Source organism: Lutibacter profundi (genome assembly GCF_001543325.1).
GTDB lineage: Bacteria > Bacteroidota > Bacteroidia > Flavobacteriales > Flavobacteriaceae > Lutibacter > Lutibacter profundi.
Map to the genome: position 1 here is coordinate 2401788 of NZ_CP013355.1, position 115343 is coordinate 2517130.

At 31.0% G+C, this 115343-nt stretch carries 92 protein-coding genes and 1 tRNA gene (2 of these 93 cut by a window edge); 56 read left to right on the forward strand and 37 right to left on the reverse strand.

Annotated elements, in window-relative coordinates:
• The 3 genes from Lupro_RS10620 to Lupro_RS10630 form a co-directional block, all read right to left on the reverse strand.
• A protein-coding gene (locus tag Lupro_RS10620; protein ID WP_144439139.1) for a RagB/SusD family nutrient uptake outer membrane protein crosses the window boundary here: on the reverse strand, positions 1–773 show its 5' portion. Its footprint begins 562 nt before the window's first position; the window shows 773 of its 1335 coding nt (coding positions 1–773); the start codon lies at positions 771–773; its stop codon lies off the left edge, out of view.
• 39 nt (positions 774–812) lie between these two features.
• The gene (locus tag Lupro_RS10625) at positions 813–4076 is read right to left on the reverse strand and encodes a SusC/RagA family TonB-linked outer membrane protein (protein WP_068209919.1); all 3264 of its coding nucleotides are present in this window, start codon (positions 4074–4076) and stop codon (positions 813–815) included.
• 184 nt (positions 4077–4260) lie between these two features.
• Entirely contained in the window at positions 4261–5418 is a 1158-nt protein-coding gene (locus Lupro_RS10630; RefSeq protein ID WP_068209923.1) for a FecR family protein, read from the reverse strand.
• Between the two features lie 99 nt (positions 5419–5517).
• Between Lupro_RS10630 and Lupro_RS10635 the strand changes: the two genes are divergently transcribed.
• Complete coding sequence (locus Lupro_RS10635; protein WP_068209926.1) at positions 5518–6117, forward strand: RNA polymerase sigma factor; 600 nt, start codon at positions 5518–5520, stop codon at positions 6115–6117.
• A gap of 350 nt (positions 6118–6467) precedes the next feature.
• On the opposite strand, the gene Lupro_RS10640 is transcribed toward Lupro_RS10635, so the two are convergent.
• The 4 genes from Lupro_RS10640 to Lupro_RS10655 all read right to left on the reverse strand — a co-directional run bounded on the left by Lupro_RS10640 (position 6468) and on the right by Lupro_RS10655 (position 14976).
• Complete coding sequence (locus Lupro_RS10640) at positions 6468–9680, reverse strand: S41 family peptidase (RefSeq protein ID WP_068209929.1); 3213 nt, start codon at positions 9678–9680, stop codon at positions 6468–6470.
• A 96-nt stretch (positions 9681–9776) separates the two neighbouring features.
• Positions 9777–11312, reverse strand: coding sequence for a YifB family Mg chelatase-like AAA ATPase (locus Lupro_RS10645; protein ID WP_068209932.1), 1536 nt, complete (start codon positions 11310–11312; stop codon positions 9777–9779).
• A gap of 245 nt (positions 11313–11557) precedes the next feature.
• Positions 11558–12592, reverse strand: coding sequence for a LacI family DNA-binding transcriptional regulator (locus Lupro_RS10650; protein ID WP_068209935.1), 1035 nt, complete (start codon positions 12590–12592; stop codon positions 11558–11560).
• Positions 12589–14976 (reverse strand): penicillin acylase family protein, encoded by a 2388-nt coding sequence (locus tag Lupro_RS10655; RefSeq protein WP_068209939.1) that lies wholly within the window; start codon positions 14974–14976, stop codon positions 12589–12591. The genes Lupro_RS10650 and Lupro_RS10655 overlap by 4 nt, the downstream gene beginning before the upstream one ends.
• A gap of 130 nt (positions 14977–15106) precedes the next feature.
• Here Lupro_RS10655 and Lupro_RS10660 point away from each other — a divergent pair, with 130 nt between their 5' ends.
• Both Lupro_RS10660 and Lupro_RS10665 read left to right on the forward strand, forming a co-directional pair.
• A complete protein-coding gene (locus Lupro_RS10660) occupies positions 15107–15580 on the forward strand; it encodes a hypothetical protein (protein WP_068209942.1) in 474 nt (157 codons plus the stop codon).
• Positions 15573–15773 carry a helix-turn-helix transcriptional regulator gene (locus tag Lupro_RS10665; RefSeq protein WP_068209945.1) on the forward strand — a complete coding sequence of 67 codons (201 nt, stop codon included), beginning with the start codon at positions 15573–15575 and terminating at the stop codon, positions 15771–15773. The genes Lupro_RS10660 and Lupro_RS10665 overlap by 8 nt, the downstream gene beginning before the upstream one ends.
• On the opposite strand, the gene Lupro_RS10670 is transcribed toward Lupro_RS10665, so the two are convergent.
• The 6 genes from Lupro_RS10670 to lpdA form a co-directional block, all read right to left on the reverse strand.
• Complete coding sequence (locus Lupro_RS10670; protein WP_068209948.1) at positions 15770–16285, reverse strand: DinB family protein; 516 nt, start codon at positions 16283–16285, stop codon at positions 15770–15772. The genes Lupro_RS10665 and Lupro_RS10670 overlap by 4 nt on opposite strands.
• A 2-nt stretch (positions 16286–16287) precedes the next feature.
• Positions 16288–18876: a phosphoenolpyruvate carboxylase gene (locus Lupro_RS10675; protein WP_068209952.1), complete on the reverse strand. Its 2589-nt coding sequence runs from the start codon at positions 18874–18876 to the stop codon at positions 16288–16290.
• A gap of 88 nt (positions 18877–18964) precedes the next feature.
• Complete coding sequence (locus Lupro_RS10680) at positions 18965–19336, reverse strand: hypothetical protein (protein WP_068209955.1); 372 nt, start codon at positions 19334–19336, stop codon at positions 18965–18967.
• 40 nt (positions 19337–19376) lie between these two features.
• Complete coding sequence (tilS, locus tag Lupro_RS10685) at positions 19377–20723, reverse strand: tRNA lysidine(34) synthetase TilS (protein ID WP_068209957.1); 1347 nt, start codon at positions 20721–20723, stop codon at positions 19377–19379.
• Between the two features lie 19 nt (positions 20724–20742).
• Positions 20743–22065 (reverse strand): anthranilate synthase component I family protein, encoded by a 1323-nt coding sequence (locus Lupro_RS10690; RefSeq protein WP_068209960.1) that lies wholly within the window; start codon positions 22063–22065, stop codon positions 20743–20745.
• Positions 22066–22130: 65 nt separating this feature from the next.
• The gene (lpdA, locus tag Lupro_RS10695) at positions 22131–23531 is read right to left on the reverse strand and encodes a dihydrolipoyl dehydrogenase (protein ID WP_068209963.1); all 1401 of its coding nucleotides are present in this window, start codon (positions 23529–23531) and stop codon (positions 22131–22133) included.
• Between the two features lie 463 nt (positions 23532–23994).
• Here lpdA and Lupro_RS13385 point away from each other — a divergent pair, with 463 nt between their 5' ends.
• Genes Lupro_RS13385 through Lupro_RS10710 form a run of 3 tightly spaced genes read left to right on the forward strand, consistent with a single transcriptional unit; the run spans position 23995 to position 36985 of the window.
• The gene (locus Lupro_RS13385) at positions 23995–34110 is read left to right on the forward strand and encodes a choice-of-anchor L domain-containing protein (RefSeq protein WP_068209967.1); all 10116 of its coding nucleotides are present in this window, start codon (positions 23995–23997) and stop codon (positions 34108–34110) included.
• A gap of 12 nt (positions 34111–34122) precedes the next feature.
• Complete coding sequence (locus tag Lupro_RS10705; protein ID WP_068209970.1) at positions 34123–35046, forward strand: PorP/SprF family type IX secretion system membrane protein; 924 nt, start codon at positions 34123–34125, stop codon at positions 35044–35046.
• 19 nt (positions 35047–35065) lie between these two features.
• Positions 35066–36985: an OmpA family protein gene (locus Lupro_RS10710; RefSeq protein ID WP_082703901.1), complete on the forward strand. Its 1920-nt coding sequence runs from the start codon at positions 35066–35068 to the stop codon at positions 36983–36985.
• A gap of 196 nt (positions 36986–37181) precedes the next feature.
• On the opposite strand, the gene Lupro_RS10715 is transcribed toward Lupro_RS10710, so the two are convergent.
• The 6 genes from Lupro_RS10715 to Lupro_RS10740 form a co-directional block, all read right to left on the reverse strand.
• Positions 37182–37361, reverse strand: a complete 180-nt coding sequence (locus Lupro_RS10715) for a hypothetical protein (RefSeq protein ID WP_068209973.1) — start codon at positions 37359–37361, stop codon at positions 37182–37184.
• A 56-nt stretch (positions 37362–37417) separates the two neighbouring features.
• Positions 37418–37921, reverse strand: coding sequence for a CAP domain-containing protein (locus Lupro_RS10720; RefSeq protein WP_068209976.1), 504 nt, complete (start codon positions 37919–37921; stop codon positions 37418–37420).
• A gap of 288 nt (positions 37922–38209) precedes the next feature.
• A complete protein-coding gene (locus tag Lupro_RS10725; protein ID WP_068209978.1) occupies positions 38210–40246 on the reverse strand; it encodes a M3 family metallopeptidase in 2037 nt (678 codons plus the stop codon).
• A 308-nt stretch (positions 40247–40554) separates the two neighbouring features.
• Positions 40555–41046, reverse strand: coding sequence for a 5-(carboxyamino)imidazole ribonucleotide mutase (gene purE / locus Lupro_RS10730; protein ID WP_068209982.1), 492 nt, complete (start codon positions 41044–41046; stop codon positions 40555–40557).
• A 10-nt stretch (positions 41047–41056) separates the two neighbouring features.
• Entirely contained in the window at positions 41057–42202 is a 1146-nt protein-coding gene (locus tag Lupro_RS10735; protein ID WP_068209985.1) for a 5-(carboxyamino)imidazole ribonucleotide synthase, read from the reverse strand.
• A gap of 48 nt (positions 42203–42250) precedes the next feature.
• A complete protein-coding gene (locus tag Lupro_RS10740) occupies positions 42251–42742 on the reverse strand; it encodes a Rieske (2Fe-2S) protein (protein ID WP_068209988.1) in 492 nt (163 codons plus the stop codon).
• 49 nt (positions 42743–42791) lie between these two features.
• On the opposite strand from Lupro_RS10740, the gene greA reads away from it, so the two are divergent.
• Positions 42792–43268, forward strand: coding sequence for a transcription elongation factor GreA (gene greA, locus Lupro_RS10745; RefSeq protein WP_068209991.1), 477 nt, complete (start codon positions 42792–42794; stop codon positions 43266–43268).
• A gap of 87 nt (positions 43269–43355) precedes the next feature.
• The gene (locus Lupro_RS10750; protein ID WP_068209994.1) at positions 43356–43742 is read left to right on the forward strand and encodes an HIT family protein; all 387 of its coding nucleotides are present in this window, start codon (positions 43356–43358) and stop codon (positions 43740–43742) included.
• 2 nt (positions 43743–43744) lie between these two features.
• Here the strand turns inward: Lupro_RS10750 and Lupro_RS10755 are convergent, their stop codons facing one another.
• Positions 43745–44893 carry a sensor histidine kinase gene (locus tag Lupro_RS10755; protein WP_068209998.1) on the reverse strand — a complete coding sequence of 383 codons (1149 nt, stop codon included), beginning with the start codon at positions 44891–44893 and terminating at the stop codon, positions 43745–43747.
• Between the two features lie 92 nt (positions 44894–44985).
• On the opposite strand from Lupro_RS10755, the gene Lupro_RS10760 reads away from it, so the two are divergent.
• The 5 genes from Lupro_RS10760 (at position 44986) to Lupro_RS10780 (ending at position 47639) form a co-directional block, all read left to right on the forward strand.
• Positions 44986–45852, forward strand: coding sequence for a flavin reductase family protein (locus tag Lupro_RS10760; RefSeq protein WP_068210001.1), 867 nt, complete (start codon positions 44986–44988; stop codon positions 45850–45852).
• A gap of 3 nt (positions 45853–45855) precedes the next feature.
• Positions 45856–46233 (forward strand): DUF3127 domain-containing protein, encoded by a 378-nt coding sequence (locus tag Lupro_RS10765; protein WP_068210004.1) that lies wholly within the window; start codon positions 45856–45858, stop codon positions 46231–46233.
• Positions 46234–46317: 84 nt separating this feature from the next.
• Positions 46318–46980 carry a leucyl/phenylalanyl-tRNA--protein transferase gene (aat, locus tag Lupro_RS10770; protein ID WP_068210007.1) on the forward strand — a complete coding sequence of 221 codons (663 nt, stop codon included), beginning with the start codon at positions 46318–46320 and terminating at the stop codon, positions 46978–46980.
• A 90-nt stretch (positions 46981–47070) separates the two neighbouring features.
• Entirely contained in the window at positions 47071–47397 is a 327-nt protein-coding gene (locus Lupro_RS10775) for a nucleotide pyrophosphohydrolase (RefSeq protein ID WP_068210010.1), read from the forward strand.
• A gap of 2 nt (positions 47398–47399) precedes the next feature.
• A complete protein-coding gene (locus tag Lupro_RS10780) occupies positions 47400–47639 on the forward strand; it encodes a hypothetical protein (RefSeq protein WP_068210014.1) in 240 nt (79 codons plus the stop codon).
• A gap of 174 nt (positions 47640–47813) precedes the next feature.
• Here the strand turns inward: Lupro_RS10780 and Lupro_RS10785 are convergent, their stop codons facing one another.
• Positions 47814–50921 (reverse strand): WD40/YVTN/BNR-like repeat-containing protein, encoded by a 3108-nt coding sequence (locus tag Lupro_RS10785; protein ID WP_068210017.1) that lies wholly within the window; start codon positions 50919–50921, stop codon positions 47814–47816.
• An 86-nt stretch (positions 50922–51007) separates the two neighbouring features.
• On the opposite strand from Lupro_RS10785, the gene Lupro_RS10790 reads away from it, so the two are divergent.
• The 4 genes from Lupro_RS10790 to Lupro_RS10805 all read left to right on the forward strand — a co-directional run bounded on the left by Lupro_RS10790 (position 51008) and on the right by Lupro_RS10805 (position 55557).
• Entirely contained in the window at positions 51008–52219 is a 1212-nt protein-coding gene (locus Lupro_RS10790) for a 3-phosphoshikimate 1-carboxyvinyltransferase (protein WP_068210020.1), read from the forward strand.
• A 176-nt stretch (positions 52220–52395) separates the two neighbouring features.
• The gene (gene queA / locus Lupro_RS10795; protein WP_068210024.1) at positions 52396–53445 is read left to right on the forward strand and encodes a tRNA preQ1(34) S-adenosylmethionine ribosyltransferase-isomerase QueA; all 1050 of its coding nucleotides are present in this window, start codon (positions 52396–52398) and stop codon (positions 53443–53445) included.
• A 69-nt stretch (positions 53446–53514) separates the two neighbouring features.
• The gene (gene rlmN / locus Lupro_RS10800; RefSeq protein ID WP_068210027.1) at positions 53515–54552 is read left to right on the forward strand and encodes a dual-specificity RNA methyltransferase RlmN; all 1038 of its coding nucleotides are present in this window, start codon (positions 53515–53517) and stop codon (positions 54550–54552) included.
• Positions 54553–54579: 27 nt separating this feature from the next.
• Entirely contained in the window at positions 54580–55557 is a 978-nt protein-coding gene (locus Lupro_RS10805; protein ID WP_068210028.1) for a polyprenyl synthetase family protein, read from the forward strand.
• Here the strand turns inward: Lupro_RS10805 and Lupro_RS10810 are convergent.
• Positions 55554–57074 (reverse strand): GH3 auxin-responsive promoter family protein, encoded by a 1521-nt coding sequence (locus tag Lupro_RS10810; RefSeq protein ID WP_068210033.1) that lies wholly within the window; start codon positions 57072–57074, stop codon positions 55554–55556. The two genes, Lupro_RS10805 and Lupro_RS10810, sit on opposite strands and share 4 nt — an antisense overlap.
• A gap of 47 nt (positions 57075–57121) precedes the next feature.
• On the opposite strand from Lupro_RS10810, the gene Lupro_RS10815 reads away from it, so the two are divergent.
• Both Lupro_RS10815 and fabD read left to right on the forward strand, forming a co-directional pair.
• Positions 57122–57919, forward strand: coding sequence for a DUF2797 domain-containing protein (locus Lupro_RS10815; protein WP_068210036.1), 798 nt, complete (start codon positions 57122–57124; stop codon positions 57917–57919).
• 43 nt (positions 57920–57962) lie between these two features.
• Entirely contained in the window at positions 57963–58844 is an 882-nt protein-coding gene (gene fabD / locus Lupro_RS10820; RefSeq protein ID WP_068210039.1) for an ACP S-malonyltransferase, read from the forward strand.
• 82 nt (positions 58845–58926) lie between these two features.
• Here fabD and galE read toward each other — a convergent pair whose 3' ends face one another.
• The 7 genes from galE to Lupro_RS10855 all read right to left on the reverse strand — a co-directional run bounded on the left by galE (position 58927) and on the right by Lupro_RS10855 (position 65998).
• Positions 58927–59937 (reverse strand): UDP-glucose 4-epimerase GalE, encoded by a 1011-nt coding sequence (gene galE / locus Lupro_RS10825; RefSeq protein ID WP_068210043.1) that lies wholly within the window; start codon positions 59935–59937, stop codon positions 58927–58929.
• Positions 59937–61067 carry a DegT/DnrJ/EryC1/StrS family aminotransferase gene (locus tag Lupro_RS10830; RefSeq protein ID WP_068210047.1) on the reverse strand — a complete coding sequence of 377 codons (1131 nt, stop codon included), beginning with the start codon at positions 61065–61067 and terminating at the stop codon, positions 59937–59939. The genes galE and Lupro_RS10830 overlap by 1 nt, the downstream gene beginning before the upstream one ends.
• 86 nt (positions 61068–61153) lie before the next feature.
• Positions 61154–62041, reverse strand: coding sequence for a cysteine synthase CysM (gene cysM, locus Lupro_RS10835; RefSeq protein ID WP_068210050.1), 888 nt, complete (start codon positions 62039–62041; stop codon positions 61154–61156).
• Positions 62038–62832: a serine O-acetyltransferase gene (locus tag Lupro_RS10840; RefSeq protein WP_068210053.1), complete on the reverse strand. Its 795-nt coding sequence runs from the start codon at positions 62830–62832 to the stop codon at positions 62038–62040. Before Lupro_RS10840 ends, cysM begins: the two co-directional genes overlap by 4 nt.
• A 32-nt stretch (positions 62833–62864) precedes the next feature.
• Entirely contained in the window at positions 62865–63599 is a 735-nt protein-coding gene (locus Lupro_RS10845) for a nitroreductase family protein (RefSeq protein ID WP_068210056.1), read from the reverse strand.
• Between the two features lie 52 nt (positions 63600–63651).
• Positions 63652–64767 carry a 3-isopropylmalate dehydrogenase gene (gene leuB / locus Lupro_RS10850; RefSeq protein WP_068210058.1) on the reverse strand — a complete coding sequence of 372 codons (1116 nt, stop codon included), beginning with the start codon at positions 64765–64767 and terminating at the stop codon, positions 63652–63654.
• Between the two features lie 55 nt (positions 64768–64822).
• Entirely contained in the window at positions 64823–65998 is a 1176-nt protein-coding gene (locus Lupro_RS10855) for a 2-isopropylmalate synthase (protein WP_068210061.1), read from the reverse strand.
• Between the two features lie 150 nt (positions 65999–66148).
• On the opposite strand from Lupro_RS10855, the gene Lupro_RS10860 reads away from it, so the two are divergent.
• The 17 genes from Lupro_RS10860 (at position 66149) to argH (ending at position 86581) form a co-directional block, all read left to right on the forward strand.
• Complete coding sequence (locus Lupro_RS10860) at positions 66149–67693, forward strand: hypothetical protein (protein ID WP_068210063.1); 1545 nt, start codon at positions 66149–66151, stop codon at positions 67691–67693.
• Between the two features lie 526 nt (positions 67694–68219).
• Complete coding sequence (ilvD, locus tag Lupro_RS10865) at positions 68220–69902, forward strand: dihydroxy-acid dehydratase (protein ID WP_068210066.1); 1683 nt, start codon at positions 68220–68222, stop codon at positions 69900–69902.
• Between the two features lie 4 nt (positions 69903–69906).
• Complete coding sequence (ilvB, locus tag Lupro_RS10870; RefSeq protein WP_082703902.1) at positions 69907–71640, forward strand: biosynthetic-type acetolactate synthase large subunit; 1734 nt, start codon at positions 69907–69909, stop codon at positions 71638–71640.
• Between the two features lie 2 nt (positions 71641–71642).
• Positions 71643–72164: an acetolactate synthase small subunit gene (ilvN, locus tag Lupro_RS10875; protein ID WP_068210069.1), complete on the forward strand. Its 522-nt coding sequence runs from the start codon at positions 71643–71645 to the stop codon at positions 72162–72164.
• Between the two features lie 20 nt (positions 72165–72184).
• On the forward strand, positions 72185–73657 hold the full coding sequence (gene ilvC / locus Lupro_RS10880) for a ketol-acid reductoisomerase (RefSeq protein ID WP_068210072.1): 1473 nt from the start codon (positions 72185–72187) through the stop codon (positions 73655–73657).
• A 114-nt stretch (positions 73658–73771) separates the two neighbouring features.
• Positions 73772–75034 (forward strand): threonine ammonia-lyase IlvA, encoded by a 1263-nt coding sequence (gene ilvA, locus Lupro_RS10885; RefSeq protein ID WP_068210076.1) that lies wholly within the window; start codon positions 73772–73774, stop codon positions 75032–75034.
• Positions 75035–75456: 422 nt separating this feature from the next.
• Positions 75457–76104, forward strand: a complete 648-nt coding sequence (locus tag Lupro_RS10890; RefSeq protein ID WP_068210079.1) for a GNAT family N-acetyltransferase — start codon at positions 75457–75459, stop codon at positions 76102–76104.
• Positions 76079–77266 (forward strand): argininosuccinate synthase, encoded by a 1188-nt coding sequence (gene argG / locus Lupro_RS10895; RefSeq protein ID WP_068210082.1) that lies wholly within the window; start codon positions 76079–76081, stop codon positions 77264–77266. Before Lupro_RS10890 ends, argG begins: the two co-directional genes overlap by 26 nt.
• The gene (argC, locus tag Lupro_RS10900) at positions 77263–78240 is read left to right on the forward strand and encodes an N-acetyl-gamma-glutamyl-phosphate reductase (protein ID WP_068210086.1); all 978 of its coding nucleotides are present in this window, start codon (positions 77263–77265) and stop codon (positions 78238–78240) included. The genes argG and argC overlap by 4 nt, the downstream gene beginning before the upstream one ends.
• Before the next feature lie 10 nt (positions 78241–78250).
• Positions 78251–79045, forward strand: coding sequence for a pyrroline-5-carboxylate reductase (proC, locus tag Lupro_RS10905; RefSeq protein WP_068210089.1), 795 nt, complete (start codon positions 78251–78253; stop codon positions 79043–79045).
• Between the two features lie 10 nt (positions 79046–79055).
• Positions 79056–80186 carry an aspartate aminotransferase family protein gene (locus tag Lupro_RS10910; protein WP_068210093.1) on the forward strand — a complete coding sequence of 377 codons (1131 nt, stop codon included), beginning with the start codon at positions 79056–79058 and terminating at the stop codon, positions 80184–80186.
• Complete coding sequence (locus Lupro_RS10915) at positions 80183–81379, forward strand: glutamate-5-semialdehyde dehydrogenase (RefSeq protein ID WP_068210096.1); 1197 nt, start codon at positions 80183–80185, stop codon at positions 81377–81379. Before Lupro_RS10910 ends, Lupro_RS10915 begins: the two co-directional genes overlap by 4 nt.
• On the forward strand, positions 81363–82139 hold the full coding sequence (gene proB, locus Lupro_RS10920) for a glutamate 5-kinase (RefSeq protein WP_068210100.1): 777 nt from the start codon (positions 81363–81365) through the stop codon (positions 82137–82139). Before Lupro_RS10915 ends, proB begins: the two co-directional genes overlap by 17 nt.
• A gap of 1 nt (position 82140) precedes the next feature.
• Positions 82141–83094 carry an N-acetylornithine carbamoyltransferase gene (locus tag Lupro_RS10925; protein WP_068210103.1) on the forward strand — a complete coding sequence of 318 codons (954 nt, stop codon included), beginning with the start codon at positions 82141–82143 and terminating at the stop codon, positions 83092–83094.
• 64 nt (positions 83095–83158) lie between these two features.
• Positions 83159–83938, forward strand: a complete 780-nt coding sequence (gene argB, locus Lupro_RS10930) for an acetylglutamate kinase (RefSeq protein WP_068210106.1) — start codon at positions 83159–83161, stop codon at positions 83936–83938.
• A gap of 199 nt (positions 83939–84137) precedes the next feature.
• Positions 84138–85196 carry a M20 family metallo-hydrolase gene (locus Lupro_RS10935; RefSeq protein WP_068210108.1) on the forward strand — a complete coding sequence of 353 codons (1059 nt, stop codon included), beginning with the start codon at positions 84138–84140 and terminating at the stop codon, positions 85194–85196.
• A gap of 107 nt (positions 85197–85303) precedes the next feature.
• Complete coding sequence (gene argH / locus Lupro_RS10940; RefSeq protein WP_068211600.1) at positions 85304–86581, forward strand: argininosuccinate lyase; 1278 nt, start codon at positions 85304–85306, stop codon at positions 86579–86581.
• A 38-nt stretch (positions 86582–86619) separates the two neighbouring features.
• On the opposite strand, the gene Lupro_RS10945 is transcribed toward argH, so the two are convergent.
• The 5 genes from Lupro_RS10945 to Lupro_RS10965 all read right to left on the reverse strand — a co-directional run bounded on the left by Lupro_RS10945 (position 86620) and on the right by Lupro_RS10965 (position 91149).
• Entirely contained in the window at positions 86620–88068 is a 1449-nt protein-coding gene (locus Lupro_RS10945; protein WP_068210113.1) for a DUF3570 domain-containing protein, read from the reverse strand.
• 13 nt (positions 88069–88081) lie between these two features.
• Positions 88082–88294 carry a DUF4266 domain-containing protein gene (locus Lupro_RS10950; RefSeq protein ID WP_068210116.1) on the reverse strand — a complete coding sequence of 71 codons (213 nt, stop codon included), beginning with the start codon at positions 88292–88294 and terminating at the stop codon, positions 88082–88084.
• The gene (locus tag Lupro_RS10955; RefSeq protein ID WP_068210120.1) at positions 88291–89271 is read right to left on the reverse strand and encodes an FAD:protein FMN transferase; all 981 of its coding nucleotides are present in this window, start codon (positions 89269–89271) and stop codon (positions 88291–88293) included. The genes Lupro_RS10950 and Lupro_RS10955 overlap by 4 nt, the downstream gene beginning before the upstream one ends.
• A gap of 8 nt (positions 89272–89279) precedes the next feature.
• Complete coding sequence (locus tag Lupro_RS10960; RefSeq protein ID WP_068210123.1) at positions 89280–89714, reverse strand: thioredoxin family protein; 435 nt, start codon at positions 89712–89714, stop codon at positions 89280–89282.
• Positions 89715–89841: 127 nt separating this feature from the next.
• Complete coding sequence (locus Lupro_RS10965) at positions 89842–91149, reverse strand: hypothetical protein (RefSeq protein ID WP_144439140.1); 1308 nt, start codon at positions 91147–91149, stop codon at positions 89842–89844.
• Between the two features lie 120 nt (positions 91150–91269).
• Between Lupro_RS10965 and Lupro_RS10970 the strand changes: the two genes are divergently transcribed.
• Genes Lupro_RS10970 through Lupro_RS10980 form a run of 3 tightly spaced genes read left to right on the forward strand, consistent with a single transcriptional unit; the run spans position 91270 to position 95065 of the window.
• Complete coding sequence (locus tag Lupro_RS10970; protein WP_068210130.1) at positions 91270–91782, forward strand: RNA polymerase sigma factor; 513 nt, start codon at positions 91270–91272, stop codon at positions 91780–91782.
• Between the two features lie 56 nt (positions 91783–91838).
• Entirely contained in the window at positions 91839–92765 is a 927-nt protein-coding gene (locus Lupro_RS10975) for a FecR family protein (RefSeq protein ID WP_068210134.1), read from the forward strand.
• On the forward strand, positions 92765–95065 hold the full coding sequence (locus Lupro_RS10980; RefSeq protein WP_068210136.1) for a FecR domain-containing protein: 2301 nt from the start codon (positions 92765–92767) through the stop codon (positions 95063–95065). Before Lupro_RS10975 ends, Lupro_RS10980 begins: the two co-directional genes overlap by 1 nt.
• A 44-nt stretch (positions 95066–95109) precedes the next feature.
• Here Lupro_RS10980 and Lupro_RS10985 read toward each other — a convergent pair whose 3' ends face one another.
• From Lupro_RS10985 to Lupro_RS10995, 3 genes are read right to left on the reverse strand one after another with little or no spacing between them, the layout of a single operon-like run.
• Positions 95110–95796 carry an RluA family pseudouridine synthase gene (locus Lupro_RS10985; protein WP_068210138.1) on the reverse strand — a complete coding sequence of 229 codons (687 nt, stop codon included), beginning with the start codon at positions 95794–95796 and terminating at the stop codon, positions 95110–95112.
• 1 nt (position 95797) lies between these two features.
• Positions 95798–96409, reverse strand: a complete 612-nt coding sequence (yihA, locus tag Lupro_RS10990; RefSeq protein ID WP_068210140.1) for a ribosome biogenesis GTP-binding protein YihA/YsxC — start codon at positions 96407–96409, stop codon at positions 95798–95800.
• A 3-nt stretch (positions 96410–96412) separates the two neighbouring features.
• Complete coding sequence (locus tag Lupro_RS10995; RefSeq protein ID WP_068210147.1) at positions 96413–97177, reverse strand: alpha/beta fold hydrolase; 765 nt, start codon at positions 97175–97177, stop codon at positions 96413–96415.
• Between the two features lie 210 nt (positions 97178–97387).
• On the opposite strand from Lupro_RS10995, the gene Lupro_RS11000 reads away from it, so the two are divergent.
• The 17 genes from Lupro_RS11000 to Lupro_RS11080 all read left to right on the forward strand — a co-directional run.
• Positions 97388–97861, forward strand: coding sequence for a division/cell wall cluster transcriptional repressor MraZ (locus tag Lupro_RS11000; protein WP_068210150.1), 474 nt, complete (start codon positions 97388–97390; stop codon positions 97859–97861).
• Positions 97848–98744 carry a 16S rRNA (cytosine(1402)-N(4))-methyltransferase RsmH gene (gene rsmH, locus Lupro_RS11005; RefSeq protein WP_068210153.1) on the forward strand — a complete coding sequence of 299 codons (897 nt, stop codon included), beginning with the start codon at positions 97848–97850 and terminating at the stop codon, positions 98742–98744. The genes Lupro_RS11000 and rsmH overlap by 14 nt, the downstream gene beginning before the upstream one ends.
• Positions 98745–99071, forward strand: coding sequence for an FtsL-like putative cell division protein (locus Lupro_RS11010; RefSeq protein ID WP_335339107.1), 327 nt, complete (start codon positions 98745–98747; stop codon positions 99069–99071).
• 8 nt (positions 99072–99079) lie between these two features.
• Positions 99080–101068 carry a penicillin-binding protein gene (locus Lupro_RS11015; RefSeq protein ID WP_179945744.1) on the forward strand — a complete coding sequence of 663 codons (1989 nt, stop codon included), beginning with the start codon at positions 99080–99082 and terminating at the stop codon, positions 101066–101068.
• Positions 101069–102532, forward strand: coding sequence for a UDP-N-acetylmuramoyl-L-alanyl-D-glutamate--2,6-diaminopimelate ligase (locus Lupro_RS11020; protein ID WP_068210156.1), 1464 nt, complete (start codon positions 101069–101071; stop codon positions 102530–102532).
• Between the two features lie 4 nt (positions 102533–102536).
• Entirely contained in the window at positions 102537–103763 is a 1227-nt protein-coding gene (gene mraY / locus Lupro_RS11025; RefSeq protein WP_068210161.1) for a phospho-N-acetylmuramoyl-pentapeptide-transferase, read from the forward strand.
• A complete protein-coding gene (murD, locus tag Lupro_RS11030) occupies positions 103764–105095 on the forward strand; it encodes a UDP-N-acetylmuramoyl-L-alanine--D-glutamate ligase (protein ID WP_068210164.1) in 1332 nt (443 codons plus the stop codon).
• Entirely contained in the window at positions 105096–106286 is a 1191-nt protein-coding gene (locus Lupro_RS11035; RefSeq protein WP_068210168.1) for an FtsW/RodA/SpoVE family cell cycle protein, read from the forward strand.
• Positions 106270–107364 carry an undecaprenyldiphospho-muramoylpentapeptide beta-N-acetylglucosaminyltransferase gene (murG, locus tag Lupro_RS11040; protein ID WP_068210171.1) on the forward strand — a complete coding sequence of 365 codons (1095 nt, stop codon included), beginning with the start codon at positions 106270–106272 and terminating at the stop codon, positions 107362–107364. The genes Lupro_RS11035 and murG overlap by 17 nt, the downstream gene beginning before the upstream one ends.
• A 1-nt stretch (position 107365) precedes the next feature.
• On the forward strand, positions 107366–108712 hold the full coding sequence (murC, locus tag Lupro_RS11045; protein ID WP_068210174.1) for a UDP-N-acetylmuramate--L-alanine ligase: 1347 nt from the start codon (positions 107366–107368) through the stop codon (positions 108710–108712).
• Positions 108702–109424, forward strand: a complete 723-nt coding sequence (locus Lupro_RS11050; RefSeq protein WP_068210176.1) for a cell division protein FtsQ/DivIB — start codon at positions 108702–108704, stop codon at positions 109422–109424. The genes murC and Lupro_RS11050 overlap by 11 nt, the downstream gene beginning before the upstream one ends.
• 3 nt (positions 109425–109427) lie before the next feature.
• Positions 109428–110741, forward strand: a complete 1314-nt coding sequence (ftsA, locus tag Lupro_RS11055) for a cell division protein FtsA (RefSeq protein ID WP_068210179.1) — start codon at positions 109428–109430, stop codon at positions 110739–110741.
• 36 nt (positions 110742–110777) lie between these two features.
• The gene (gene ftsZ, locus Lupro_RS11060; protein WP_227807443.1) at positions 110778–112685 is read left to right on the forward strand and encodes a cell division protein FtsZ; all 1908 of its coding nucleotides are present in this window, start codon (positions 110778–110780) and stop codon (positions 112683–112685) included.
• Between the two features lie 122 nt (positions 112686–112807).
• Positions 112808–113257 carry a GatB/YqeY domain-containing protein gene (locus Lupro_RS11065; RefSeq protein ID WP_068210184.1) on the forward strand — a complete coding sequence of 150 codons (450 nt, stop codon included), beginning with the start codon at positions 112808–112810 and terminating at the stop codon, positions 113255–113257.
• Between the two features lie 11 nt (positions 113258–113268).
• Positions 113269–113342: transfer RNA gene (locus Lupro_RS11070), tRNA-Arg, on the forward strand.
• A gap of 293 nt (positions 113343–113635) precedes the next feature.
• Complete coding sequence (moaA, locus tag Lupro_RS11075) at positions 113636–114625, forward strand: GTP 3',8-cyclase MoaA (RefSeq protein WP_082703903.1); 990 nt, start codon at positions 113636–113638, stop codon at positions 114623–114625.
• 47 nt (positions 114626–114672) lie between these two features.
• Positions 114673–115343, forward strand: partial view of a molybdopterin molybdotransferase MoeA gene (locus Lupro_RS11080; protein ID WP_068210192.1) — the 5' portion only. The gene runs 526 nt beyond the window's last position; only the first 671 of its 1197 coding nucleotides appear in the window; it begins with the start codon at positions 114673–114675; the stop codon falls past the right edge of the window.

The window sequence follows — 115343 nt, forward strand, 5'->3', positions numbered from 1 at the left end:
CTTTTACTATTTTCAGAATGCTCAATATTATATACAAAATCGTCAGGAACCGATGCTACTTCATTTGCAGCAGCATTAATTTGCCCTAATCCCAGTAATGCACGGGCTTTTCCTACGCTTGCTAAATTGGTTAACTTAGCGTTACCACTACTATTTGCAAGAGCCTGATCAAACCAAGTAATGGCATCGGTAAACATTTGCTCGGTAGATAATGGCATACCATATATTATGTCACCACCATCGGAAGGAACTTTACTAAATGGGACAGCTCCACAAAACGTTTCTGCAAACAAAATATAGGAATACCCTATAATACTTTGCATTTCACTTTCAACATCTGAAAGACCACCAAAATTAACAGCTAAATCTACAGTAGCTTCTGCACCAGCTCTTGCCTTGTGTAGGTTACCATAAATACGAGTTATATCGCCATTTGTGTTTTGAAGAATCCTTGTGTCTCCTTCACGACGCGTTGGGAATGTTCCAGAGTAATCATACTCATCAGACATTAAGCCACTCATTACTATTAGGCCTGTAGTTGCACCATGTCCAGCGGCAGCACCACTGATAGCAATAGAAAGATCACCTAATGATCCGGCTTTAAGTGTTTGAATACCAGTCTCACTGTTTAAGGATTCTGGAGTCACAATATCTGGATCAACAACTTCAACCATAGAATCACACGATATCATTCCAAAGGTTAGAAGTATAGATAGGCTGGTTAAAACTAACCAACGGAGACTTCCTTTTTTATTTTTCTCTAAATTTTTCATAATTCAAGTATATCGTTATTATTGTTAGAATAATTATTTTTAAAATGTAAAATTCAAACGAGCTTTGAATGAACGTAATGGCGGCTGACTTAGAAACTCCTGAGATGTGAAATTTGATTGACCAGTAGAGCTAATTTCGGGATCAAGTCCTGAGTAATTAGTCCACAATCCAAGGTTTTGACCAGATATTGTTAGACTTACACTATCAAATCCAAGTTTACTTGCAAAAGTATTTGGAGCATTGTAAGTAATAGATATTTCACGTAATCTCCAGAATGAGGCATCTTCAATATATCCAGCATTTGTACCAAAAAATTTAGAAGCTACTGCACGTGCTTGACCAGCTAAAGATGCATTAGGGTCATTTAATTCCTGAGTGTTACCGTTACCGTTTCTCCAAGCTCCTGTATTATTATAAAGCTTTTGACCTCCTTTGTAATTTAAAAGACTTTTTAGAACAAGACGGTTATTAAATAAACCAACTTTTGGAATAAGTGAAATGTCAGTAGTCGCAAATGGAGTACCTAAATATTCTGTTTCACCAACTGTAACCTCACTTTGACTTATAAGGCCATCACCATTTGCATCACTGTAGGTATATGTTTCATCCCAATAACCTCCTAATGGATAACCTTCTGTATGTCTTTGAACTCCAAAAATTACAGGTTGAATTCCATCTCCAAGTACTTTAAGCTCATTGTTTGTAAAAGAACCTATAAAGTTTAAGTCAAAATAGAATTCTTCTTTATCAATAATACTGGTGTTTAATGCTATTTCAATACCCGTATTTTGAACAGAACCTAAATTTTCAAATCGACCATTACCAACTCCGAGAGATAAAGGTAATTGTCTGAATATTAAAGCATCTTCAGTTTGTTTATTAAAATAGGTGAATTCTAAGCCAATACGATTAGCTAAAAATTTAGCATCAAAACCAAATTCTAATTCACTTGAACGCTCAGGTTTTAAATCGGCATTTCCAACACCTCCAAGTGTTACACCAGTAACGCTTACTCCGTCTATAGTAGCAGCAATTGGAGTGAAAAAGCGCAAGGCATCATTGGTTCCAGGTTGTACACCTGAAGCACCCCAAGCTCCTCTTACTCTAAGAGAATTAATCCAATTTTCACTATCTTTATTAAAGAAATCCTCTTCAGAAACTAACCAAGAAGTACTTACTTTAGGATAAAAAACAGAGTTGAATGAGGCTCCAAAAGAGCTTCCTCTATCTGCACGTACAGCAGCTGTAACAAATAGTTTTCCATTGAACCCTACTTGCTCTTCAAAGAATATACCAACCGTACGCTGTTCTATTGTTGATTCAGAACTTTGTGTTACTGCTGCCGCAGCAATAGAGTTACTTCCTGCAACTAATTGAAAACCTGAAGCAAAGGTACCTTGTGAAAGTTTTTGTAAATATTGAAAACCTACTGAAGATCGCGATGTTATATCTTCAGAAAAATTAGTTTTATATGAACCTACGATATCGAGGGTATAAACAAAGTCGTTAAATCTATTTGAAAAACGAGCACCTTGATCATAATTAAGAAAAGCTGGTGCTTCACCTGTTGGAAAAAATTGACTATCCCAACGTGAATTAAAATCTAACCCACCAAATATACGTACGTTAATTTTATCGGTTGGTTTCCATAAAGTTTCAAGACCAGAAGTAAAACGATTAATTAATTGACGTGTATCAATAGTAAATAGTTCGGCTGGTGTAAATTCACCCCAACCATCATTTATGTCAATAGACGAAGTACCGTTAAGGCCTTGCCCCATTAAACCAAGTGCAAAATTATCATTTAAAGGTAATTGTAAATCGCTGTTTGTATAACCAGTTGTTAAACTTATTTTTAGTTTATCGCTAATTTTTGCACTAAAATTTCCTCTAAAATTAGTTCTTCTAATATTATTAATAGGAAGTACACCTTCACTATCATTATAACTACCAGAAAGAAAGTAAGTAATGGATTCATTACCTCCTGAAACACTAATTCCAGCACCATACGAATTTCCTGTTCGGAAAGGAGAGGTTCTAGGATCATTAAGAGGTTGAAAAGAATCAACTCTGCTTGGTGTAAATGTACCATCAGCAGCTTCATAATTGAAACCAGGATTACCTGCGGCATCATAAGCTTGATAGTTTTTAGGGTAGGTTGCTATATCTTTTACTGAACCAGATTCCATAAAAGCTCTCCATCTTGCTTTACCTATTTTTCCTTTTTTAGTAGTAATTAAAATTACACCATTGGCTGCAATAGAACCATATAAGGTTGCTGCAGAAGGGCCTTTAATTACTTCAATACTTTCAATGTCTTCTGGATTGATGTCGTCTAATCGAGAAGGCGCTTGTCCTCCAGTTTCAAATGAAATGGAATTTGATTCATTGTTAATCAAAACTCCATCAACATAAATTACAGGATTATTGGAAAGTGATGCGCTATTTGATCCTCGAATACGAATTCTAGAACCCATACCTACAGATCCACCACTGCTACTAATTTGAACACCTGTTGCTTGTCCTTGAAGTAAATCAGAAATATTGGAAATAGGACGTTCATTAATATCGTCTGTTACATTAAATTTAGAAATGGCATTACCCATTTCAATTCTTCTACGTGGACCTGTAGCTGTAATGATAACTTCATCCAAAGATTGATTATCTTCTTCCATCACAACATTTATAATTGATTTTTGTCCAGCAATTACTCGAACACTTTTCATACCAAGATAGGTAAAGATAAGTACAGAGTCATCTGAACTTACATCAATACTATAATTACCATCGAAATCTGATATTGTGCCAGAAGACATTCCTTCTACTGCAATATTAACACCCATTAGTGGTTGGTTGTTTACATCAGTTACAACTCCAGTTATTTCTCGTTGTGGAACAATCTTTTTCTTTACTAGATTGGTGTTGTTTAGTGTTTTTTTTGCAACTGCTTTTAAAATTATTTGCTTATTAAAGACTTCAAAAGCAACATCTGTATTGAAAAATATTTTCTTTAAAATGGATGAGATAGGTTCTTTTTTAGCTTTAATAGAAATTATCTTTTTATAGTCAACTTCAAGATCGTTGTACATAAATTTGAAATCACTAAGTGTTTCAATTTTGTTTAAAACATTTTCGATAGTTTCATTTTCCATATGTAATGTAATCTTAGTCTTTTGAGCATAAGAATCATTTGCATGAAGGTTAAAGAATGATGCTATCAATAATAATGTAGTAATTTTCATTTTTAAATCGAATTTTAATTGAAAAGAGGTATCTCTTTTTTGCTTAAATAGATTTTTCATATTTTTGTAATAAATTATGTGATTAATAATTTTTAATCATTCCCTAAATCGGAAAGTGGTAGAGCATTTTCCGGTTTTTTTATTCTTACAATTGTGCTTTTAAAAGTAAAGAATAGGGTGATAGTCTTTTTTGATTTTTTAATTATTTAGTTATTTTTTATTCCATATTGTTTGGTGTTTTTGGTTAGTTAATAATTATTTGTTTATTTATTATTGAGTAATTAATCCCATAATTTTTATGAAATGTTTGCATTACCTGCTCAATGGTTTCAGAATCAAAACTAGCGGTAAAAAATTCATTGCCTAATGTTTTGTTATTATTCATTATTGTAACATCATATTGTCTTTCTAATTTTTTTATAATATTCTTAAAAGGTAAATGTCTAAACATAATCTTACCTTTTATCCAAGCAGTATGTAGTGCTATATCTGCTCTATTAATAGAAATTTTATTGTCACGTTTATTCCATGATGCTTTGTAGCCAGGTTTCAATAATATAGAATTTGTTTTATTATAAATGTTAGTATTGTTAAATATTCTTACAATACCTTCTACTAATACGGTATTTATTTGATTATTTTCAGGATAGGAAGATGCATTGAACTTTGTGCCAAGCACCCGAACTCCAACGTCGTTCATATTAACAATAAAGGGATGAAGAGAGTCTTTAGCAACATCAAAAAAGGCTTCACCATTTAAAAAAACTTGCCTGTCTTCTCCTTTTAGAAATTTCACGGGATATTTTAATGATGTTCCTGAATTTAAATGAATATGTGTGCCTTCAGATAATTTTAATTCAAACCGTTTTCCATAAGGAACAGTTAAAGTATTATAAACTAGTTTTTCAACTTCAACTTCATTATCGTATATTAATTGATTTCCTTTTTGGGAGCCAATAATTGCACCATTTTTACTTACAATATTAGCTGTACCATTTTCAGAGAGTACTTTAATGCTGCCATTATCCAATTGTAATATTATTGAATTATGATCTATTGCAACTGGGGCACTTTTTTTATCATTAAAAAAATAGTTGTGCATAATATAACCCGTACTTAAAAACAATAATGCTATTGCCGCATATTTAAATGTTTGTTTAATCTTGAACCTCGATAAAATGCTTTTATCTTTTCTAATTTTGTCAAGTAAAAGTTTATGGGATTTTTTTGTATTGTATTGGGACATATTATAGCGTATTGCATGGTCTGTTTTAACACTAGAGATTAGCAATTCATTATTATCTTGCTCTTCTATCCATGTGCTTAAGTAATCCAATTCATCTGTAGATATTGAATTTGTAAAATATTTTGCAATTAATTCTTCACTTTTTGTGCGTTTCATTATTTATAATACGAGGCTAATTATCAAAACCCTAACATATTTCATTTTTTTTTATTAATATTGGCATATAATAATTAAATAATTCACAATTCTTAGTTTATGAAGCGTAATTTTGAAGAAAATGCCAATTTAATTTTTCACTTAAAAAAAGGTAATGAACAGGCGTATTCTTTTTTAGTAAATTACTATAATCACAGATTATGTGTTTATGCTAATAGTTTGATAAATGATAAATCTTTAGCAGAAGATATTGTACAGAATGTATTTATAAAAACTTGGGAAAAGCGAAAATTCCTAATAGAAGATTTTTCAATACGAAGTTTTTTATACAAATCTGTTTATAATGAATATATTGATCAATACAGGAAGAACCGCTCGGTTACTTTATTAGAAAAAAAATATATTGAAGCTTTAGATACTATTGTAGAAGAGGATTATTCTGTTTTAGAAAAACTGTATATAATGGTTCAAAAAGAAGTGCATAATTTGCCGCCAAAATGCAAAAACGTTTTCTTATTGAGTAAGCAGGAGGGATTGAGTAATATAGAAATTTCAGAACACCTTAATGTTTCTGTAAAAACAGTTGAATCTCATATTACAAAGGCATTTTGCCTTATTCGTGAACGGGTAAACGTAAAGATTCATACAATTACTGCATTTTTTATATTGTTTGATGAAAATAAACCTATTTCACATTAATTAATGTGCTAAACAATTAATATAACCTACCTATTGTTTATTTAACTTTGTATTGTAAGCTTCAAGAAAGTTGATTTAATTTCTGCTTATAGATCGTCTTTATTGCTAATTAGTGCTGTTGAATGATTTTTAAGGGTGATAAGAATGAAGAGGTCATGGGTTTAACTCCCATCTTCTCCACTTTAATAAATTTAGCATAAAAAAACCTCACTATACCGTGAGGTTTTTATTGCAATTTCCCATTAATTCTAAATATACTTCTCTTTTTCCATTACAAATTTAAGATTAGTATCTAAAATAATTGAGGGGAAATATAACTATAAAAAAAGGGGAATATTCCCCTTTTTATTTTATACTTGTTTAAGTAATTCTTCTACAGCTTTTTTTAGTTGAGAATCTTTTCCTTTTGCTCTATCATCAAGGTTATTATAGATAATAATATCAGGAGTAGCAGGTGTAAAATCCATGTTTTTACCAGAAGATTTTATATACCAACCTCTAAAAGGAACTCTCACATAAGAACCATCTATTAAATTATGCCCTCCAGTAGATATAACGGCTCCAAAAGTAGGTGTGCCAATTAACTTTCCAATTTCTAATTCTTTATAAGCATGTGAAAAAATCTCAGCATTGGAGTAACTGTTTTGATTGCATAATGCAATTGAAGGTTTTACTAATGCAGCTAATGGCAACCGTTCACTGTAGGGATAATAATTTTTAAATTTCTCATGCTCTTTTTTGAGATCTTGTGCGGCTCCTCTAGGAATTGTATACGCGTGCTGTTTAACATTTAAAACGGCCATTAAATAATCTGTAGTCCATCCACCTCCATTATAACGAACATCAATTACAATACCTTCTTTTCCTAATCCTGCAGCGGTTAACTCACGTTCAAAACGTTCAAAACTTGTCCAATTCATTCCTTGAATATGAATGTAGCCTAAACGACCATTTGAATACTTTTTTGTTAAGCGTTTACGTTCTTTTACCCAAGCATTGTAATTATCGGTCTTTGAACTTGATTTGGGTCTTATTATTATTTCTTTTTCCTTCCCATTTGAAATAACGCCTAAAATAACTTTTTCATTATCGGTATTTGTTAGGTGTTTATATATATTTTCTGAAACGGAAACTTTTTCTCCATTTACGGAGGTAATAATATCTCCTTTGTAAAGTTTACTTATATTTCTATCAGAAGCAGTATTTGGTGTAACATTTGAAACTTGAAGCTGTTTATTTTTTGGCGTAAATTCAACACCTAAGATTCCGGTAGATTCTTCTTGTACAGTTTCTCTTTTTTCACCTCTATACATTCCCATGTGACTGGCATTAATTTGCCCCAACATTTTATTAAAAATATTTTTAAAATCGGTTCTAGTTGATGCTTTTAAAGCTAAGGGTTTGTATATGTTTTTTAATTTACGCCAATTTTGTCCGTGATAGTTAGGGTCATAAAATCTATTGTTAATTACCTGCCAAGCTTCTTCAAAAATTTGATTGGACTCTTCTTTGTAATTAATTTTTACAACAGCTTTAAATGGTAAATCTTCTTTTTTGTCACTTGCCAATTTAATTCTGAAAGATTTCCCTTTACTTAAGTAATAAATATAATCTTCTTCAGAATTTAAAGATACAACAACAGGCTTTGAATTACTTGATGTAAGTTTCTTTTTCTCTTTCCCTTCCCAATTAATTTGGTATAAATCAGATTCAATATCAGGGTTACCCCTACCGCTATTTCCTGTGGTATAATAAAAAGTTTTTCCGTCTTTTGAAATAGCATCTAAATACTCGCCTCCAGTATATGAAGTTACTTGTTGCTGACGTTCATAAATATTTTCAAAATCTATAGTTACATCTTTTACGTTGTTTTTAGTTTTGTTATCTTTTTTTTTACTTTCTTTTTCATCTTTATTTTTATCAGCTATTTCATCCCAGTCTTGTTGTGTTTTTTCCCAATCTTCTTTTTTTAACCAAACAAACCAAATATCATGGTCGCCATTATTTCTATTAGATGAGAAGGCAATTTTAGAACCATCTTTACTCCAAATAGCCCCAATATCTGATTTTGGGTGCATTGATATATTTACAGGTTTTTGGCTATTATCAGCTTTATGAATATAAATTTCTTCATTAAAATATAAGTCACTTAAATTGTAAGTAATCCATTTAGAATCTGGAGACCAAGCAATATTTGAAGGCGTATCCCAACCGTTAAGTAAAATTTTTTCATTACTAATTTTCCCTTCTTTAGAAATTGAAGCAATAATTAATTTTCCATATCCTTGATTATAGGCTATTAGTTTTTTATTTGGAGATAGCACAGGATTCGTATTTCCTTCTTTATTATTTGTGAGGCGAATTATTGTACGCTTTAATGTTGTATATAAATTTTTATTAGTTGGGTCATTTGATGTTACCGCATAAATATTATTAACTCCATTTCGGTCTGAAACAAAAATTACAGTACTGTTATTTAACCAAGTTACATCATAATCTTTATAAGCGGAATTAGAGATGTTTATACTTCTACTTTTTTCAGCATCATTTTCAGCAATAAAAATTTCACCTCTAATAACCATTATTCTGTATTTTCCATTTGGTGATACTACCATTTCAGAAGCATCTGATGTATAAGTCTTTCTTTCAATGGGGTCAAGCCGATAATCACTGTTAATTGTAATATTAATAGGGGTAATTTTTTTTGTAATTGCATTTAAGAGCCATACTTTATCACCTGAAACAAATACAATATCTCGCCCATTTTTACTTATATTAAATGAAAACAACCCCATATCTTTTAAAAACGTTAATTGAGAGACTGTTCCATCTTTTTTACCTAAATCATCAATTGTAATTTTGTGAATATTATATTTTCCACTTCTAGCAGATTGAAAATAAATAGTATTATTATTTGCCCAATTTGGTGCTAAATCTTGCCCTTTAAAAGTAGTAAGTTGGTTATATTTATCGTTTTTAATATCGTACAACCAAATATCTCTATTTGCAGGGCCTTTATAAGCTTCACGTTCAATCCTACAAGTACCACGTGTAAAGGCTATAAATTTTCTATTTGGAGAAAGTTTAGCATCAAACCCCAGAGCGTTTAAAATTCGAAAAGGAGTTCCTCCATTAGCACTTACTGATTGAATTTCGGGTTCTCGTTCTATTTGAACGAAATTTCTTACTGTAGTAAAAATGATATTATTTTCAGATGTAAAATCGGTTATTTGATCATTTGCAGAATGAAATGTAATTCTAGTTGGCGTGCCACCGTTTGAAGGGATAGTAAAAATATCATTATTTCCAAACCGATTACTTTGAAAAGCAATAACCTTTCCATTTGTACTCCAAATAGGATTTGTATCATAAGCATTGTGTATGGTTAATCGTTTCAAATTTTCCCCAGAGGTAGTAACAGTCCAAATATCACCCATATAGTTGAAAGCCATAATCTTACCATCTGGACTTAGTGAAGGAGTGTTAATTAAAGGATTGTTTTGTGCATGTAAATTTGAGTGTATACCAAACACACACAGGAGTATTAATAGTATATTTTTCATAAAGTTTGATTAAGTTGTTTAATTTCAAAGTTACAAATTTGAAAGTACTCACCTCCAAGTGGTTATTTAATTTTAACAAAAGTTTAAGGGTTTGTTTTACCCCAACCAGCCCTCTCTATCTAAACTTCTATATTGAATAGCTTCAGAGATGTGAGTTGTTGAAATTTCTTGAACACCATCTAAATCAGCTATTGTTCTTGATACTTTTAAAATTCTGTCGTAAGCTCTAGCCGATAAATTTAAACGTTCCATAGCAGTTTTTAAAAGTGTCTTACTTTCTTCGTTTAATTTGCAAAATTCACGAATATGCTTAACTGTCATTTGAGCATTGTAATGGGTATTTTCTACATCAACAAACCGTTCAGATTGTATTTCTCTTGCTTTTGTAACGCGTTCTCTAATAGTTTTGCTTGGTTCAGCTAAGTGTTCTTCGGATAGTTTTTCAAAAGGGACAGGAGTTACTTCAATATGGATATCTATTCTGTCTAAAAGAGGTCCAGATATTTTACCTAAATAGCGTTGCATTTCAGCTGGTGATGAAGTTATAGGTGCATCAGGATCATTAAAATAACCGCTAGGGCTGGGATTCATACTTGCTACTAACATAAAACTACTAGGATATGTTACTGTAAATCGTGCTCTAGAAATAGTAATTTCTCTATCTTCTAGTGGTTGTCTCATAACTTCTAAAACAGTACGTTTAAACTCGGGTAATTCATCTAAAAATAACACACCGTTATGTGATAATGAAATTTCTCCTGGTTGAGGGTATTGACCTCCGCCTACTAAAGCAACATCAGAAATTGTATGATGTGGAGCGCGAAAAGGGCGTTGCCCCATTAGGCCAGCATCTTTAATTTTTCCAACAACTGAATGTATTTTTGTTGTTTCTAGAGCCTCTTGTAAAGTCATTGGAGGTAAAATAGAAGGTAGCCTTTTGCTTAACATTGTTTTTCCACTTCCTGGAGGTCCAATTAAAATAATATTATGACCTCCTGCTGCTGCAATTTCCATAGAGCGTTTTACAGATTCTTGTCCCTTAACATCTGCAAAGTCAAATTCAGGATTGTCTAAATTTTTATAAAACTCAGTACGAGTATCAATAATGGTTCGTTCTAAGGCTGTTTTTTTATCAAAAAAATGAATAACCTCTAAAATATTCTCAACACCAAACACTTCTAAATTACTAACTATAGCCGCTTCTTTGGCATTTTGTTTTGGTAAAATAAAACCTTTAAATCCTTCTTCACTTGCTTTAATGGCAATTGGTAAAGCACCTTTTATAGGTTGTAAACTTCCATCTAATGAAAGCTCTCCCATGATTAAATAGTCGCCAATTTTTTCAGATTTAATTTGATTTGAAGCTGTTAAAATCCCAATAGCCAAAGTGAGGTCGTAAGCAGATCCTTCTTTACGTAAATCAGCGGGAGCCATGTTTATGGTAATTTTTTTACCTGGGAGCTTGTAGCCATTATTTTTTAATGCGGCAGAAATTCGGTAACTACTTTCTTTAATAGCATTGTCTGGTAATCCAACAAGATGATATCCAATACCTTTATCTATATTTACTTCTACAGTTATTGTGGTGGCTTCAACGCCAAAGACGGCGCTACCAAAAATTTTCACTAGCATATTTTTTTGTATAAAAATACAATTTCATATTAATAAATGATGCAAGAATTATATATTTTTACTTTGACATTATTTTTACGATGGCAATTTTAATAAAGGGAATATTCAATTTTAGAAAAATAGACTCTTTAAAATTTTCGAAAATCAAAGGATTTTTAATCATATATTGAAGTAAAAACTGTACTTTTTAAAAGGAATAGAACTAGATTTTTTTAAAGTTTTAAATAAGGTAGATAACATGTTTTTTAAAATTTGACAAACATTTTTTTTGTTGAATCACGTTCAACTAATTCTGTTCTAATAATTTCAGTTTTAATATCATCAAATTCAATTTTTCCTTCAATTTTATCAATTAACCTTTTAGCTGCAACTTCACCAGTTGTATGTGCAAATCGGTTAACACTAGTTAGTGGCGGTGTACTATATCTTGATAAAATACCATTGGTAAATCCTATAATAGCAATATCATCAGGAATTTTAATAGTGCGTTTATTTAAAACTTGTGTTGCAATTGCTCCTGAAACTTCATCAATTGTAAAAATACCATCAACGGTATTTGTATCTAACATTTGGTTAATGCGTTTTTTTAAGCCTTTTTCGTTTTTTTGTCTAATAATAATATTTTCATTAGGAACTACATTGTATTTGGTAAGAGCTTTTAAATACCCTTTTACTCTAAAACTATTTATTTTTAATCCCTCTGAAGTAGTTATTAAAGCAATATTTTTACATTCAGAGCGCATCAAAAAACGAGTTGCTTTATAAGCACTTTTTATATTGTCTGTAACAACTTTATCACAGTTAATGTTTTTGTGTACACGATCGTACAAAACAATGGGTGTTTTTTCTTCTAAAATAGTGTAAAAATGTTCAAAGTTTTTATTCTTCAAAGTTTCTATAGATAGGCAAGCTATAAAACCATCAATAGCTCCGTTAGAGAGCATTTCCATGGTGTCTACTTCTTTTTTGTAAGATTCATTTGTTATGCAGGTAATAATATTATAGCCTCTTTTGGTTGAAGTTTTTTCTATTCCTCTTAAAACTCTGGCAAAGTAATAATTTAAAATGTTTGGAATTATAATACCTATTGTTTTTGTTCTTTTATTTTGTAAACTTAGCGCTAGTGTATTAGGCTTGTACTTGTGTAATTTAGCATATTCTTGAATCCTTTTTTTAGTTTCATCACTAATTTCATAACTGTCATTCAAAGCTTTTGAAACTGTAGAGATAGAAACAGATAATGCTTTTGCAATTTGTTTAATGGTTATTCTTTTATTCATCTTTTAGGTTCAATCATTAGTTTAGTTGAAACACGTATAATTTCATCTTTATTCATTTTCATTTTTCTAAATTCACCTTTGTTGTACATTTTTGCTTGATCTTTGTAGTGTTTACTAAAAGGGTTACCAGATTCTCCAGTTGGCAAAATGCTAATGCTATTTTCAACATCTGAAAAATCTATAATTCTTCGTGTTGAAGAACCTGCATTCACATTATACAAGCCAGAATTGTTAAAATTAAAAATACTGTTGTTAATTACTTCGTTAGCACCTTTTATTGGAAAAGGACCAACATTAAAATAATTTTTTAAAGCAGCAATAGTTCCCAAAGGATGTTTGTGTTCTAGTGTATGTACTTTTCCCCAATTCCAAGTTGTAATATTTTTTCCAAGTTGCTTTTCTAAAGATGCTACAGATTCACTAAGTGATTTTGATAAAATATCTTTTCTGGTTTCTATGTTGTTTTTAGTGGTTATATCATCCCACCAAATAGAAGAATCTTTTTCAATTTGACTAGCAATAATTCTTTTTGATAAATGTGTATTTAAAAGTTGTGTAAATAGCTCACTCCCTAATTCATCTTCAAAAGTGTTTTTTAAATAGATATAAATCCATTTATTATAAATAGTTGGAGCAACTGCATCTGTTGTATTTGAACCATTCCATAGTTGAAGAACATCAATAGCTCTTTGTTCATTTTTAGTAAAAGAGTTAAAATCAATAATGGAAGTTAATTTTTTAATAATGCTAGGAGAAACAGCTGAAGTTACATCGTTTATCATTGCAGCCATTGTTTGTTTATTCCAATTATTTTTTGGTTCTAATAACTCAACAATACGTTTCGCCCTATCTTCAGGAAGATAATATCCAGGATACAACATATTAGCAATAGTATCAGGTTGATTATTGGCAGAATATACGTAATTCCATGACGGGTTTTCAGCCATTGGATTATTGCTAAAATTTAAATATTCAATAGGATCATCTTCACCAGAGGCTCCATCTAAAATAAATTTTCGATTAACATTTGGTTTGTTTTTGTATAACTTACCTGCAGCCCACCAAGCTACATTTCCTTTTGCATCACCATACATAATATTTAAACCAGGTGCATAAATCATAGAAGCACCTTTTTTTACATCTTTCATTTCGGTGGCTCTTGAAATAGTATAAAGGGCATTGAGCATTTTACCTTCAAATTTGGTAAATACCCAAGACATAGCAATAGGAGCTGTTTCTGAAATTGTATTAACAACATCATTCATAATTGGTCCATGTCGTGTGCTTTTAACATTAATAGTGACATCTTTTGCGTCTTTAACTTTAATGGTTTTGGTAATTGTTATATAATCTTCGTAACCATTAGGAGTTTTATATTTGTTACTATTGGTAGGGTGATTTTCTTCTTTATAAAAATCAATATCATCATTTTCAAACATAGTTAAACCATAAGCAAAATCTCTATTGTGCCCTAATAAAGGGAATGGTACTCCTGCTAAATGATATCCGTACAATTCGTAGTTTGGTGTTGAAATATGTGCTTCATACCAAACAGCAGGTTGTGAGTACGCAATATGTGGATCATTGGCAAAAATAACATTTCCTGTACTTGTTTTTTTAGGTGAAACCACCCAACTATTACTTCCAATAAACGGGGGTATGGGTGAATTACTCATAATTTCATTTATCTGATAAACCATAGATGATAAACTTTCAACTGTAGGTTTAGAATTTTTTATAAGCACAGTATTTGGGTTGATATCAATACCAAGATCATTTATATATTGATTTCCTAATTTTTCTTTAATAACGCTTAATAAAGGGTCTGTTTTTTGAGCCATTGCAAAACTAAACGACATATAACCCATAACATTATAAATGTCAATTAATTGAAAGGGCTCTTTTTCTATACCTATTAAAGTAAATTCAATGGGTGTTGGTCCATTTTTAAGAAATTGATTAACACCATTTAAATAAGCGATAGACAACTTATAAACATCACTATTTTTATCTAATTTCTCAATAGATTTTTTGGAAGCTTCTTCAATTCCTAAACGAGCAAAAAACATATCATTCTTTAACATTTTTCCCCCAAAAATTTCTGACAATCTACCCGGAGCAATTCTCCTCATTAATTCCATTTGCCAAAGTCTGTCCTGTGCATGCACATATCCTAAAGCCGTCATAGCATCTAATTGATTTTCAGCATAAATATGAGGAATGCCATAATCATCAAAATATACAGTGGTTTTTTTTGTGATGTTTTCCAACTTAATAGAACCAGAATAGGAAGGTTTCAAACTGTTGAAATAAATTACCCCTCCAATTAAAACGAATACTAAAAGTAGACTAATTATGATTAAAACTTTTTTAAATGTGCGCATTTGAAAATAATTATTTTATCGTTAGTTCAAATATAATATTTTATATCATACAAACATAAATTGTAAAAAATATTTGTCTAAATGTAAAGTATTTATTACATTTAGATAAATGTTAAAATAAAATAGTTATATGAAATCAAGATTTTTATTTCCACATAAATATAAACTCCTAGGATGGTTTTTATTTATAGGAGGATTTGCATTAGGAATAGTTTTACTGTTTAATGACTATGAATACCCTCAATGGGAAATGAATGTTTTTCCTTTATTGGGAGAAAAGGATGTATTTTCTTTATCTCCCTTAAAATGGAAAAAAAATAATGTGTCAGATGAAATTGCTTCAATTTTACTAATTGTAGGCGGAATTTTAGTCTCATTTTCAAAAACAAAAGACGAAGATGAATATATTTCAAAAATTAGAATGGAATCTTTAATTTGGGCAACCTATATAAATTATATTATTTTAATTTTTGCAGTATTTTTTGTGTTTGATTTAACTTTTTTAAACATTATGATTTTTAATATGTTTACCATATTATTTTTCTTTATAATTCGTTTTCACTACGTATTGTACAAATCTAAAAATGTTTTTGAAGATGAATAATACAATAAAAGTTGAACGAGCAATTTATAATTTAACTCAAGCCAAATTGGCTGAAATGATTGGTGTTAGTAGGCAAACTATAAATGCTATGGAATTAAACAAATACGTTCCGTCAACGGTATTGGCTTTGAAAATTTCAAGAATATTTAAAAAACCTGTCAATGAAATTTTCTTTTTGGATAAAGATGATTAAAGATATTTTTCTTTAATAATATTTAAATGGTGAATTTGATGGCCAGCGATAATAAATCCTAATGCTCTAACAGACATGTTGTTCCCGTTTGCAGATCCAGCATTGATTAACATTTCATTTGAAAAACTTTTAAATAGTGAAATGGTAGCCTTTCTAATTAAAGAAAACTCATTTAACAACTCATTAAAATCTCTACTATTTCCATTAGAGTTATTTACATACCAATCTTCATCAAAACCTTGTAAATCTGTAGTGTCATTTCTAGCAAAGCGCAAAGCTCTATAACTCAACACTCGTTCTGCATCAATTATGTGTTGAATTAATTCTTTAATAGTCCATTTTCCTTCTTCATATCTATATTGAAGTTTTTCTTCAGGTAAGTCTTTCAGTGTATTCATTAAATTTTCTAATGAATCATTTAATATTTCCAATAAATTTACATCACCTAAAATTGTAATATAATTTTTATAGAAGGGTGAATATTCGTTTTCTTTTAGCTGATTTGAGTTCATAATTAAGCTGAATTTCTACTTGCGTTAATATTTCCAAACAATGATCTAGTTACCATTTTTTCATATACTTTAATTAAATTAGTATCAGGATTTTGTTGTTTTTGTAATTTCTGAATCTCACGCAATGCATATTGTTGTATGGTTAGTAAAGGTAGCACAATATTTTCGCGAATATCTATAGATGCTTTTCCAACTTTATTGCTTTGCATTAATTCATCATAGTTAGAAAGTTTTAAAATAAGCCTTTTCGAAATTTTATATTCATTGTAAATAAGTTTCCAAAAAGCTCCAAATTCTTCATCTTCACTCATATATTTGGTTAGTTCAAAAAAAGATTTTGAAAGAGACATCATACTATTTCCAATAAGTGTTTTGAAAAAATCGGAATTATTATAAAATGTTTTTAGTTTATTAAATTCACCATTATCTTCATATTTTTTTAGAGCAGATCCAACGCCATAAAAACCAGGAACATTTTGTTTTAGCTGACTCCAAGAGCCAACAAAAGGTATAGCACGTAAATCTGCAAAGTTTAATTTTTTAGATTTAGAACGTTTTGAAGGTCGACTTCCAATATTCGTTTTAGCATAATATTTTAAAGTACTCATTCGTTCTAAGTATGGTAAAAATTTTGGATGGTTTTTGAAATTGGTATAAGCTTCATAGCTAGTTAATGCCAAATCATTCATAATTTCAGTATCTTCTTTAGTCATAACATTATTAGTACTACTAAATAATTCGTTTGAAATTCCTGAACTTAATAATTGTTCAATATTGTATTGAGCAGCATCTAAGGTTCCAAAATTGGAGCTAATAGTTTGTCCTTGTACCGTTAATTGTATTTCTTCATCTTCAATGGTTGGGCCTAATGACGCATAAAATTGATGTGTTTTTCCACCACCACGAGCAGGTGGGCCACCACGACCATCAAAAAAGATAACTTTTATACCGTGCTCTCTAGATATTTTTGTTAAGTTTTCTTTTGCTTTAAAAATAGACCAGTTTGCCATTAAATAACCACCATCTTTTGTTCCGTCAGAAAAGCCAAGCATAATAGTTTGTTTATTATTTCTATTTTTCAAATGCTTTTTATAGGCAGTGTTTGTGTATAATTTTTTCATAACACTCGTTGCATTTGTTAAGTCATTAATAGTTTCAAAAAGTGGAATAATATCAACGGTTATATTGTGTTTAAAATCGCATAAATTAAACATTGCAAATGTTTCCATTACATTTACGGCAGTTTGGTTATTACTAATAATATAGCGATTTGCGCCTTTTTCTCCATTACTTTGCTGAATGGTTTTTACAGCGTGTATTGAGCTTAATGTTTTGGTAACCATTTCATCTTTAAAAATAGATATATCAATGTTATCAGAAACTTTTGAAAGAATGTTTAGTTGTTCATTTTCTGAAAGTTCTAAATAGTTTTTTGGAAATAAGTTACTTCCATTTTTTTGTAAAGTTGTTACAATTTCTGAAAAAACTGTGTGATGGATTCTACTATCTTGTCGAATATCTAACGTTGCAAAATGATATCCAAATAAGTGCACTTTATTGATAAAATCGTTAATTTCATCTAAATAAAGAGATTGGTGTTTTGTAATAAGTGTTTCTTTTATTTGAAATAATTTTTCTTTAAACAAGTTTAAAGGAAGTAGTGTTTTAAAATCAGAATTAACGCTATTTTCAAAAATCATTTTTTCTAATTCTAAAATAGGCTGTTCAACACCATCAAAAGTTAAACGCCTTTTTAATAAACGAATATCTTTATAATAATTTTTTAAAATGGTTTGTTTTAAACGTTTGGCAACATCTAAAGTAATTTGTGTGGTAACAAAAGGGTTTCCATCTCTATCACCTCCAGGCCAAAAACCTAAATTAATTATCTCATTATCAATTAGTTCCCCGTTTAATATGTTGCTTTGAATATAGCTGTATACTTTTGAAATTGAGTGATAGAATACATTTTCTAAATACCATATTAAATTAATGGCTTCATCAAAAGGAGTGGGCTTTTCGTGTTTAAAAAACGGAGTTTTTCCCAACTGAGCTAGAAGTTTATTTATTAATAATAAATTATTATTTTCAATAGCTTCTGTTAAATCTGTTATAATTCCTAAAACAGTTCCAGGATAAAATTGTGTTGGGTGAGCTGTTAAAACAACGCGAACTTTAAAGTTTTTGAGATAATTTTTTAAATCTTCTTTTTTGTTTTCTAAAGAGGCCATTTCTTTGCTATTCCGTAAAGTCCCAACACCATCCATATTGTTAACAATTGGGAATGCTGCATCTTCAATTGCATCAAATAAAACAACCTGACGTTCAATGTATTGAATAAATTTAAACAATAAATTTATTTTTTCTGTTTCAGTTGGGTTTTCTTGGTATGTTTTAAAAAAGGTTTCTACAATTTCGGTTGGATTTTTTTTGTTTAAAAACCCATTTTCACAAACATCATGAAATAGTGGTAACAAAACGCCTGTTTTTGTTATTGTATCAAACGGAAGTGTCATAAAAATACTATTGTAAATTTGGTATTTTGCGAGTACATTTTCGTTAAACCTCGTAAGTTTTGGTGATTTGTGCATGTTTTTTATTTAGAATTGAAAATTACAAAAGCTTCATTAAAAAAGATTGTTTTGGTAAATAATTTAACGAAAACGTTTTTTAAAAACACTATTTTTTATTTTTTTCACGGACTTTGTATAAATCAGCAATTTTAAAAAAACTTTTTTGTAACTGTAAATTACTGTAAAGTTTATTATATGAATCGTAAATAAATTCAGTAGGAGGGTTGTATATAGGGTACATAGGAATGTTAAAATAACCTTCTTCAATATTTCTTAATTTTAAGAACATAAATTGGTAAGATGTTAAACGAAGTCTTTGGTTTATGTGGTATTTACTATTTAAGTTTGCCGTTTTTTTAAATACGGTTGTATAAATACTTGAAGGTAGTTTGCGTGTTTTGTCTTTTTCTTGTGAAAAACTTATAAAAGTAACAAGTAACAATGGTATTAATATAATTTTATATTTATTAAAAAACATAGAGAAAAACTAAACTAAATTATATGAGGTGGTTTTAAAGTTACAATTTTATTTTTAAAATTGTTGAAGTAGACTTAGAAACTTTAAATCTGTCATCTAGTCTTTTTCCTACAATCCAAATAATATCATTATCAGAACATAAAAGCCACATATTTTCTTTGTCAATTAGCGAAAGTTTTTGATCTTTAAAAAACTTGCTTATTTTCTTTTTTCCACCTAAACCTATTGGGTAAAAATAATCTCCCTTTCGTTTTTTTCGTAAAATTAAGGGATATGTAAGTTTGTTAAAATCAATTGAAATAGTATTTGTCTCAGTGGAAATTAATTCATTAAAAATTTTATTTTGATGTTTTTTGGTATCAAAAGGGATTTCAATTTTTTCAAATTCTAATTGAATAGGGAAAGTTATTTTAGAGGTATTTTCTTTAATTTCAAATACTCCAGATTCTTCTGTATTTGATAAATTAGTTAAAATTAAAACAGCTCTATCTTTAAGTAATCTATGTGTTTTACTCAAAAGTTGTTTTCCGCTTTGCGCATTTAATAAGTCGTCTACATCATTCCATGCTGTAAATCCATATTCTTTTAATAATTCGTATAAATAAATTTTCGGATTACTTAATTTTTTTAATTCTGAAATATTAAAATGCATTTCATTATTATGGGTAGTTATAACTTTTTGCTTAACATTTTGAATGCAATCTTTAATAATTTGCTTGCTCTCTTTCAGGTTTTCAAGGGTATTTTGAAATGTGTCTAACAAACTGGGATTTAATTCTTTTAAAACAGGAACTATTTTGTGTCTAATCTTATTTCTAACATATCTTAAAGATGAATTGCTCTGATCCTCTCTCCATTGTAATTTATTTTTGGTAGCATAAATTAAAATATCATTTCTATCAAAAGGAAGTAAAGGTCTTATGATATTGCCATTAATTTCAGGGATACCGGTTAATCCATCTAAACCTGTTCCTCGTGTTAAATTAATAATGAAAGTTTCAATTACATCATCTTTTTGATGTGCAGTTAATATAAAATCAATATTGTTTTGCTGTGTAATTTTTTGAAACCAATTGTAACGTAAATCTCTAGCTGCCATTTGAGTTGAGATACCATTTTCTAGTGCGTATTTTTTTGTTTCAAATTGAATTATAAATGTAGGTATTTTTAATTTATCACCTAATTCTTTTACAAATTGTTCATCTTTTTTACTTTCTTTTCCTCGTAACATGAAATTACAATGTGCTAATGAAATTGAAAAGTTTAGCTGATAAAATAAATCAGCTAAAACAGTGCTGTCAATTCCGCCAGAGATAGCAATCAGTAAATTTTTATCTTTTAAAAATGATAAATTTTGATGGATATGTTTTTGTAAAACAACTTTCATAATTTAAGGGTAAATATACCTATTTAGAGTTTAATAAAACGTATTTCATTGCTTTGGCTTTTAACAAGCATTCTTCATATTCTTTTTTAGGAATAGATTGTGCTGTAATTGCACTACCAACCGAATAGGATATGTACTTTTTTGAAGCATTGTACAAAATACTTCTAATAATTACATTGAAATCAAAATTACCTTTTGGTGTAAAATAACCCACAGCACCAGAGTATAAACCTCGTTTTGTTTCTTCCAGTTCTTCAATAATTTTCATTGCTGAAATTTTTGGAGCTCCAGTCATACTTCCCATTGGGAAGGTGTTTTTTATAATATCAACAGGATGAAGGTTTCTTTTAACTTTGCAAGAAATGGTTGAAATTAATTGGTGTACCTGTTCAAAAGTATACGCTTTACAAAGTTCGTCAACTTTTACAGATCCTTTAATTGCAAAACGAGATAAATCATTCCGAACTAAATCAACAATCATTATGTTTTCAGCGATTTCTTTTGGGTTTTGTGTTAATTTCTCGATTAACTTTAAATCTTCACTATAATTTTTAGCTCTTTTTGCTGTTCCTTTAATTGGTTGAGAGATTACAATTTTAGTATCTTTCTTTAAATAGCGTTCGGGTGAAGCAGATAATAAAAATAAGTCATTCAGTTTTAAAAAAGTTGCAAAAGGAGATTTAGATATTTCGTTTAAATTTTGATAAACTTCCACAGGGCTTATAGTCGTATTTTCGCTGTAAAACTCTTGACAAAAATTAGCTTCATAAATATCACCTCTATGAATATGGTTTAAAACAGCATTTAATTTTTGAAAATATTCATCTTTATGAATTCGAAGTTTTATTTTAACTTGCCCTTCAATACCGCTCAGGATTACTGCTTTGGGTTTTAGGATTTTAGTTTTAAAATGGTTAATTTTTTCTAAATCTAAATCAATTTCATTTTGATTATAGGAAAGGTATTTAAACTCAATAGTGTCTCCTTTAATTAAAAATATTTTTTTAGGTTGAAAAAAGAATAAATCAGGAAAATGCAATCCATCAAAGTTAGATGAAGTTAATTTTTCAACGTCATTTTTTAAATCATAACTTAAATAACCAAAAATATAATCGTTCACATTCGATTGATATTCTTTTAATTTTTGGAAGGCATTTGTATAATTAGTTTCAATTTTTGAAATGGTATCTACAGCTAATACTGCATCAAAATTAGAATGTTGTTGTTGGTAATTATTACTATCAAGCCATACAGCCGTTTTAAATTGCTGTGCCCATTTTAAAAGTTGCGTTTTAAATTTAGAAATATTTTCAACTTTAATTTTGGTGGTAGTTCGAAGCATTTGAGCAAAATTAAAAAAGTCCTTTCAATTTGAAAGAACTTTTTTAATTAATATTTATGTATTTTTTAACTATGAATAGCTCTGTTGTTAACAGCTAAACAAGCCTCTTTAAATGCTTCTGTATATGTTGGATGTGCATGCGATGAACGGGCAATATCTTCAGAAGAAGCTCTAAACTCCATAGCAATAACAGCTTCAGCTATCATATCTGCGGCTCTAGCTCCAATCATGTGAACTCCTAAAATTTCATCTGTTTTAGCATCAGCCAATACTTTTATTTGTCCGTCAATATCCATACTTGCTCTTGCTCTACCCAATGCACGCATAGCAAAAGTGCCAGATTTGTAATTTACACCAGCTTCTTTTAATTGCTCTTCTGTTTTACCAACCGTAGCAACTTCAGGCCATGTATAAACAACGCCAGGGATTAAATTGTAATCAATATGTGGTTTTTGACCTGCAATTAATTCAGCAACCATAGTTCCTTCTTCTTCAGCCTTGTGTGCTAACATTGCTCCTTTTACAACGTCGCCAATAGCATAAATAGTTGATACATTGGTTTGTAATTGTTCATTGGTTTCTATTTGACCCATTTCATTCACTTTAATACCAATGGTCTCTAGCCCTAATCCTTTAGTGTAAGGTTTTCTTCCTACTGAAATTAACGTATAATCTCCTTTAAATTCAGTTGAAACACCTTTTTTATTAGCTGCTGTAATAATAACTTCATTTCCATTATTAACAACAGAAGTAACTTTGTGACCAGTAAAAAATTTTAAACCTTGTTTTTTTAATGATTTTTGCAATTCTTTCGAAAGCATAGCATCCATACCAGGTGTAATTGTAGGCATATACTCTATAACAGAGACATCAGATCCTAATCTGCTGTAAACTGAACCTAATTCTAATCCAATTACACCACCACCAATAACAATTAAATGTTTTGGAATTTCAGTTAAGTTTAACGCCTCAGTTGAAGTAATAATTCTTTTTTTATCTAATTTTATAAAGGGTAAAGTTGATGGTTTTGAACCTGTTGCAATTATAGTTTTACTTACTTCAATCTGTTCCGTATCTCCATTATTTTTGGTAATAGTAATATGAGTGGGATCAATAAAGCTTCCAATACCTTGAAGTGTAGTAATATTATTTTTATCCATCAAATAATTAATACCACCCGAAGTTTGTGCAACTACTTCATTTTTACGAGCAATCATTTGCTTAAAATCAACTTCAAGTCCTTTTACATTAATTCCATGAGAGGTAAAGTGTTTATTAGCATCATAGTAATGATGTGAAGAATCTAACAAAGCCTTTGAAGGAATACAACCAACGTTTAGGCAGGTGCCACCTAGTGTATTGTATTTTTCAATAATAGCAGTTTTTAAGCCTAATTGCGCACAGCGTATGGCTGCAACATACCCTCCTGGTCCTGAGCCTATAACGGCTACGTCATATTTTTTCATAAAATGTAGTAAAATTGAGCAACAAAAATAGAAAATTTATTTTTGAATTTTACTAAAATATAAATTGAAATAAAACAATTAATAATTAATTATACTTAATTGAAAAACAGTTAATTATATAGTGTAAAATATTCTTGGTAAATATAATTAGGTATTCATTCTCCTAATTATACCATTTATTAACAAAATAACTCCATTTGTTAAATTTTTAAGTAAAAAGTATTGATATATAGTGCTTTAAATAAAGCTACCCTTTATATTTGTAGTAGAATTGAGAATTGTACCCCCACAGAACTCATTTAATTATTGACCTTTAAAGATTAAAATAATGTTATTATCTAGCATTGTTTTAAAATTTAGACTCTATATGTTAATTACCTATTATATCGAGGTAATTGTTGTTGTTTTCGTGGAATTGGTGTTGTAACCAAAGCAATGCTGAGTTTAATTAAATAAAAAAATTATGAAAAAAATTACTTTTATCACTGCTTTAGTAATAATGTTTTTTTCGGTAGTTGTTGTTGCACAACAGAAAAATACTACGAAAAGGATTCCTGAAAAAGGAATAACAATAAATAATAAATCAATAGACATAGCAGGAAGTACATCTTCTTCATCTGTATCAGGTTCAATTGCTGTAGCTGAAGATGCTACCTATAACTCGTATTCCGTTCAACAATTAGTGGATGATTTACTAATTTCGGGTTGTTTATCAACATCTAATGTACGGTTTGGTTACTATAAAAAAAGTGGTAGTAACTGGATTTGGAATAATCATTCTTGGTCCTCAACACCTGGAAATAGACAGCTAGGTTATTTTAATAAGGCAAGTTCAACATTTTCTTTAGATGAGGGTATTATATTTTCAACAGGTAAAATTAGTTCTGCTGAAGGTTCAAATAATACAGGAAGTAATTCTGATCAAATGGTGAGTAATGCCAGTGATCCAGATTTAGCAGTAATTACAGGTGAGACTATGCGAGATGCAGCAGTACTTGAATTTAATTTTGTGCCAGATGGTAATGTAGTTGAGTTTAAATTTGTGTTTGCATCTGAAGAATATTTAGAATATGTTGAAACACAATATAATGATGCATTTGGTTTCTTTTTAAGTGGACCTGGAATATCAGGATCTTATACCAATAACGCAGTAAATTTAGCCGAACTACCAAATGGTGATGCAGTAACAGTTAACAATATACATTCAGCAGGAACCAATGTTAATGGTGTTTCTTTCCCAAGTAAAAATGATAGTTATTACGTGAATAATCCAAGTGGATCTGCATTAATGCAATACGATGGTTTAACTACAGAGCTTACAGCAACATACACAGTTGTACCAGGTCAAACTTATAAAATTAAAATGGCTATTGCTGATGCTTCAGACCAACAATGGGATGCAGGTGTTTTCTTAAAAGCACGAAGTTTTGCTTCAAATACGGTTGTTATTACAAATCCAGCAACAGTTTGTTACCCATCAACAGTTGATATTACAGATGCTGCTATTACAGCTGGAAGTACTCCCGGTTTAACATATACATATTGGGAAGATGAATTCGCAACAATACCATATACAACACCAACACAAGCAACAAATGGAACGTATTATATCAAAGGAACTGATTCAGTTTCTGGATGTTCAGATATTAAACCAGTAGTTGTAACTGTTAGTTCCGTAGCGGGTAGTGAGGTTACAGCCTCTCATGTAGATGTAACGTGTAATGGCGGATCAGATGGATCCTTTGCAGCAACAGCTACAGGTGGAGTAGAGCCATACAGTTACAGTTTAGACAATACAGATTTTAGCAATAGCACAGGAACCTTCACCGGCTTAACAGCAGGAACCTATACGGTTTATGTAAAAGATTCAAATGGATGTGAAGATAGCGATCCAATCACGGTAACAATCACCGAGCCAGATGCGGTAGAAGGTAGTGAGGTTACAGCCTCTCATGTAGATGTAACGTGTAATGGCGGATCAGATGGATCCTTTGCAGCAACAGCTACAGGTGGAGTAGAGCCATACAGTTACAGTTTAGACAATACAGATTTTAGCAATAGCACAGGAACCTTCACCGGCTTAACAGCAGGAACCTATACGGTTTATGTAAAAGATTCAAATGGATGTGAAGATAGCGATCCAATCACGGTAACAATCACCGAGCCAGATGCGGTAGAAGGTAGTGAGGTTACAGCCTCTCATGTAGATGTAACGTGTAATGGCGGATCAGATGGATCCTTTGCAGCAACAGCTACAGGTGGAGTAGAGCCATACAGTTACAGTTTAGACAATACAGATTTTAGCAATAGCACAGGAACCTTCACCGGCTTAACAGCAGGAACCTATACGGTTTATGTAAAAGATTCAAATGGATGTGAAGATAGCGATCCAATCACGGTAACAATCACCGAGCCAGATGCGGTAGAAGGTAGTGAGGTTACAGCCTCTCATGTAGATGTAACGTGTAATGGCGGATCAGATGGATCCTTTGCAGCAACAGCTACAGGTGGAGTAGAGCCATACAGTTACAGTTTAGACAATACAGATTTTAGCAATAGCACAGGAACCTTCACCGGCTTAACAGCAGGAACCTATACGGTTTATGTAAAAGATTCAAATGGATGTGAAGATAGCGATCCAATCACGGTAACAATCACCGAGCCAGATGCGGTAGAAGGTAGTGAGGTTACAGCCTCTCATGTAGATGTAACGTGTAATGGCGGATCAGATGGATCCTTTGCAGCAACAGCTACAGGTGGAGTAGAGCCATACAGTTACAGTTTAGACAATACAGATTTTAGCAATAGCACAGGAACCTTCACCGGCTTAACAGCAGGAACCTATACGGTTTATGTAAAAGATTCAAATGGATGTGAAGATAGCGATCCAATCACGGTAACAATCACCGAGCCAGATGCGGTAGAAGGTAGTGAGGTTACAGCCTCTCATGTAGATGTAACGTGTAATGGCGGATCAGATGGATCCTTTGCAGCAACAGCTACAGGTGGAGTAGAGCCATACAGTTACAGTTTAGACAATACAGATTTTAGCAATAGCACAGGAACCTTCACCGGCTTAACAGCAGGAACCTATACGGTTTATGTAAAAGATTCAAATGGATGTGAAGATAGCGATCCAATCACGGTAACAATCACCGAGCCAGATGCGGTAGTAGGTAGTGAGGTTACAGCCTCTCATGTAGATGTAACGTGTAATGGCGGATCAGATGGATCCTTTGCAGCAACAGCTACAGGTGGAGTAGAGCCATACAGTTACAGTTTAGACAATACAGATTTTAGCAATAGCACAGGAACCTTCACCGGCTTAACAGCAGGAACCTATACGGTTTATGTAAAAGATTCAAATGGATGTGAAGATAGCGATCCAATCACGGTAACAATCACCGAGCCAGATGCGGTAGAAGGTAGTGAGGTTACAGCCTCTCATGTAGATGTAACGTGTAATGGCGGATCAGATGGATCCTTTGCAGCAACAGCTACAGGTGGAGTAGAGCCATACAGTTACAGTTTAGACAATACAGATTTTAGCAATAGCACAGGAACCTTCACCGGCTTAACAGCAGGAACCTATACGGTTTATGTAAAAGATTCAAATGGATGTGAAGATAGCGATCCAATCACGGTAACAATCACCGAGCCAGATGCGGTAGAAGGTAGTGAGGTTACAGCCTCTCATGTAGATGTAACGTGTAATGGCGGATCAGATGGATCCTTTGCAGCAACAGCTACAGGTGGAGTAGAGCCATACAGTTACAGTTTAGACAATACAGATTTTAGCAATAGCACAGGAACCTTCACCGGCTTAACAGCAGGAACCTATACGGTTTATGTAAAAGATTCAAATGGATGTGAAGATAGCGATCCAATCACGGTAACAATCACCGAGCCAGATGCGGTAGAAGGTAGTGAGGTTACAGCCTCTCATGTAGATGTAACGTGTAATGGCGGATCAGATGGATCCTTTGCAGCAACAGCTACAGGTGGAGTAGAGCCATACAGTTACAGTTTAGACAATACAGATTTTAGCAATAGCACAGGAACCTTCACCGGCTTAACAGCAGGAACCTATACGGTTTATGTAAAAGATTCAAATGGATGTGAAGATAGCGATCCAATCACGGTAACAATCACCGAGCCAGATGCGGTAGAAGGTAGTGAGGTTACAGCCTCTCATGTAGATGTAACGTGTAATGGCGGATCAGATGGATCCTTTGCAGCAACAGCTACAGGTGGAGTAGAGCCATACAGTTACAGTTTAGACAATACAGATTTTAGCAATAGCACAGGAACCTTCACCGGCTTAACAGCAGGAACCTATACGGTTTATGTAAAAGATTCAAATGGATGTGAAGATAGCGATCCAATCACGGTAACAATCACCGAGCCAGATGCGGTAGAAGGTAGTGAGGTTACAGCCTCTCATGTAGATGTAACGTGTAATGGCGGATCAGATGGATCCTTTGCAGCAACAGCTACAGGTGGAGTAGAGCCATACAGTTACAGTTTAGACAATACAGATTTTAGCAATAGCACAGGAACCTTCACCGGCTTAACAGCAGGAACCTATACGGTTTATGTAAAAGATTCAAATGGATGTGAAGATAGCGATCCAATCACGGTAACAATCACCGAGCCAGATGCGGTAGAAGGTAGTGAGGTTACAGCCTCTCATGTAGATGTAACGTGTAATGGCGGATCAGATGGATCCTTTGCAGCAACAGCTACAGGTGGAGTAGAGCCATACAGTTACAGTTTAGACAATACAGATTTTAGCAATAGCACAGGAACCTTCACCGGCTTAACAGCAGGAACCTATACGGTTTATGTAAAAGATTCAAATGGATGTGAAGATAGCGATCCAATCACGGTAACAATCACCGAGCCAGATGCGGTAGAAGGTAGTGAGGTTACAGCCTCTCATGTAGATGTAACGTGTAATGGCGGATCAGATGGATCCTTTGCAGCAACAGCTACAGGTGGAGTAGAGCCATACAGTTACAGTTTAGACAATACAGATTTTAGCAATAGCACAGGAACCTTCACCGGCTTAACAGCAGGAACCTATACGGTTTATGTAAAAGATTCAAATGGATGTGAAGATAGCGATCCAATCACGGTAACAATCACCGAGCCAGATGCGGTAGTAGGTAGTGAGGTTACAGCCTCTCATGTAGATGTAACGTGTAATGGCGGATCAGATGGATCCTTTGCAGCAACAGCTACAGGTGGAGTAGAGCCATACAGTTACAGTTTAGACAATACAGATTTTAGCAATAGCACAGGAACCTTCACCGGCTTAACAGCAGGAACCTATACGGTTTATGTAAAAGATTCAAATGGATGTGAAGATAGCGATCCAATCACGGTAACAATCACCGAGCCAGATGCGGTAGAAGGTAGTGAGGTTACAGCCTCTCATGTAGATGTAACGTGTAATGGCGGATCAGATGGATCCTTTGCAGCAACAGCTACAGGTGGAGTAGAGCCATACAGTTACAGTTTAGACAATACAGATTTTAGCAATAGCACAGGAACCTTCACCGGCTTAACAGCAGGAACCTATACGGTTTATGTAAAAGATTCAAATGGATGTGAAGATAGCGATCCAATCACGGTAACAATCACCGAGCCAGATGCGGTAGAAGGTAGTGAGGTTACAGCCTCTCATGTAGATGTAACGTGTAATGGCGGATCAGATGGATCCTTTGCAGCAACAGCTACAGGTGGAGTAGAGCCATACAGTTACAGTTTAGACAATACAGATTTTAGCAATAGCACAGGAACCTTCACCGGCTTAACAGCAGGAACCTATACGGTTTATGTAAAAGATTCAAATGGATGTGAAGATAGCGATCCAATCACGGTAACAATCACCGAGCCAGATGCGGTAGAAGGTAGTGAGGTTACAGCCTCTCATGTAGATGTAACGTGTAATGGCGGATCAGATGGATCCTTTGCAGCAACAGCTACAGGTGGAGTAGAGCCATACAGTTACAGTTTAGACAATACAGATTTTAGCAATAGCACAGGAACCTTCACCGGCTTAACAGCAGGAACCTATACGGTTTATGTAAAAGATTCAAATGGATGTGAAGATAGCGATCCAATCACGGTAACAATCACCGAGCCAGATGCGGTAGAAGGTAGTGAGGTTACAGCCTCTCATGTAGATGTAACGTGTAATGGCGGATCAGATGGATCCTTTGCAGCAACAGCTACAGGTGGAGTAGAGCCATACAGTTACAGTTTAGACAATACAGATTTTAGCAATAGCACAGGAACCTTCACCGGCTTAACAGCAGGAACCTATACGGTTTATGTAAAAGATTCAAATGGATGTGAAGATAGCGATCCAATCACGGTAACAATCACCGAGCCAGATGCGGTAGAAGGTAGTGAGGTTACAGCCTCTCATGTAGATGTAACGTGTAATGGCGGATCAGATGGATCCTTTGCAGCAACAGCTACAGGTGGAGTAGAGCCATACAGTTACAGTTTAGACAATACAGATTTTAGCAATAGCACAGGAACCTTCACCGGCTTAACAGCAGGAACCTATACGGTTTATGTAAAAGATTCAAATGGATGTGAAGATAGCGATCCAATCACGGTAACAATCACCGAGCCAGATGCGGTAGAAGGTAGTGAGGTTACAGCCTCTCATGTAGATGTAACGTGTAATGGCGGATCAGATGGATCCTTTGCAGCAACAGCTACAGGTGGAGTAGAGCCATACAGTTACAGTTTAGACAATACAGATTTTAGCAATAGCACAGGAACCTTCACCGGCTTAACAGCAGGAACCTATACGGTTTATGTAAAAGATTCAAATGGATGTGAAGATAGCGATCCAATCACGGTAACAATCACCGAGCCAGATGCGGTAGAAGGTAGTGAGGTTACAGCCTCTCATGTAGATGTAACGTGTAATGGCGGATCAGATGGATCCTTTGCAGCAACAGCTACAGGTGGAGTAGAGCCATACAGTTACAGTTTAGACAATACAGATTTTAGCAATAGCACAGGAACCTTCACCGGCTTAACAGCAGGAACCTATACGGTTTATGTAAAAGATTCAAATGGATGTGAAGATAGCGATCCAATCACGGTAACAATCACCGAGCCAGATGCGGTAGAAGGTAGTGAGGTTACAGCCTCTCATGTAGATGTAACGTGTAATGGCGGATCAGATGGATCCTTTGCAGCAACAGCTACAGGTGGAGTAGAGCCATACAGTTACAGTTTAGACAATACAGATTTTAGCAATAGCACAGGAACCTTCACCGGCTTAACAGCAGGAACCTATACGGTTTATGTAAAAGATTCAAATGGATGTGAAGATAGCGATCCAATCACGGTAACAATCACCGAGCCAGATGCGGTAGAAGGTAGTGAGGTTACAGCCTCTCATGTAGATGTAACGTGTAATGGCGGATCAGATGGATCCTTTGCAGCAACAGCTACAGGTGGAGTAGAGCCATACAGTTACAGTTTAGACAATACAGATTTTAGCAATAGCACAGGAACCTTCACCGGCTTAACAGCAGGAACCTATACGGTTTATGTAAAAGATTCAAATGGATGTGAAGATAGCGATCCAATCACGGTAACAATCACCGAGCCAGATGCGGTAGAAGGTAGTGAGGTTACAGCCTCTCATGTAGATGTAACGTGTAATGGCGGATCAGATGGATCCTTTGCAGCAACAGCTACAGGTGGAGTAGAGCCATACAGTTACAGTTTAGACAATACAGATTTTAGCAATAGCACAGGAACCTTCACCGGCTTAACAGCAGGAACCTATACGGTTTATGTAAAAGATTCAAATGGATGTGAAGATAGCGATCCAATCACGGTAACAATCACCGAGCCAGATGCGGTAGAAGGTAGTGAGGTTACAGCCTCTCATGTAGATGTAACGTGTAATGGCGGATCAGATGGATCCTTTGCAGCAACAGCTACAGGTGGAGTAGAGCCATACAGTTACAGTTTAGACAATACAGATTTTAGCAATAGCACAGGAACCTTCACCGGCTTAACAGCAGGAACCTATACGGTTTATGTAAAAGATTCAAATGGATGTGAAGATAGCGATCCAATCACGGTAACAATCACCGAGCCAGCACAAATAATTGTGGATGCAGGGTCAAATAAAATGATAACTTGTAATGAACCAACAGCTACTTTAACAGGGACTGCTAGTATCGAAAGTGAAGAAGGATTGAGTTATTTATGGACTACAACAGGTGGGATCATTGATAGTGGAGCTAATACTCTTACACCAATAGTTAGTGCGCCAGGTATTTATACCTTAACAGTAATGACTAATCAAGAATGTTCTGTAAGTGATGAAGTTGTTGTTACTGAAGATAATTCAACACCAGATGCCATTATAAATGCCGAAACGACTGAGTTAACCTGTTCAGTGACTAGTATAGTTTTAGATGCAAGTGCAAGTATTGACGGAGATAATTTTTATTGGTCAAATGGAGAAACAACATCTAGTATCACAGTAACAGAACCAGGATTGTATTATGTTACTGTATCTAAGAATTCTAATGGATGTGGAGATTTGGAAATAATTACAATTACTCAAAACAACTCACAACCGGAAGCTATAATCACAGGAAACGAAATGTTAACGTGTGATACAACGGAGGTTACATTAGATGCAAGTACTTCTGTTACTGAAGGAGAAGCTAGTTATTTATGGAGTAATGGTGCAACAACTTCAACAATAGTAGTTGTAGAACCAGGAGTTTATGAAGTAACGGTAACAGATGGAGAAAATGGATGTTCATCAACAACAACAGTTGAAGTAATAGAAAACACAACAAATGTAGAAGCTATAATCACAGGAAACGAAATGTTAACGTGTGATACAACGGAGGTTACATTAGATGCAAGTACTTCTGTTACTCAAGGAGAAGCTAGTTATTTATGGAGTAATGGTGCAACAACTTCAACAATAGTAGTTGTAGAACCAGGAGTTTATGAAGTAACGGTAACAGATGGAGAAAATGGATGTTCATCAACAACAACAGTTGAAGTAATAGAAAACACAACAAATGTTGAAGCAGTAATTACAGGAAACGAATTATTAACGTGTGATACAACGGAGGTTACATTAGATGCAAGTACATCTGTTACTCAAGGAGAAGCTAGTTATTTATGGAGTAATGGTGCAACAACTTCAACAATAGTAGTTGTAGAACCAGGAGTTTATGAAGTAACGGTAACAGATGGAGAAAATGGATGTTCATTAACAACAACAGTTGAAGTAATAGAAAACACAACAAATGTAGAAGCTGTAATTACAGGAAATGAATTATTAACGTGTGATATAACGGAGGTTACATTAGATGCAAGTACTTCTGTTACTCAGGGAGAAGCTAGTTATTTATGGAATACAGGTGCAACAACTTCAACAATAGTAGTTGTAGAATCAGGAGTTTATGAAGTAACGGTAACAGATGGAGAAAATGGATGTTCATCAACAACAACAGTTGAAGTAATAGAAAACACAACAAATGTAGAAGCTATAATCACAGGAAACGAAATGTTAACGTGTGATACAACGGAGGTTACATTAGATGCAAGTACATCTGTTACTCAAGGAGAAGCCAGTTATTTATGGAGTAATGGTGCAACAACTTCAACAATAGTAGTTGTAGAACTAGGAGTTTATGAAGTAACGGTAACAGATGGAGAAAATGGATGTTCATCAACAACAACAGTTGAAGTAATAGAAAATACAACAAGTGTAGAAGCAGTAATTACAGGAAATGAAGAATTAACATGTAGTAATACAGAAGTTACATTAGATGCTAGTACTTCTGTTACTCAGGGAGAAGCTAGTTATTTATGGAGTAATGGAGAAACAACAGCGACAATATCAGTAACAGAACCTGGATCATATTCAGTAACTGTAAGTGATACTAGTAGTGGTTGTTCAGGTTCAACAACTGTAGAAGTATTACAAGATATTACACCACAAGAAATCACAGGAGATTCAATAGATTTATGCATTGAAGATGAGGCATATGATTTAACTAATTTATTGGGTGATAATTTTGAATCAGGTGGTACTTGGGTAGATGTAAATAATAGTGGAGGATTAAGTGGAGACTTTTTTGATCCATCTATTGTTAACCTTGAATCATTTCAATTTATATATACGGAACCAGGAGATTGTGGACGAATTATAACCGTAGTTGTAAATGTAAATGATGACTGTGTTGTTTTAGCATGCTCAACAGAAGAATTAACTATTTCTAAGGTTATAACTCCAAATAACGATGGAATAAATGATACTTTTGATTTACTTGGCTTAGAAGATTGTGGATTTACGTTTAATGTACAAGTTTTCAACCGTTGGGGAAAAATGGTTTATCAATCAAATAATTACCAAAATACTTGGAGAGGATATCCAAATGTTTCTGGATTAACAATTGGTTCTAACACTATTTTGCCAACAGGAACATATTATTATATTGTTAATGTATTGAGTAGTGGATTTAAACCAATTACTGGATATATATATTTAGGGACTCACTAAAAAAATAGAACTATGAAACGTATAATTATAATTATAGTAATACTTACTTTAGGATTTGAAAATTCTAATGCGCAACAATTACCACAATTCACGCAGTATATGTATAATACAATTGCTATAAATCCGGCATATGCAGGAAGTAGAAATGCATTAAGCATTGTGGGATTAAACAGAAATCAGTGGGCTGGATTTGATGGAGGCCCTCAAACACAAACTTTGTCAATACACTCTCCTTTACGAAATGAAAAAATAGGATTGGGTTTCTCATTAATTAACGATAAGGCGGGATATGAAAATTTCACGTATGCATTTGCAGATTTTTCATATACCATTAAAGCTAATGAAAATGTAAATGTAAGTTTTGGTTTAAAAGCAGGGATGACCTACTATAAATTAGCTGAAGAGCTATACAATGCTACTGAAGTAAATCAAGACCCATATTTTAATGATAAATTAAATAGATGGAACTCTAATTTTGGAGCAGGTATTTTAGTCCATTCAGATAAATGGTATTTGGGTTTATCAATACCAAAAATGATTAATCATGACTTAAATAATGATACAGAATATGCTGCATTAGAGAGAGTTCATTATTATGCAATAGGAGGCTATGTAGTAGATTTAAATGACAATCTAAAATTTAAACCATCCTTTATGTTTAAATACACTAAAGGAGCTCCAATTTCAACAGATTTAACAGCAAATTTTTTATTCAATGAAAAGTTTTGGTTAGGAGGCTCTTATAGACTTAATGGCCAACAAAACGCTTTGGGTGCTTTAGTAGATTTTCAAGTTTCAGATCAATTTAGAGTTGGTTATACATATGAAATTCCAACAGGTGAAATTAGGCCTTATACTTCAGGATCACATGAAATATTGTTAATGTACGAGTTTAGATTCTTAAAAAGAAAACAAAAATCTCCAAGATATTTTTAACCAAATAAAGATGAATATTATGAAAAACATAAAAATTTTATTTATAACATTTGTTTTGATAGGCGCATCAACATTTGGTCAAACAGCAAAACAAAAAAAAGCAGATAGAGAATATAATAATTTTTCATTTGTAAAAGCAATAAAAACCTATGAGAAGTTAATTGATACGAGTTTTAATGAACAGTACGCAATGCGTAAATTAGGTGATGCATATATTATGTTACGACAACCTGAAAAAGCATTGGCTATTTATAAAAAAGTTGTTGAACAACCAAATGTACCTTCAGAATATTATTTATACTATGCTCAAACATTAAGAGCAAATGGGAAATATGAAGCTTCAAAAAAATGGATGAAAAAATATAAGGAAGCTGGGAATGAGAAAGATTCTAGAGTTAAAGATTTTTTTAAAAATAAAGATTTAGCAAGTGCTATTTTTAATTCGAAAGAAAAGAATATCTTAAAAAAGTTAAATATCAATACTAAATTTAATGAATTTGGAGCTGTGCTTTTAGATGGGGATATTGTTTTTGCTTCATCGCGTGATGAAGGCGTTTCTGTAAAAAGATTATACGCTTGGGATAAACAACCTATGTTAGATGTGTTTGAAACACCTTTAGAAGGAGGTTCTGTTGAAAACACAAAAAAGCTAAAAGGTGAAGTAAACTCAATTCAGCATGATGGTCCAGTTACATTTAATAGCGAAGGAACTAAAATGTATTTTTCGAGAAATAATTATTTTGAAGCAAAGAAAATTAATGATGCTAAAGGAATAATGCATGTTGGAATTTATAGTGCTGAGTTGGTTGATGGTACGTGGATAAATGTAAAACCTACAAATTTAAATAATCCAAATTATATTGTATATCATCCTTCATTAAGCAAGGATGGAAAAAAATTATACTTTGCATCTGATATGCCAGGAGGTTTTGGAGGAACAGATATTTATGTAAGTGAAGTACAAGAAGATGGATCTTTAGGAACTCCAACTAATTTAGGAGAAATTATTAATACTGAAGGTAACGAGGCATTTCCATTTATAGATTCAGAAGATGAAACGTTGTATTTTTCATCGGATGGTCATGTAGGTTTTGGTTTATTAGATGTTTTTGCAACTGTTAAAGATAAAGAGAATAACATTGTTAATATAATAAATTTAGGGAAGCCAATAAATAGTAAAAAAGATGATTTTGGATATTATTTATTTGATGAAGGATTTAAAGGGTTTATTTCATCTAATAGAAAAGGTGGCGTAGGTGGTGATGATATTTATGCTTTTACCAGAATTCCTCCATTAACTTTAAAAGGGCAAATTTTTGATGCTGTAAATAATGAGCCTGTAGCGGGAGCTAAAGTTATTTTAGCAAGACAAAATGGAGAAGAAATGGCCTATTTTATTACTAAAAAAGATGGATCTTATAAACATTTAATAGATAGAGATAAAAACTTTGTTTTAAAAGGATCTAAAGAAAAATACCAAGATGTAGCAGCTAATTTTAATTCATTTGGTTTAGAAAAAGAAAAAGAATTAGTAGTAAACTTAAACATTCCACTTGCTCCAATTGAAGATGTGGTAATTTTAGCAGATTTAGAAACTATTTATTTTGATTTAGATAAATCCAATATAAGACCAGATGCCGCGTTAGAATTAGATAAAGTTGTTGCTTTAATGAATAAATATCCAGAAATGGTTATTAGACTTGAGTCACATACTGATAGTAGAGCAGATGATCAATATAATATTAGATTGTCTAATAGAAGAGCCAAATCAACATATAACTATATAATTTCTAAAGGTATAGAAGCTAATAGAATTACAAAATATGAAGGTTTTGGAGAAACTCAGTTAGTGAATAAATGTTCAAACGGAGTTAAATGTTCTGAAGAAGAACATCAATTAAATAGAAGAACAGAATTTATTATAGTTAAAATGAAATAAAAATTAGGCAGTTGTAAAATAATAGACTTTGATTATACTACCGTTGTGGGGACGACAATTTCTCAAGGTATTATTTGCAACTGCTTTTTTTAATTACCGTTGTGGAGATAACAATTTCCCGAGGTATTATTACATTTTTAACAATACCGCTGTGGAGACACTCTTTTTATTTTTAGGTTTACTTTTTCAAATTAGTTTATAGCAATACATAATTTTTTGGAGTAGTGCTTTCTCCTAAGTTATTCGTATAGCTAAAATCAGGAATTAATGTATTAATGTAAATTCTTGAAATAATCCTTTTTTTACGTTTAATAGTGTTTTTAATTACTTTTAAATGAGGTTCTTTAACGTTGTTATACAAAGATGTTGATTTCATAATACAGTTATTTTATTAAGTAACATTAATAGTTACTGGGGTTTATAAATGTTTTTTTATTTTTTTATAAATATTTGGGTAAAGTAATTTCTACCTTCATTATTAGATTCAGTTGAGATACCAAAATGAGTATAATTTGGATTTTCAATTATTTCTCGGTGGCTGTCGCTATTTAACCATCCATTAACCACACCTTGTGCAGAATTAAAACCATATGCTACATTTTCACCAACAGAAATGGCTCCAGCGTTTTCAACTAAAGTTTGTGTACGTTGATTAAAGTTATCATGATTTACCTCTCCTATTTCAACCATATACTTGGTATGTCCATCTGCAACACCTGAAATAATATTTAAAGGTTTTAAGGATGTTAATCCTTCACTAACTCTATAATCATTAATTAAATTTAAGATTTCAGTTTCTATTTCTGTGTAAGAAACATTTGCATTTATAATTTCACTATTTTCATTAAAATAGATTCCATCATCTTCTTTTGAACAAGAAAATAAAATAGAACTTAATAAGACTAATGAAAGAAGTTTTAGGGCAAGGGGTTTCATTGTAATGGGGTTTTTGGGGTTAGGGGTAAAGTTAATTCAGTGCGATTATACTATTAATTTGTAACTAGCAAAACAATTTGGTACAATCACTACTGAATTACCTTTTACTAAAATACTTTTTCAAATTATTATATTAATGAATTTAGGGGTTTATAATATATTAACAGCACTAAAGTATATATTATTTTTTGTAAAAACAAATTTTTAACCATTTATTTATCAAAATTAACCATATATTGTATAAATCACGTATTTTATTTATTCGAAATTTAGTGTCATTTTCTTATTTCAATCTTGTTTTAAAAGGCCGGCACGTTGTAATAAGGCAGTATTTGTAGGTTTTTTACCTCTAAAATTAACATATAAATCCATAGGTTTTATTGTACCTCCTTTTTCTAATATATTTAATTTAAATTTTTGTGCAATTTGTTTGTTGAAAATACCTTTTTCTAAAAAAAGTGAAAAAGCATCAGCGTCTAAAACTTCAGCCCATTTGTATGAATAATAACCTGAAGAATAACCTCCTTGGAAAATATGAGAAAAAGAAGTGCTCATACAATTTTCCTTTACATCTGGAAATAATTGTGTGTTTTTAAAAGCTAAAGACTCAAACTTTTTAACATTGTCAATTCCTGTTGGGTCTTTGCTATGCCAATTCATATCTAAAATACCGAAACTAAGTTGACGTAAAGTTTGTATTCCTTCTAAAAAGTTAGAAGACTTTTTAATTTTATCAATTAAATCTATGGGGATTATTTTATTGGTTTTAAAGTGTTTGGCAAATAAGTTTAAAGCTTCTTTTTCGTAACACCAATTCTCAAATAGTTGGCTAGGGAGTTCAACGAAATCCCAATAAACATTGGTTCCTGATAAGCTAGGATATGTTGTATTTGCCAACATCCCATGTAGAGCATGACCAAATTCGTGAAATAAGGTGGTGACTTCATTAAAAGTTAATAAAGAAGGTTTCGTATTTGTAGCTTTCGTAAAATTACAAACAATAGATATATGAGGTCTTGAATTTTCAACTCCTTTTTTCCATTGATCTTTAAATGACGTCATCCAAGCCCCATTACGTTTTCCTTTTCTAGGAAAAAAGTCGGTATATAATATTGCAACATAGTTACCACTTGTATTGGTAACTTTATAAGTTTTAACATCTTTATGGTATTTATCAACAGTAAAAATTTCTTCAAAGTTTAAATCATAAAGTTTGTTTGCAATTGTAAATACACCTTTAATTACATTTTCTAATTTAAAATAAGGCTTAAGTTGTTCTTCTTCTATATCAAAAAGTTCTTTTTTTAGTTTTTCAGCATAATAAGCACTATCCCATTTTTCTAATTGTTCTATACCGTCTTTTTTTGCGAATTTTGACAAGTTGTTAAATTCCTTTTGTGCGGCAGGCTTAGCTTTTGATAATAAATCGTTCAAAAAATTGTTGACCTTTTCAGGTGATTCTGCCATTCGTTCTTCTAAAACAAAATGAGAATGTGATTTATATCCCAACAGGTTAGCTCTTTTATGTCGTAATTTAACCAAGTTTAAAACTATTTGTTGATTATCATTATCATTATTCCTAAATGCTTTTGCGCCAAATGCTTTCGCTAAAGTTTTTCTAAGTTCTCTTGAATCAGCGTAAGTTATAAATGGGATATAGCTTGGGTAGTCTAATGTGAAAATCCAACCTTTTTTATGAAGTTGTTTGGCTAACATTTGAGCGGCTTCTACAGCACTTTCTGGAAGTCCTTTTAATTGTGTTTTGTTAGTTATATGAAGTTTAAAATCATGAGTTTCAGCCAATACGTTTTCACCAAATTGTAGTTTTAATTTTGACAGTTTTGTGTCTATAATTCGTAATTCAGATTTTTCTTTTTTAGTTAAATGAGCGCCATTTCTAACAAAATTTTTATATTTCTTAGTTAGCAACATGTCTTGCTCTGCCGTTAAATTTAGCTCACTTTTTATATCATAAACTAATTGAATTCTTTTGAAAAGTTTTTTGTTTAAGATGATGTCATTTGAAAACTCGGATAACATTGGTGAAATTTCTTGTGCTATTTTTTGAATTTCATCATTGGTTTCAGCAGAATTTAAATTAAAAAAAACACTTGAAATTCTATTTAATTTCTGTCCAAAAAAATCTAGTGTTTCAATCGTATTTTCAAAAGTTGGTACTTCAGGATTGTTACAAATTACTTCAATTTCGGCTTTTGCAAGATTAATTGCTTTTTTAAAAGCCGGTTTAAAATGTTTATTCTTAATCTTAGAAAATGGAGCTGTTGAAAAAGGAGTTTTATAGTTTTCTAATAGTGGATTACTCATATTTACAATTTTACAATATAGAAATAAAAATTATTTTTTGTAAAGATATTATAAAGCTACGTACTTTTGTGCGAAGAGTTTCCAAAATTAGTTTAGAGTTATATTTTTACATTTTTTTGCTAAAATAAATACCTAAAATTAAAATTTAACGTTTAAATATTAAGTTAATTATTGAAAAGATAAGAGTAATGAGCAAATCTATCTTAAAATCAAAAAATCGCAAACAAATTAAAATAAATACGCTGGTAAGTAATTTTACGTTCAAAAATAAAAAAGGACAAAAAACAGCACCTAAAAGAATAGTGTCTTTATAGGCTTTTTTTAAGTTTTATACTTGCTTTGATAACGGTATTTTTTAAATCTGTTTTAAAATCAACAATGGTATTTTGGATATTTTTATTGGAACTTCCAATAATTTGAGCAGCTAATATACCCGCATTTTTCGCACCGTTAAGCGCAACAGTTGCAACAGGAACACCGTTGGGCATTTGTAAAATAGATAAAATAGAATCCCATCCATCAATAGAATTTGAAGATTTGATAGGAACTCCAATAACAGGGAGAGGACTTATTGAAGCTACCATTCCAGGTAAGTGTGCCGCACCTCCTGCACCGGCAATTATTACAGAAATACCTCTTGTATGAGCATTTTTAGCATAATCAAATAATTTTTCAGGGGTTCTGTGCGCAGATACAATGTCAACCTCAATTTCAATATTAAAATTTTGTAAAATATCTATAGCTTGTTGCATAATTGGAAGATCTGAATTACTTCCCATTATAATTCCTACTTTGCTCATAATTGTATATTTATTTACTTATTACTCTAATTGTATTTTTAACTATTTCAGCTATTTTTCTAGCTTCATTTACATTGTTATTAACGATAGTTACATGACCCATTTTTCTAAAGGGTCTTGTTTGTTTTTTTCCGTAAATATGTGGCGTTACTCCATCAATTTTTAAAATTTCGTCTATATTTTTATAAATAACATCACCTGAAAAACCTTCTTCGCCAACCAAATTTACCATAATTCCTGCAAGTTTACTATCTGTATTACCCAACGGAAGGTTTAAAATACTTCGTAAATGTTGTTCAAATTGATTTGTATATGAAGCTTCAATACTATAATGCCCACTATTATGAGCTCGTGGAGCAACTTCGTTGACTAGAATTTCATCATTTTCAGTTTGAAATAATTCAACGGCTAATAAACCAACATGTTTAAAAGACTCTGCAACTTTTAAAGCTATTTTTTGAGCTTTTTGAGCAACTTCGTTTGAAATTCTTGCGGGGCAAATAACATATTCTACTTGGTTGGCTTCTTTGTGAAATTCCATTTCAACAACAGGATATGTTTTAATTTCTCCATTTTTATTTCTTGCAACAATTACAGCAAGTTCATTTTTAAAAGGAATTAATTTTTCAATAATGCAGTCAACATCATTTAATAAACTTAAATCGTTTTTACTTTTAATAACTTTAACTCCAGTTCCATCATAACCAAATTGTGCAGATTTCCAAACAAAAGGGAATGCGTGTTTTTCATTTTTTAATTCTTCTAAAGATGAAAACCGCTTATGAGGAGATGTTGGAATCTTATTTTTAACAAAAAAATCTTTTTGTTTCCCTTTATGTTGAATTGTTTGAATAACTCTTGGTTGAGGGTGAATTTCTAAGCCCTCTTCTTCCAACTTTAATAATGCATCAATGTTAACATGTTCAATTTCAATAGTTAATAAGTTAACTTTTTTACCAAAATTGTAAACAGTATCAAAATCTAATAAATTACCTTGGTAAAATTCATTACAAATTTGCGCACAAGGAGCTTCAGAAGAACCATCTAAAATACAGGTGTAAATATCAAATTTTTGAGTTTCTGTTAGTAACATTTTACCTAATTGGCCACCGCCTAAAACACCCAATTTAAAATTTGATGAGAAATAATTTTTCACGTTTTGTTGCTTTTGCACAAAAATAGGAATCTGTTTTTAATTAAGAAGTTAAAAGTTGGTAATATTTAGAGTTGAAGAATTTAAAACATTAACTCTATATTCTCTAGCAAAATGTATATTTCCAGAAGTTTGAGGTGAGCCATCAATAATACTATACTCACTATTATCACAAGGGCATTTCATTTTTAAACTTCCATCAAAAACCATTGGAGTAGCACAATCATTGTTAGGACAAGCCCTATCATAAGCTTTGTAAGGAGGATTTCCAATACCCGTATTTTGAATAAGTATTCCTTTAATTCCACCAGCTATTTCAGTCCAGCCTGTTGGTGTTTGTAGGTCAATATATTGAGGTAAATCTATACTTATTGTAATATTTACTAATACATTAGGCAAAATATCATTGGTTACATTTTTTTCGCAGGAGAAAAATATAATAAATGGTAACAATAAAAATAGCTTTCGCATAGTTATAACATGAAGTTTAAAAGTTAAACGGTTGCAATTTACAAATATTTTGTACATTTGTGTAAATCTCATTCTGGTTTCCAGTTTTGGGATTTTTTGTATTTATTTAAATAGATAAGTTATGAGTAAAATATCGTATTATTCACCAGAAGGAATGAAAAAACTAAAAAAAGAGTTAGATTTTTTAGAACATGTGGAACGTCCAAGAATTAGTAATGATATTGCTGAAGCAAGAGATAAAGGTGATTTAAGTGAAAATGCGGAATACCATGCTGCAAAAGAAGAACAATCACACTTAGAGTTAAAAATTGCAAAATTAAAGGAAGTTATTTCTAATGCCAGAATTATTGATGAATCTTTGTTAGATACTTCAAAAATATTAATTCATTCTATTGTGAAAATTAAGAATACTGCTAACAATATGGAATTTACATATACGTTGGTTGCTGATTCTGAAACAAATATTAAAGAAGGAAAATTATCTGTTAATTCACCAATAGGAAGAGGGTTATTAGGTAAAAAGGTTGGAGATATAGCTGAAATAGAAGTTCCAAGTGGTATTGTAAAATTTGAAGTTATAGAAATTTCAAGAGCTTAAAAATAAAGACACATTAGGTAAAAGTTCTTTTCAGTTTTTTAATTGATAAGGGTTTCTTATTTTTGATTAAATAGAAAACGGAAAAAAATGTCAATATTTACTAAAATAATAAAGGGAGAAATACCTTCATATAAAGTAGCCGAAAATAATGAATTCTATGCCTTTTTAGATATAAATCCAAATGCTAAGGGGCATACGTTGGTTGTGCCTAAAAAAGAGGTTGATAAGTTTTTTGAGTTAGACAAAGCAACTTATAATGGCTTAATGGACTTTTCAAGAGATGTTGCTATTGCAATGAAAAAAGTAATTTCTTGTGAGCGTATAGGTATGGCTGTTATTGGTTTAGAAGTTCCACACGTGCATGTACATTTAATTCCGTTACAAAAAATGGAAGATATTCAATTTATTAAAAAGGTTAAATTACAGCCAAAAGAATTTGAAGCTGTTGCAAAAGCTATTTCAAAGGAATTGTAACGTTATTTTTTAAGTGTAATAACAAAAATACTTCCTTTGTTTATTTCAGATTTTAATACAGAAATTTTACCATTGTGGTAATCTTCAATAATGCGTTTAGCTAATGATAAACCTAGCCCCCAGCCTCGTTTTTTTGTAGTAAATCCAGGTGAGAATATTTTTTTTTGAATATTTTTTGGTATGCCTTTCCCTGTATCAGAAATAAAAATAGTAACATTTTTAATACTTTCAGAGATTTTAAGTGTTATTACCCCTTTTCCCTCCATAGCATCAATAGCATTTTTTGTTAAATTTTCAATTACCCAACTAAATAATTGAAGGTTAATATTTGCTAAAATTTCTTGTTCAGAAGCCTCAAAATTAAATTCAACTTGCTTAGAACTTCTTAATTTAAGGTAATTGAAAGAATTAAAAGTAGCTTCAACAATATTGAGTTTTGTTAATGTAGGTGTAGATCCTATTTTTGAAAACCGTTCTGCAATAATAGTTAATCTATGTACATCGTTTTCAATTTCTTTAATGGTATTTTCATCAGTATTTTCTAAACGTAAAATTTCAATCCAACCTAGTAAAGAAGATAATGGCGTACCAATTTGGTGGGCTGTTTCCTTAGCCATTCCAGTCCATAATTTATTTTGTTCAGCAACTTTGTTAGATTTAAAAAATAAATAAATTACACTGGCAAATAAGAATAAGATAAGAATTAAGGCAATAGGATAGTATTTTAGTTTAGTTAATAAATCTGAGTCTCTGTAATAAATATAATTTTTTTGATCTTTATCAAACTGAATAATTACTGGATCATTTTCACGTTTCATAATTGCCAATTGCTTAACTAAATAACTATGATCTTGAGCTTTAATAGAATCTAAATTTTGCCAACTAATAATTTCATCATTATCATTTGATAAAATCATGGGAACACTTTTATTATTTTCTAGAATTTTAAGAGGTAAGTTAATACTAGCATTTAGGTCTAAATTAGTAGCTAAATCTTTTTGTGCTGTTGCTAAAATTTCCATTTTAGCTCGTTCTTCGTGTTTGAATTTCTGAAAAAAACTGTATGTATTCCACAAAATAAGTGTAACAATAATAAAAGAGGCAATTATTACAGCCCATCTAATAATTTGAGAATTTTTTTGTGAAGCCATTATTCAAATATAGAATTTATGTTGATATAACTTAAAATTATAATCTATATTATTTTAAAGTTGAAATATTTATATTTGTTGAAAACAAATTGATGTTAAGTATAAACCCAGAAGACATTGCGATAGAAAAACTACACGGTTATTTATTAAGTGCTGTAGCTCCAAGGCCAATAGCTTTGGCTAGTACAATTGATACCAACGAAAATCCGAATTTATCACCTTTTAGTTTTTTTAATGTTTTTAGTGCAAATCCGCCTATATTAATATTTTCACCAGCGAGAAGAGTTCGAAATAATACAATAAAGCACACCTTAAAGAATGCTAAGGAAACTAGAGAAGTTGTAATAAATATAGTAAATTATGATATTGTACAGCAAATGTCATTGTCAAGTACTGAATATCCAAAGAATGTTAATGAGTTTGAAAAGGCCGGTTTTACAATGGTAGCTTCTGAAAAAGTGAAACCATTTAGAGTTGGTGAATCTCCAATACAATTTGAATGTAAAGTGAAAGATATAATAGAACTTGGAACAGGGGGAGGAGCTGGAAATTTAATTATATGTGAAGTTATAAAGCTACACATAAAAAAAGAGTTTTTGAATGATGACGGAAATATAAATCAACAAAAATTAGATTTAGTAGCAAGAGCAGGAGGCAGTTTATATTCAAGAGCTAAAGAAGGTTTTTTTGAAATACCTAAGCCATTAAAAACGTTAGGAATAGGCATTGATTCTATCCCTTTTGAAATTAGAAACAGTAGTGTATTAACAGGAAACGACCTAGGCATGTTAGGAAATGTTGAAGTAATACCACCTATAGAAGATGTTGATAAGTTTGCAAAAGAACACCCACAAATTATTGGGTATAATAGTGTAAAAAAACATACATTTGCGAAAGCATTTTTAGAAAAAAATGATGTTGCAAGTGCTTGGAAAGTGCTTTTAATGAAAAAAACTTGAAATATGGAAGTTACAGGAAAAATTAAAAAAATTGAAGAAACTAAAACTTTTGGTGCAAATGGTTTTAGAAAAAGAGAAATGGTACTCACTACAAACGATCAATACCCACAAATGTTAAAGATTGAATTTATTCAAGATAAATGTGATTTATTAAATAACTACCAAGAAGGTCAAGATGTGAAAATTTCAATTAATTTAACAGGAAGAGAATGGATAAACCCTCAAGGAGAGGCGGTTTATTTTAATTCTATTCAAGGCTGGAGAATTGAGGCGGTACAAGAAGGAGCAGGTGCTGAAGCTCCACCTATTGCTGCACCATTAGATAATTTAGAAACCACCTCTGATTTGAATGAAAACGAACCAGATGATTTACCTTTTTAAGTAAATCTATTACAATTTTATAAAAGAGAAAAGTGTATGCTTTTCTCTTTTTTTGTTTAGTTATATTTGTTGAAATTATTTAAGATGTATTTACTTTCAAAAGAATTGATATTTCCTCCAGTGCATTTAGCAAATGAAGATGGTTTGTTAGCTGTTGGCGGAGATTTATCTGCTGAAAGATTATTGTTAGCTTATAAAAGTGGGATTTTTCCTTGGTACAATCAAGGAGAACCAATTATATGGTATAGTCCAAACCCTAGAATGGTGTTATTTCCAAGGGATTTAAAAATTTCAAAAAGCATGAAACAAGTTATCCGTAGGGGTGATTTTACGGTTACTTTTAATCAAAATTTTTCAGAAGTAATTTCTAATTGTAAACAAGTTTATAGACCTTCAGATCAAGGTAAAACTTGGATAACTGATGAAATGGAACAAGCATATATAAAATTACATAAGGAAGGAGTTGCAAAATCTGTTGAAGTTTGGCAACATTTTGACTCTGCTCAATATAACAAAGAATTGGTTGGCGGATTGTATGGCGTAGATTTAGGAACTGTATTTTGTGGTGAAAGTATGTTTAGTAAAGTAAGTAATGCTTCAAAATTGGCCTTTATATATTTGACTCAAAAATTAGAAAAAGAAAACTATAAATTAATTGATTGCCAAGTGTACAATTCTCATTTAGCTAGTTTAGGAGCCAAAGAAATAGGTAGAGATGAGTTTTTAACGTATCTAAATTTTGATTAGAAAAAATAGGATTAAAGTGTTCTTAAAAAGAAGAGTATACAAAATATTATTAGAAGTTCACTATCTTTGATTTTTAGTAAAAATAATAAAATGGATATTAAAAACGCTCAAATAATTGTTGATAATTGGATAAAAGAACATGGAGTTCGTTATTTTAATGAGCTTACAAATATGGCTCAATTAACCGAGGAAGTTGGAGAAGTAGCTCGTATTATCGCTAGACGCTATGGAGAACAAAGTGAAAAAGAGAGTGATAAAGGAAAAGATTTGGGAGAAGAATTGGCTGATGTAGTTTTTGTGGTGTTGTGTTTGGCAAACCAAACAGGAATTGATTTACAAGAAGCTTTTGATAAAAAAATGGATGTTAAAACCAAACGTGATCACAATCGCCATCATAACAACACAAAATTAAAATAGATATGAATACGTATAAAAATCAGTCGTTTTTAAAATTAACAATTCGTTTTGGATTGGTGTTTTTAGTAATTGTTAGTGCTATAAAAATTATTATTTCTATTTTTAACCATAGCGGAATTGACGGAATGATGGATGAGTATTTTTCACCAAATGGGTTTGAACAATTTGCAAAAACACAAGTTTTAATGTCGGCACTTTACGGTGCATTTATGGCAGGATATTACAGGTTTATAAAAAAATAACACCATAACTAGAAACAACGTAATTTTTTCGAAAGAAGCAAATTGTTTCATTGCATTCGAAATAATTAATTTCAGATTTCTAATTATCACTTTGAGCGAAGTTGAAATGTTTTAATGAAATAATTTCACATAGATTTCTCGACTCCGCTCAAAATGACATTTAGGCATTTTTTATCAATCTAAATTAATCAAGTCAATATCGCTTTGCTTTACTTTTTTATTGAGCTTTTTAACATCATTATCAAATACTGAATAAATTTTTGATAGCTCAGCATCAATCAATTTTACAATTTCATTTTTAAATTCAATTGATTGATCTGTAGGTTTAAAATCACCTATTGAACTTAAAGAATTTAAATGTGCTAATTTGTTGTTTAGGCGAATTGGGAAATTTAAAGGATCTTGATTGCTTTTACTTTTTGTTTGATATAACACATTTTCATAGTTGGTTAATTCTTCTACAATTTTATCAGCCAAACCAATAATTTCTTTATTTTTTTCTTTATCTGAAATAGATGCTTTTAGCTGTTTTACTTGTTTTTTAACTTTTGTAATGTTTTTTAATGTTTTATGAATTTCAGTTAATTTTTCTTGAATTTCAAGTATAAAATTAAATTGAGCTAATAAATCTTCTTCAGAAGCCGTGCTCCTTGGGTCTTTCAACAATGTGAAATTTTGCTCAGAAACTACTTTCCCATTTTTAGTTAGTTTAATTGAATAATTACCAGGCAATGCTTTAGGCCCACTTAAAGATGCCCACCACAATATCATTCCTTTTATTTTTTCAGCATCAGGATATTGCATATTCCAATTAAATTGATTTGCTCCTTTTTTAACTTTTAGTTTTTCTTCTTGCTGTTTGGTATCTGGATTTGTTGAGAATGTTTTAATATGTTTCCCTAAATTATCAAAAAAAGATAGACTTAAGGTGTCTTTTTCATCAATATCTTTTACGTAATAATTAATAAGTACTCCTCCAGGGTGATTTTGACCAGCAGTTTTAGATTTTCGCTTACTTCCTCCCATACGATAAGTATCCATAGGTTTAAACATAAATAAATCATTTGAAATGAGCGTTTTATTAATTTGGTGTAAAGGAGTTAAATCATCAATAATCCAAAAAGAACGACCTTGAGTAGCTGCTATTAAATTATTATTCTTAACTGTCAAATCGGTAATAGGAACAATGGGTAAATTTAGTTGGAAAGGATTCCAATTTTTACCATCATCAAAACTTATATACATTCCTTTTTCTGTACCAGCATATAATAGCCCTTTTCTTTTTGGATCTGTACGTAATACTCTGGTGAAGTGTTCAGCATCAATTCCGTTGGTTAATAATTTCCAATTTTTACCATAATCTTCAGTTTTATAAATGTACGGTGCATAATCTCCTAATTTATAGCGAGTACCTACAATATAAGCTCCTCCAGCAGTAAATGGATCTACTTCAATAGCATTAATTAGCATCCATTCAGGCATTTTTTTAGGAGTAACATTTTTCCAATTTTTACCACCGTCGGTTGTAAGATAAACCAAACCATCATCAGATCCTGTCCAAATTAAACCTTCTTCAAAAGGAGATTCTACTGCCGCAAAAATAGTTCCATAGTATTCTACACCAGTATTATCTTTGGTTATTGGACCTCCAGAAGCTTTAAGTGTTTTTGGATCATTTCTTGTTAAATCTGGGCTAATAACTTCAAAAGATTGCCCTTCATTATACGTTACGTGTACAAAGTTAGAAGTTGTGTACATTTTCTTTTTATTGTGAGGGGAAAAGAAAATAGGGTAATTCCATTGAAAACGATATTTCATATCTTCAACTCCGTGACCCATTGGGTCATCGGGCCAAACATTAATTACTCGGCGTTCACCTGTTTTGTGATTTATTCTTGTTAATAAACCACCATAACTTCCGCCATAAACAATATCGTTATTTAATGGGTCTACTGCAATATGAGCGCTTTCTCCTCCAGCGGTACTTTCCCAATCACTTTCGCCAATATTTCCACCATTTGTTCGGTGAGCAATTCTAAATGTAGAATTATCTTGTTGGGCTCCATAAATTCGATAAGGAAAATGATTATCTGTCACAACTCTGTATATTTGAGCTGTTGGTTGATTCATGTAGGTACTCCAATTTTCTCCTGCATCAAAACTAACTTGCGCTCCACCATCATCACCAATTATCATTCGTTGATTGTCTTCAGGTGCTATCCATAAATCATGATGATCTCCGTGAGGTGCATTAAATGTTTTAAATGTTTTCCCTCCATCTTTAGATTGGTGGTATCGAACATTTAAAACGTAAACGATATTCTCATCTTGTGTATCGGCATAAATACGTGTGTAATACCAAGCGCGTTGACGTAATTTACGTTCTTTATTAATTAATTTCCAAGTTTTTCCTGCATCGGTAGATTTGTAAATACCGCCATCTTTATTTTCTATTAGTGCCCATACAATATCAGAATTTACTGGAGAAACAGTAATTCCACTAATTCCCCAAATTCCTTTTGGAAGACCTTCATTTTTAGAAATATTTGTCCATGTTTCACCCTCATCAGTACTTTTCCAAAGGGCAGAGCCACTACCTCCACTAGATAAGCTATAAGGAGTTCTTCTTACATTCCAAGTTGTAGCATATAAAATTCTATAATTATTTGGGTCAATTATTAAATCTACAGCACCTGCATTTGCATTTGAAAATAATACCTTTTTCCAAGATTTCCCACCATTAATAGACTTGTAAACACCTCTTTCTTCAGAAGGTTTATACAAATCTCCTAAAACTGCAGCAAATACAATATTAGAATTTTTAGGGTGGATGCGTACTCTTGGAATATGGCGCGATTTTTCTAAACCAATGTGTTGCCAAGTTTTTCCTGCATCTAAAGATTTCCACATACCATCTCCAGAAGATACATTACCACGAATGGTAACTTCACCATTACCAACATAAATTACATTATTATCCGATTCGCTAACAGCTATAGCTCCAACTGAACCTCCAAAAAAACCATCAGAAATATTACTCCACGTATTACCAGCGTCGGTAGTTTTCCATATTCCACCGCCAGTTGCACCAAAATAAAACAGATTTGCTTTATTAGCAACACCAGTAACAGCGGCACTTCTTCCACCTCTAAAAGGGCCAATATTTCGCCATTCTATAGATTTATAAAACTCTTCATTAAATTTGGATACTGTTTTTTGAGCATTAACTTTGTACGCTAATATTAAGAATAGGCAACTTGCTAATAAAAAGTATTTTTTCATATTGATTAGTTGATTTAAATTGAAAAAAAAATTAAAGAGTAAAGCTATTAAAAATTATTTTATTTTAAGTTATTAATTTAATAGGAATGAATTTATTGAAAATCAATAAAATAAATAAAAAAGTTAAAGGGAGTATTCAAATTACAGGCTCAAAAAGTGAAACAAATAGGTTGTTAATTTTGCAGCAATTTTATCAAAATTTAAAAATTGAAAATAGTTCAAATTCTGATGATTCAAGGTTGATGCAAAAAGCATTAGCAACTACTTCAAATGAAATAAATATTGGTCATGCAGGTACGGCTATGCGCTTTTTAACGGCTTATTTTTCAGTAAAAGAAAATGCTGAAATTATTTTAACAGGTTCTCATAGAATGAAAAATAGGCCTATTAAAATTTTAGTTGATGCACTAGTAACATTGGGTGCTAATATTCAATATTTAGAAAAAGAAGGGTATCCTCCTTTAAAAATTTTAGGTGAAAAATTAGTGAAATATTTTGTTGAAATTAATGGGAATGTTAGTAGTCAATATATTTCGGCATTGTTATTAATAGCTCCAACATTAAAAAAAGGATTGCAGTTAAAATTTAAGGGAGAAGTAACCTCAGTACCTTATATTAAAATGACGTTACAATTATTAGCTGAATTAGGTGTTGAATATTCTTGGGAAAACAATATTATTTCAATTCAGCCAAAACCAAAAATTAAGGATAAAACAATTACGGTTGAATCTGATTGGAGTTCTGCTTCTTATTTTTACAGCCTGTGTGCATTAAGTCCTAATTCTGAAATAAAATTAGCTTCTTATACTAAAAACAGTTTACAAGGCGATTCGGTTTTAGCAGTTATCTATAAAGATTTAGGTGTTGGAACAAGGTTTGAAGAGAACTCACTTGTACTTAGAAATAACAACACGTTAACTTTGAAGTCATTAAATGTCAACTTAATTAGCGCTCCAGATATTGCTCAAACAATTGCAGTTACTTGCTTTGGCTTGGGAATTGAATGTTTTTTATCAGGACTTCACACATTAAAAATAAAAGAAACGGATAGATTAGTTGCACTTAAAAATGAAATTGAAAAATTAGGTGGTGAAGTAGTTATTACGGATGAAACTTTACATTTAAAAGCTTCAACAAAAATTAAAGAGGATATATCTATTGCAACCTATGATGATCATAGAATGGCTATGGCATTTGCACCTTTAGCCACAAGGGTATCAATTCAAATTGAAAATGCAAATGTAGTCTCAAAATCGTATCCAACTTTTTGGGAAGATTTTAAAAAAATGACCTGTTAAAACACACCAATACAAAGTTTTATTGCAAATCACTTGACAACGCCTATGCCGATGTTGTATATTTGCGCTCATTCTATAAAAACACTTAAAATAAACCTTTTAGAAGTTTCGCTTTACAAAGATTGAAAATAGCAAATAACCTATTTTAGGTAACCACTAAAAAAAATAATAAATACATGAAATTATCAAAGTTTAAATTTGAATTACCTGAAGGATTGTTAGCAGAATATCCTGCAGAACACAGAGATGAATCTCGCTTAATGGTTTTAGACAGAAAAAAACAAACTATTGAACATCATACATTTAAAGATTTAATTAATTATTTTGATGAAGGTGATTTAATGATTTTAAACAACACCAAAGTTTTTCCTGCTCGTATGTACGGTGAAAAAGAAAAAACAGGTGCAAGAATTGAAGTTTTTTTATTAAGAGAGCTAAATGCAGAAAGTAGATTATGGGATGTATTAGTTGATCCTGCTAGAAAAATTAGAATTGGAAACAAATTATTTTTTGGTGATGATGAGAGTTTGGTGGCAGAAGTTATTGACAATACAACTTCTAGAGGTAGAACATTGCGTTTCTTGTATGATGGTTCTTATGAGGAATTTAGAAAAAAATTACAAGAACTAGGCGAAACACCACTTCCAAAATATATTCAAAGAAAAGTTGAACCTAGTGATGCAGAACGTTACCAAACAATTTATGCAAAACATGAAGGAGCTGTTGCAGCACCAACTGCAGGATTACATTTTTCTAAACATTTAATGAAACGTTTAGAAATTAAAGGTATAGATTTTTCAGAGGTTACATTGCATGTTGGTTTAGGAACTTTTAGCCCAGTAGAAGTTGAAGATTTATCAAAACATAAAATGGATTCAGAGAAGGCTATTGTTACATCTGAAACTATAAAAATTGTAAATAATGCAATTGATAATAAAAAACGTATTTGCGCCGTTGGAACAACAGTTATGAGAGCACTAGAAAGTGCAGTTTCTTCAAATGGACATTTAAATACTTTTGATAGATGGACAAACAAATTTATTTTCCCTCCATACGATTTTAGTATTGCAAATAGTATGATTACAAATTTCCATACCCCAAAATCTACCTTAATGATGATGGCTGCGGCTTTTGCAGGGTACGATTTTTTAATGGAAGCTTATGAAGAAGCAGTTAAAGAAAAATATAAATTTTACTCCTATGGAGATGCAATGCTAATTATTTAGAAAAAATATAATTTATTAGTCATTTGATTCCCGCATATGCGGGAATCTTTTTATAAAGTTAATATTAAAATGAACTCAAAAAAAGACATACGAGCTTTAACAAAAGATCAATTACGTAATTTTTTTGTAGAAAATGGCGATAAGGCATTTAGAGGCAATCAAGTGTATGAATGGCTATGGAGTAAAAGCGCTCACACTTTTGAGGATATGACTAATATTTCAAAAGAAACACGCCATATGTTACAAAACAATTTTGTAATTAATCATATTGAAGTTGATACAATGCAGCGTAGTAAAGATGGTACAGTTAAAAATGCCGTACGTTTATATGATGGATTAATTGTTGAATCGGTTCTAATTCCAACAGGAACTAGAACAACAGCTTGTGTATCTAGCCAGGTTGGCTGTAGTTTAGATTGTTTGTTTTGTGCTACAGCACGTTTAAAGAAAATGCGAAATTTAAACCCCGATGAAATTTACGATCAGGTAGCAGCAATTAACAAAGAAAGTTTATTATACTACAATCACAAATTATCAAATATCGTTTTTATGGGAATGGGAGAGCCCTTAATGAATTATAATAACGTGTTAAAAGCTATTGATAAAATAACTTCGCCAGAAGGTTTAGGAATGTCGCCAAAACGTATTACAGTTTCAACTTCGGGAGTGCCAAAAATGATTCGAAAATTAGCAGATGATGATGTGAAATTTAATTTAGCAGTGTCTTTACATTCAGCAATAGATGAAGTAAGAACAAAAATAATGCCTTTTAACCAAAACTTCCCACTTAAAGATTTAAAAGAAGCCTTAGAATATTGGTACGCAAAAACGGGTAGTAGAATTACGTATGAATATGTAGTTTGGAATGAAATTAATGATAATAAAGAAGCTATAATGGCATTGGTGCAATTTTGTAAATATGTACCTTGTAAGGTAAATTTAATAGAATACAATCCAATTGATGATGGAGATTTTAAACAGGCAAAACCACAGGCTATAGAAGATTATATTAGTATTTTAGAAATGAATGATATTATTGTAAATGTTCGCAGAAGCAGAGGAAAAGATATTGATGCTGCTTGTGGTCAATTAGCAAACAAAAGTTAAACTATTTTTCTTACTTTTGATTTCTTAATGAAGCTAGTAGAACAAATAAAACAGCCAATACTTCAAGAAATGGAACTCTTTGAGAGCAAGTTCAGAGAAGCCATGGCTACAAGAGTCCCGTTACTCAATAGAATTACCCATTATATTGTTAGGCGTAAAGGAAAACAAATGAGACCTATGTTTGTTTTTTTAGTAGCTAAAATGGTTTCTAATGGCAATTTTAGTGAGAGAACTTATCGCGGAGCATCATTAATTGAGTTAATCCATACCGGATCGTTGGTTCATGATGATGTGGTTGATGAAAGTAATAAGAGAAGAGGTTTTTTCTCTATCAATGCCTTGTGGAAAAACAAAATAGCTGTTTTGGTTGGAGATTATTTGTTTTCTAAAAGTTTATTGCTCTCCATTGATAATGATGATTTTGATTTGTTAAAATTAATATCAGTTTCATTGAAAGATATGACTGAAGGAGAATTATTACAAATTGAAAAAGCTAGAAAATTAAATATAACTGAAGATGTGTATTTTGAAATTATTCGCCAAAAAACGGCAACGCTAATTGCTGCATGTTGTGGTATTGGAGCAGCTTCTGTTGGAAGTGATAAGGAAGAAATTGAAAAAATGCGTTTATTTGGAGAATTAATAGGAATTGCATTTCAAATAAAAGATGATTTATTTGATTATACTGACGCAAAAATTGGTAAGCCAACAGGGATTGATATTAAGGAACAGAAAATGACACTTCCGTTAATTTACGTATTAAATAATTGTTCTGAAAAAGAAAAAAAATGGTTGATAAACTCAGTTAAAAATCATAATAAAGATAAAAAAAGGGTCCAAGAAGTTATTGCTTTTGTGAAAGAAAATGGAGGTATTGAGTATACAATAACTAAAATGCAAGAGTACCAATCTAAAGCTTTAGAAATACTGGAAAAATATCCGAAATCTATTTACAAAAATTCTTTGTTAATGATGGTTAATTACGTAATTGAACGAAAAATTTAGGTTTCATCCATTAATGTCAATAATTCTTCTAAATATTTTCTTGAATTAGATAGTCTAGGTACTTTATGCTGCCCACCTAATTTGCCTTGTTGTTTTAGCCAATTATAAAAAAGCCCTTGTTTAGCAATATGAATCTTAGGCATAGAGAGTGTTAAATTATTAGTACGCTTGGCTTCATAATCTGAATTGATTGCTTTTAAAGCATTGTCTAACATTTCAGTGAAAAAATTAATATTATTAGGATGTTTTCTAAATTCAATCATCCATTCATGTCCTCCACTTTTTTCATTATTCATAAATATAGGAGCAGCAGTATATTCAGAAATTTCAGCACCCGTTTTTAAACAGGCTTGATTTAGAGCAGTTTCTGCATTGTCAATAATTAATTCCTCACCAAAAACATTGATAAAGTGTTTGGTTCTTCCTGTAATTCGAATACGGTAAGGATTTAATGAAGTGAATTTTATGGTATCACCAATTAAATAACGCCATAATCCACCATTTGTAGTAATAACTAGCGCATAATTTGTATTTAATTTCACTTTAGAAAGAGGAATTGCATCAGAGTTTTCGCCATCAAACTTATTCATTGGAATAAACTCGTAAAAAATACCATAATCAAGCATTAATAATAAATCCAATGAATTATTTAAATCTTGAATGGCAAAGAAACCTTCTGAAGCATTGTAAATTTCATAATATTTAAAATCTTTTTTTGGAATCAATTTTTGAAACTGTTTTCTATAAGGATTAAAGTTAACTCCTCCGTGGAAATATACTTCGAGATTTGGCCAAACTTCAATAATATTATTTTTACCTGTTTTTTCTAAAACTTTGTTTAAAAGTACCAACATCCATGAAGGCACACCAACCAAGCTGGTTAGATCTTCATGAATAGTTTCTTCAATAATGGCCTCTATTTTACTTTCCCATTCACTCATTAATGCTGTTTCTTGCTTTGGAGAGCTGCTATAATCTGCCCAAAAAGGTAAATTTTCAATAATAATAGCCGATAAATCACCAAAATAAGAATTGTTATCTTCATAAATAGCGCTACTTCCTCCTAAGCGTAAGCCTTTTCCAATAAAAAGTTGAGAATCTGGATTGTTATTAAAATAGAGGCAAAGCATATCTTTTCCAGCTTTAAAATGGCAATCCTCTAAAGCTTCATCACTAACAGGAATAAATTTACTTTTTGCATTGGTTGTTCCACTAGATTTTGCGAACCATTTAATAGGAGTTGGCCAAAATACATTTTGCTCTCCCTTTCGGGTACGTTCAATTAACGGTTCAATAGATTCATACTGTTGAATAGGGACTTTTTCTTTAAACGCTTCATAAGTTTCAATGTTTGAAAAATTGTATTGTTTACCTATTTCAGTATATTCTGCTGTTTGAAGTAATTTAAAAAGAAGTTCATTTTGAACATCAATAGGATATTTTAAAAATAACGCTACCTGATGCTTTCTTTTTTTTAAGAACCATGAAATTATTGAATTAACTATTTGATATGGCATTTTTTTATTGAGTATCTTTATCGTGTTAAATTTACTAAAAACTTTCTATGCAATACCAAGCTGTGTTAAAAAAAATGATGACCGAGTTAAATGATGTGGTACATTATTATTTAGATACTGAAAATGATTTTTTAAACTTAAATCAATTACTAAACAAAGAAATTGAAATTAGTTTTGAAGGTTACCAATGTTTAAGTTGTGGAAAAGAAAAAAAAATATTTAGACAAGGGCTTTGTTATGACTGTTTTTATAAAAGTGCAGCTGTTGGTGATTGGGTAATGAAACCTGAATTAAGTACTGCGCATTTAGGAATTGAGGATCGTGATTTAGCTTACGAAAAGGAAGCTCAATTAAAGCCGCATATTGTTTATTTGGCTTTGTCAAGCAACGTAAAAGTTGGTGTAACTCGTAAAACTCAAATACCAACTCGTTGGATTGACCAAGGGGCTACAAAAGCCATAGAAATTGTTGAGGTTCCAAACAGGTATTTAGCAGGGATAACAGAAGTAGCTTTAAAAGAACATGTTGCCGATAAAACGAATTGGCAAAAAATGTTAAAAAATGAAATATTAGACATTGATTTAATTGAAGAAAGAGAAAAATTGAAGGCGTTTATACCTAAAGAAGCTCAGCCCTATTTTTTAGCAAATAATGGGAAAATTACAGAGATTAACTATCCAGTTCTTCAATACCCTACAAAGGTTAAATCGTTAAACCTCGAAAAAACACCTAGTTACTTTGGGAAATTAATAGGAGTAAAGGGGCAATATTTATTGTTTGAAGATAATACCGTTTTTAATATTAGAAATAGTGAAGGTTATAAAGTGATAATAGAAGTGAAATAATTCTTACTTTTGCACCCTTTAAGTAAATTAAAATATAAAATAGATGAAAGCGTATATTTTTCCGGGTCAAGGAGCTCAATTTTCAGGAATGGGAGTTGATTTATATGAAAAATTTTCTGAAGCACAAGAACTTTTTGAAAAAGCTAATAAAATTTTAGGGTTTTCAATTACAGATATTATGTTCGAGGGAACATCAGAAGAATTAAAGCAAACAAAAGTTACTCAGCCGGCTATTTTTTTGCATTCTACCATATTGGCAAAAATATTAGGTGATAATTTTAAACCAGAAATGGTTGCAGGTCATTCTTTAGGTGAATTTTCAGCATTGGTAGCAAATGGTGTTTTAACATTTGAAGACGGATTGAAATTAGTTTCCCAAAGAGCATTGGCAATGCAAAAAGCTTGTGAGATACAAGAGTCTACAATGGCAGCGGTTTTAGGGTTAGATGATACCGTGGTAGAAGAAACTTGTGCAAGTATTGATGGAATAGTTGTGGCCGCAAATTATAATTGTCCTGGCCAATTAGTTATCTCTGGAGAAATTTCAGCAATAGATAAAGCATGCGAACTTTTAATGGAAAAAGGAGCTAGACGTGCTTTAAAATTACCAGTTGGAGGTGCTTTTCATTCGCCACTAATGGAGCCTGCAAGGGAAGAATTAGCAGAAGCTATTAAAAACACAACATTTAGTGAGCCAATATGCCCTGTGTATCAAAATGTAGTGGCAAAAGCCGTTACTAATCCCGAGGATATTAAACAGAATTTAATGAAACAACTAACATCACCAGTTCGTTGGACACAGTCTATTCAACAAATGATTGCAGATGGAGGAACAGAATTTATTGAAGTTGGACCAGGGAAAGTTTTACAGGGTTTAATGCGAAAAATAGATAGAAGTGTAACAGCAAGTGGTGCTTCTGTTTAGACAACTTATAATTAACAAAAGTCATTTTAAGATCTCTTTAAAATGACTTTTGTTGTTCTTAATAAATTTTTAAAGGTACTATTTACTTTAATGTTTCTTGCCATTTCCAAGCAGAGAGTAAAGCTTCATCAAGTGTTAGTTTGGCTTTCCAACCTAGTTTGGTATTCGCAATAGTTGTATCTGCATAAGCAGCAGTAATGTCACCTTCTCTACGATCAACCAATTCGTAGTTTAACTTTTTGCCAGTAACTTTTTCAAAAGATTGAATAACCTCTAGTACTGAATTTCCTTTACCGGTTCCAATATTAAAAACTTCAAAAGAAGATTTATTTTTGTTTTCAAGTAACCTTTTTAGTGCAATAATATGAGCTTTTGCCAAATCTATAACGTGAATGTAATCACGAATAGCTGTTCCATCAGGCGTATCATAATCGCTCCCAAAAACAGCTAATTTTTCGCGAATTCCCGCGGCTGTTTGAGTTATAAAAGGAATTAAATTTTGAGGAACACCAATTGGCAATTCTCCAATTTTTGCAGATTCATGGGCTCCAATTGGATTAAAATAACGTAAAGCAATCGCTTTTATAGCTGAAATTTTTGTAGTGTCTTTTATAATTTCTTCTCCAATTTGTTTAGTATTCCCGTAAGGAGATTCTGCAGGTTTAATAGGTGCATTTTCAGTAATTGGAAGTTCATTTGCTTGACCGTAGACAGTACAAGATGAGCTAAAAATAAAATTAATTACATTATTAGCTTTCATTTCTTGTAATAAATAAATTAAAGAACCAATATTGTTTTCGTAATATTCTAATGGGTTTTCAACACTTTCTCCAACAGCTTTTGATGCTGCAAAATGAATAACCCCATCTACCTCATTCTCTTTAAAAAATTGTTGAACAGCTTTTTTGTTTTTTAAGTCAATATTAAAATACCTTGGTTTTTTAGTTGTTATGGAAGTAATTTTATCAAGTACATCTATAGTTGAATTTGATAAGTTATCAATTATTACTACATTAAAGCCTTCATTTTGAAGTTCAACAACAGTATGTGAACCAATAAAACCTAAACCTCCTGTTACTAAAATTTCCTTCATTATTTATTTATGAAATTTAACACGGTTGATGTAATAAAATTTAACTGTTCACTATCTAATTCCGTATGCATTGGTAAAGATAAAACGGTGTTTATTAATTCATTTGTAACTTTAAAATCCTCTTCTTTGTAACGTACATCCATATATGCTTTTTGGCTGTGCAAAGGAACAGGGTAATAAATTGCGTTTGGTATTCCGTTGTCTAACAAATGTTGATGCAGTGCATTTCTATCTACATTTTTTACTTGAATTGTATATTGATGAAAAACGTGTGTAGTAAAATTACTAATTACAGGTGTTGTAATATTTTTAGTTGTAGAGAATGCTTTTGTATAATACTCAGCAGCCTTGCTTCGAGCATCACAATAGCTATTTAAAAGAGGTAATTTAATACGTAAAATTGCTGCTTGAATACTATCCAAACGAGAATTTACTCCAACAACATCATGGTAGTATCGCTTGTACATTCCGTGATTTACAATTCCTCGAAGTGTGTGTGCTAAATCATCATTATTTGTAAAAATAGCACCTCCATCACCATAGCACCCTAAGTTTTTTGAAGGGAAAAAAGAAGTAGTCCCAACATTTCCAATGGTACCAGCTTTCTTTTTAGAACCGTTTTTAAAGGTGTAATCTGCTCCAATAGCTTGTGCAGTATCTTCAATTACAAATAAGTTATGTGTTTTGGCAACTTCTAAAACAGCTTCCATATTGGCACATTGACCAAATAAGTGAACAGGAACTATAGCTTTAGTTTTAGGAGTAATTGCTTTTTTTAGTGATTCAATATCAATATTAAATGTATCCTTTTCAACATCAACTAAAACAGGGGTTAAACCTAATAAGGCTATAACTTCAACGGTTGCTGCAAATGTAAAATCTGCCGTAATAACTTCATCTCCAGGTTTTAATCCTAAACCCATCATTGCTATTTGTAGCGCATCTGTACCATTTGCACACGGAATTACGTGTTTTACATTTAAATAATTTTCTAATTCTTTTTGAAAACTATGAACTTCAGGTCCGTTTATATATGCTGCAGATTTTACAACTTCTAATATTTTTGAATCTATTTTTTTTTGAACTTTATCATATTGACCAAGTAGGTCAACCATTTGTATTTTTCTCATGCGAAGTAATTAAATAATCTAGGGTGCAAAAATACAATAAAAGCGATTGCTATACAATCTTAAATATAGTTAACTATAGCACTATTTTACCCAAATAAACTAGAAGACAAATAACGATCACCTCTATCGGGTATAATAGTTACTATAGTGCCTTTGGTTAATGTTTTTGCTAATTTTAATGAGGCCACAACAGCACCACCTCCACTCATTCCTGAAAAAACACCTTCTTCTTTTGCTAATGTTTTAGTCATTATTTTTGCTTCTTCCTCGCTAACTTCTATAATTGCATCTACTTTTTTAGGATTAAATATTTTTGGAAGAAATTCTTTAGACCATTTTCTAATACCAGGAATTTTAGAATTATCTGTTGGTTGTGCACCTATAATTTGAATAGTTTCATTTTTTTCTTTTAAGTAAGTTGAAACTCCCATAATAGTACCTGTTGTACCCATTGCAGAAATAAAATGTGTTATTTCGCCTAAAGTATCGTTCCAAATTTCAGGGCCGGTAGTTTTATAATGAGCTTTCCAATTGTCATCATTTGCAAATTGATCAAGCATGTAATATCCTTTTTCAAGTACTTGTTTTTCAGCATATTCTCTAGCGCCTTCAATTCCAATTTTAGCATTCGTTAATGTAACTTTTGCGCCATAAGCTAGCATTGTTTGTATGCGTTCTTTTGTTGAGTTTTTAGGCATAACAAGTTCTATGTTTATATCAAATTGTTGGGCAATCATTGCCAAAGCAATACCTGTATTTCCACTTGTTGCCTCAATTAAATAATCGCCTTTTTTTATTTCTTTTCGTTCAAAAGCAGCAGAAATCATATTAAATGCTGCTCTATCTTTCACACTTCCAGCAGGGTTATTTCCTTCTAGTTTAAGAAATAGTGAAACGTTTTCATTATTTAATAAATGTTGAACTTTTATTAATGGGGTGTTTCCTATAAAATCAAAAATATACTTATTTTTCATGGTTTAATTTTAGATTTCAGCTTAGTTTCAGTTGTATGATATACTAACGAGTTTTTTGGAACAGATTTTGTTAACCAAACATTACCTCCAATTGTAGTATTTTCACCTATGGTTGTTTCACCTCCCAAAATAGTTGCATTTGCATAAATGGTAACATTATCTTCTACCGTAGGATGCCGTTTTGTATTTTTCATGTTTTTTGCAACTTGCAAGGCTCCTAATGTAACACCTTGGTATATTTTCACATGATTTTTGATAATACAGGTTTCTCCAATTACGGTGCCTGTAGCGTGGTCAATAAAAAAGGACTTTCCAATTGTTGCTCCAGGATGAATATCTGTTCCTGTTTTTCCATGGGCATATTCACTCATTAACCTAGGAATAAGAGGAGTGTTTAATAATAACAATTCATGACTAAATCTGTAAATAGCTATTGCATAAAATCCCGGGTATGCAAGGTAAACTTCTTCTATTGTTTTTGCAGCGGGATCATTATTAACCAATTCTTGAGCGTCTAAATGTAAATTTTCTAAAATTACAGGTAATTTAATTAAAAAATTATTCCAAATAGTTTTGCATGAACAATCATTATTTTGGCATGCAAGTTTGTAAATTTCTTTAAAATCATTTTCTAATTTCTCAATATTGCTTGTAGAGCAAGCATCAGCATCAAATAGTGTATAAAACAGGTTGTTTGTAAATTTTTCAGTTTTATATTTTAGACTAAAATTTAAGTGTGGTCTATTTTTGTTTGCTATAATTTTATTAATTATTTCTTCTTTTGTTGTCATAATTTATTTTTGACGGATTATTTTGAAACGAATTACCAACGTTTATAAATACTTTCAAAAGGAATTCTAAAGCGCTCCCCGTAAACTCCTTCAGGTTTGCGAATACCACATGATATAACCATATTAACTTCGCTTTTAGAAGGTAAATTCAATATCTTTTTTATACGAAGTGTGTCAGTTCCTTCCATAGGGCACGTATCATAATTTTCAGCAGCCATACTCAACATAAAAGTTTGAGCAGCTAAACCTGCACTTTTATGTGCAACAATTCTCATATCAGATTTTCTTAATTGTCTATAAGTAGGTTTAAAAAGACCTGTTAACCATGAAATAAGATATTTAAAACAGCCAAATAGCCCAAAAAAATCACGATATACAAAAGGCATGATTCTTCTATAATAGTTTATTGCAAATTTTTCACGACCACTATATTCTTCATTAGATTTTTTTCCAAATAATTTTTCTAAATATGTAAGATTTTCTTTAGCTCTTTCTTTCCATAAGTCTTTACGAACTACAACCACCACCATTTCTGTTGCTGTTGTTGCGGCACTTTGACCTAAACAAGCTACAGCTAATTTATCCAAAACATCTTTTGAAGTAATATGATGAAATTCCCATAATTGCATATTACTACTGTTAGGAGCCAATGTTGCTTGCTGAATACATTTTTTTACAATTTCTGAATCAATTTCTTTAGTTGCATCAAACACTCTAACTGAACGGCGATAGTTAATAGCATCTATAAGGCTAGTGTTATTTTTCATAGCTGTAAAACTAAACAAAAACTTTTGACTTTTGATTAAGGACTGTTAACTATTAAATTATAGTTGATTGTCCTAAATCTATATTATTTTTATTGTAGAATGTGTTTTCTTCATCTAAAATGAAGTCTCTTAAAAAATTCCCTACACTAGTTGTAGAGAAATGATTCGTAGTATTTAAATCAGGTGTTGAAATGTTTAAATCTATAGATTTTTCAACAGCATTTTTAATATCTTCAGCTTCATCAAATAAATCAAAATATTCTAAAAGCATGGCAGCCGATAATATGGCCGCTAGTGGATTGGCAATGTTTTTCTCTTTGGCTTGTGAGTATGAACCATGAACAGGTTCAAATAAAGCTGTATGCTCACCAATAGACGCAGAAGCGAGTAACCCAATTGACCCTGAGATTACACTTGCTTCATCAGAAAGAATATCTCCAAACATATTTTCAGTTAAAATAACATCGAATTGTTTTGGATTTAAAATAAGTTGCATTGCGGCATTATCAACAAATAAAAACTCTAATTTTACGGTAGGATATTCTTTTGCCATTTTTATAATTCTTTTCCTCCAAAGGCGAGAGGTCTCTAATACATTGGCTTTATCAACTAGGGTTAGCTTTTTTCTTCTTACAGATGCTGCTTTAAATGCTAAATGTGCAATTCTATCAATTTCATTAGCGGTATAGTTACAATTATCTGAGGCTGAATTTCCATCAGCACTCAATTTTTTTTCACCAAAATAGATACCACCAGTAAGTTCTCTATAAATAACAAAATCAGTTCCTTTAATTACGTCTTTTTTTAAATTTGATTTGTGAATTAATGAATTATAAGTTGTTATAGGTCTAATGTTTGCAAAGAGACCTAATTTTTTTCGAAGTTTTAATAAGCCTTGTTCTGGGCGAATTTTAGCACTTGGATTGTTGTCGTATTTTGGGTCTCCAATGGCTCCAAATAATATGGCATCAGCATCAGAGCAAGTTTCTAACGTCTTATTTGGTAGTGGATTGCCTGTTTCTTCAATTGCAATAGCACCAACTAAAGCTGTTTTATACTCAAAAATATGGTTGTATTTTTTAGCAATTGCATCTAATATTTTTGTAGCCTGTTGAATTACTTCAGGTCCAATTCCGTCACCAGGTAATAAAGCAATTTTTAATTTCATGTGTTTAAGTTATAACTTCAAAAATAACATAAAAACTTATAATGTGATTTCTAACTTAGAAATTAACAGCTGTTTTGTGAACATGGTTTAATTCCATTAAATGCTGAAGATCCTTATCATTTACTTCCTTACGGTGATCAGCATAGTTCAAAAATTGAGGGTATAAATCATCCAGTTCTATTTTTGTTAAGTTATAACCAACATTTTTTGCTCGGTAAGCTAAGGCAGCTCTGCCGCTTCTTGCCGTTAGTACAATAGAAGATTCATTTACACCAACTTCAGCAGGGTTAATTATTTCATAAGTTTCTCTATTTTTAATAACTCCATCTTGATGGATTCCAGAACTATGAGCAAAAGCATTTTCTCCAATAATAGCTTTATTTGCTTGAACTCTCATACCCATACTTTCTTGCACAAGTTGACTTGTACTGTACAATAACTTGCTATTTATGCCTGTTTCCAAATTTAAATAAGGATGTTGTTTTAAAATCATAACAACTTCTTCTAAGGCAGTATTTCCTGCACGTTCACCAATTCCATTTATGGTACATTCAATTTGACGAGCTCCGTTTTGAACACCAGCTATTGCATTGGCAGTAGCTAAACCCAAATCGTTATGGCAGTGGCAAGAAAGAATAACATTGTCAATCCCTTTTACATTTTCTTTGAGGTATTTTATTTTGGCGCCATATTCATCAGGTAAACAATAGCCAGTTGTGTCAGGTATATTTAACACAGTAGCACCAGCCTTAATTACTTGTTCCAAAACTCTTGCTAAAAATTCATTAGCTGTTCTACCTGCATCTTCAGCGTAAAATTCAACATCTTCAACAAATGATTTGGCGTAAGAAACAGCTTGTACAGCACGTTCTATTATTTTTTCTTGTGTTGAGTTGAATTTATAAATGATATGAGAATCAGATGTTCCTATTCCGGTATGAATTCTTGGTCGTTTTGCATATTTTAATGCGGCAGCTGCAACTTCAATATCTTTTTTGTTGGCTCTTGTTAGTCCACAAACAGTTGCATTTTTTACTAATTTTGAAATTTTTTCCACAGAAGTAAAATCACCTGGACTTGAGACAGGAAACCCAGCTTCAATTACATCAACACCTAATATGTCTAAGCGTTCTGCAATCACTAATTTTTGTTCTGTATTTAACTTGCAACCAGGGACTTGTTCTCCATCTCTTAAGGTTGTATCAAAAATTTGGACTTTATTATTACTCATTATTAGTTTTTTTTTATCACATTTGAATTATCAAAAATAACGTTATACCTTTTCTATAAATTTTAATAAAAGCGGTGTTTACAATATTCAAATGATTGTTATTTTTTGTAAAGTGTTAAAAATCAATAAAATAAAAATAAATTTGTTACAATGGCTATTGAACAAAAAGATGTGCTTTTTACGTTAATAAAGTCACTTTCAAAATCTGAAAAGAGACAATTTAAGTTATATGTTGGTAGATTGGGTGGAAATACCGAAGCTAATTTTATTACGTTATTTAATTTGTTAGATAAAGTAAGTGAATTTAATGATGATTTAATTTTAAAGAAAACAAATATAAAAAAGCAACAAATATCGAACACGAAAGCACATTTATACAAACAAATTTTGGTGAGTTTGCGTTTAAACCCTGTGCATCAAAACGTGAGGTCTCAAATTAGAGAGCAATTTGATTTTGCTGCAATTTTATACAGCAAGGGTTTGTATAAACAAAGTTTAAAAATTTTAGAGAAAGCCAAAGAGATATCCTTAAATAATGAAGAGAATAATTTAGCCTTTGAAATAGTAGAGTTTGAGAAGGTTATTGAATCTCAGTACATTACAAGAAGTTTAAGTAACAGGGCTGAAGAGCTTTCTGCACAAGCAAAGGAGTTGAGTTTAAAAAATGCAAGAGCTAGTAAGCTCTCAAACTTATCACTTCAGCTATATAGTTTAATGTTAAAAGAAGGATATGTAAAAGACGATATTGATGCTCAAAAAGTTAAAATTTATTTTGAAAAAAGACTACCTAAATATAAATTGTCAGAATTAGGGTTTAAAGAGAAATTATTTTTATACAAGGCTTATTTATGGCATAGTTTAATTATGCAAGATTTTGTTTTGAGTTATAAATATTCTCAAAAATGGGTTAATTTGTTTGAAGAAAATCCAAATATGAAAAAACAAAATTCTGTTTTCTATCTTAAAGGAGTTAATTATTTATTAGAGTCACTTTATTTGATTAAGCATAAAACAAAATTTAATAAAGTACTTGAAAATTTAAATGCTGATATAGAAAATAAAAATATTGCTATAAATGAAAACACCAATACTTTAACATTTTTATATTATTATCAAAACAAATTAAATCTTTATTTTTTAGAAGGGCGGTTTCATAAAGGACTTCATTTTGTATCTAAACTATTAAATGAAATTAAAAATTATGAGACCAAGATAGATGCACATCATATTATGGTTTTTTACTATAAAATTGCTTGTATGTATTTTGGTGCTGGTAAAAATGAAGAGTGCATTTTTTATTTAGAAAAAATAATAAATAACAAAAATTTAAAAATGCGTGAAGATTTATTGTGTTTTTCACGAGTACTGAATTTAGTTGCACATTATGATGCCGGTTTAGATTACAATATTGATAAGTTAATAATATCAACCTATAAGTTTTTACTAAAGATGAATGATTTGCATGAAGTACAGCGTAAAATGATTTCATTTTTAAAAAACCTGAGTACAATTTACCCTCAAGACTTACATAAAGCGTTTATAAAATTGCATAAAGAATTGAGTAAATTTGAAAATCATCCTTATGAAAAAAGATCTTTTTTATATTTAGATATTTTATCGTGGTTAGAAAGTAAAATACAAAATGTACCTGTTGAAGTGATAATTAAACAAAAAGCACAAAAAATGATAAAATAAAAAAGAATAAAATATTTTTTTATTAAATAAATAATAGCATATTTGTTTCATCAATATGAAAACGTTAATTATTAATATTATTACTATCAATGTCTTTGTGATTATTTCACTAGTAGACTAGGAATGTTATTGTAATTTATAAAAATTAAAAACCTTCCTTGAAATTTTCAGGAAGGTTTTTTTTATGAGGTGATTATGCAAACAACAAATTTAAATAGTATTATTTTAATTCAAGTCATTGGTATAAATCTGGTGATTTGATGCAAGTTGATATTAAAAAATTAAGACCTGTATCATTAAATGATACAGGTTTTTTTATGGGATAATCATTGTAAAAAAACAAGATATAACTATCAGGAAAACAGAACTATAAGTAAAATAAAACGACAATGGATATTGTAAAATATAAAAACATAAAAAACATAAAACGAATCCCTAATTTAAATTTGCTTTTTATTGAAAAAAACAAATAAAAAGTAGATTGTTTTAAAAATAATTTAAAATAATTTAAAAAGAACTAAAATAAATGCAATTAAACAAGTATAGTAAAAGAGTAACGCAAGACCCTACACAGCCAGCAGCACAAGCAATGTTGTATGGTGTGGGGCTTTCAGAACAAGATATGAAAAAGCCTCAAGTGGGTATAGTAAGTACGGGTTTTGACGGGAACCCTTGTAATATGCACTTAAATAATTTAGCCTCTCAAATTAAAGAAGAGGTTAATAAAGAGAATCAAATAGGGCTAATATTTAATACCATTGGAGTAAGTGATGGTATTTCAATGGGAACTTCAGGAATGAATTACTCTTTGCCTTCTCGTGATATTATTGCCGATTCTATTGAAATAGTTATGAATGCTCAAAGTTATGATGGATTGGTAGCTGTTGTAGGATGTGATAAAAATATGCCAGGAGCAATTATAGCAATGTTACGTTTAAATAGACCTTCGTTAATGGTGTATGGAGGTACTATTGCTTCAGGGCGTTATAAAGGTCGAAAATTAAATATTGTTTCTGCATTTGAAGCATTAGGTCAAAAATTAGCAGGAAATATTTCAGAAGAAGAATATAAAGAAATTATTAAAAATGCCATTCCGGGAGCAGGAGCCTGTGGAGGAATGTATACGGCAAATACTATGGCATCATCTATTGAGGCTATGGGATTTGCATTACCATATAATTCATCTATTCCTGCTGAAAACCCTCATAAAGAAGGTGAAAGCTCAAGAATAGCTTCAGCAATTAAAAACTTATTAGAACAAGATTTAAAACCGTTAGATATTATCACTAAAAAATCGTTAGAAAATGCGGTGGCTTTGGTTAATGCCTTAGGAGGTTCAACCAATGCAGTATTACATTATTTAGCTATTGCACATGCTGCCGAAATTGATTTTACATTGGAAGATTTTCAGTGTGTAAGTGATAGAACTCCCTTAATAGCCGACTTAAAACCAAGTGGTGAATATTTAATGGAAGATGTTCATGGAGTTGGTGGTACGCCGGCAGTGATGAAATATTTACTAGAAAAAGGTTATTTACATGGAGACTGTATGACGGTTACTGGTAAGACATTAGCTGAAAATTTAGCACATGTTAAACCGTTAAGTTTTGAAGAAGATCAACAGGTAATTCACCCAACTGAAAAAGCTTTAAAAGCATCTGGAAATCTTCAAATTCTTTATGGAAACTTGGCCACAGAAGGTGCAGTAGCAAAAATAAGTGGAAAAGAAGGAAATTTATTTGAAGGAAAAGCAGTGGTTTTTAATAGTGAAGAAGAAGCCAATAAAGGTATTGGAGAAGGAAAAGTATCAAAAGGAGATGTAATTGTAATTAGATATGTGGGGCCAAAAGGAGGTCCAGGAATGCCAGAAATGTTAAAACCAACATCTATGATTATGGGTGCAGGTTTGGGAAAAACAGTTGCTTTAATTACAGATGGTCGTTTTTCTGGTGGAACTCATGGTTTTGTAGTTGGACATATTACTCCAGAAGCACAGTCTGGAGGCACTATAGCCCTCGTAAAAGATGGAGACATTATTGTAATTGATGCTTCAGCTAAAACAATTGACGTGAAATTAACAGATGCAGAATTGGCAAAAAGAAAAGCAGAATGGAAAGCACCTGCTTTAAAACATAAAAAAGGAATATTATATAAATATGCTAAAACCGTTTCTTCAGCTTCAGAAGGTTGTGTAACGGATAAATTTTAAATATATGGAGACATTAAAAAAAGATATTCAAGAAGGGATAGCTGAAAAGATGATAAAAATAACAGGAGCAGAGGCAGTCATAAAATGTTTATTAGAAGAAGGTGTTAATTTAGCCTATGGTTATCCAGGTGGTGCAATTATGCCAGTATATGATGAAATATATAAATATCAAGATCAATTTCACCACGTATTAACACGTCATGAACAAGGAGCTATTCATGCCGCACAGGGGTTTGCACGCGTAACAGGAAAAGTAGGGATGGTTTTTGCAACTTCAGGCCCAGGCGCTACTAATTTGGTAACGGGTATTGCTGATGCTCAAATAGATTCTACTCCATTGGTTTGTATTACAGGTCAGGTTGGGTCACATTTATTAGGTTCAGATGCTTTTCAAGAAACAGATATTATTGGAATTTCAACACCGGTAACAAAATGGAATTATCAAATAACAAAGGCGAGTGAAATACCAGAAGTAATTGCAAAAGCATTTTACATTGCTAAATCTGGTCGTCCAGGACCCGTTTTAATTGATATTACGAAAGATGCTCAATTTGGAGAGTTAGATTTTTCCTATAAAAAATGTAAAAAAGTTAGAAGTTATAGGGCTATTCCAAAATTAAATATAGCACAAGTTAAAGAAGCTGCAGCGCTAATTAATAGCGCTAAAAAACCCTTCATAGTTTGGGGACAAGGTGTTATTATTGGTGGAGCAGAACAAGAGTTTAAAAATTTTATTGAAAAAACAGATATTCCATCAGCATCAACAGTTTTAGGACTTTCAGCTTTAGAGACGAAGCACCCTTTAAATGTTGGTATGGTTGGTATGCACGGTAATTATGCGCCAAATGTACTAACTAATTCTTGTGATGTTTTAATTGCCATTGGAATGCGTTTTGATGATCGGGTTACTGGAAATTTAGCAACCTATGCAAAACAAGCTAAAGTGATTCATTTTGATATTGACCCTGCAGAAATAGACAAAAACGTAAAAACGGATATTGCTGTTATAGCCGATGTTAAAGAATCGTTAGCCGAAATTATGCAGTATGTTAATAAAACCGAGCATAAAGAATGGATGCAAGAATTTAATAAATTATATAATATTGAACATGAAGCTGTAATTAATAATCAGTTAAACCCTACTAAAAAGGGATTAACAATGGGTGAAGTTATTGGTGGAATTAATAAAGAAACTAAAGGAGATGCTGTTATGGTTTCAGACGTTGGTCAGCATCAAATGTTTGCGTGTCGTTATGCGGATTTTATAAAAACAAGAAGTAATGTAACATCAGGTGGTTTAGGAACTATGGGATTTGCGTTGCCAGCATCAATAGGTGCAAAAATGGGTGTTCCAAATCGTGAAGTTGTGGCAATTATTGGTGATGGAGGTTATCAAATGACCTGCAATGAATTAGGTACAATTCTTCAAACAAAAGTACCTGTTAAAATTGTAGTATTAAATAATAGTTATTTAGGAATGGTTCGTCAATGGCAAGAATTATTTTTTGACAAGCGTTATGCTTCTACCGAAATGGTAAGTCCAGATTTTGTAAAGCTTGCAGAAGCTTATGATATTGAAGCTGTTAGAGTTTCGAAACGTGAAGATTTAGCAGACGCAATTAAAACAATGATTGCTTCAAAAGAAACATATTTTTTAGAAGTTGTGATAGAACAAGAAGATAATGTGTTTCCAATGATACCAACAGGAGCAAGTGTTTCAGATATAAGATTAAGTTAATTATGGAAGAAAATAAAAATTTTACAGTTTCGGTATATACCGAAAATAATATAGGAATATTAAATCGTATTTCAGCAATATTTTTAAAACGCCATATCAATATTGAAAGTATGACCGTTTCAAAATCTGAGATTGAACACGTACATAGATTTACTTTTGTGGTTGAAGTACCAGAAACTTTAATAAGAAAAGTTGTTGGTCAGTTAGAAAAACAAATTGAAGTTATAAGAGCTTTTTATCATACTGAAGATGAAATTATATACCACGAAACAGCGTTGTTTAAAATTGCATCAACACATTTATACGATGAAAAAATTCAAGATAAATTAAAATTTAGAAGAGCACATATAATTGCAATAACTGAGCGTTATTTTGTAATTGAAGCTTCTGGTTTAAAAGAAGATATAAATAGAATGTATGAAAAACTAAAACCATTTGGTTTATTACAGTTTGTTCGTTCGGGGCGTATAGCAATTACGCGACCTAAAATGGCGATTACAGAACTATTAGAAGAAATTAATTAGTAAGAATAAAAAATATAGAAATGACAAATTATTTTAATACACTTTCATTAAGAGAAAAATTAGATCAACTAGGAAAATGTAGATTTATGGATTCTTCTGAATTTAAGGAAGGTGTTAAAGCTTTAAAAGATAAAAAAATAGTAATTGTTGGTTGTGGAGCTCAAGGCTTAAACCAAGGGCTAAATATGAGAGATTCGGGTTTAGATGTTTCTTATACATTAAGACCAGCTGCAATTTCTGAAAAAAGACAATCTTTTTTAAATGCTTCTGAAAATAAATTTAAAGTTGGAACCTATGAAGAAATGATTCCTTCGGCAGATTTATTAATCAACTTAACACCTGATAAACAGCATACCTCAGTAGTTTCTGCAGTAATGCCCTTAATGAAAAAAGGAGCAACGTTATCGTATTCTCATGGGTTTAATATTGTGGAAGAAGGAATGCAAATACGGAAAGATATCACCGTAATTATGGTTGCACCAAAGTCACCAGGTTCAGAGGTTAGAGAAGAATTTAAAAGAGGGTTTGGTGTACCAACATTAATAGCTGTACATCCTGAAAATGATCCAGAAGGTAAAGGTTGGGATTATGCCAAAGCTTATGCTGTTGCTACGGGAGGACATACTGCAGGAGTTTTAGAATCTTCATTTGTTGCTGAAGTAAAATCAGATTTAATGGGAGAGCAAACAATTCTTTGCGGACTGTTACAAACGGGTTCTATTTTATGTTTTGATAAAATGATAGATGAAGGTGTAGAGGCTGGTTATGCTTCAAAATTAGTTCAATACGGATGGGAAACAGTAACAGAAGCTTTAAAACATGGTGGAATTACCAATATGATGGATAGATTATCCAATCCTGCGAAAGTAGCTGCATTTAAAGTTTCAGAAGAATTAAAAGAAATTATGCGTCCACTTTTTCAAAAACATATGGATGATATTATGTCAGGTCATTTTTCAAAAACAATGATGGAAGATTGGGCAAATGATGATGTGAATTTGTTAACTTGGAGAGCTGCAACTGGTGAAACTGCTTTTGAAAAAACACCAGCAAGTGCGGTTGAAATTTCAGAACAAGAATATTTTGATAAAGGGACATTAATGGTTGCTATGGTTAAAGCAGGTGTAGAACTAGCTTTTGAATCAATGACTGAATCTGGAATTATTGAAGAATCAGCCTATTATGAATCTTTGCATGAAACGCCATTAATAGCAAATACTATTGCACGTAAAAAATTATTTGAAATGAATAGAGTGATTTCTGATACAGCAGAGTATGGATGTTACTTATTTGACCATGCGTGTAAACCTTTAATAGCTGATTATGTAAGTAATTTACCTAGCAATTTAGTAGGAAGACCTTTTAATAACTGTGATAATGGAGTAGATAATAAAGAATTAATTGAAGTAAATACAGCAATAAGAAATCACCCCGTTGAAGATATTGGAGAATATCTTCGTGATTCTATGACAGCAATGACAAAAATTGTTTAATTAAAAATGAGCTGACATTTCTGTTTGTTACTGAATGGATTAGAAGTAAGGCAAGAACCTCATGATTTTTAAAACTACATTCAAAAACTAGTTAATATAGATTGACAATATTTGATGAAAATTACGACTAAAAACAGCATTTCTTTAGAGAAAATATATAAAGCTCAGCAAAACATCAAAGGAGTTGTAGAACAAACTCCTTTGGTTTTTATGAAAAATTTCTCTGAACGATACCAAGCAAAAATTTACTTCAAAAGAGAAGATTTACAAGTAGTTAGATCGTATAAAATAAGAGGTGCTTATAATAAAATTCAGAGTTTAACAAAAGAAGATTTAAAGAATGGAATTGTATGTGCAAGTGCAGGAAATCATGCACAAGGAGTTGCTTATGCTTGTCAGAAATTAAAAGTTTACGGTACTATTTTTATGCCTGTAACAACACCACATCAAAAAATTGATCAGGTTAAAATGTTTGGTGGTACATTTATAGAAATTCAACTTTTTGGTGATAGTTTCGACGATAGTCAAAAAGCTGCTATTGAGTTTTGTACTACGAATAAAAAAGCTTTTGTACACCCATTTGATGATTTAGAAGTAATAGCAGGACAGGGAACAGTTGGGCTAGAAATTTTGAATGAAAGCTCTAGTTCTATTGATTATTTATTTCTCCCTGTTGGCGGAGGTGGTTTAGCATCTGGTATGTCAACTGTATTTAATGTATTAAGTCCAAAAACTAAAATAGTTGGTGTAGAACCAAAAGGAGCGCCATCATTAACTACGTCATTAAAAAACAAAAAAAATACAACACTTTTAGAAATTGATAATTTTGTTGATGGAGCTGCCGTAAAGCGAATGGGAGAATTAACTTTTGAATTTTGTAAAGAGTTGTTGGATGATACCAATACCATTTGCGAAGGGCTTATTTGTTCAACCATTTTAAAAGTATATAACGAAAATGCGATGGTAGTTGAGCCAGCAGGAGCATTATCTATAGCAGCTCTTGAAGACTACAAAGAGGAGATAAAAGGGAAAACAGTAGTTTGTGTGGTAAGTGGAGGTAATAACGATATTACCCGAATGGAGGAAATAAAAGAGCGCGCCTTATTTTATGAGGGTTTAAAACATTATTTTATCATAAAATTCCCTCAACGTGCAGGCGCTTTAAAGGAATTTGTGGTAGATGTATTGGGACCAAATGATGATATTGCTTATTTTGAATATACCAAAAAGCACAATAGAGATAAAGGGCCAGCAGTTGTTGGAATTGAATTAGATTCAAAAGATGATTTTGAACCTTTAGTAGAAAGAATGAAGCAAAAAGGATTTTTAGGTGAATATTTAAATGAAAAGCCTGAATTATTTCAATTTATGATTTGACAAAATAATAATTAGGTAAGTAATATGTGTTAATATTTAATACTATTTACCAGAAGATTGTTAAATATAATATAAAAGTATTGTTGTATTAATATTTTTACGTAACATTGCACCAATGAAAATAATCAATTTAAATACAACTGTAAAATATCCCCGTCGCTCTTTCGACGTTTATCGCTGCGTGCGCTAATTCACCTAAAAAAAAACAGTTTATTAATTTTTCATTATTACCAATTATTTTGCAACTATCTTTTAATATTATATTTCTTTTAAGTTTGATTCTAAATACTTCAAACAAAATAACTAGGCATTTCAGTTCACGTCACCGTCCCTTGTGGGCGTCTTTATTCTAAGAAAACGGTGCGTCCGTTTTCCATTTCATAAAACATCAAAATTTAAATTTTAAAATAAAAAAGTAAACAATGAAAATTGTTATAGCTAACAAAACACATATAAAATATGCAGAGATAATTTGTGATACTATCAAAGAATCTGCTAAAATTAGAGGTACTGGTATTGCTGAAAGAACTCCTGAGTATATTATTAAAAGAATTAAAAATAGCAATGCTGTAATAGCAATTGATAAAGACAATTTTGCTGGATTTTGCTATATCGAAACGTGGGATAACAAAGAGTTTGTGGTAAACTCAGGACTTATTGTGCACCCTAATTTTAGAAATCAAGGGTTAGCTAAAAAAATTAAAAAGAAAATTTTAGAATACTCAAAACAAAAATACCCAGATGCTAAAATATTTGGGATTACAACAGGTTTGGCAGTTTTAAAAATTAATTATGAATTGGGATATCAGCCAGTAACTTTTTCTGAATTAACTAGAGATGAAGCTTTTTGGAATGGCTGTAAAACATGCGGTAATTATGATGTTTTAATGAGAACAGATAAAAAAATGTGTTTATGTACAGGAATGCTGTACAATCCAATTCATAAAAAAAATGAAAAGAAGCATCCTTATAATTCAAAAGTATTAAGCAGATTAAAAAAAATTAAACAAGCATTATTTCTAAAAAAGAATAAAAAACAATATCATGGAAAAAGTAGTAGTAGCATATAGCGGAGGTTTGGATACTTCCTATTGCGTTAAATATTTACAACACGAATTAAACCTTGAAGTTCATAGTGTTTTGGTAAATACTGGGGGTTTTTCAGAAGAAGAACTTAAAGTTGTTGAAGCAAAAGCGTACAATATGGGAGTTGCTTCACATACAAATAAAAATATTTTAGATATTTATTATGAAAAAGCTATAAAATTTATGGTGTATGGAAATGTATTAAAAAATAATACCTATCCACTTTCTGTAAGTGCTGAACGGGTTTTTCAAGCTATTGAAGTGGTAGAATATGCAAAAAAAATTGATGCAAAATATATTGCACACGGTAGCACAGGTGCAGGAAATGACCAAGTACGATTTGATATGATTTTTCAAACATTGGCTCCAGAAATTGAAATTATAACCCCAATTAGAGATTTAAAACTTTCCCGACAAGAAGAAATTCACTATTTACAAAAACATGGTGTAGATTATCCATGGTCTAAAGCAAAATACTCTATTAATAAAGGAATTTGGGGAACAAGTATTGGAGGTGTAGAGACATTGACCTCTCATCAGGCTTTGCCTGAAGAAGCTTATCCAAGTCAATTAGAAAAAACAACACCTACTGATGTGAAACTTCATTTTAAAAATGGAGAATTAATTGGATTAAACGATGAATTTGACTCGCCGGTAAATACTATTTTAAAGCTAGAAGCTATTGCATCAAAATATGCAATTGGTAGAGATATTCATGTTGGGGATACCATTGTTGGTATTAAAGGAAGAGTAGGTTTTGAAGCGGCTGCAGCAACAGTAATTATTAAAGCTCATCATTTATTAGAAAAACACGTACTATCTAAATGGCAACAAAATTTAAAGGAAAATATGGGTAGTACTTATGGTATGTTACTACATGATGGTCAATATTTTGAACCTGCAATGAGAGATTTGGAAGCCTTTTTAGTAAATTCACAGAAAACAGTTACAGGAACAGTATTTGTAACCTTAAAACCGTATCATTTTACTTTAAACGGAATTGAATCTAAACACGATTTAATGAAATCTAAATTTGGAGAATATGGAGAAACGAATAAAGCGTGGACTGCAGATGATGCAAAAGGCTTTATTAAAATTTTAGGAACTCCAAATAAAATTTATCACAGCGTAAATTCAGAATTATGATTAAAGTAGGAATAGTTGGTGGCGCAGGTTATACTGCTGGAGAGTTAATAAGATTGTTGGTGCACCATTCAAAAGTTGAATTAGATTTTGTGTACAGTACTTCAAATGCAGGGAATTATATTTACAATGTACATCAGGATTTACTAGGTTCGTTAGATTTGAAATTCACAGATATTATAAATTCAGAAATTGATGTATTGTTTTTGTGTTTGGGACACGGAAATTCTAAAAAGTTTTTAGAACAGCATCAATTTTCTTCAACTACTAAAATTATAGATTTAAGTAACGACTTTAGATTAGAAGACGATGCCGTTTTTCAAGAAAAAGAATTTGTATATGGTTTGCCTGAATTAAAAAAAGAAGCAATAAAATCAGCTAAAAACATTGCAAACCCAGGTTGTTTTGCTACTGCAATTCAATTGGCTTTATTACCATTGGTTCAGCATAATCTAATAAAAAGTTCGGTACATATTAATGCAACAACAGGTTCAACAGGAGCAGGAGTTTCACCAAGTGCAACTACTCATTTTAGTTGGAGAGATAATAATTTTTCAGTGTATAAAGCATTTACGCATCAACATTTAGATGAAATTAATGAGAGTTTGTCAATGTTACAAAAAGGTTTCTCTGAAGAACTATTTTTTATTCCAAATAGAGGGAATTTTAGTAGAGGAATTTTTGCTTCTATTTACTTAAATTTTGATAAAAATATTGATATTGCTTTTCAAATATATGAAGACTTTTATAAAGAATCTCCATTTACGCATATTACAAAAATACCAGTACATTTAAAGCAAGTTGTAAATACAAATAACTGCTTTATTCATTTAGAAAAACACAACAATACATTATTAATTACTTCGGTACTAGATAATTTGTTAAAAGGAGCTTCAGGGCAGGCAATTCAAAACATGAATTTATTGTATGGCTTTAATGAAACTGAAGGGCTACAATTAAAAGCAACATCATTTTAAAATAAAAAACATGAAAATAGCAATTATAGGAACAGGAAATTTGGGATATTCAATCGCAATAGGTGTTTTAGCTCAAAAAAGTTTTAAAGTTAGGAATTTGTATTTAACAAAAAGAAATATAATAGCATTAAACTCTTTAGGGAAATTGCCAAATGTTAAAATTTCTACTGACAATAAAAAAGCTGTAAAAAATTCTGATGTAATTATTTTGGCAGTTCAACCAAATCAATTACAAAGTATTTTGGAAGAAGTTAAAGGAGTAATAAATGCACAAACACATACTATTATATCAGTAGCAACAGGAAGAAAAATTAATGAAATTGAATCGATTTTAGGAAGTGAAACTGCGATTATTAGGAGTATGCCCAATACAGCAATTTCAGTAGGACAATCTATGACATGTCTAAGTTCAAATAAAAGAGGAGGAGAAAATATTGAATTGGCTAAAATTATTTTTAACTCATTAGGTACAACAATGTGTATTGAAGAAAGATTAATGCAGTCTGCTACTGTAATTTGCGCAAGTGGTATTGCTTTTTGGATGCGTTTAATTCGTGCTACAGCCCAGGGCGCGGTTCAACTAGGGTTTCATGCAAATGAAGCACAAGAGTTAGCTATGCAAACCTGTTTAGGAGCGGCAAGTTTATTATCACAGTCTGGAAATCATCCAGAGCAGGAAATTGATAAAGTAACTACGCCAAGTGGTTGTACAATTGAAGGTTTAAACGAGATGGAACATCAAGGGTTAAGCTCTTCAATAATTAAGGGGTTGGTAACTTCTTTTGAAAAAATTAATCAGATTTAAAAAATAATGTATGGAATTATTTGATGTTTATCCGTTGTATAGTGTTACTCCTGTAAAAGCTGAGGGTGCTTATGTTTGGGATGAAAATAATACAAAATATTTAGATTTATATGGAGGCCATGGCGTAATTTCTATTGGGCATACACATCCTAAATATGTGAAGGCATTGTCTGATCAATTAAGTAAAATTGGGTTTTATTCCAATTCAATTCAAAACCCGTTACAAGTTGAGTTGGCTCAAAAATTAGGGAAATTATCAGGTTGCGAAGATTATCAATTGTTTTTATGTAATTCTGGTGCTGAAGCCAATGAAAATGCGTTGAAATTAGCTTCGTTTATAACTGGGAAAAGTAGAATTATTTCTTTTACAAATTCTTTTCACGGAAGAACCTCAGCAGCAGTTGCAGTTACAGATAATATGAAAATTAATGCGCCTATAAATTTACAGCAAGAAGTTACTTTTTTACCTTTAAACAATATTGAATTGCTAATTCAAGAGCTTATGAAAGGAGATGTAGCAGCAGTAATTATTGAAGGGATTCAAGGGGTTGGTGGTTTAGATGAAGGAACAACAGAATTCTTTCAACAACTTCAAGAAATTTGTCAGGAAAAAGAGGCATTGTTAATTTTAGATGAAATTCAATCTGGTTACGGAAGAAGTGGACAATTTTTTGCGTTTCAACACCATCATATTCAGCCTGATATTATCACCACAGCAAAAGGAATGGCTAACGGATTTCCAATTGGAGCTGTGTTAATTTCTAATAAATACAAAGCTAAACATGGAATGTTGGGAACTACTTTTGGCGGAAATCACTTAGCTTGTGCAGCTGCAATTTCAGTGTTAAATAGTATTGAAGAAGAAAACTTAATTGCTAATGTAAATGAAGTTTACAAATACTTTTTAGAAGAAATTAAATTGGTTTCAAAAGTTAAAAAAGTGAAAGGAAAAGGCTTAATGTTGGGCATTGAATTTGATTTTGAAGTTGGAGACTTACGGAAAAAATTAATTTTTGATAAACATATTTTTACTGGAGGCTCTAACAATAAAAATTTACTGAGAATTTTACCACCATTAAACATAAAAAAAGAGCAAATAGCTTCTTTTATAAATGCATTAAAAGAATTAATAGCATCATGAATAAAACCTTAACCATACAACAGCGAAATGATGTTTTACGTTCAATGGTAAAATTAATTGCCGCTGAAAAAGTAGAAATATTGAATGCAAACAAATTGGACGTAAACAATTACAATGGTGCAGATTTGGCCATGTACGACCGTTTAAAAGTGGATGATGATAAAATTGAAGGAATGATGTTATCATTGCAACAATTAATAGCTGATGTTGATCCGGTAGGGAAAGAATTATACCATTTCATACATGAAAACGGATTGAAAATTACCAATAAATCAGCACCGTTTGGTACCGTTTTAATCATTTATGAATCTAGACCCGACGTTACTGTTGAAGCAACAGGAATTGCTTTTAAATCGGGAAATAAAATTTTGTTAAAAGGAGGGAAAGAGTCTATAAATTCAAATTTAAAAATTGTTGAGTTGTGGCATAAAGCATTGAAGAAAAATAATATTTCAACTGAATGGGTTGAGTATTTAAATTACAATAGAACGGAAACACAGGCTTTTTTAGAAAATCCAACTCAAAAAGTAGATTTAATAGTACCACGTGGCGGTGAAAAACTAATTGCTTTTGTAAAGCAAAACGCTACTTGCCCTGTAATTGTAAGTGGGCGCGGAAATAATTTTATTTATGTTGATACTGAAGCAGATTTAGAGCTTGCTTTAAAAGTGATAATTAATGGTAAAACATCAAAAATATCAGCTTGTAATGCAGTAGATAAAGTATTAATAAATTCAAACTTACCAAATAACGCATTGTTTATTAAAAAATTAATTAAAAAATTAATTGAATTTAAAGTTGAAATTTTTGGTGATGCTAAATTGTCAAATTTTGATAATGTATCTCCTTATAAAAATGAAGATATTTGGAATGAAGAATTTTTAGATTATAAAATTGTAATTGGAAGTGTAAATTCTTCAGAAGAAGCTATTGCTAAAATCAACAAATATGGAGGTGGACATTCCGCCGTTATTATCACTAAAAATAACGAAACAGCAAATTTATTTATGGAATCAACAGATTGTGCTGCTGTATATCAAAATGCTTCAACTCGTTTTACAGATGGCGGTGAGTTTGGTTTAGGTGGAGAGTTAGCAATAAGTACCGATAAATTGCACCATAGAGGCCCAATGGGATTACAACATTTAGTAACTAATAAATGGTTTATATACGGAGATGGACAAATCAGATAAAAAAAGAATAGTATTAAAAATTGGCACCAATGTGCTTACTAAAGGAACAAATAATATCTCTAGAGGTAAAATTGAAGATATTGCACAGCAAATAGCATTTTTAAAAGACGATTATGAGTTTGTAATTGTTAGTTCGGGTGCAATAGCTGCGGCTAAACAGTTTGTAAATTTAGAGAGTAACGGGAAAGAAATTAACGTTAAACAAGCTTTAGCATCTATTGGTCAACCACATTTAATGAGAATTTTTCAGGAAAATTTTAGAGAATTAGGATTGTTAACATCACAATGTTTATTGTCGTATTCAGATTTTGAAAAAGAACAATCTAAAAAGAACATAGTAAACACCATTAACGTGTTAGTTAAAAACAGTTATATTCCAATTATCAACGAAAATGATACCGTAGCAACTGATGAAATAAAATTTGGTGATAATGATAAATTGGCAGCCTTAACAGCGGTATTATTAGGTGCCGATTTATTTATTATAGCTACAAACACCAATGGTGTTTACACCAAAAAATCTATAGCAGAAAATAAGGTAGAAACAATAAACAATTCAACAAATATTAATTCACTTAAAAAAGAAGTTGAAAAATCTATTTCTTCGCACGGAACTGGAGGAATGTTTTCAAAAATTAATGCTGCAGAAATTGCTCAAGAAGCAATGATTGAAACGTGGATTGTGAATGGTTTAAACGATAATTTTATATTAGATGCTATTAAAAACAACGCAAACTTTACAAAAATAACAATACAATAAAATGAAGAATTACGTAAATATTAGCGACTTAAATAATTTGCAGAATACGGTGCAAGATGCTATTGACTTAAAGAAAAATGAATTACAGTCTAAAACACTTGGAGAAGGAAAAACAATTTGTTTATTATTTTTTAACAATAGTTTGCGTACACGATTAAGCACACAAAAAGCCGCTCAAAATTTGGGAATGCACACTATTGTAATGAATTTTGGAAATGAAGGTTGGCAGTTAGAGTTTGAAGATGGGGTTGTAATGAATGAAAATAAATCTGAGCACATTAAAGAAGCGGCTAAAGTTATTGCACAATATTGTGATATTGTAGCGATTAGGGCTTTTGCATCGCTAACAGATAAAGAAAAGGACAATGCTGAAATGGTGATTAATAGTTTTATAAAATATGCAGGGATTCCAGTTGTAAATATGGAAAGCGCAACAAAACACCCGTTACAAGCGTTGGCTGATGCTATTACTATGGAAGAATTTAAAACAACAAAAAAACCTAAAGTGGTGTTGTCTTGGGCTCCACATCCAAAAGCATTGCCCCATGCAGTTGCAAATTCATTTGTAGAAATGATGCAATTGCAAGAAGCCGATTTTGTAATTACGCATCCTGAAGGCTATGAATTAAATTCAGAAATAACGAAGAATTCAAGGGTAGAATATAATCAGGAAAAAGCATTTGAGAATGCAGATTTTGTATATGTAAAAAATTGGAGTTCCTACAAAGATTATGGTCAGGTTATAAAAAAAGATGCTGATTGGATGATTACAGAGGCTAAAATGAAACTAACAAACAATGGCAAATTTATGCATTGTTTGCCTGTAAGAAGAAATGTGGTAGTTACTGATGAGGTGATAGATTCAGAAAACTCATTGGTGATTGAACAGGCCAATAATAGAACGTATGCAGCACAAATTGTGTTGAAGAAAATATTGGAGAAAATAGGTTGCTGAGCGCAGTCGAAGAGTAAGTTGAAGAAAATTTTATTCTAAATAAGGTTATTTAAAAAAGGTGATAATGAAAAGTAAACTAAATATCGTTAAAATTGGAGGCAATATCATTAATGACGAGGGTGCATTAACGTCTTTTTTAAAAGATTTTTCAGCACTTAAAGGTTATAAAATATTAGTTCACGGAGGAGGGAAGAAAGCTACTGAATTGGCATCACTAATGGGTTTAAAACCTAAAATGATAAATGGGAGAAGAATTACCGATGCCGCTAATTTAGATGTTGTAACTATGGTATATGCAGGTTTGTTGAATAAAAAAATAACAGCACAACTTCAAAAAAATAATTGTAATGCAATGGGATTATCGGGTGTTGATGCTAATTGTATTTTAGCGCACAAAAGAACTGTAAAAGACATTGATTATGGTTTTGCGGGTGATGTTGATGAAGTGAATTCAGAATTTATAAATGTGTTATTACAAAATAATGTAACGCCGGTGTTTTGCGCTATTACCCATGATAAAAACGGACAATTATTAAATACAAATGCCGATACTATTGCTTCAGAAATTGCTGTGGCAATGAGTAAACTATTTAATGTGCGTTTAAATTATATTTTTGAATTGAAAGGTGTTTTAGAAAGTATTGAGGATAAAAATTCAGTAATAAAACATATTAATTTAGAAAAATATAAGCAATTAATTAAAGAAGGTGTTATCTCAGAAGGAATGCTTCCAAAGCTCCATAACTGTTTTAATGCTTTAGAAAAAGGGGTTCAGAAAGTAAAAATGGGAGATGCTTCATTGGTAAAAAACGAATCAAATTTATATACAACATTAAGTTTGTAAAGAGTTGTTATGCCGTAAGTGTCATACTAATCGCAGTCGGAGTATTGTTTTAGCATCGAATACAATGAAGAAATAATTTAATTGTGTCTTAAAAATTGGGAAATAGTACTGATAACGTTTTTAATATGGTGAAACCCTGAACCAAGTTCAGGAAGACGAGAGTTAATATTTTAATTAGAAGGTAATTAATAAACAAATAATGATAAATCAACTAACAAAAGAAGCCATTGAATTGTTGAAGAATTTAATTTCAAAGCAGTCATTTTCAGGAGAAGAAAATGAAACAGCATTGTTAATAATGCAATGGTTTTCTAGTCATAATATAAAGTTTGAAAGTAACAAACACAATGTTTGGGCAAAAAACAAGTATTTTGATACTTCAAAAAAAACCATTTTATTAAACTCACATCATGATACGGTAAAACCAAATAAAAACTACACGAAAAACCCATTAAATCCAGAAGTGACGGATGGGAAATTGTATGGCTTAGGAAGCAATGATGCTGGTGGAAGTTTGGTGTCGTTATTGGCAACTTTCACCTATTATTATGAGAGAGATGATTTGAGTTATAATTTTGTTATTGTGGCTTCAGCTGAAGAAGAAAATTCGGGTTCGAATGGTTTAAATAGTATGTTGTCAATAATTCCTGAAATAGATTTTGCAATTATTGGCGAACCTACATTAATGAATTTAGCCATTGCCGAAAAAGGGTTGTTAGTATTAGATTGCGAGGCTAAAGGAACTTCAGGTCATGCGGCGCATGGAATTGGAGATAATGCAATTTACAATGCGATTGAAGATATACATTGGGTTCAAAATTTTAATTTTCCAAAGGTTTCTGAAACATTAGGAAAGGTTAAAATGACGGTTACACAAATTGAAGCTGGACATCAACACAATGTAATTCCAGCTAATTGTAACTATGTGGTTGATGTTAGAGTAACGGATATGTACAGTAATAAAGAAGTGTTAGAGATTATACAATCAAATGTAAAATCTAAAGTTACTGCAAGATCTTTACGGTTAAATTCTTCTTCAATACCAAAAAATCATCCAATTGTTGAAGCCGGAATTAAATTAGGAAGAGAAACGTATGGCTCACCTACACTTTCAGATCAAGCGGTGTTAAGTTGTCCATCTTTAAAATTAGGACCAGGGCAAAGTTTACGTTCTCATACGGCTGATGAATTTATATATTTATATGAAATTGAAGAAGGAATAGACTTGTATATTAAAATATTAAATGAAATTGTGTAAAAATTACGGTTACTGAGCGGAGTAGAAGTGACAATCAAATGAGTAAAGTGGTTTCAATTCCGCATAACCACCAACTCTTAAAAACTAATAATTTAAAAATTAATAAAATGAAACTTTGGGATAAAGGATTTTCAACCGATAAAAAAATAGATTTATTTACAGTTGGAAACGATAGAGAATTAGATTTAGTTTTAGCAAAATATGATATTATTGGAAATATAGCTCATGCTAAAATGTTACATAAAATTGGATTACTTACTGCTACGGAAATTAGAGATTTAGAAATTGAATTAAATACAATTTTAAAAACTATTGAAAATGGAGAATTTATTATTGAAGATTCTTTTGAAGATGTACATTCTAAAGTAGAGTTTTTACTAACAGAGAAGTTAGGAGATACAGGTAAGAAAATTCATACTGCACGTTCAAGAAATGATCAGGTTTTAGTAGATGTGCATTTGTATGTAAAAGATGCTTTAAATGAAATAAATGAAGGTGTTGATGATTTATTTGATTTATTAATAACGTTAGCTAAAAAATATAAAGAAGTATTGTTACCAGGATATACACATTTACAAGTGGCAATGCCTTCATCATTTGGCCTGTGGTTTTCAGCCTATGCAGAAACGTTAATTGATGATATTTATTTTTTAAAAGCAGCGTATAAAGTAGCAGATCAAAATCCGTTAGGTTCGGCTGCTGGTTATGGAAGTTCATTTCCAATTGACAGAGACTTTACAACTAAAGCATTAAATTTTGAAACCTTAAAATATAATTCTGTGGCAGCTCAAATGGGAAGAGGAAAATTAGAAAAATCAGTATCTTTTGCGTTAAGCTCAATAGCGAGTACTTTATCAAAAATGAGTATGGATATTTGTTTGTATATGAGTCAGAATTTTAGTTTTATTTCTTTTCCTGATGAATTAACAACAGGTTCTAGTATAATGCCTCATAAGAAAAACCCTGATGTTTTTGAATTAATTAGAGGGAAATGTAACAAATTACAAGCATTACCTTATGAGTTTACACTAATAACAAACAATCTTCCAAGTGGATATCACAGAGATTTACAATTGTTAAAAGAAGGGTTAATCCCTTCATTTTCAACATTGAAATCATGTTTGGAAATGTTAACGTATTCATTAAAAAATATTCAAGTAAAAACCAATATTGTTGAAGATGAAAAATATTTGTATTTATTTAGTGTTGAAGAGGTTAATAAATTAGTTCAAAGTGGTGTTCCATTTAGAGATGCATATAAAATTGTTGGAAAAAACATTGATGAAGGTAATTTTAAACCTAATAAAAATGTAGTTCATACACACAAAGGAAGTTTAGGAAATTTATGTTTGGATGAAATAGTTGCTAAAAAGGAGGCTATTTAAACTTTTAAATAGCCTCTTTAAATATACATTGTATATGTTTAATCCATTATAAATTTAAATCCAAGAGAAACTATTCCAGCAGTTAATCCAGTATTTCTTCTATAGTTACTATATTTAAAATCTACACTTTTCAGTCCGAATTTCCATATTTTACGCTCGGTAAAAATATCGGTATAAGACACCCCAAAACCTATTTGACTTGAATTAAATTTGGATAAATCATAATCAGAAGTATAAAATTCAGAAGTAGATACATTTTGTTCATAGGGTGCAAAATAATCTGCTGCGGTTTGTGTATAGTATCTGTATGAAGGATACAGCGTAAACTTGTCAGAAATTTTAACGGGTAATTCAATTTCTGCCGTTTGAGAGGTTATACCCCAATCATCATAATAGTAACGATAATAGGTTCTTAATACCACAAATTCATTTATATAATAGTTGAATCGAGCTCCAATAGGTGTTTTAAGTCTAGAATCGGGTAATCGTTCTATATCATCTGCTAATTGAAAGACATCAGTATTAATAGATGAGGTATAATTTTTAATATTAGAAGCATTTCCAACGTAGTAATTTACCCTGTCTCCAAAATATACTCGTTGCATGGGGTTTGCTAGCCAACCTTGTTGTTGTACAACATCTAAAAATAGAGAGATTTGAGCTCTTTTACTTAATATTTGTGAAAATCCAATGGATAATGAATAGGTATTTCTTTTTGTATTGTTTACTAAAGTTGTATTGTATGGGCTCCATACGTTTGTACCATTTTTATCAATAATATTTCCATTTTCATCTAAAATATCAATGGTAGAGAAAAAACCGCGATTAAGATTTTGGTTAGCTTCAAGATAAGAATCTAATTCTGTTGGATAAACAGGCTTCCAAGTATCAAGGTATATATTTGCCCTTAGGTTTATTTCAGTATTTTTTTCATTGAAAAGTTTTGTAAAATTTCCACCAAAACCAAATGAGATATAGTCAAATTCAGAAGCAAAATTAATATTGGCTCCAACAATTGTATTTCTGTTATTAGATGAGTGGCTGTAACCAAAATTCCCATTTACCCAAACATCACTTTTTGAGGCTCCTGTAGAAGCAACCCAAGGGCTCCCCGTAATGTTAGATGCACTTGATTTATCATCATCGTCATCATCACCATTTCGTGAGGCACCAGATAAATCAAAAGGATCTAAATTACTTGATGAGGCCGATGAATAGGCTGAAACTGTAGCATTAATTGTAAAAACATCATCATCATTTAAAGGAATAGAAATAACAATATCTGTAGCTACATCAGTCAATTTTTCAGTCCCAATTCCTCCTGTAACAGCTGCATTATCCCCATTTTGTGAATAATAACTTGAGATAATATCAATTTCAGCACTTTCTAATACTCGCTTTTTATAGGTGTTGTTAGGATTACTTATTGTTTGTGAGTATCCTCCAAAGGATAAAAACAATGTAAATAGTATTATAATTTTTTTCATTTTGTTTTTAGAATTAATTACAACCACAACCACCACCTACTTTTCCTCCATTTGCACCTGAGGCAGCCTCTCTATATACTTGGAAAGTTGTTTCGAATTTTGCAGCTTTTTTTGCTGCTAAAACCATATCGGGGTCATTTAAATATACTTTTTCATAATTTTTTACAGCTACACAAGAAGTTAAAGAACCTATAGCTAAAAGGAGTAAACTAATTTTTTTAATCATAATTTATTAATATTTATATGTTTTGATGTGTGAATTTCACCTTTATCGTCAATAATAATGCACTCAATATTTGGTAATTGGTTAATTCTATTTAAACCAACCTTTGTACCCATAACAAATACAGATGTTGCTAGTGCATCAGCCAATTCAGCTTTGGGAGCAAAAACGGTAACACTTGTAATTCCTGTTGAAGGGTAGCCTGTTCTAGGGTCAATAATATGTGTATAGCGTTTACCATTAAAAATTACGTATTTTTCATAATTTCCAGATGTTACAACTGCACCATTTTTAATTGGTAAAAGAGCAAAAGCATTGTTTTTATTTAAAGGATTTGTAATTGCAACTTTCCAATAATCACCATTAGGTTGTTTTCCCCAAGTATTCATATCTCCAGAGGCATTAATAATGCCTGCTTTTACACCTTTTGATATTAATAATTGTTTGGCTTTATCGGCAGCATATCCTTTTCCGATAGCTCCAAATCCAATTTTCATTCCTTTTAATTTTAGAAAAACGGTTAACTTTTCTTTGTCAAGAATAATATTCTTGTATCCAACTTTAGAAACAGAATTTTTAATGGCTTCTTTTGAAGGCATTGTTTTTAAACTTCCATCAAATTTCCAAATGTTATCCATGGATGCGTAACTTATGTCGAAGGCACCATCAGTAAGTTTTGATAGCACTAAAGAACGTTTAATTAATTCAAATAATTCCGGACTAACTTTTGTTGGTTTTATCCCAGCATTTTTAATAATGATGGAAGTTTGCGAATTAGAATCCCACGAGGATATTAATTTTTCAATTCTTGAGATTTCATTTACTGCAATATTTATAAATGAGTTACCTTCAACAGTATTATTTGCTACAACAGAAATATCAAACCGACTTCCCATAAGCTTTAAAGTTCTTTTATAAACTTCTTGAGCATTTAATGAATATGAAATTAGAATTGCAATATATAAGATGTGTTTTCTCATTGGTTAATTTAAAAAGAAGCTAAAAGTTTAATGTACTCAGCAGGCTTCATTTTTTTATAGCCTGTACTTCCTAAAACATTTCCATTTTTATCAAGAACAGCTACGTAGGGAAAAAAACCATTTTTATCGTATTTTTCCATAAGACTATTGTTCTTTTTTTGTTGAATAGGATCTAATTTGTTTTTGTTTTTTCTAGGAAAATCAACTTTTAGCAGTACAAAATTTGCTGCAGCATAATTCTTGAACTCTTTTGTGCTCCATATTTCTTTATCAAGTTTAATGCAAGGCGCACACCAATCTGACCCTTGAAATACCAATACAATATTTTTATTTTTAGCAGTAGCTATTTCTTTTGCGGTTTCAAAATCACTTAACCATTCTTGTGCATTTATAGTGGTTATAGTTAATAAAAATACGAGAATTATAATTATATTTTTTGTCATTTCTTTTTTCGAGGTTTAAAATTAATATATTTTATTTTAAAATTCTTTTTTTGTTATAAAAAGACCCTCTAAAATTATTTAGAGAGATCTTTTCGTAAAAAGGGGTATAATTTAAGAAGATTCGTTTTTAATTTCCACTTCCGTTGTTGTCATTTCCTCCATTGTCATTGTTGTCTCCATTGTCATTGTTCCCGCTGTCATCATTTCCTCCGTTGTCATTGTTCCCATTGTCATTGTTCCCTCCGTTGTCATTGTTCCCTCCGTTGTCATTGTTCCCGTTATCATTATTGTCTCCATTGTCGTCATTTCCTCCGTTGTCATTGTTCCCGTTGTCATCATTTCCTCCGTTATCATTATTGTCTCCATTATCATTGTTCCCGTTGTCATTGTTCCCGTTGTCATCATTTCCTCCATTGTCATTGTTCCCGCTGTCATTGTTCCCGTTATCATTGTTGTCTCCATTGTCATTGTTTCCATTGTCATTGTTGTCTCCATTGTCATTGTTCCCGTTGTCATCATTTCCTCCGTTATCATTATTGTCTCCATTATCATTGTTCCCGTTATCATTGTTCCCGTTGTCATTGTTGTCTCCATTATTATCAGAATCTTCACCATCTGGAGTTCCATCATTATCAGAATCAGTATCTAAATAATTAGGAATTCCATCGTTGTCAGAATCATCATTTGAAGCATCACCATCACCATTTGCATCTTCATTACTATCTAATACACCATCATTATCAGAATCAGTATCTAAATAATTAGGAATTCCGTCATTATCAGCATCATCATTTGTAGCATCACCATCACCGTTAGCGTCTTCACTTGCATCAGACATACCATCATTATCAGAGTCAGTATCTGCATAATTTGGGATACCATCATTATCTGTATCATCATTTGTAGGGTTTCCATCACCATCAATATCTTCATTAGTATCCAAAATTCCATCACCGTCATCATCATTGTCTATGTAATTGGGTGTGCCATCATTATCAGTATCATAACTATTCACTAACGTTGCAAATTCAGTTTCATTATTTATGGTTTGTGTACTTTCATTTTTTGAGACTTCAAAAGGAAAAGAAATACCATTTATATATAAGCTTGTTGTAGTTGCCGCAATTACACTTGTTAAATCACTTATATTTGATACGAATACTTCACTTCCGTTATTATATAATAGTGTAATAGGGTAGGTAAATCGAAAACCAAAGTCAAACTCCATTGCTTTGTCTATATTAGAAGAATTAATTTCGTTAGAGCTTTGTTGATTTATTCTAGATTTTAAAGATTCGGTAACATTTTTTGCAATATCACTAGTTTTTGATTGTTCTTGGTATAGTTGTTCATCTTCAATTCCTTGATTATTTGTGCAAGATGCTATTGTTAAGGTTAATAGCATAATAAATAGCGTAAATTTGGCGTTTTTCATCTTTTTATATTTTGTTGTATTTTTAATTGAGATATTTCGATTAATCATACATAAAACAACTGAAACATAATAAACCCTACTTTTTTTATTATTTTTGATGACTTCAATTGAAATATAAGTATGATTAGAGACATAAATAATATTTGCAACCCTGTAATTTTTGAAAAGGTTTTTAGAACTTATTCAAAAGATTTAAAAAGGTTTTTATACTTTAAGTTTGGTGATATGGAGTCTTGTGAAGATATTTTGCAAGATACTTTTGTGAAACTTTGGGATAACTGTTCAAGTGTTAATTATAATAAGGTTAAGAGTTATTTATTTACGATAGGAAATAATTTATTTTTAAATATTAAGAAACATGAAAAAATAGTTCGTGAACATCAACAAATAAAAGTTAACGAAAGTACTCATGAATCTCCTGAATTTTTATTGTTAGAGCAAGAGTTTCAACTTAAATTAGAAAAAGCAATTAATGCATTATCAGAAAAACAACGAGAAGTTTTTTTATTAAATAAAATTGAAAAGAAAAAATACAAGGAAATTGCAGAAATGTTAGGGTTATCAGTTAAAGCAGTTGAAAAAAGAATGCATGGAGCATTAAAAGCATTGAGAGATAAAATAGGAAACATTTAATTTATTAAAAAAAAAGTAGGGTTTTTTACTTTACAGTTGTCTTAATAACAGAAAAGATGAATAAAAACAAAGTACATAATGAGAGTGAATATTTTTTAGCTGCTTGGAGTGAAGGAAAAATCTCAGCTGAAGAACTTAAGAAATATGTTTCTGAAGAAGATTTTAATGCCTATATGGAACTTGAAAAAGGAATTCATCTTTATGAAAAGTTAGAAGCACCTTTAGATCATTCATTCAAGAAAATTCAAGAGAAAATTAAAAACAAATCCAAATCCAAAGTTCGAAAATTATATATAGGTTGGTTTACATCTATTGCAGCTTCTGTTGTTTTATTTATAGGTTTATATAGTTTACTTGGGAATAACACAGTTTTATTCAATACTGATATAGGTGAACATAAAAATGTTGCATTATTAGATGGTTCTGAAGTAATATTAAATTCAAAATCAGAAATTAGCTATAACAAAAAAACTTGGAGAAAAGAAAGGGAAGTTACATTAAAGGGAGAAGCCTATTTTAAAGTTCAAAAAGGAAGTACTTTTACGGTAAAAACATTAAATGGTTTTGTAACAGTATTAGGAACTCAATTTAATGTTATAGCACGAGATGATTTTTTTGAAGTAGTTTGTTATGAAGGAAAAGTGAGCGTAAAAAATGATAGTAGTAGTACAATCCTTTTACCGGGGAACTCAGTAAGAGTATTAAATGGTAAAATTATGGAAGATTACCAGGTAAAACAACAATCTCCTAGTTGGATTTTGGGAGAAAGCACCTTTAAAAGTATTCCTCTTAAATATGTTATAAACGCCTTAGAAAATCAATACAATGTTAGTTTTGACAGAAGTTCAATTGATGAATCAATTATTTATACAGGAAGTTTTGATAATAACAACCTAGAAATAGCCTTAGCAACTGTTTTTAAACCAACAGGCATAAAATATAACAAAACAGCGGGTAAAAGAATTTTACTAAGTAAAAATTAATGAAGTTATTTCTTCTATTTTTTTTGATATGGTTAATACCTTTCACAATTTTTTCTCAGCAAGAAAAAGTTTTTTCTGTTGAGTTTAACAATACCCAAATGTTTGAGGTATTAAATTTTTTAGAAAAAAGATACCACGTCAAATTTTCTTATCAAGATAATTTAATTAAAGACCAAGAAATTAGCTTAAAAGCACAAAAAAGAACGCTTGAAGAGGTGCTAAATGAAATATCAATATTAATTAACGTTGATTTTGAGTGGCTTGATAATCGTTACATATTTCTTAAAAAGAGATTCGTAGCTGAAGAGGGGTTGCATTTAAAAGAGGTTGTTATAAAAGGTTATTTAACAAAAGGTATTACTAAAAATAAAAATGCAACTTTTGAAATACATCCTAAAAAGTTAGAAATTTTACCAGGTCTTACAGAACCAGATATTTTTGAAAGTATTCAGCAATTTCCAGGTGTTGTTAGTCCAAACGAAACAGCTACAGGTTTAATTGTTAGAGGAGGATCTTCAGATCAAAATAGGATTATTTGGGATGGGATAAACATGTATCATAACGGTCACTTATTTGGGATGATTTCAGCGTTTAATCCTAACATTACAGAAAAAGTAATATTTCACAATAAAGGAACAAACCCAAAGTTTGGAGAGCGTATATCCAGCGTAATAGATATTTCAACCAAAACTAAATTGTCTAATAAAGTTGAGGCAGAGTTTGGTGTTAATGCCATTAATTTTGATGCTTATTTGTCAATTCCAATTGTAAAAAATAAATTAAGTGTGCAACTTTCATACAGAAGATCTTATGAAGATAAATATGAAACCTCAACGTTTAAGAATTTAGAAAAAAAAGTTTTTCAGCACACTGCAATAAACGAAACCACAAGTTCAGATGAGAAATTTAAATTTAAAGATTACAATTTGAAATTAAACTTTAAACCAAATAAAAAAAACACGTTTGCCTTAAGTGTTATTCATATTGATAACGATTTGGAACATGTATTTGAAGATTTAGCTATTAATAATTTAAATAAAAACATTTTAGATACCGAAAATGAAGGATACAGTGTGAGTTGGGAAAAGAAATGGAGTCCTAAAGTAAGTCAACAAACTCAAGCTTTTCTGTCTAAATACCGTTTAAACTATAATTTTATTACAATTGAAAATTTAATACAAATTTCTGATTTTGATAAGCGAAATAATATTTATGATTCAGGGTTGTCTACAGAAGTGCAAATAAATATAAATGAAAAAGGTAACTTATCTTCAGGTTATCAGTATACATTGAAAGATGTAAGCTATGAAATTAAAGAGACAGCCAATTTATTGTATATTTTAGATAGAGATAAAACAATTGTCAACACACATTCATTTTATTCAAATTATACATATAGAAATTCTAAAAAGATAGATATAGATGGAGGAATTCGCTTAAATTATTACAAAGAATTAAATGCATTTAGAGTTGAACCTAGACTTGTTATTAATAAAGATTTATTTAGAAATCTAAAACTTCAAATTACAGGAGAAATAAAAAACCAAATAATTAGTCAAATAGAAGAGACTGTATTAAGTAATTTATCATTAGAAAATAAATTATGGCGTTTAGCTGATGGTAATAAGTTTCCAATAATTAACAGTAAGCAAGTTTCAGCAGGGTTTTTATATAGTAACAATGGTTGGAGTATTGATATTGATCATTATTATAAAAAAATTAAAGGAATTACAACTCTTTCAATAGGTTATTTAAATCCAGAAGATAGTAGGTTTCATGTGGGGAATCAAAAAGTTTTTGGCTCAGATTTTTATTTAGAGAAAGAATTTAAGAAAATAAAAACTTGGATAAGTTACTCGTATACAAATGTTAAAAATAAATTTGAAGGTTTAAATAATAATAAATACTTTACTTCAAGTATAGAAATTAAACATGCTATTTCAGCTTCACTAAGTTATAAAGTAAACAAATTACAATTAGCTTTGGGTTGGAAGTGGCAATCAGGAAGGCCTTACACAGAATCTTTAAGTGATTTTGAGGATAATGATTTTGAAGGAATAAATACTGAAAAACTAAGTAATTATCATCGGCTAGATTTTTCTTCAACCTATAAATTTAATTTTTCAAAAGAAGGTGCAACTCGAGGTAAAATAGGTTTTTCTATTAGGAATATATACAATAGAAAGAGTTATTTAAGTAGAGAATACACAGGAAATAATGCAATTAACGACCCAATTGTTGCCATAGATAAGTTTTCATTAGGAATAACTCCAAATTTTCTTTTTAGAGTTTATTGGTAATTATAAGTTAAGAAACTATTGTTGTTATATAAGGAGCAACTACATTAGTTACAAGCATCCCAAATAGTTTCTTTTGGTGTTGGAGCAATAATAGAAATATTTTCTTTAGTTACGGGATGAACAAACTCAATTTTTCGAGCATGTAAATGAATACTTGCATCTTTGTTGCTTCTGTTAAAGCCATATTTTAAATCGCCTTTAATTGGGCTACCAATTGCAGCTAATTGGCATCTAATTTGGTGGTGTCTACCAGTTTCTAAATCTACTTCTAATAAGTGATAATTAGTTAAAGGTTTTAATATTTTATAATGAAGAATTGCTTTTTTACTTCCTTCAATTTCAGAAGAATAAGACGTTGATTTGTTATTTTTAGGATTCTTTTTTAAAAAACCAATAAGGGTATCGCTGTCTTTTTTAGGCTTATTTTTAACAACTGCCCAATAGGTCTTATTTACGGTTTTATCTCGTAACATTTTGTTAAAACGCTCCAAAGCTTTTGATGTTTTTGCAAAAACAACTACGCCAGTTGTTGGCCTGTCAAGTCGATGAACAACACCTAAAAAAACGTTTCCAGGTTTATTAAATTTAACTTTGATGTACTCTTTTACAATTTCACTCAAAGGTTTATCGCCGGTTTTATCTCCTTGAATAATATCGCCTGATTGTTTATTGATAACTATGAGGTGATTGTCTTCAAATAAAATTTCCAAATTATTTTTAGTTGAAGCCATTTTAGGGTTTTTTTACCAACTGCTTATTTATTTCGTCAATATAGTTTAAAACCTCGTCTTTTCCAGTTGAATTTGTGGCGGAGGTAATAAAATAAGGAGGCATTTCTTCCCAAACGGCACTAGTCATTTTCTTTTTATAAAACTGAATATTCTTATTTAATTCGTTCAATTTTAATTTGTCACTTTTAGTAAAAACAATTACAAAAGGGATTTCTTTTTCACCTAAGAACTCCATAAATTCTAAGTCTATTTTTTGAGGTTCTAAGCGAGAATCAATCAAAACAAAAGTACAAATTAATTGTTCGCGTTGTAAAAAATAATTTTTTATAAAACTTTGAAATGTTCTTTTTATAGATTTAGAAACTTTAGCGTAACCATAACCCGGTAAATCAACTAAAAACCAATTATTATTTATTTTAAAATGGTTTATAAGTTGTGTTTTTCCTGGTCTCCCTGATGTTTTAGCAAGTTTATTTCGGCCAGTTAACATATTTATTAACGAAGACTTTCCTACATTAGAACGACCAATAAAAGCGTATTCGGGTAATTGTTCTTTTGGGCATTTAGATACATCGGTATTGCTAATTATAAAATCAGCGCTTTTAATTTTCATTATTTATAGGTTACGTTCTTTTAGCCAACCTTCCAAAATTTTATTAAATTCATCTGGGCGTTCCATCATAGGAGCATGTCCGCATTTATCAATCCAATAAAGGTCTGCATCAGGTAATAATTTCTTAAAATCTTTAGCAACTTCAGGAGGCGTTACACTATCATTTTTACCCCAAATTAAGCAAACAGGGATATTCATATTTGGTAAATCTTTGGCCATATTATGACGAATAGCACTTTTGGCAATAGCCAATGTTTTTATAACTCTGCTTCTATCATTTACAGAAGAAAAAACTTCATCAACAACTTCTTTAGAAGCTATTTTAGGGTCGTAAAACACTTCTTCAGTCTTCTTTTTTATGTATTCGTAGTTTCCTCTTTTAGGGTAAGTATCTCCCATCGATTTTTCGTAAAGACCGGAACTTCCGGCAAGTACAAGGCCTGAAACGTTTTTTGAGTTTAATTTGGTGAAATACAACGCAATATGCCCACCCAATGAATTGCCAAGTAAAATAGCCTTATCAATATTTTTATAAATCATAAATTCTTTTAAGAACTTAGAAATATTTTTAACATTGGTTTTTAAAAGGGGTAATTTATAAATTGGTAATTCAGGTATGATAACTTTGTATCCATTATTTGAAAAATAATTCAATACACCATCAAAATTACTTAGAGCCCCCATAAGCCCGTGAAGTACAATTATGGGTTTTCCTTCACCAGCCTCCACATAACTATATTTTCCTTCTTTTATAATATTGTTACTCATTAAAAACGAACTTTATAAACTAACTACAAAGGTAACTTTTTTTTCTGTAATAAATATTTTTTTAAAGTACCGGAAATTTAAAAATTAACTAGCTGAATGCCAAAAAAATAAAGAAAAAAAGGATTGTTTAAATAAAAGTTATCAACAAAGTGGGTTAAAGTGGGATTTTGTGGGAAAAAATTTATATTTTTGAATACACACAAATACACAATGGTAAATTTAATTGGAACATACGAGTGTAAAGCTGATGCAAAGGGAAGGTTAGTACTTTCTGCTGCGTTAAAAAAACAGCTAGCTCCAATATTACAAGATGGTTTTGTGTTGAAGCGATCCGTTTTTCAGCCGTGCTTGGAGCTGTACCCAATGTATGAATGGAATATATTAATGAAAAAAGTAAATAAGCTAAACAGATTTATCAAAAAAAATAATGATTTCATTCGTCGCTTTACAGCTGGTGTAAAAATTATTGAGTTGGATGGTTCGGGTAGATTGTTAATCCCAAAAGATTTACAAATTTTTGCTGGAATTACAAAAAATGTTGTGCTTTCTTCAGCAGTTAATATTATTGAAGTTTGGGATAAAGATAACTATGAAAAAGCGATTGATGATGCAACAGTTGATTTCGCTGATTTGGCAGAAGAAGTAATGGGAAATGTAGCAGATATAGAAGATGATGTATCATAATCCAGTTTTATTAAAAGAGAGTATTGATGGTTTAAACATAAAACCAGATGGTATTTATGTTGATGTAACTTTTGGAGGAGGAGGTCATTCAAAAGAAATATTAAGCAGATTAAATACCTATGGTAAACTTTTTGCCTTTGATCAAGATGAAGATGCAAAACAGAACAGTATTGATGATGAACGATTTACATTAATACCACAAAATTTTAGATATATAAAAAGATATTTAAGGTTTTATGGAGTTAGAAAAGTAGATGGTGTTTTGGCTGATTTAGGTGTTTCTTCACATCAATTTGACAAAGCTGAACGAGGGTTCTCAACGCGGTTTGATGCTGATTTAGATATGAGAATGAACCAATCAGGAAAATTATCGGCTTTTGAAGTTGTTAATTTTTACGATGAACAAAAACTAAGTGATGTTTTATTTCAGTACGGAGAATTGCGAAACGCAAGAGCAATTGCAAAAAAAATAGTAGAGACTCGTACAGAGCAAAAAATTAAAACAAGTTTTGAGTTAAAACAAATTTTAAGTGAGTTTGTGCCTAAAGCGGTTGAACACAAAATATTTGCCCAAATATTTCAAGGAATTAGAATAGAAGTGAATCAAGAAATTGAAGCATTGAAAGAATTTTTATTACAAATACCAGAAATATTGAATGAAGAAGGAAGATTAAGTGTAATAGCATACCATTCTCTGGAAGATAGGTTGGTAAAACGCTTTATTAGAAATGGATTATTTGAAGGGGAACAGGAGAAAGATTTTTTTGGAAATATTACTGTTCCAATGAAAAAAGTTGGCAAAATGATTATTCCTACTCTTCAAGAAATTAAAGAGAATAACAGAGCTAGAAGTGCAAAACTAAGAATAGCAACACTGAAATAAATGTCAATAATCAAAGAAAAAATATACAGTGTGTTAAAAGGGGGGTTTTTAATAAATGAAGATTCTTTTAAAAACTGGCGTTTTATGTTGTTTATAGTTGTGTTGATGTTATTGATGATTGCGAGTTCACATAGTTCAGATAAAAAAGTAATGGAAATAGCAAAATTAAATAAAGAAATAAAAGAATTAAGAGCTGAATTTGTTGATACTCGTTCTATTTCAATGGAGCTAAAATTAGAATCAACAATACGAAAAAAAGTATTAGATATGGGGTTGAAACCAAGTGAAAATCCGCCTCAAGTTATAAGAGTAGTCTCAAAAAAATAAATTTAAAGTTGACAACCATTAAAAAAAACATATTAAAAAAGTTGTATTTCATTTTTGTGTTTATCACACTCTTTTTGGTATTGATTGTTGTTAAGTTAACAAATATTCAATATGCAGAAGGCGATAAATATAGAAGTTTATCTGAGCAGTTAACTTTAAGAAATGATACAATTTTTGCAAATAGAGGTAATGTTTTTTCAGATGATGGTAGTTTACTAGCTACTTCAATGTCTCAGTATGAAATTAGAATGGATGCCTATACGGTTGATGCCAATGTGTTTAAAAAAAATATAAGAAGTTTATCTGTAGAATTGTCAAAAATGCTTGGTAATACAGCTTCATATTGGGAACGAAAAATTAAAAAAGCACGAAACACAAAAAATAGATATCTTTTTATCACTCGAAAGTTAGGATACAATGATTATATAAAGATTAAAAAATTCCCAATTTTTAATTTAGGAATGTATAAAGGGGGTTTTATTGCAGAGCAAACAACTGTAAGAGCTCATCCTTTAGGTAAAGTAGCTGAAAGAACAATTGGTTATGATGATTATAGAGGAGCTCCAGGAATTGAAGGAGCATACAGAGGCTATTTAAAAGGGAAACACGGATGGAGAATGAAGCAAAAAATAGCGAAAGGGCAATGGAAACCAATTAATGATAATAATGAACGAGAACCAGTTGATGGTAAAGATATTGTAACAACTATTGATATTAATATTCAAGATATTGCCCATCATTCTTTATTAAGACAGTTAGAATATTACAACGCTGAACATGGTTGTGTAGTAGTTATGGAAACTAAAACGGGAGAAATTAAAGCAATCTCTAACTTAGGTATAAATTCAGTAGGTAAGTATTATGAAAAAAGAAATTATGCTATATATGAATCCCATGAGCCTGGCTCAGCATTCAAACTAATGTCTATGGTTGCAGCACTAGAGAGTGGTGCAATTGATACAAGTATAATTGTTGATACAGGAAAAGGGAGATACAAAATGCATGGAAGGTATATCCATGATTCTAAGCGAGGAGGTTATGGTAAAATTTCTGCAGCAAGAGCTTTGGAAGTGTCTTCAAATATTGGTTTTGCAAGATTGATTGATGAAAATTTTGAAAAAACTCCTGAAAAATTTATCAATATTTTAAAAAGAATGCATTTGAATGAGCCGTTGGGATTGCCAATAAAAGGAGAAGGGAATCCTGAAATTCCATCACCAGGAGATAAAAAATGGAGTAAAAATGCTTTGCCTTCTATTGCTTATGGATATAATTTGAGATTAACACCGCTACAAACATTAACATTTTATAATGCCATTGCAAATAATGGTGAAATGGTAAAACCAAAATTTGTAAAAGAAATTCGCTCTAGGAATAAATATGTGAAACGTTTTGATAAAGAAATAATAGACTCACAAATTTGTTCAAAAGAAACGATTGATAAGGTGCAAGAAATTTTAAAAAATGTAGTTATTCGAGGAACAGGAATAAAATTATATGATAAAAATTTTTCAATGGCAGGTAAAACAGGTACAGCACGTACTGAATATTGGATGCCTGATTGGGAATTAAATAAGCGATACATCTCTTCATTTACAGGGTATTTTCCAGCTGAAAACCCTAAGTATTCTTGTATTGTAGTTATTCATAAACCAGATTTAAAAAAAGGTTATTACGGTGCCGATGTTTCAGGTCCCGTTTTTAAAGATATTGCTCATAAGATTTATACATCAAACCATATTATTAATAAGATAGGTGTTGATATGCCAAATTTTGCGAGTGTTCAAAATAATTTTAATTCTTACTATACCAAATCTAACAAGGAATTTAATTCAATCCCAAATGTAATGGGAATGGCGGCTATGGACGCCATTCCTTTACTTGAAAATATTGGATTGAAAGTGAGTTCAAAAGGAGAAGGTAAAGTTAAAGAGCAGTCAATTAACGCAGGAGAAAAACTAATTAAAGGAGTTACTATAGTCTTAAAAACAATTTAGTTGAAGTTATTAAATGACATATTAGATAAAGTAAATATAATTACCATGTATGGAAGTGTCCAAAAAATGGTAAATACTATTGTGTTTGATTCAAGAGAAGTAGAGCCAGGCAGCTTGTTTGTAGCACAAAAAGGATTGATTTTTAATGGACATCAATTTATTAGCAAGGCAGTTGAATTAGGAGCAACAGTTGTTGTTTGTGAAGAATTTCCAGAAAAAATACTTCAAGATATTACTTATATAAGAGTTGAAAATTCAAATAGCGCTTTGGCAATTATTGCTTCAAATTTCTATGACAACCCTTCTAGAAAATTAAAATTAATAGGAATTACAGGAACAAATGGAAAAACAACTATTGCAACATTACTATACAATTTATTTCAAAAACTTGGCTATAAATCGGGATTGCTATCTACGGTAAAAATTATGGTAGATACAGTTCAATATGAGGCAACACATACCACACCAAATTCTATTTTAATAAATAAATATTTAAATGAAATGGTGAATAAAGGTGTTGATTATTGTTTTATGGAAGTGAGTTCTCATGGAATTCATCAGAAAAGAACTGAAGGGTTGCAATTTGCAGGTGGAGTATTTACCAATTTAACTCACGACCATTTAGATTATCATAAAACTTTTTTGGCATATAGAGATGTAAAAAAAATATTTTTTGATTCATTACCTGAATCAGCTTTTGCTTTGGTAAATATTGATGACAAAAATGGGGCTATAATGCTTCAAAATACAAAAGCAAAAAAATATTCATATGCATTAAAAACAATGGGCGATTTTAAAGCTAAAATTTTAGAAAATGGATTTTCGGGATTGTTATTAAATATTGATGGAAATGAGGTTTGGACAAAATTAACGGGAAGTTTCAATGCGTATAATATAGTAGCAATTTATGGTGTTGCAAATTTATTGGGTATAGACTCTGTTCGAACTCTTACAAGCATAAGTGAACTAGAGAGTGTAAGTGGAAGATTTCAGCATTTTATTTCAAATGAAGGAATAACAGCTGTAATTGATTATGCACATACGCCAGATGCATTAAAAAATGTATTGGAAACTATTAATAATATTAAGATAGGAAATGAACAAGTAATTACCGTTGTGGGATGCGGTGGCGATAGAGATAAAGCTAAACGCCCTGTTATGGGGCGTATAGCATCTCAATTAAGCTCGCAAGTTATTTTCACTTCAGACAATCCAAGAAATGAAAATCCCCAAACCATTTTAGCAGAAATAGAAAGCGGTGTTGAAACTCAAAATATTAAAAAAACAATATCAATTGTAGATAGAGAGCAAGCAATTAAAACGGCCATAAAATTGGCTAATAAAGGTGATATTATTTTAATTGCTGGAAAAGGTCATGAAACGTATCAAGAAGTTAATGGAAAACGTTCGCATTTCGATGATTTTGAGAAAGTTACATATTTGTTAGAAGTTATAGAAAAGTAAAAAAATGTTATATTATTTATTCGAATATTTAGACAAACATTACAATTTAGCAGGAGCGGGATTATTCCAATATATTTCGTTTAGATCTGCTATGAGTTTTATTGTTTCTTTACTTTTTTCAACAATTTATGGAAAACAAATAATTGATTATTTACAATTAAAACAGGTTGGAGAGTCCGTAAGAGATCTAGGACTGGAAGGACAAGTTGAAAAAGCGGGAACTCCTACAATGGGAGGTATCATAATTATTTTAGCAACTCTTATTCCTGTGCTTTTATTCGCTCAAATAGATAATGTTTATATCGTAATTTTAATAATAACCACTTTGTGGATGGGTACCATTGGTTTTATTGATGATTATATAAAAATATTTAAAAAAAATAAAGAAGGGTTAAAAGGAAAGTTTAAAATTTTAGGACAGGTTACTTTGGGAATTTTTGTTGGAGCAATGTTGTATTTCCACCCAAGTGTAACAATGAAAGAAAAGCTACCAGTAAAGTATCAATATACTACTGAACAAGGGTCACCGGTTTTATTTGGAAAGGCTAAAAAATCTACTAAAACTACCATTCCATTTTTAAAAAACAACGAATTAGAATATGCCGATGTCCTAAATGTTTTTGGGGAAGGGCTTAAGGATTATGCTTGGATAATATTTATACCAATAGTAATTTTTATTATCACGGCAGTTTCAAATGGTGCAAATTTAACTGATGGAATTGATGGTTTAGCAGCGGGTTCTTCAGCCATAATTGTGCTAACACTAGGTATTTTTGCTTGGGTTTCAGGAAACATCATTTTCGCTAATTATTTAGATGTAATGTACATACCAAATTCTGGTGAAATGACTGTTTTTATTGCTGCTTTTGTAGGTGCTTTAATAGGGTTTTTGTGGTATAATACCTATCCAGCTCAAGTTTTTATGGGAGACACAGGTAGCTTAACTATTGGTGGAATTATTGCTGTTTTAGCTATTGCTGTACGTAAAGAATTGTTAATCCCAATTTTAGCTGGGGTCTTTTTTGTTGAAACATTATCAGTGATATTTCAAGTTAGTTATTTTAAATACACGAAGAAAAAATTTGGAGAAGGAAAACGCATATTTAAAATGTCGCCATTACATCATCATTATCAAAAATTAGGCTATCATGAAAGTAAAATTGTAACACGATTTTGGATTATTGGAATTATGTTGGCAGTGCTTACAATTGTAACACTAAAATTGAGATAAATGAAATTAGTTGTGCTAGGAGCTGGAGAAAGTGGAGTAGGAACAGCTATTCTAGGAAAGCAACAAGGGTATAATGTGTTTGTTTCAGATAAAGGAATTATTGCAAATAAATACAAACAAGTTCTTTTAAATAATAATATTTCTTTTGAAGAAGAAAAGCATACAGAATCTATAATTTTTGATGCTGATGTGGTAATGAAAAGTCCGGGAATACCAGATGCCATACCATTAATAAAAGCATTAAAACAAAAGAGTATTTCTATTATTTCTGAAATTGAATTTGCGTCAAAATATACGAACGGAATTATTGTTGGAATTACGGGTTCAAATGGTAAAACAACTACAACAATGTTAGTTAACCATATTTTGAAAAAAGCAAATTTAAATGTTGGAATGGGTGGGAATATTGGAGATAGTTTTGCAAAACAAGTTGCAATGCATAATTATGATTTTCATGTATTGGAGTTGAGTAGTTTTCAACTAGATGGAATAGAGCGTTTTAAACCTCATATTGCAGTAATTACAAATATTACTCCAGACCATTTAGATAGGTATAATTTTAAGTTTGAAAACTATGTGAATTCAAAATTTAGAATTACAAAAAATCAAACTGAAACTGATTTTTTAATTTATGATTTTGAGGATGAAGTAATTGCAAATTGGTTTAAAAATAATAAGGTAAAAGCAACCTTATTACCATTTTCAATTAAAAATAAACTCGAACAGGGAGTGTATTTAGAGGATAATAAAATAATAATAAAATATAAAAAAGAAGAAAAAATAATGAGTATATCATCTTTAGCATTAAAAGGTAAACACAACACAAAAAATGCAATGGCAGCAGCTATGACAGCATCATTGCTAAAAGTTAGAAAAGAAACTATTAGAGAAAGTTTAGAAGATTTTGAAGGTGCAGAACACCGGCTTGAAAATGTGTTAAAAATTAATGGTGTACAATATATTAATGATTCAAAAGCAACCAATGTAAACGCCGCATTTTATGCTTTAGATAGTATGAAATCTCCAACAGTGTGGATTGTTGGGGGAGTTGATAAAGGGAATGATTATTTAGACTTGATGCCTCTAGTAAGAGAAAAGGTGAAAGCAATCATTTGTTTGGGTGTTGATAATCAAAAAATAGTTCAAACTTTTTTTAATGTAGTGGATTTAGTTGTTGAGACTATGGGAGCAGAAGAGGCAGTAAAAGTAGCATATAAAATTGCTGAAAAAGGAGATACGGTGTTGTTATCTCCAGCTTGTGCAAGTTTTGATTTGTTTGAAAATTATGAAGATAGAGGAAATAAATTTAAAAAAGCAGTTAGAGAATTGTAAATGAAAAATATTCTTAGAAATATTGAAGGAGATCGTGCAATATGGGCTATAGTTGGAATTTTAGCAATATTGTCGTTTTTACCTGTTTATAGTGCAAGTACTAATTTGGTATATGTGGTTAATAATGGGACTCCTACTTTTCATTTATTGAAGCATGCTTTCTTATTGGCTTGTGGATTTTTAATTATTTATGCCGTTCATAAAATTCCATATAGATATTTTAGTGGTGGTTCGGTTATCATGATTCCATTAGTAATAATATTGCTTATTTATACACTAACACAAGGAACTACAATTGGAGGAGCCAACGCTAGTCGTTGGATTCGAATTCCATTTATAGGTGTTGGTTTTCAAACATCAACGTTGGCAGGCTTGGTGTTAATGATTTATGTATCTCGTTACTTAGCACGTAACAAGGATAAAAAAATTATGTTTAGGGAAACTATTTTACAATTATGGTTGCCAGTTGCTATAATTTTAGCACTAATTTTACCAGCAAACTTTTCAACCACTGCCATTGTTTTTTTTATGATATTATTGTTAGCCTTTATAGGAGGCTATCCACTAAAATATATTTTATCTGTTGTGGGAACAGGTGGTCTAATATTAGCTCTATTTGTGCTTACCGCTAAAGCATTTCCTAATGCTATGCCAAATAGAGTTGATACTTGGATAAGTAGAATTGAAAATTTTACAAATAAAAATGCTGAGGAAGGCTATCAAGTTCAAAAAGCTAAAATTGCTATAGCAAGTGGAGGTTTAAAAGGTAGAGGCCCTGGTAAAAGTATTCAAAAAAACTTTTTACCACAATCATCATCCGATTTTATATTTGCAATTATTGTTGAAGAATATGGGCTGCTTGGAGCTTTAGTTATAATTCTTCTGTACTTTATGTTACTTTTTAGAATAGTTATGGCAGCTAAAAAAGCAACCAGTATTTTTGCAACGCTTCTTATAATAGGAGTTGGTTTACCAATAATTTTTCAAGCAATAATTAATATGGCAGTAGCCATTAATCTATTTCCTGTAACAGGACAAACATTGCCACTTATTAGTAGTGGAGGTACATCTATTTGGATGACTTGTATTGCAATAGGAATTATTTTAAGCGTTACTGCAAATAAAGAAAAAGAAGAATTAACAGAGAGTGAAGAAAACCCTTTAGCTATTTTACATGAAACAATTGGTTAATATTATATTAAGTGGTGGTGGAACAGGCGGACATATTTATCCTGCAGTTTCAATAGCAAATGAGCTGAAGGAAAAATATCCTAATGCAAACTTTTTGTTTGTGGGAGCAAAAAATAAAATGGAAATGGAAAAAATCCCTCAGTTTGGTTATGATATTAAGGGTTTGTGGATTTCTGGAATTCAAAGAAAGCTAACCATTAAAAACCTGTTATTTCCATTTAAATTAATAAACAGTTTGTGGAATGCTTATAAAATTATAAAAAATTTTAAACCTTCTATTGTTATCGGTACAGGCGGGTTTGCAAGTGGGCCAACGTTGTATGTAGCAAGTATTAAAGGAATAAAAACTATTATTCAAGAGCAAAATTCATATCCAGGAATTACCAATAAATTATTGTCGAAAAAAGCTAATAAAATATGTGTTGCTTATGATGGGTTAGATCGTTTTTTTCCTTCCAAAAAAATAATTAAAACAGGAAACCCTGTTCGTCAAGATTTAATTAATGTCACAGGAAAACGAAAAGAAGCTCAACGTTATTTTAATTTAAAAGCTGATAAAATAACATTGGTTGTTATTGGAGGTAGCTTGGGAGCAAGAGCTGTTAATAATTTAATTGAAAAACATATTCATTGGATTGTGTCAAATAATGTTCAGGTTATTTGGCAGACGGGGAAGTTGTATTACGATGAATTTAAAAAATATGATGAATTGGAAAATGTACAAACGCATGCTTTTTTAAACAGCATGGATTTAACGTATGCTTCAGCAGATATTTTAATAAGTAGAGCAGGAGCAAGTTCAATTTCAGAATTGTGTATTGTTGGAAAACCAGTAATATTTATACCCTCTCCAAATGTTGCTGAAGATCATCAAACCAAAAATGCATTGGCAGTTGTAAATAAAAAAGCAGCATTGCTGTTAAAAGAATCTGAGTTAGAAACATTTCAGATGCTATTTGAAGGATTGTTGAATGATGAAAAATTACAACAAAATTTAAGTGAAAATATAAAAAAATTGGCATTACCAAATGCTACAAAAGATATAGTTCAGGAAATAGAAAAATTACTAATTAATTAATTTGAATTTAGAGAGTATACATAGTGTTTATTTCATAGGTATCGGAGGTGTCGGTATGAGTGCTGTTGCAAATTATTTTAAAAGCAATGGTAAAAATGTAGCGGGTTATGATAAAGTTTCTACGGATATAACAAAGTCTCTTCAAGAAATAGGAGTTCATCTTCATTTTGAAGATTCAATAGATTTAATTCCTTCTGAATTTAAACAAAAGGAAAATATGATTGTGGTTTATACGCCAGCTATTCCAAAAAATAATTCCGAATTATGTTACTTTTTAGAGAATGATTTTAACGTTTTAAAACGTTCTGAGATATTAGGAGAAATCACAAAAAACACCATTTGCTTAGCAGTTGCAGGAACACATGGAAAAACAACTACTTCAACAATATTAGGGCATATTTTAAAAGAAGCAGGCGTTAATGCAACATCATTTTTAGGAGGTATTTCAGAAAACTACAATTCAAATTTAATTTTAGGAGGAAATGAAATTTCGGTAGTAGAAGCAGATGAATTTGATAGATCATTTTTAAAATTATCACCAAATATTGGCTGTATAACCTCTATAGATGCAGATCATTTAGATATTTATGGCAATCATTTTGAACTAGAAAAGTCATTCAAAAAATTTGCTACAAAAATTTCAGACACAATAATTGTTAGAAATGGATTGCCAATTAACGGATTAACGTATGGAATAAATGAAAATTCTGATTTTGACGCTAAAAATTTAAAAATAATAGACGGTACTTACATTTTTGATATTCAAACTCCAACAGAATACTTTAAAGACATAAAAATAAATTTACCGGGAAAACATAATGTGCTAAATACTGTGGCAGCTTTAGCAATGGCAAATAGTTTTGGAGTTCCACTCCCTGTCATTGCTAAAGCTTTACTAACATTTAGAGGTATTAAGAGGCGTTTTTCATATAAAATAAAAACAGATAATTTAGTATTGATTGATGATTATGCACATCATCCAACTGAAATTAATGCAGTTGTAGATTCGGTGAAAGAAATGTACCCTTCAAAAAAAATATTGGGTGTTTTTCAACCGCATTTATATAGTAGAACAAAAGATTTTATAACTAATTTTGCTGTAAGTTTATCTCAATTTGATGAACTCATTTTATTAGATATTTACCCTGCAAGAGAATTGCCAATTGAAGGGGTAAGTTCAGCATGGTTATTAAGTAAAATTACTATTGAAAAGAAGCAAATTTCTAGCAAAAAAAAATTAGCGGAAAACATATTACAATCTAAAGCTAAAATAATTGTTATGATTGGAGCTGGAGATATAGGTGAATTGGTAGATGAAATTAAAAATAATTTAAGCGTTGAAAGTTAATAGGAATTACATAAAAGGCGTTATTTTATTACTATTAGTAGTGTTTTTATTGGGTTTTTCAAATAAGAAAAACAATCGTAAAAAAGTACGAGATGTTACTATTGAATTTGAGGGAGGAAACAACCTATTTATGAGTTATCAAATGGTTAATAAATTGTTAATACAAAATGGAGCAACAGTTAAAAACCAAGCAAAATCTGTCATAGATTTACATTTGTTAGAAACAAACGTGCTGTCACACCCCATGGTAGAAGATGCAGCTATTTTTTTAACGATTGATGGTTTGTTGAAAGCGAAAGTGAAACAACGCACACCTATTGCAAGAGTTTTAACAAATTCAAAGAGTTATTATATTGATAAACAGGCTGAAATAATGCCTTTATCAGAGAATTACTCTGCAAGAGTATTGTTAATTTCAGGTGATATAAAAAAGAAAGATATTCCTAAGTTACATTTTTTGGTAACAACTATTTTGAAAGATGAGTTTCTAAAAAAACAACTAATAGGAGTTCAAAAAATATCAAATGAAGAGTTTATTTTAACAATGAGAGTAGGGAATCAAAAAATATTTTTAGGAAAAATTCAAAATTTGAACCAAAAGTTCAAGAATTTAAAATCCTTTTTAAGTGAAACAATGACTGATAAAACAATAGATAACTACACATCAATAAATTTAAAATACAACGGTCAAGTTGTGTGTGCAAAAAAGTAAATTATGGAACACGATGATATTTCAGTAGGACTTGATATAGGAACAACTAAAATTGTTGCTATGATTGGACGTAGAAATGAATATGGGAAAATTGAGTTACTTGGAACAGGAAAAGCCAAAAGTTTAGGAGTGCATAGAGGTGTTGTTAATAATATAACTCAAACTATTCAATCGATACAAATGGCTGTTGATGAAGCTATTGCTGTTTCTGGAATTAAAATTACTGAAGCAGTAGTAGGTATTGCAGGCCAACATATTAGAAGCTTACAACACAGTGATTACATTACACGTCCAAACGCTGAAGAAGTTATAAATGAAGAAGATTTAGAAAAACTCGAAAAACAAGTTTACAAATTGGTAATGCTTCCTGGAGAAGAAATTATTCATGTGCTTCCACAAGAATTTAAAGTTGATGGGCAGGCTGAAATTACTGAACCTGTTGGAATGTATGGAGGAAGGTTGGAAGCTAACTTTCATGTAGTAGTTGGGCAAGTATCATCTATACGAAATATAGGACGTTGTATTAAAAGTGCAGGCTTAAATTTAGCAGGGATTACTTTAGAACCATTGGCATCTGCAGAAGCAGTTTTAAGTACTGAAGAAAAAGAAGCAGGTGTAGCATTAATTGATATAGGTGGAGGCACTACTGATTTAGCCATTTTTAAAAATGGAATTATACGCCATACTGCTGTAGTTCCTTTTGGAGGAAACGTAATTACTGAAGACATAAAAGAAGGTTGTTCCATTATTGAAAAACAGGCAGAATTATTAAAAACCAAATTTGGTTCAGCTTGGCCAGGGGAAAATAAAGAAAATGAAATAGTTTCAATTCCGGGTTTAAGAGGAAGAGACCCTAAAGAAATTACACTTAAAAACTTGTCAAAAATAATTAATGCAAGAGTTATTGAGATTATTGAACAAGTGTTTTTAGAAATTAAAAATTACGGATACGAAGAATCTAAGAAAAAATTAATTGCGGGTATTGTTTTAACAGGTGGTGGAGCTCAATTAAAACACATTAAACAATTGGTTGAATATATAACAGGAATGGATACTAGAATTGGGTATCCTAATGAAAATTTGGCAGGCGATTCAGATGAGAGTTTATCAAGCCCACAGTATGCAACAGCGGTTGGACTTTTAATGAATGGCTTAAATAAAATAGAGAAAACCAAATTGCAAGAACAACAAATTGAAAGTGAATCTCTTCAAGAAGAAAAAGATACCGTAAAAGAAGAAATAAAAGAAGTACCTAAAAAGTCAATTTTTGAAAAATGGGGAGATAAATTCAGAGATTTTTTAGATAATGCTGAGTAAAAATTAATTAAAGAAAAAGACTAATAAACATATATTATGAGCAGTTCAGATTTTAACAATATTTCGTTTGACTTACCAAAAAATCAATCTAACGTTATTAAAGTGATTGGCGTTGGTGGTGGAGGTAGTAATGCCGTTAATCACATGTATTCACAAGGGATTAAAGGAGTTGATTTTGTTATTTGTAATACCGATGCTCAGGCATTACAAAATAGTCCAATTCCTACTAAAATTCAATTGGGAGTTTCTTTAACTGAAGGTTTGGGAGCCGGTGCAAACCCAGATGTTGGTGAGCAGGCTGCTTTAGAAAACATACAAGAAATTAAAGATATGCTATCTTCTAACTCTAAAATGGTATTTATTACAGTTGGTATGGGTGGAGGAACAGGCACTGGTGCAGCTCCCGTTATTGCTAAAGTAGCTCGTGAATTAGACTTGTTAACAATTGGTATTGTAACAACGCCATTTTCATTTGAAGGTAAAATGCGGAATGAACAAGCCCAAAAAGGAATTGAAAATTTACGTGAATATGTTGATTCATTAGTTGTAATTAATAATAATAAATTGAGAGAAGTTTATGGTAATCTAGGTTTTAAAGCTGGATTTTCCAAAGCCGATGAAGTTTTATCTACAGCTTCTCGTGGTATTGCAGAAGTAATTACCCATCACTACACTCAAAATATTGATTTAAGAGATGCTAAAACAGTATTGTCAAATAGTGGAACAGCCATTATGGGATCAGCTTCAGCTTCAGGAGAAAATAGATCTGAGATAGCTATTTCAGAAGCACTAGACTCTCCTTTATTAAATGATAATAAAATTACAGGAGCTAAAAATGTATTATTATTAATTGTTTCAGGAAGTGAAGAAATTACGATTGATGAAATAGGTGAAATAAATGATTTTATTCAGGCAGAAGCTAAGTCAGATGTAAATATCATTATGGGAGTTGGTGAAGATAAATCTTTAGGAAACGCTATTTCAGTAACCATTGTTGCAACAGGATTTACTGCAGATCAACAACATGAAATTATCAATACCGACCCCAAAAAAATTATACACACACTTGGAGATGATGATCAAGAAGCGACGTACGATTTTGCGGAGAAAAAAATAGACAGACCTTTAGAAAAGAAAATACGTAAGCCTACAAATATTGAAAATAAAATAGAAGACAAAATAATATATAACTTAGAAGAAGAAAAAGAAGAAGATTTTAAAATTATACCTACAACTGAATTTATTAAGAATATTGATGTAGTTTATGAAGAAATTAATTTAAATGTTACTGAGAAAGATTTTGTAATAACTTCTATAACTGCTGAGGAAGAAGAATTTATTGAAGAAAAGGAAACAGAAAATCAAATTTCTCTTACGTTCGATTTACCTATTGATAAATCTACCAAAAACATTGATTTAGAGGAGGAAACGGTTAAGGTTGAAAATATTGAAGTTTTTGAACACCAAGAGATTAAGGCTACTAAAGAAATAGACGAGGATGTTTATTTTTCATTAGAAGATTATGCAGAATTGGAAGATAGTTTAACACAAGCAAAAAAGCCAACACTAATGAATACAGAAATTGATGATGATTTAAATTTTACACTCCGTTCTAAAAATAATGATAAAATTGATATTAATGAACAAGAAGTAATAGATCATAAAGAAATTTCTCCATTAGATTTAACAATAGAAGAGTTACAAAAAAGAGCTTCTAAAAGACGTGAAAAAATGAAAAATTTCAATTATAAATTTACAAATAATATCAAGAAAAAAATTGATGATATAGAAAAAGAACCAGCATATAAGAGAATGGGAGTTGAATTAGATGAAACATCACATTCATCAGAAATTAATCAATCAAGAACAACTCTTGAAATTGATGAAAATGATGATATCCAATTTAGATCTAATAATTCTTTTTTACATGATAACGTAGATTAAAGTATAGCCCAAAGATGAGTGCCCTTAGATAAATTTTCTAAGTTTTGGACTCGGAAATCTTTATGATTTTAAAGATTTTCGAGTTCTTTTTTTTTATATTCGCAGAATAAATATAGTAAGTTATGAGTTTGCAACAAGAGTTAATGGTTAAAATGAAAGAAGCGATGAAATCTAAAGATAGAGTTGCATTAGAATCTTTAAGAGCAATAAAGTCAGAAATCTTATTGGCACAAACCAAAGGAGGCACTTCTGAAGGCTTAACACAAGATGATGAAATTAAATTACTTCAAAAATTAGTAAAACAGCGTAAAGACAGCGCATCAATATACAAAGAGCAAGGTAGAGATGATTTAGCTGAACCTGAATTAGCACAAGTTAAAATAATTGCACAATTTTTACCTGAACAATTAAGTGAAAAAGAGCTAAAAGCAATAATTTCAAAAATTATGGAAACAGTTGGAGCAACTTCAATGAAAGATATGGGAAAAGTAATGGGGGTGGCTTCAAAACAATTAGCAGGAAAAGCAGATGGTAAATCAATTTCAACAGTTGTAAAACAACTTTTAGAATAAATAAATTAAAAGGCCTCGTGGCGCAACTGAATAGCGCACTGGATTTCGGCTCCAGCGGTTGCAGGTTTGAATCCTGCCGGGGTCACTATAGTAAAAACACAAACATTAGTAAATACTAAGGTTTGTGTTTTTTTTAAGTGTGTACTTTTTTAATCGACTATAAAGTAAGTTATTATAAGGAAAACAATACTCTGTTAAAAAAATAATAATGAAATCCTTAATAAATAACAGATGTTACGTATTACTAAATTGCAATTCAACAATTTTAATTATTTAGAGAAGTAATATTAGAATAATCAATTTAAGTGTTTTATTCTAATTTATTGGTATCTTTGCCTTCTTAAATTTTACACTTACTAAAAGTTAAAAGTTTTTATAATGCAGCAATTAACAGATAAATTTGGGAGAAAAATAACTTATTTACGTCTAGCTATTACAGATCGATGTAATTTGCGTTGTCAATACTGTATGCCTGCTCAAGGAATCAATATTGTTGATAGAAAAGAACTACTTTCTTATAAAGAAATGTATCGTATTACTCGAGTTCTTTCTGAATTAGGCGTAAATAAAGTTCGTTTAACAGGCGGTGAACCATTTGTACGAAAAGACTTTGTAAACTTTTTAGAATCGCTATCTTTTAATGATAAATTGGATGAAATAAATATTACCACAAACGGAGCATTAATTTCCAATCATATAACCAAATTAGAAGCGTTAAATATTAATGCAATTAATTTGAGTATTGATAGTTTACAAAAAGAGAAATTTGCTAAAATTACACGAAGAGACGTGTTTGATAATGTATACCAAACCTTTTTAGATTTAGAGAAAAGTAAGTTAAAATTAAAACTAAATATTGTAATTCAATCGGGTTTTAATACCGATGAGATTATTGATTTTATTGAACTTTCAAAAAACAAAGATATTGCAGTTCGTTTTATTGAAGAAATGCCTTTTAATGGGAAAGGGCAAAGAGAAATTGAGGAGGAATGGAATTTTAAAAAAATTATAGGTCATATAAATAATCACTACAAAAATGTAGAGCCAGTTCTATCTAAAAAATCATCTACATCAAAAAATTATAAAATACCAAATTATAAGGGAACCTTTGGTATAATTCCAGCCTTTACGCGAACTATTTGTGGTGATTGTAATAGAATTAGAATTACAGCAACAGGTATGTTTAAAAATTGTTTATTTGACGGAGGTGTTTTTAACGTAAGAGATTTTATTAGAAAAGGGGCAAGTGATAATGAATTGAAAGAACTGTTTATAAATACAGTTCATCATAAGCCTAAAAATGGATTTATAGCGGAAGCATCACGTGGTAATGATATTACAGAAAGTATGTCAACTATTGGAGGATAAATAATAATTTTTTAAACTAGAATAATCAGTTTCTTAAAAAAAAGAATATGAATTTAAGCACAGTTAGTGAAGCGTTAAAAATTATTTTAAATACTTCTGAAAATTTTGGAACTGAAGAGGTTAATTTTTTAGATTCAGTAGGAAGGGTTTTAAAAGAAGATATTATTGCAGATAGAGATTTCCCTCCATTCAATAGAGTAAGTATGGACGGAATTGCAATAGCATTTGAAGCATTTAGCAAAGGGCAACGAGTATTTAAAATTGAAGGAGTTCAGGCTGCAGGAAGTAAACAATTAACATTGCAAAATTCAACAAACTGTGTTGAGGCCATGACAGGAGCTATGCTTCCAATGAATACAGATGTGGTTATTCAATATGAATTATTAACTATTGAAAATAAGGTTGCTACGGTAAATACAGATGAAATTAAAAAAAATAAAAATGTTCATTTAAAAGGATTGGATAGAAAAAAAGGGGACGTTTTAATACCTAAAAACACTAAAATATCTTCAGCTGAAGTAGGTGTTTTTGCAACTGTTGGAAAAACAATAGTTACAGTTGCCAAGCAACCAAAAGTAATGATAATTTCAACAGGAAATGAATTAGTTGATGTCTCTGAAAATCCTGCCGAACATCAAATTAGAAGAAGCAATGTTTTTACGTTGGTTTCACTTTTAGATAAATTAAAAATTAAAACTGAAACAGCACATATTCCAGA

Excerpts from the sequence above, each read along its gene's own strand:
- moaA (WP_082703903.1), top strand. The coding sequence starts at position 113,636 with ATGCAGCAATTAACAGATAAATTTGGGAGAAAAATAACTTATTTACGT.
- Lupro_RS10845 (WP_068210056.1), bottom strand. The coding sequence starts at position 63,599 with ATGAAAAATAACACTAGCCTTATAGATGCTATTAACTATCGCCGTTCA.
- Lupro_RS10765 (WP_068210004.1), top strand. The coding sequence starts at position 45,856 with ATGGAAGTTACAGGAAAAATTAAAAAAATTGAAGAAACTAAAACTTTT.
- Lupro_RS10790 (WP_068210020.1), top strand. The coding sequence starts at position 51,008 with ATGAATTTATTGAAAATCAATAAAATAAATAAAAAAGTTAAAGGGAGT.
- proB (WP_068210100.1), top strand. The coding sequence starts at position 81,363 with ATGGACAAATCAGATAAAAAAAGAATAGTATTAAAAATTGGCACCAAT.
- Lupro_RS10840 (WP_068210053.1), bottom strand. The coding sequence starts at position 62,832 with ATGACAACAAAAGAAGAAATAATTAATAAAATTATAGCAAACAAAAAT.
- Lupro_RS10860 (WP_068210063.1), top strand. The coding sequence starts at position 66,149 with ATGGCTATTGAACAAAAAGATGTGCTTTTTACGTTAATAAAGTCACTT.
- Lupro_RS10970 (WP_068210130.1), top strand. The coding sequence starts at position 91,270 with ATGATTAGAGACATAAATAATATTTGCAACCCTGTAATTTTTGAAAAG.
- Lupro_RS10680 (WP_068209955.1), bottom strand. The coding sequence starts at position 19,336 with ATGTTTTTTAATAAATATAAAATTATATTAATACCATTGTTACTTGTT.
- murG (WP_068210171.1), top strand. The coding sequence starts at position 106,270 with ATGAAACAATTGGTTAATATTATATTAAGTGGTGGTGGAACAGGCGGA.
- Lupro_RS10630 (WP_068209923.1), bottom strand. The coding sequence starts at position 5,418 with ATGAAACGCACAAAAAGTGAAGAATTAATTGCAAAATATTTTACAAAT.
- Lupro_RS10760 (WP_068210001.1), top strand. The coding sequence starts at position 44,986 with ATGTTAAGTATAAACCCAGAAGACATTGCGATAGAAAAACTACACGGT.
- Lupro_RS10645 (WP_068209932.1), bottom strand. The coding sequence starts at position 11,312 with ATGCTAGTGAAAATTTTTGGTAGCGCCGTCTTTGGCGTTGAAGCCACC.
- rlmN (WP_068210027.1), top strand. The coding sequence starts at position 53,515 with ATGAACTCAAAAAAAGACATACGAGCTTTAACAAAAGATCAATTACGT.
- leuB (WP_068210058.1), bottom strand. The coding sequence starts at position 64,767 with ATGAAATTAAAAATTGCTTTATTACCTGGTGACGGAATTGGACCTGAA.
- purE (WP_068209982.1), bottom strand. The coding sequence starts at position 41,046 with ATGAGCAAAGTAGGAATTATAATGGGAAGTAATTCAGATCTTCCAATT.
- Lupro_RS10815 (WP_068210036.1), top strand. The coding sequence starts at position 57,122 with ATGCAATACCAAGCTGTGTTAAAAAAAATGATGACCGAGTTAAATGAT.
- Lupro_RS10830 (WP_068210047.1), bottom strand. The coding sequence starts at position 61,067 with ATGAGAAAAATACAAATGGTTGACCTACTTGGTCAATATGATAAAGTT.
- ftsA (WP_068210179.1), top strand. The coding sequence starts at position 109,428 with ATGGAACACGATGATATTTCAGTAGGACTTGATATAGGAACAACTAAA.
- Lupro_RS10945 (WP_068210113.1), bottom strand. The coding sequence starts at position 88,068 with ATGAAAAAAATTATAATACTATTTACATTGTTTTTATCCTTTGGAGGA.
- Lupro_RS10670 (WP_068209948.1), bottom strand. The coding sequence starts at position 16,285 with ATGAACTCAAATCAGCTAAAAGAAAACGAATATTCACCCTTCTATAAA.
- Lupro_RS10665 (WP_068209945.1), top strand. The coding sequence starts at position 15,573 with ATGAATAATACAATAAAAGTTGAACGAGCAATTTATAATTTAACTCAA.
- argB (WP_068210106.1), top strand. The coding sequence starts at position 83,159 with ATGAAAAGTAAACTAAATATCGTTAAAATTGGAGGCAATATCATTAAT.
- lpdA (WP_068209963.1), bottom strand. The coding sequence starts at position 23,531 with ATGAAAAAATATGACGTAGCCGTTATAGGCTCAGGACCAGGAGGGTAT.
- Lupro_RS10675 (WP_068209952.1), bottom strand. The coding sequence starts at position 18,876 with ATGCACAAATCACCAAAACTTACGAGGTTTAACGAAAATGTACTCGCA.
- Lupro_RS10740 (WP_068209988.1), bottom strand. The coding sequence starts at position 42,742 with ATGAGATTTACACAAATGTACAAAATATTTGTAAATTGCAACCGTTTA.
- Lupro_RS10785 (WP_068210017.1), bottom strand. The coding sequence starts at position 50,921 with ATGAAAAAATACTTTTTATTAGCAAGTTGCCTATTCTTAATATTAGCG.
- Lupro_RS10985 (WP_068210138.1), bottom strand. The coding sequence starts at position 95,796 with ATGGCTTCAACTAAAAATAATTTGGAAATTTTATTTGAAGACAATCAC.
- greA (WP_068209991.1), top strand. The coding sequence starts at position 42,792 with ATGAGTAAAATATCGTATTATTCACCAGAAGGAATGAAAAAACTAAAA.
- Lupro_RS10805 (WP_068210028.1), top strand. The coding sequence starts at position 54,580 with ATGAAGCTAGTAGAACAAATAAAACAGCCAATACTTCAAGAAATGGAA.
- galE (WP_068210043.1), bottom strand. The coding sequence starts at position 59,937 with ATGAAGGAAATTTTAGTAACAGGAGGTTTAGGTTTTATTGGTTCACAT.
- Lupro_RS10715 (WP_068209973.1), bottom strand. The coding sequence starts at position 37,361 with ATGAAATCAACATCTTTGTATAACAACGTTAAAGAACCTCATTTAAAA.
- Lupro_RS10935 (WP_068210108.1), top strand. The coding sequence starts at position 84,138 with ATGATAAATCAACTAACAAAAGAAGCCATTGAATTGTTGAAGAATTTA.
- Lupro_RS10965 (WP_144439140.1), bottom strand. The coding sequence starts at position 91,149 with ATGAAAAACGCCAAATTTACGCTATTTATTATGCTATTAACCTTAACA.
- Lupro_RS10980 (WP_068210136.1), top strand. The coding sequence starts at position 92,765 with ATGAAGTTATTTCTTCTATTTTTTTTGATATGGTTAATACCTTTCACA.
- proC (WP_068210089.1), top strand. The coding sequence starts at position 78,251 with ATGAAAATAGCAATTATAGGAACAGGAAATTTGGGATATTCAATCGCA.
- Lupro_RS10910 (WP_068210093.1), top strand. The coding sequence starts at position 79,056 with ATGGAATTATTTGATGTTTATCCGTTGTATAGTGTTACTCCTGTAAAA.
- Lupro_RS11010 (WP_335339107.1), top strand. The coding sequence starts at position 98,745 with ATGTCAATAATCAAAGAAAAAATATACAGTGTGTTAAAAGGGGGGTTT.
- argG (WP_068210082.1), top strand. The coding sequence starts at position 76,079 with ATGGAAAAAGTAGTAGTAGCATATAGCGGAGGTTTGGATACTTCCTAT.
- Lupro_RS10810 (WP_068210033.1), bottom strand. The coding sequence starts at position 57,074 with ATGCCATATCAAATAGTTAATTCAATAATTTCATGGTTCTTAAAAAAA.
- Lupro_RS10925 (WP_068210103.1), top strand. The coding sequence starts at position 82,141 with ATGAAGAATTACGTAAATATTAGCGACTTAAATAATTTGCAGAATACG.
- Lupro_RS10705 (WP_068209970.1), top strand. The coding sequence starts at position 34,123 with ATGAAACGTATAATTATAATTATAGTAATACTTACTTTAGGATTTGAA.
- Lupro_RS10750 (WP_068209994.1), top strand. The coding sequence starts at position 43,356 with ATGTCAATATTTACTAAAATAATAAAGGGAGAAATACCTTCATATAAA.
- Lupro_RS10955 (WP_068210120.1), bottom strand. The coding sequence starts at position 89,271 with ATGAGAAAACACATCTTATATATTGCAATTCTAATTTCATATTCATTA.
- Lupro_RS10975 (WP_068210134.1), top strand. The coding sequence starts at position 91,839 with ATGAATAAAAACAAAGTACATAATGAGAGTGAATATTTTTTAGCTGCT.
- ilvB (WP_082703902.1), top strand. The coding sequence starts at position 69,907 with ATGGAGACATTAAAAAAAGATATTCAAGAAGGGATAGCTGAAAAGATG.
- Lupro_RS10915 (WP_068210096.1), top strand. The coding sequence starts at position 80,183 with ATGAATAAAACCTTAACCATACAACAGCGAAATGATGTTTTACGTTCA.
- Lupro_RS10650 (WP_068209935.1), bottom strand. The coding sequence starts at position 12,592 with ATGAATAAAAGAATAACCATTAAACAAATTGCAAAAGCATTATCTGTT.
- queA (WP_068210024.1), top strand. The coding sequence starts at position 52,396 with ATGAAATTATCAAAGTTTAAATTTGAATTACCTGAAGGATTGTTAGCA.
- Lupro_RS10720 (WP_068209976.1), bottom strand. The coding sequence starts at position 37,921 with ATGAAACCCCTTGCCCTAAAACTTCTTTCATTAGTCTTATTAAGTTCT.
- argC (WP_068210086.1), top strand. The coding sequence starts at position 77,263 with ATGATTAAAGTAGGAATAGTTGGTGGCGCAGGTTATACTGCTGGAGAG.
- tilS (WP_068209957.1), bottom strand. The coding sequence starts at position 20,723 with ATGAAAGTTGTTTTACAAAAACATATCCATCAAAATTTATCATTTTTA.
- Lupro_RS10855 (WP_068210061.1), bottom strand. The coding sequence starts at position 65,998 with ATGAGTAATAATAAAGTCCAAATTTTTGATACAACCTTAAGAGATGGA.
- Lupro_RS11000 (WP_068210150.1), top strand. The coding sequence starts at position 97,388 with ATGGTAAATTTAATTGGAACATACGAGTGTAAAGCTGATGCAAAGGGA.
- Lupro_RS10635 (WP_068209926.1), top strand. The coding sequence starts at position 5,518 with ATGAAGCGTAATTTTGAAGAAAATGCCAATTTAATTTTTCACTTAAAA.
- Lupro_RS10780 (WP_068210014.1), top strand. The coding sequence starts at position 47,400 with ATGAATACGTATAAAAATCAGTCGTTTTTAAAATTAACAATTCGTTTT.
- mraY (WP_068210161.1), top strand. The coding sequence starts at position 102,537 with ATGTTATATTATTTATTCGAATATTTAGACAAACATTACAATTTAGCA.
- Lupro_RS10755 (WP_068209998.1), bottom strand. The coding sequence starts at position 44,893 with ATGGCTTCACAAAAAAATTCTCAAATTATTAGATGGGCTGTAATAATT.
- aat (WP_068210007.1), top strand. The coding sequence starts at position 46,318 with ATGTATTTACTTTCAAAAGAATTGATATTTCCTCCAGTGCATTTAGCA.
- yihA (WP_068210140.1), bottom strand. The coding sequence starts at position 96,409 with ATGAAAATTAAAAGCGCTGATTTTATAATTAGCAATACCGATGTATCT.
- ilvC (WP_068210072.1), top strand. The coding sequence starts at position 72,185 with ATGACAAATTATTTTAATACACTTTCATTAAGAGAAAAATTAGATCAA.
- Lupro_RS13385 (WP_068209967.1), top strand. The coding sequence starts at position 23,995 with ATGAAAAAAATTACTTTTATCACTGCTTTAGTAATAATGTTTTTTTCG.
- Lupro_RS10950 (WP_068210116.1), bottom strand. The coding sequence starts at position 88,294 with ATGATTAAAAAAATTAGTTTACTCCTTTTAGCTATAGGTTCTTTAACT.
- murD (WP_068210164.1), top strand. The coding sequence starts at position 103,764 with ATGAAATTAGTTGTGCTAGGAGCTGGAGAAAGTGGAGTAGGAACAGCT.
- ilvN (WP_068210069.1), top strand. The coding sequence starts at position 71,643 with ATGGAAGAAAATAAAAATTTTACAGTTTCGGTATATACCGAAAATAAT.
- Lupro_RS11035 (WP_068210168.1), top strand. The coding sequence starts at position 105,096 with ATGAAAAATATTCTTAGAAATATTGAAGGAGATCGTGCAATATGGGCT.
- ftsZ (WP_227807443.1), top strand. The coding sequence starts at position 110,778 with ATGAGCAGTTCAGATTTTAACAATATTTCGTTTGACTTACCAAAAAAT.
- Lupro_RS11065 (WP_068210184.1), top strand. The coding sequence starts at position 112,808 with ATGAGTTTGCAACAAGAGTTAATGGTTAAAATGAAAGAAGCGATGAAA.
- ilvA (WP_068210076.1), top strand. The coding sequence starts at position 73,772 with ATGAAAATTACGACTAAAAACAGCATTTCTTTAGAGAAAATATATAAA.
- Lupro_RS10690 (WP_068209960.1), bottom strand. The coding sequence starts at position 22,065 with ATGCTTCGAACTACCACCAAAATTAAAGTTGAAAATATTTCTAAATTT.
- Lupro_RS10725 (WP_068209978.1), bottom strand. The coding sequence starts at position 40,246 with ATGAGTAATCCACTATTAGAAAACTATAAAACTCCTTTTTCAACAGCT.
- Lupro_RS10640 (WP_068209929.1), bottom strand. The coding sequence starts at position 9,680 with ATGAAAAATATACTATTAATACTCCTGTGTGTGTTTGGTATACACTCA.
- fabD (WP_068210039.1), top strand. The coding sequence starts at position 57,963 with ATGAAAGCGTATATTTTTCCGGGTCAAGGAGCTCAATTTTCAGGAATG.
- ilvD (WP_068210066.1), top strand. The coding sequence starts at position 68,220 with ATGCAATTAAACAAGTATAGTAAAAGAGTAACGCAAGACCCTACACAG.
- Lupro_RS10660 (WP_068209942.1), top strand. The coding sequence starts at position 15,107 with ATGAAATCAAGATTTTTATTTCCACATAAATATAAACTCCTAGGATGG.
- Lupro_RS10710 (WP_082703901.1), top strand. The coding sequence starts at position 35,066 with ATGAAAAACATAAAAATTTTATTTATAACATTTGTTTTGATAGGCGCA.
- Lupro_RS10960 (WP_068210123.1), bottom strand. The coding sequence starts at position 89,714 with ATGACAAAAAATATAATTATAATTCTCGTATTTTTATTAACTATAACC.
- Lupro_RS10655 (WP_068209939.1), bottom strand. The coding sequence starts at position 14,976 with ATGCGCACATTTAAAAAAGTTTTAATCATAATTAGTCTACTTTTAGTA.
- Lupro_RS10625 (WP_068209919.1), bottom strand. The coding sequence starts at position 4,076 with ATGAAAAATCTATTTAAGCAAAAAAGAGATACCTCTTTTCAATTAAAA.
- Lupro_RS10890 (WP_068210079.1), top strand. The coding sequence starts at position 75,457 with ATGAAAATTGTTATAGCTAACAAAACACATATAAAATATGCAGAGATA.
- cysM (WP_068210050.1), bottom strand. The coding sequence starts at position 62,041 with ATGAAAAATAAGTATATTTTTGATTTTATAGGAAACACCCCATTAATA.
- Lupro_RS10995 (WP_068210147.1), bottom strand. The coding sequence starts at position 97,177 with ATGAGTAACAATATTATAAAAGAAGGAAAATATAGTTATGTGGAGGCT.
- argH (WP_068211600.1), top strand. The coding sequence starts at position 85,304 with ATGAAACTTTGGGATAAAGGATTTTCAACCGATAAAAAAATAGATTTA.
- rsmH (WP_068210153.1), top strand. The coding sequence starts at position 97,848 with ATGATGTATCATAATCCAGTTTTATTAAAAGAGAGTATTGATGGTTTA.
- Lupro_RS10775 (WP_068210010.1), top strand. The coding sequence starts at position 47,071 with ATGGATATTAAAAACGCTCAAATAATTGTTGATAATTGGATAAAAGAA.